This window comes from Phycicoccus sp. Soil803, assembly GCF_001429685.1.
GTDB lineage: Bacteria > Actinomycetota > Actinomycetes > Actinomycetales > Dermatophilaceae > Pedococcus.
Genome location: NZ_LMST01000001.1, coordinates 977,121 through 1,088,342, shown reverse-complemented (window position 1 = coordinate 1,088,342; position 111,222 = coordinate 977,121). Strand labels below are relative to the sequence as shown.

General features: G+C 71.4%; 114 protein-coding genes (2 of these 114 running past the window's edge). 46 read left to right on the top strand and 68 right to left on the bottom strand.

Going from position 1 to position 111,222, the window contains the following annotated elements; translation table 11 throughout:
- Positions 1-835, bottom strand: the beginning of a protein-coding gene (locus ASG95_RS05095) for a M4 family metallopeptidase (RefSeq protein WP_235543400.1). The gene continues 1,229 nt to the left of window position 1, outside the view; only the first 835 of its 2,064 coding nucleotides appear in the window; it begins with the start codon at positions 833-835; the stop codon falls past the left edge of the window.
- Between the two features lie 385 nt (positions 836-1,220).
- Between ASG95_RS05095 and ASG95_RS05090 the strand changes: the two genes are divergently transcribed.
- The 3 genes from ASG95_RS05090 to ASG95_RS05080 all read left to right on the top strand — a co-directional run bounded on the left by ASG95_RS05090 (position 1,221) and on the right by ASG95_RS05080 (position 4,471).
- Entirely contained in the window at positions 1,221-3,128 is a 1,908-nt protein-coding gene (locus ASG95_RS05090; protein ID WP_082592339.1) for a CocE/NonD family hydrolase, read from the top strand.
- 126 nt (positions 3,129-3,254) lie between these two features.
- Positions 3,255-3,872: a ClpP family protease gene (locus ASG95_RS05085; protein WP_056923002.1), complete on the top strand. Its 618-nt coding sequence runs from the start codon at positions 3,255-3,257 to the stop codon at positions 3,870-3,872.
- Positions 3,869-4,471: a ClpP family protease gene (locus ASG95_RS05080; RefSeq protein ID WP_056923003.1), complete on the top strand. Its 603-nt coding sequence runs from the start codon at positions 3,869-3,871 to the stop codon at positions 4,469-4,471. Before ASG95_RS05085 ends, ASG95_RS05080 begins: the two co-directional genes overlap by 4 nt.
- Here ASG95_RS05080 and ASG95_RS05075 read toward each other — a convergent pair.
- Positions 4,468-4,842, bottom strand: coding sequence for a helix-turn-helix transcriptional regulator (locus ASG95_RS05075; protein ID WP_157581739.1), 375 nt, complete (start codon positions 4,840-4,842; stop codon positions 4,468-4,470). The two genes, ASG95_RS05080 and ASG95_RS05075, sit on opposite strands and share 4 nt — an antisense overlap.
- Before the next feature lie 202 nt (positions 4,843-5,044).
- On the opposite strand from ASG95_RS05075, the gene ASG95_RS05070 reads away from it, so the two are divergent.
- The gene (locus tag ASG95_RS05070) at positions 5,045-5,626 is read left to right on the top strand and encodes a hypothetical protein (RefSeq protein ID WP_057376769.1); all 582 of its coding nucleotides are present in this window, start codon (positions 5,045-5,047) and stop codon (positions 5,624-5,626) included.
- A gap of 108 nt (positions 5,627-5,734) precedes the next feature.
- Here the strand turns inward: ASG95_RS05070 and ASG95_RS05065 are convergent, their stop codons facing one another.
- On the bottom strand, positions 5,735-6,145 hold the full coding sequence (locus tag ASG95_RS05065; RefSeq protein WP_056923006.1) for a cobalamin B12-binding domain-containing protein: 411 nt from the start codon (positions 6,143-6,145) through the stop codon (positions 5,735-5,737).
- A gap of 136 nt (positions 6,146-6,281) precedes the next feature.
- Between ASG95_RS05065 and ASG95_RS05060 the strand changes: the two genes are divergently transcribed.
- Together ASG95_RS05060 and ASG95_RS05055 are read left to right on the top strand one after the other, a co-directional pair.
- Positions 6,282-7,265: an alpha/beta fold hydrolase gene (locus ASG95_RS05060; protein ID WP_082592338.1), complete on the top strand. Its 984-nt coding sequence runs from the start codon at positions 6,282-6,284 to the stop codon at positions 7,263-7,265.
- 125 nt (positions 7,266-7,390) lie between these two features.
- Positions 7,391-8,170 carry a M23 family metallopeptidase gene (locus tag ASG95_RS05055; protein ID WP_157581738.1) on the top strand — a complete coding sequence of 260 codons (780 nt, stop codon included), beginning with the start codon at positions 7,391-7,393 and terminating at the stop codon, positions 8,168-8,170.
- A gap of 82 nt (positions 8,171-8,252) precedes the next feature.
- Here ASG95_RS05055 and pcrA read toward each other — a convergent pair whose 3' ends face one another.
- Positions 8,253-10,712: a DNA helicase PcrA gene (gene pcrA, locus ASG95_RS05050; RefSeq protein WP_057376767.1), complete on the bottom strand. Its 2,460-nt coding sequence runs from the start codon at positions 10,710-10,712 to the stop codon at positions 8,253-8,255.
- 81 nt (positions 10,713-10,793) lie between these two features.
- On the opposite strand from pcrA, the gene ASG95_RS05045 reads away from it, so the two are divergent.
- Genes ASG95_RS05045 through ASG95_RS05035 form a run of 3 tightly spaced genes read left to right on the top strand, consistent with a single transcriptional unit; the run spans position 10,794 to position 12,756 of the window.
- Positions 10,794-11,354 carry a GNAT family N-acetyltransferase gene (locus ASG95_RS05045; RefSeq protein ID WP_057376766.1) on the top strand — a complete coding sequence of 187 codons (561 nt, stop codon included), beginning with the start codon at positions 10,794-10,796 and terminating at the stop codon, positions 11,352-11,354.
- Positions 11,351-12,184 carry a uracil-DNA glycosylase gene (locus ASG95_RS05040; protein ID WP_057376765.1) on the top strand — a complete coding sequence of 278 codons (834 nt, stop codon included), beginning with the start codon at positions 11,351-11,353 and terminating at the stop codon, positions 12,182-12,184. Before ASG95_RS05045 ends, ASG95_RS05040 begins: the two co-directional genes overlap by 4 nt.
- A gap of 5 nt (positions 12,185-12,189) precedes the next feature.
- Positions 12,190-12,756: a GNAT family N-acetyltransferase gene (locus tag ASG95_RS05035; RefSeq protein ID WP_235543398.1), complete on the top strand. Its 567-nt coding sequence runs from the start codon at positions 12,190-12,192 to the stop codon at positions 12,754-12,756.
- Positions 12,757-12,793: 37 nt separating this feature from the next.
- Here ASG95_RS05035 and ASG95_RS05030 read toward each other — a convergent pair whose 3' ends face one another.
- Positions 12,794-14,164, bottom strand: a complete 1,371-nt coding sequence (locus ASG95_RS05030) for a HAMP domain-containing sensor histidine kinase (RefSeq protein ID WP_200961875.1) — start codon at positions 14,162-14,164, stop codon at positions 12,794-12,796.
- Complete coding sequence (locus ASG95_RS05025; RefSeq protein ID WP_056923014.1) at positions 14,161-14,868, bottom strand: response regulator transcription factor; 708 nt, start codon at positions 14,866-14,868, stop codon at positions 14,161-14,163. The genes ASG95_RS05030 and ASG95_RS05025 overlap by 4 nt, the downstream gene beginning before the upstream one ends.
- Before the next feature lie 144 nt (positions 14,869-15,012).
- Between ASG95_RS05025 and ASG95_RS05020 the strand changes: the two genes are divergently transcribed.
- The 3 genes from ASG95_RS05020 to ASG95_RS05010 all read left to right on the top strand — a co-directional run bounded on the left by ASG95_RS05020 (position 15,013) and on the right by ASG95_RS05010 (position 18,490).
- The gene (locus ASG95_RS05020) at positions 15,013-16,203 is read left to right on the top strand and encodes a hypothetical protein (RefSeq protein ID WP_157581737.1); all 1,191 of its coding nucleotides are present in this window, start codon (positions 15,013-15,015) and stop codon (positions 16,201-16,203) included.
- Between the two features lie 65 nt (positions 16,204-16,268).
- Positions 16,269-17,270 (top strand): quinone oxidoreductase, encoded by a 1,002-nt coding sequence (locus tag ASG95_RS05015; protein ID WP_057376761.1) that lies wholly within the window; start codon positions 16,269-16,271, stop codon positions 17,268-17,270.
- Between the two features lie 62 nt (positions 17,271-17,332).
- A complete protein-coding gene (locus ASG95_RS05010) occupies positions 17,333-18,490 on the top strand; it encodes a DNA polymerase IV (protein ID WP_255358312.1) in 1,158 nt (385 codons plus the stop codon).
- Positions 18,491-18,504: 14 nt separating this feature from the next.
- On the opposite strand, the gene ASG95_RS05005 is transcribed toward ASG95_RS05010, so the two are convergent.
- Together ASG95_RS05005 and ASG95_RS05000 are read right to left on the bottom strand one after the other, a co-directional pair.
- A complete protein-coding gene (locus tag ASG95_RS05005; protein WP_056923017.1) occupies positions 18,505-19,185 on the bottom strand; it encodes a response regulator transcription factor in 681 nt (226 codons plus the stop codon).
- Positions 19,172-20,581 carry an ATP-binding protein gene (locus tag ASG95_RS05000; protein ID WP_082593058.1) on the bottom strand — a complete coding sequence of 470 codons (1,410 nt, stop codon included), beginning with the start codon at positions 20,579-20,581 and terminating at the stop codon, positions 19,172-19,174. Before ASG95_RS05000 ends, ASG95_RS05005 begins: the two co-directional genes overlap by 14 nt.
- Positions 20,582-20,706: 125 nt before the next feature.
- Here ASG95_RS05000 and ASG95_RS04995 point away from each other — a divergent pair, with 125 nt between their 5' ends.
- Positions 20,707-22,176, top strand: coding sequence for a PspC domain-containing protein (locus tag ASG95_RS04995; protein WP_162259366.1), 1,470 nt, complete (start codon positions 20,707-20,709; stop codon positions 22,174-22,176).
- A 5-nt stretch (positions 22,177-22,181) separates the two neighbouring features.
- Positions 22,182-22,673, top strand: coding sequence for a hypothetical protein (locus ASG95_RS04990; protein ID WP_057376759.1), 492 nt, complete (start codon positions 22,182-22,184; stop codon positions 22,671-22,673).
- Positions 22,674-22,793: 120 nt separating this feature from the next.
- On the opposite strand, the gene ASG95_RS04985 is transcribed toward ASG95_RS04990, so the two are convergent.
- Together ASG95_RS04985 and ASG95_RS04980 are read right to left on the bottom strand one after the other, a co-directional pair.
- Positions 22,794-23,435, bottom strand: a complete 642-nt coding sequence (locus ASG95_RS04985) for an NUDIX hydrolase (RefSeq protein ID WP_057376758.1) — start codon at positions 23,433-23,435, stop codon at positions 22,794-22,796.
- An 83-nt stretch (positions 23,436-23,518) separates the two neighbouring features.
- Complete coding sequence (locus ASG95_RS04980) at positions 23,519-24,640, bottom strand: glycosyltransferase family 4 protein (protein WP_235543397.1); 1,122 nt, start codon at positions 24,638-24,640, stop codon at positions 23,519-23,521.
- 41 nt (positions 24,641-24,681) lie between these two features.
- Here ASG95_RS04980 and ASG95_RS04975 point away from each other — a divergent pair, with 41 nt between their 5' ends.
- The 4 genes from ASG95_RS04975 (at position 24,682) to ASG95_RS04960 (ending at position 28,628) form a co-directional block, all read left to right on the top strand.
- Entirely contained in the window at positions 24,682-25,503 is an 822-nt protein-coding gene (locus tag ASG95_RS04975; protein WP_057378731.1) for a PIG-L deacetylase family protein, read from the top strand.
- Positions 25,500-26,597, top strand: a complete 1,098-nt coding sequence (locus tag ASG95_RS04970; RefSeq protein WP_082592337.1) for a lysylphosphatidylglycerol synthase transmembrane domain-containing protein — start codon at positions 25,500-25,502, stop codon at positions 26,595-26,597. Before ASG95_RS04975 ends, ASG95_RS04970 begins: the two co-directional genes overlap by 4 nt.
- Positions 26,590-27,027, top strand: coding sequence for a hypothetical protein (locus ASG95_RS04965; RefSeq protein ID WP_057376756.1), 438 nt, complete (start codon positions 26,590-26,592; stop codon positions 27,025-27,027). Before ASG95_RS04970 ends, ASG95_RS04965 begins: the two co-directional genes overlap by 8 nt.
- 188 nt (positions 27,028-27,215) lie before the next feature.
- On the top strand, positions 27,216-28,628 hold the full coding sequence (locus ASG95_RS04960; RefSeq protein WP_200961874.1) for a DUF222 domain-containing protein: 1,413 nt from the start codon (positions 27,216-27,218) through the stop codon (positions 28,626-28,628).
- A 56-nt stretch (positions 28,629-28,684) separates the two neighbouring features.
- Here the strand turns inward: ASG95_RS04960 and ASG95_RS04955 are convergent, their stop codons facing one another.
- Both ASG95_RS04955 and ASG95_RS04950 read right to left on the bottom strand, forming a co-directional pair.
- Positions 28,685-29,494, bottom strand: a complete 810-nt coding sequence (locus ASG95_RS04955; RefSeq protein ID WP_057376755.1) for a type 1 glutamine amidotransferase — start codon at positions 29,492-29,494, stop codon at positions 28,685-28,687.
- Positions 29,491-30,822 (bottom strand): Mur ligase family protein, encoded by a 1,332-nt coding sequence (locus tag ASG95_RS04950; protein WP_057376754.1) that lies wholly within the window; start codon positions 30,820-30,822, stop codon positions 29,491-29,493. The genes ASG95_RS04955 and ASG95_RS04950 overlap by 4 nt, the downstream gene beginning before the upstream one ends.
- 65 nt (positions 30,823-30,887) lie before the next feature.
- Between ASG95_RS04950 and ASG95_RS04945 the strand changes: the two genes are divergently transcribed.
- On the top strand, positions 30,888-32,141 hold the full coding sequence (locus ASG95_RS04945) for an AGE family epimerase/isomerase (protein WP_057376753.1): 1,254 nt from the start codon (positions 30,888-30,890) through the stop codon (positions 32,139-32,141).
- On the opposite strand, the gene ASG95_RS04940 is transcribed toward ASG95_RS04945, so the two are convergent.
- Positions 32,116-32,448 carry a hypothetical protein gene (locus ASG95_RS04940; protein WP_056923025.1) on the bottom strand — a complete coding sequence of 111 codons (333 nt, stop codon included), beginning with the start codon at positions 32,446-32,448 and terminating at the stop codon, positions 32,116-32,118. The two genes, ASG95_RS04945 and ASG95_RS04940, sit on opposite strands and share 26 nt — an antisense overlap.
- 203 nt (positions 32,449-32,651) lie before the next feature.
- On the opposite strand from ASG95_RS04940, the gene ASG95_RS04935 reads away from it, so the two are divergent.
- Complete coding sequence (locus ASG95_RS04935) at positions 32,652-33,002, top strand: hypothetical protein (protein WP_057376752.1); 351 nt, start codon at positions 32,652-32,654, stop codon at positions 33,000-33,002.
- A gap of 104 nt (positions 33,003-33,106) precedes the next feature.
- Here the strand turns inward: ASG95_RS04935 and ASG95_RS20700 are convergent, their stop codons facing one another.
- Positions 33,107-33,478: a type VI secretion system tube protein Hcp gene (locus ASG95_RS20700; RefSeq protein ID WP_235543395.1), complete on the bottom strand. Its 372-nt coding sequence runs from the start codon at positions 33,476-33,478 to the stop codon at positions 33,107-33,109.
- Positions 33,479-33,638: 160 nt separating this feature from the next.
- On the opposite strand from ASG95_RS20700, the gene ASG95_RS04925 reads away from it, so the two are divergent.
- Together ASG95_RS04925 and ASG95_RS04920 are read left to right on the top strand one after the other, a co-directional pair.
- Entirely contained in the window at positions 33,639-34,673 is a 1,035-nt protein-coding gene (locus tag ASG95_RS04925; protein WP_056923028.1) for an alpha/beta fold hydrolase, read from the top strand.
- Between the two features lie 96 nt (positions 34,674-34,769).
- Positions 34,770-35,429, top strand: a complete 660-nt coding sequence (locus ASG95_RS04920; RefSeq protein ID WP_056923029.1) for a class I SAM-dependent methyltransferase — start codon at positions 34,770-34,772, stop codon at positions 35,427-35,429.
- Between the two features lie 50 nt (positions 35,430-35,479).
- On the opposite strand, the gene ASG95_RS04915 is transcribed toward ASG95_RS04920, so the two are convergent.
- Complete coding sequence (locus ASG95_RS04915) at positions 35,480-36,271, bottom strand: SRPBCC domain-containing protein (RefSeq protein WP_056923030.1); 792 nt, start codon at positions 36,269-36,271, stop codon at positions 35,480-35,482.
- Positions 36,271-36,846, bottom strand: a complete 576-nt coding sequence (locus ASG95_RS04910; RefSeq protein WP_056923031.1) for a helix-turn-helix domain-containing protein — start codon at positions 36,844-36,846, stop codon at positions 36,271-36,273. The genes ASG95_RS04915 and ASG95_RS04910 overlap by 1 nt, the downstream gene beginning before the upstream one ends.
- Before the next feature lie 62 nt (positions 36,847-36,908).
- Here ASG95_RS04910 and ASG95_RS04905 point away from each other — a divergent pair, with 62 nt between their 5' ends.
- On the top strand, positions 36,909-37,886 hold the full coding sequence (locus tag ASG95_RS04905) for an NAD(P)-dependent alcohol dehydrogenase (RefSeq protein ID WP_235543392.1): 978 nt from the start codon (positions 36,909-36,911) through the stop codon (positions 37,884-37,886).
- A 15-nt stretch (positions 37,887-37,901) separates the two neighbouring features.
- On the opposite strand, the gene ASG95_RS04900 is transcribed toward ASG95_RS04905, so the two are convergent.
- Both ASG95_RS04900 and ASG95_RS04895 read right to left on the bottom strand, forming a co-directional pair.
- Positions 37,902-38,189 (bottom strand): transcriptional regulator, encoded by a 288-nt coding sequence (locus tag ASG95_RS04900; RefSeq protein WP_056923032.1) that lies wholly within the window; start codon positions 38,187-38,189, stop codon positions 37,902-37,904.
- Positions 38,189-38,764 carry a hypothetical protein gene (locus tag ASG95_RS04895; protein WP_157581736.1) on the bottom strand — a complete coding sequence of 192 codons (576 nt, stop codon included), beginning with the start codon at positions 38,762-38,764 and terminating at the stop codon, positions 38,189-38,191. The genes ASG95_RS04900 and ASG95_RS04895 overlap by 1 nt, the downstream gene beginning before the upstream one ends.
- Positions 38,765-38,898: 134 nt before the next feature.
- Between ASG95_RS04895 and ASG95_RS04890 the strand changes: the two genes are divergently transcribed.
- Both ASG95_RS04890 and ASG95_RS04885 read left to right on the top strand, forming a co-directional pair.
- Positions 38,899-39,681 carry an alpha/beta fold hydrolase gene (locus ASG95_RS04890; RefSeq protein ID WP_057376751.1) on the top strand — a complete coding sequence of 261 codons (783 nt, stop codon included), beginning with the start codon at positions 38,899-38,901 and terminating at the stop codon, positions 39,679-39,681.
- 151 nt (positions 39,682-39,832) lie between these two features.
- Positions 39,833-40,351 carry a GNAT family N-acetyltransferase gene (locus tag ASG95_RS04885; protein WP_200961873.1) on the top strand — a complete coding sequence of 173 codons (519 nt, stop codon included), beginning with the start codon at positions 39,833-39,835 and terminating at the stop codon, positions 40,349-40,351.
- Between the two features lie 16 nt (positions 40,352-40,367).
- Here ASG95_RS04885 and ASG95_RS04880 read toward each other — a convergent pair whose 3' ends face one another.
- Complete coding sequence (locus ASG95_RS04880) at positions 40,368-40,685, bottom strand: DUF2892 domain-containing protein (RefSeq protein ID WP_057376749.1); 318 nt, start codon at positions 40,683-40,685, stop codon at positions 40,368-40,370.
- 46 nt (positions 40,686-40,731) lie between these two features.
- On the opposite strand from ASG95_RS04880, the gene ASG95_RS04875 reads away from it, so the two are divergent.
- A complete protein-coding gene (locus ASG95_RS04875) occupies positions 40,732-41,733 on the top strand; it encodes an AraC family transcriptional regulator (protein ID WP_057376748.1) in 1,002 nt (333 codons plus the stop codon).
- 41 nt (positions 41,734-41,774) lie between these two features.
- Here ASG95_RS04875 and ASG95_RS04870 read toward each other — a convergent pair whose 3' ends face one another.
- The 8 genes from ASG95_RS04870 to ASG95_RS04835 all read right to left on the bottom strand — a co-directional run bounded on the left by ASG95_RS04870 (position 41,775) and on the right by ASG95_RS04835 (position 49,010).
- Entirely contained in the window at positions 41,775-42,500 is a 726-nt protein-coding gene (locus tag ASG95_RS04870) for a hypothetical protein (RefSeq protein WP_057376747.1), read from the bottom strand.
- 89 nt (positions 42,501-42,589) lie between these two features.
- Entirely contained in the window at positions 42,590-43,558 is a 969-nt protein-coding gene (locus ASG95_RS04865) for a hypothetical protein (RefSeq protein ID WP_157581734.1), read from the bottom strand.
- Positions 43,548-44,042 (bottom strand): RNA polymerase sigma factor, encoded by a 495-nt coding sequence (locus ASG95_RS04860; protein WP_057376745.1) that lies wholly within the window; start codon positions 44,040-44,042, stop codon positions 43,548-43,550. Before ASG95_RS04860 ends, ASG95_RS04865 begins: the two co-directional genes overlap by 11 nt.
- 205 nt (positions 44,043-44,247) lie before the next feature.
- A complete protein-coding gene (locus ASG95_RS04855) occupies positions 44,248-44,994 on the bottom strand; it encodes a 1-acyl-sn-glycerol-3-phosphate acyltransferase (protein ID WP_235543390.1) in 747 nt (248 codons plus the stop codon).
- Positions 44,995-44,997: 3 nt separating this feature from the next.
- Positions 44,998-46,608: a glutamine-hydrolyzing GMP synthase gene (gene guaA / locus ASG95_RS04850; protein WP_304438275.1), complete on the bottom strand. Its 1,611-nt coding sequence runs from the start codon at positions 46,606-46,608 to the stop codon at positions 44,998-45,000.
- Between the two features lie 63 nt (positions 46,609-46,671).
- Positions 46,672-47,022 (bottom strand): DUF3817 domain-containing protein, encoded by a 351-nt coding sequence (locus ASG95_RS04845; protein WP_235543388.1) that lies wholly within the window; start codon positions 47,020-47,022, stop codon positions 46,672-46,674.
- Positions 47,015-47,758, bottom strand: a complete 744-nt coding sequence (locus tag ASG95_RS04840; RefSeq protein WP_056923043.1) for an SURF1 family protein — start codon at positions 47,756-47,758, stop codon at positions 47,015-47,017. Before ASG95_RS04840 ends, ASG95_RS04845 begins: the two co-directional genes overlap by 8 nt.
- A 4-nt stretch (positions 47,759-47,762) precedes the next feature.
- A complete protein-coding gene (locus ASG95_RS04835; protein WP_162257540.1) occupies positions 47,763-49,010 on the bottom strand; it encodes a YncE family protein in 1,248 nt (415 codons plus the stop codon).
- Between the two features lie 128 nt (positions 49,011-49,138).
- Here ASG95_RS04835 and ASG95_RS04830 point away from each other — a divergent pair, with 128 nt between their 5' ends.
- Positions 49,139-50,890 carry an ABC transporter ATP-binding protein gene (locus ASG95_RS04830; protein WP_056923045.1) on the top strand — a complete coding sequence of 584 codons (1,752 nt, stop codon included), beginning with the start codon at positions 49,139-49,141 and terminating at the stop codon, positions 50,888-50,890.
- A gap of 38 nt (positions 50,891-50,928) precedes the next feature.
- Complete coding sequence (locus ASG95_RS04825) at positions 50,929-52,692, top strand: ABC transporter ATP-binding protein (RefSeq protein WP_056923259.1); 1,764 nt, start codon at positions 50,929-50,931, stop codon at positions 52,690-52,692.
- Between the two features lie 134 nt (positions 52,693-52,826).
- Here ASG95_RS04825 and ASG95_RS04820 read toward each other — a convergent pair whose 3' ends face one another.
- The 4 genes from ASG95_RS04820 to guaB form a co-directional block, all read right to left on the bottom strand.
- Positions 52,827-54,545 (bottom strand): GMC oxidoreductase, encoded by a 1,719-nt coding sequence (locus ASG95_RS04820; protein WP_056923046.1) that lies wholly within the window; start codon positions 54,543-54,545, stop codon positions 52,827-52,829.
- Complete coding sequence (locus tag ASG95_RS04815; RefSeq protein ID WP_056923047.1) at positions 54,542-56,134, bottom strand: succinic semialdehyde dehydrogenase; 1,593 nt, start codon at positions 56,132-56,134, stop codon at positions 54,542-54,544. Before ASG95_RS04815 ends, ASG95_RS04820 begins: the two co-directional genes overlap by 4 nt.
- 119 nt (positions 56,135-56,253) lie before the next feature.
- On the bottom strand, positions 56,254-57,375 hold the full coding sequence (locus tag ASG95_RS04810; RefSeq protein ID WP_056923048.1) for a GuaB3 family IMP dehydrogenase-related protein: 1,122 nt from the start codon (positions 57,373-57,375) through the stop codon (positions 56,254-56,256).
- A gap of 375 nt (positions 57,376-57,750) precedes the next feature.
- Positions 57,751-59,352, bottom strand: a complete 1,602-nt coding sequence (gene guaB / locus ASG95_RS04805; protein ID WP_056923049.1) for an IMP dehydrogenase — start codon at positions 59,350-59,352, stop codon at positions 57,751-57,753.
- 236 nt (positions 59,353-59,588) lie between these two features.
- On the opposite strand from guaB, the gene ASG95_RS04800 reads away from it, so the two are divergent.
- On the top strand, positions 59,589-59,882 hold the full coding sequence (locus ASG95_RS04800) for a WhiB family transcriptional regulator (protein ID WP_056923260.1): 294 nt from the start codon (positions 59,589-59,591) through the stop codon (positions 59,880-59,882).
- Between the two features lie 36 nt (positions 59,883-59,918).
- Positions 59,919-60,143 (top strand): RNA-binding S4 domain-containing protein, encoded by a 225-nt coding sequence (locus ASG95_RS04795; RefSeq protein ID WP_056923050.1) that lies wholly within the window; start codon positions 59,919-59,921, stop codon positions 60,141-60,143.
- A gap of 33 nt (positions 60,144-60,176) precedes the next feature.
- Here the strand turns inward: ASG95_RS04795 and ASG95_RS04790 are convergent, their stop codons facing one another.
- The 3 genes from ASG95_RS04790 to groES form a co-directional block, all read right to left on the bottom strand.
- A complete protein-coding gene (locus tag ASG95_RS04790; protein WP_057376744.1) occupies positions 60,177-61,655 on the bottom strand; it encodes a hypothetical protein in 1,479 nt (492 codons plus the stop codon).
- Positions 61,656-61,801: 146 nt separating this feature from the next.
- Positions 61,802-63,421: a chaperonin GroEL gene (gene groL / locus ASG95_RS04785; RefSeq protein ID WP_056923052.1), complete on the bottom strand. Its 1,620-nt coding sequence runs from the start codon at positions 63,419-63,421 to the stop codon at positions 61,802-61,804.
- 94 nt (positions 63,422-63,515) lie between these two features.
- Positions 63,516-63,809: a co-chaperone GroES gene (groES, locus tag ASG95_RS04780; protein ID WP_056916628.1), complete on the bottom strand. Its 294-nt coding sequence runs from the start codon at positions 63,807-63,809 to the stop codon at positions 63,516-63,518.
- A gap of 259 nt (positions 63,810-64,068) precedes the next feature.
- Between groES and ASG95_RS04775 the strand changes: the two genes are divergently transcribed.
- From ASG95_RS04775 to ASG95_RS21975, 4 genes are all read left to right on the top strand, one after another.
- Positions 64,069-64,887 (top strand): GNAT family N-acetyltransferase, encoded by an 819-nt coding sequence (locus ASG95_RS04775; RefSeq protein WP_057376743.1) that lies wholly within the window; start codon positions 64,069-64,071, stop codon positions 64,885-64,887.
- A gap of 86 nt (positions 64,888-64,973) precedes the next feature.
- Positions 64,974-65,306: a DUF6299 family protein gene (locus ASG95_RS04770; protein WP_057376742.1), complete on the top strand. Its 333-nt coding sequence runs from the start codon at positions 64,974-64,976 to the stop codon at positions 65,304-65,306.
- Positions 65,307-65,386: 80 nt separating this feature from the next.
- Positions 65,387-66,619 (top strand): hypothetical protein, encoded by a 1,233-nt coding sequence (locus ASG95_RS04765; protein ID WP_057378727.1) that lies wholly within the window; start codon positions 65,387-65,389, stop codon positions 66,617-66,619.
- A gap of 126 nt (positions 66,620-66,745) precedes the next feature.
- Positions 66,746-67,453: a hypothetical protein gene (locus tag ASG95_RS21975; protein ID WP_057376741.1), complete on the top strand. Its 708-nt coding sequence runs from the start codon at positions 66,746-66,748 to the stop codon at positions 67,451-67,453.
- Positions 67,454-67,521: 68 nt separating this feature from the next.
- Here ASG95_RS21975 and ASG95_RS04755 read toward each other — a convergent pair whose 3' ends face one another.
- Both ASG95_RS04755 and ASG95_RS04750 read right to left on the bottom strand, forming a co-directional pair.
- On the bottom strand, positions 67,522-68,355 hold the full coding sequence (locus ASG95_RS04755; protein WP_057376740.1) for a PfkB family carbohydrate kinase: 834 nt from the start codon (positions 68,353-68,355) through the stop codon (positions 67,522-67,524).
- Positions 68,355-69,335, bottom strand: coding sequence for a nucleoside hydrolase (locus ASG95_RS04750; RefSeq protein WP_057376739.1), 981 nt, complete (start codon positions 69,333-69,335; stop codon positions 68,355-68,357). The genes ASG95_RS04755 and ASG95_RS04750 overlap by 1 nt, the downstream gene beginning before the upstream one ends.
- Before the next feature lie 78 nt (positions 69,336-69,413).
- Here ASG95_RS04750 and ASG95_RS04745 point away from each other — a divergent pair, with 78 nt between their 5' ends.
- Positions 69,414-70,670 (top strand): glycoside hydrolase family 3 N-terminal domain-containing protein, encoded by a 1,257-nt coding sequence (locus ASG95_RS04745; RefSeq protein WP_235543386.1) that lies wholly within the window; start codon positions 69,414-69,416, stop codon positions 70,668-70,670.
- Positions 70,671-70,710: 40 nt separating this feature from the next.
- On the opposite strand, the gene ASG95_RS04740 is transcribed toward ASG95_RS04745, so the two are convergent.
- Complete coding sequence (locus ASG95_RS04740) at positions 70,711-71,145, bottom strand: MaoC family dehydratase (protein WP_057376738.1); 435 nt, start codon at positions 71,143-71,145, stop codon at positions 70,711-70,713.
- A 200-nt stretch (positions 71,146-71,345) separates the two neighbouring features.
- Here ASG95_RS04740 and ASG95_RS20695 point away from each other — a divergent pair, with 200 nt between their 5' ends.
- A complete protein-coding gene (locus tag ASG95_RS20695) occupies positions 71,346-72,959 on the top strand; it encodes an alpha/beta hydrolase (protein WP_082592333.1) in 1,614 nt (537 codons plus the stop codon).
- 276 nt (positions 72,960-73,235) lie between these two features.
- Here ASG95_RS20695 and ASG95_RS04730 read toward each other — a convergent pair whose 3' ends face one another.
- From ASG95_RS04730 to glmS, 15 genes are all read right to left on the bottom strand, one after another.
- Positions 73,236-73,760: a hypothetical protein gene (locus ASG95_RS04730; RefSeq protein ID WP_056923059.1), complete on the bottom strand. Its 525-nt coding sequence runs from the start codon at positions 73,758-73,760 to the stop codon at positions 73,236-73,238.
- 127 nt (positions 73,761-73,887) lie between these two features.
- Entirely contained in the window at positions 73,888-74,424 is a 537-nt protein-coding gene (locus ASG95_RS04725; RefSeq protein WP_082592332.1) for a SigE family RNA polymerase sigma factor, read from the bottom strand.
- Positions 74,421-75,359, bottom strand: coding sequence for a hypothetical protein (locus ASG95_RS04720; protein ID WP_157581733.1), 939 nt, complete (start codon positions 75,357-75,359; stop codon positions 74,421-74,423). Before ASG95_RS04720 ends, ASG95_RS04725 begins: the two co-directional genes overlap by 4 nt.
- Before the next feature lie 249 nt (positions 75,360-75,608).
- Positions 75,609-75,980 (bottom strand): hypothetical protein, encoded by a 372-nt coding sequence (locus ASG95_RS04715; protein WP_056923061.1) that lies wholly within the window; start codon positions 75,978-75,980, stop codon positions 75,609-75,611.
- Between the two features lie 175 nt (positions 75,981-76,155).
- A complete protein-coding gene (locus ASG95_RS04710; protein ID WP_162259365.1) occupies positions 76,156-77,157 on the bottom strand; it encodes a hypothetical protein in 1,002 nt (333 codons plus the stop codon).
- Positions 77,158-77,365: 208 nt separating this feature from the next.
- Positions 77,366-78,205, bottom strand: coding sequence for a hypothetical protein (locus ASG95_RS04705; protein WP_157581731.1), 840 nt, complete (start codon positions 78,203-78,205; stop codon positions 77,366-77,368).
- A gap of 224 nt (positions 78,206-78,429) precedes the next feature.
- A complete protein-coding gene (gene tsaD / locus ASG95_RS04700) occupies positions 78,430-79,509 on the bottom strand; it encodes a tRNA (adenosine(37)-N6)-threonylcarbamoyltransferase complex transferase subunit TsaD (RefSeq protein ID WP_235543384.1) in 1,080 nt (359 codons plus the stop codon).
- The gene (gene rimI, locus ASG95_RS04695; RefSeq protein ID WP_056923064.1) at positions 79,506-79,973 is read right to left on the bottom strand and encodes a ribosomal protein S18-alanine N-acetyltransferase; all 468 of its coding nucleotides are present in this window, start codon (positions 79,971-79,973) and stop codon (positions 79,506-79,508) included. Before rimI ends, tsaD begins: the two co-directional genes overlap by 4 nt.
- Positions 79,970-80,644, bottom strand: coding sequence for a tRNA (adenosine(37)-N6)-threonylcarbamoyltransferase complex dimerization subunit type 1 TsaB (gene tsaB, locus ASG95_RS04690; RefSeq protein WP_057376734.1), 675 nt, complete (start codon positions 80,642-80,644; stop codon positions 79,970-79,972). The genes rimI and tsaB overlap by 4 nt, the downstream gene beginning before the upstream one ends.
- Positions 80,641-81,114, bottom strand: coding sequence for a tRNA (adenosine(37)-N6)-threonylcarbamoyltransferase complex ATPase subunit type 1 TsaE (gene tsaE / locus ASG95_RS04685; RefSeq protein WP_200961872.1), 474 nt, complete (start codon positions 81,112-81,114; stop codon positions 80,641-80,643). Before tsaE ends, tsaB begins: the two co-directional genes overlap by 4 nt.
- Positions 81,107-82,279: an alpha/beta fold hydrolase gene (locus ASG95_RS04680; protein ID WP_057376733.1), complete on the bottom strand. Its 1,173-nt coding sequence runs from the start codon at positions 82,277-82,279 to the stop codon at positions 81,107-81,109. Before ASG95_RS04680 ends, tsaE begins: the two co-directional genes overlap by 8 nt.
- Positions 82,276-83,454, bottom strand: a complete 1,179-nt coding sequence (gene alr / locus ASG95_RS04675; RefSeq protein WP_057376732.1) for an alanine racemase — start codon at positions 83,452-83,454, stop codon at positions 82,276-82,278. Before alr ends, ASG95_RS04680 begins: the two co-directional genes overlap by 4 nt.
- Before the next feature lie 29 nt (positions 83,455-83,483).
- On the bottom strand, positions 83,484-84,890 hold the full coding sequence (locus ASG95_RS04670; RefSeq protein ID WP_235543382.1) for a bifunctional ADP-dependent NAD(P)H-hydrate dehydratase/NAD(P)H-hydrate epimerase: 1,407 nt from the start codon (positions 84,888-84,890) through the stop codon (positions 83,484-83,486).
- A 54-nt stretch (positions 84,891-84,944) separates the two neighbouring features.
- Complete coding sequence (locus tag ASG95_RS04665) at positions 84,945-85,295, bottom strand: holo-ACP synthase (RefSeq protein WP_056923069.1); 351 nt, start codon at positions 85,293-85,295, stop codon at positions 84,945-84,947.
- A 68-nt stretch (positions 85,296-85,363) separates the two neighbouring features.
- Positions 85,364-87,223, bottom strand: coding sequence for a glutamine--fructose-6-phosphate transaminase (isomerizing) (gene glmS / locus ASG95_RS04660; RefSeq protein WP_056923070.1), 1,860 nt, complete (start codon positions 87,221-87,223; stop codon positions 85,364-85,366).
- Between the two features lie 66 nt (positions 87,224-87,289).
- Between glmS and coaA the strand changes: the two genes are divergently transcribed.
- Positions 87,290-88,261 carry a type I pantothenate kinase gene (gene coaA, locus ASG95_RS04655; protein WP_056923071.1) on the top strand — a complete coding sequence of 324 codons (972 nt, stop codon included), beginning with the start codon at positions 87,290-87,292 and terminating at the stop codon, positions 88,259-88,261.
- Positions 88,262-88,420: 159 nt separating this feature from the next.
- A complete protein-coding gene (locus ASG95_RS04650) occupies positions 88,421-89,845 on the top strand; it encodes an aspartate ammonia-lyase (protein WP_082592331.1) in 1,425 nt (474 codons plus the stop codon).
- A 10-nt stretch (positions 89,846-89,855) separates the two neighbouring features.
- Here ASG95_RS04650 and ASG95_RS04645 read toward each other — a convergent pair whose 3' ends face one another.
- From ASG95_RS04645 to ASG95_RS04635, 3 genes are all read right to left on the bottom strand, one after another.
- A complete protein-coding gene (locus ASG95_RS04645; RefSeq protein WP_235543379.1) occupies positions 89,856-90,605 on the bottom strand; it encodes a hypothetical protein in 750 nt (249 codons plus the stop codon).
- Between the two features lie 331 nt (positions 90,606-90,936).
- Entirely contained in the window at positions 90,937-92,265 is a 1,329-nt protein-coding gene (locus ASG95_RS04640; protein WP_057378722.1) for a PhoH family protein, read from the bottom strand.
- 354 nt (positions 92,266-92,619) lie between these two features.
- Positions 92,620-93,381 (bottom strand): isoprenyl transferase, encoded by a 762-nt coding sequence (locus ASG95_RS04635; RefSeq protein ID WP_056923268.1) that lies wholly within the window; start codon positions 93,379-93,381, stop codon positions 92,620-92,622.
- Positions 93,382-93,432: 51 nt separating this feature from the next.
- Here ASG95_RS04635 and ASG95_RS04630 point away from each other — a divergent pair, with 51 nt between their 5' ends.
- Complete coding sequence (locus ASG95_RS04630; protein ID WP_082592329.1) at positions 93,433-94,239, top strand: thioesterase family protein; 807 nt, start codon at positions 93,433-93,435, stop codon at positions 94,237-94,239.
- A gap of 142 nt (positions 94,240-94,381) precedes the next feature.
- Positions 94,382-95,080, top strand: coding sequence for a hemolysin III family protein (locus tag ASG95_RS04625; RefSeq protein WP_057376730.1), 699 nt, complete (start codon positions 94,382-94,384; stop codon positions 95,078-95,080).
- Between the two features lie 70 nt (positions 95,081-95,150).
- On the opposite strand, the gene ASG95_RS04620 is transcribed toward ASG95_RS04625, so the two are convergent.
- Both ASG95_RS04620 and mca read right to left on the bottom strand, forming a co-directional pair.
- A complete protein-coding gene (locus tag ASG95_RS04620) occupies positions 95,151-95,426 on the bottom strand; it encodes a hypothetical protein (RefSeq protein WP_157581729.1) in 276 nt (91 codons plus the stop codon).
- Positions 95,423-96,358: a mycothiol conjugate amidase Mca gene (mca, locus tag ASG95_RS04615; protein ID WP_057376728.1), complete on the bottom strand. Its 936-nt coding sequence runs from the start codon at positions 96,356-96,358 to the stop codon at positions 95,423-95,425. Before mca ends, ASG95_RS04620 begins: the two co-directional genes overlap by 4 nt.
- Before the next feature lie 96 nt (positions 96,359-96,454).
- Between mca and ASG95_RS04610 the strand changes: the two genes are divergently transcribed.
- Positions 96,455-96,823 carry a DUF4307 domain-containing protein gene (locus ASG95_RS04610; RefSeq protein ID WP_056923076.1) on the top strand — a complete coding sequence of 123 codons (369 nt, stop codon included), beginning with the start codon at positions 96,455-96,457 and terminating at the stop codon, positions 96,821-96,823.
- A 62-nt stretch (positions 96,824-96,885) separates the two neighbouring features.
- Here the strand turns inward: ASG95_RS04610 and ASG95_RS04605 are convergent, their stop codons facing one another.
- Complete coding sequence (locus ASG95_RS04605; RefSeq protein ID WP_056923077.1) at positions 96,886-97,341, bottom strand: hypothetical protein; 456 nt, start codon at positions 97,339-97,341, stop codon at positions 96,886-96,888.
- Positions 97,342-97,739: 398 nt separating this feature from the next.
- Here ASG95_RS04605 and greA point away from each other — a divergent pair, with 398 nt between their 5' ends.
- A complete protein-coding gene (gene greA / locus ASG95_RS04600) occupies positions 97,740-98,234 on the top strand; it encodes a transcription elongation factor GreA (RefSeq protein WP_056923078.1) in 495 nt (164 codons plus the stop codon).
- A gap of 64 nt (positions 98,235-98,298) precedes the next feature.
- On the opposite strand, the gene ilvA is transcribed toward greA, so the two are convergent.
- The 8 genes from ilvA to ASG95_RS04560 form a co-directional block, all read right to left on the bottom strand.
- Positions 98,299-99,525, bottom strand: a complete 1,227-nt coding sequence (ilvA, locus tag ASG95_RS04595; RefSeq protein WP_200961871.1) for a threonine ammonia-lyase — start codon at positions 99,523-99,525, stop codon at positions 98,299-98,301.
- Positions 99,526-99,607: 82 nt separating this feature from the next.
- Positions 99,608-100,465, bottom strand: a complete 858-nt coding sequence (locus ASG95_RS04590) for an ABC transporter permease (RefSeq protein ID WP_056923079.1) — start codon at positions 100,463-100,465, stop codon at positions 99,608-99,610.
- A complete protein-coding gene (locus tag ASG95_RS04585; RefSeq protein ID WP_056923080.1) occupies positions 100,462-101,433 on the bottom strand; it encodes an ATP-binding cassette domain-containing protein in 972 nt (323 codons plus the stop codon). Before ASG95_RS04585 ends, ASG95_RS04590 begins: the two co-directional genes overlap by 4 nt.
- 125 nt (positions 101,434-101,558) lie before the next feature.
- A complete protein-coding gene (locus tag ASG95_RS04580) occupies positions 101,559-101,975 on the bottom strand; it encodes a VOC family protein (protein ID WP_057376727.1) in 417 nt (138 codons plus the stop codon).
- A gap of 9 nt (positions 101,976-101,984) precedes the next feature.
- Positions 101,985-103,313 (bottom strand): glutamate mutase L, encoded by a 1,329-nt coding sequence (locus ASG95_RS04575; protein ID WP_057376726.1) that lies wholly within the window; start codon positions 103,311-103,313, stop codon positions 101,985-101,987.
- 16 nt (positions 103,314-103,329) lie between these two features.
- Positions 103,330-104,520, bottom strand: a complete 1,191-nt coding sequence (locus ASG95_RS04570; RefSeq protein ID WP_056923083.1) for a cystathionine gamma-synthase — start codon at positions 104,518-104,520, stop codon at positions 103,330-103,332.
- A 21-nt stretch (positions 104,521-104,541) separates the two neighbouring features.
- Positions 104,542-105,051: an MOSC domain-containing protein gene (locus ASG95_RS04565; RefSeq protein WP_235543377.1), complete on the bottom strand. Its 510-nt coding sequence runs from the start codon at positions 105,049-105,051 to the stop codon at positions 104,542-104,544.
- A complete protein-coding gene (locus ASG95_RS04560; protein ID WP_057376724.1) occupies positions 105,027-106,040 on the bottom strand; it encodes a GNAT family N-acetyltransferase in 1,014 nt (337 codons plus the stop codon). Before ASG95_RS04560 ends, ASG95_RS04565 begins: the two co-directional genes overlap by 25 nt.
- A gap of 122 nt (positions 106,041-106,162) precedes the next feature.
- Here ASG95_RS04560 and msrA point away from each other — a divergent pair, with 122 nt between their 5' ends.
- Positions 106,163-106,885, top strand: coding sequence for a peptide-methionine (S)-S-oxide reductase MsrA (gene msrA, locus ASG95_RS04555; protein WP_369820403.1), 723 nt, complete (start codon positions 106,163-106,165; stop codon positions 106,883-106,885).
- Between the two features lie 74 nt (positions 106,886-106,959).
- On the opposite strand, the gene ASG95_RS04550 is transcribed toward msrA, so the two are convergent.
- The gene (locus ASG95_RS04550; RefSeq protein WP_082592328.1) at positions 106,960-107,469 is read right to left on the bottom strand and encodes a DUF1992 domain-containing protein; all 510 of its coding nucleotides are present in this window, start codon (positions 107,467-107,469) and stop codon (positions 106,960-106,962) included.
- 69 nt (positions 107,470-107,538) lie between these two features.
- Between ASG95_RS04550 and ASG95_RS04545 the strand changes: the two genes are divergently transcribed.
- On the top strand, positions 107,539-108,429 hold the full coding sequence (locus ASG95_RS04545; protein ID WP_057376722.1) for a cobalamin-binding protein: 891 nt from the start codon (positions 107,539-107,541) through the stop codon (positions 108,427-108,429).
- 40 nt (positions 108,430-108,469) lie between these two features.
- Here ASG95_RS04545 and ASG95_RS04540 read toward each other — a convergent pair whose 3' ends face one another.
- Positions 108,470-109,846 carry a cystathionine beta-synthase gene (locus ASG95_RS04540; RefSeq protein ID WP_056923089.1) on the bottom strand — a complete coding sequence of 459 codons (1,377 nt, stop codon included), beginning with the start codon at positions 109,844-109,846 and terminating at the stop codon, positions 108,470-108,472.
- A gap of 188 nt (positions 109,847-110,034) precedes the next feature.
- On the opposite strand from ASG95_RS04540, the gene ASG95_RS04535 reads away from it, so the two are divergent.
- Together ASG95_RS04535 and ASG95_RS04530 are read left to right on the top strand one after the other, a co-directional pair.
- Positions 110,035-111,117, top strand: a complete 1,083-nt coding sequence (locus ASG95_RS04535) for an SGNH/GDSL hydrolase family protein (protein ID WP_057376721.1) — start codon at positions 110,035-110,037, stop codon at positions 111,115-111,117.
- A gap of 50 nt (positions 111,118-111,167) precedes the next feature.
- Positions 111,168-111,222: the 5' portion of an acetyl-CoA C-acetyltransferase gene (locus tag ASG95_RS04530; protein WP_056923091.1), read on the top strand. 1,169 nt of this gene lie beyond the right edge of the window; the window shows 55 of its 1,224 coding nt (coding positions 1-55); its start codon is at positions 111,168-111,170; its stop codon lies beyond the right edge, outside the window.

The following is a 111,222-nucleotide window of genomic DNA, read 5'->3' as shown; positions in this document are numbered from 1 at the left end:
AGTTGAACGTCGTGGTGGCGCCGTAGTGGGCGTCCACGGCGGCCGAGGCGCGGTCCGAGACTGCGCCGTTGCCCCAGACGTCGTCGGAGTCGACGAAGAGATTGCCGGCCGGGCCGACCCCGGTGTTGGGGTCGCCCTGGTTGAGGGCATCGCGGGTGTTGTTGCCGTGGGTGTCGGTGAGCTCATAGCCACCGCCGGTGTGCGCCTTGGTCTCGAGGGAGGCGTTGTAGAAGATGCCGTCGCCGGTGCCGGTCTGCACCTCGTCGTAGCTGATCAGGGCAGCACCCGACTTGGCGTCCACGAGGGTGTGCAGCCGCGAGGGCACCTGGTCGGCCCGCACGCTCTTCACCAGCACGTCGTAGGCCAGGACGGGCTTCGCGCCACCGGCCCAGACGACCAGCTCGCCGGTCGGGGACTGCGTCTGCTTGCCGGCGGACCTGCCCTCGGACAGCGCCTTGGCCTTCGTCACCGACGGAGACGTCGAGGTGACTGCGACCTTGCCACTCGCGTTGTAGAGGACTTCCTTGGTCGCTCCCGCCTTGGACTTCTCGACGATGAGGTCGCCACCCACGACGCGCAGGCCCTTGAACGTGCGGTTGTAGCGGACGTGCTGCGTGCCGTCGGCGTCGGTGATGACGTTGCGCACCACCAGCTTCTCGTCCTTGGACAGGCCGAGAGCCGCGTGGTCCCGGTCGGCATTCACCTGTGCGGAGGCGACGCTGGTGGTGGACTGGCTCGGCGCGGACTGGGGGGAGGCTGATGCAGCTGACAGTGGAGTGGCCACGGCCGCGGCGACTGCGACGCCAAGTGCGGCGCCGGTAGACAGTCGGATCACGAAAATCCTCTTCTCGGACATGCGCAGGTTTGGTTGCCTGCACGTCGGGCGGCGGGATCCCCCTCCAGGGGCGGCACAGGGTTTGCCGTGGGCTCGCGCCGTGCTGACCTAACCCGCCGCCCGAAGCGAAGGTCAATGTTTCTTGCGAAGACTTGACCAAATGCGTGGGAACCTGCGAAATGTCACGTTCCACACCGGGTTTTCTTCTGCTGTTGCCCAAGATCGCGTCATCGCCGGGCCGTCGCCGCCTCCTGTCCGTCCAGTCGCTGGACCCAAGAACTCACCATGCGGACACCTGCGCCGAACGTAACCGCAGCGTCTCCCCCGTCGTTGTCAGTCCACTGCAGCGGCGCCATCCCGGCCCGCCCGCCACCGTGGAGGCCCGATGTCGCGCCGCACCCCGTCCCAGCCCTGGCCGGTCGCCGCCCTCGCGGTCGCCGCCCTGGCCCTGCCCCTCGTCGCCACCCAGGCGTCTGCTGCGTCAGCGACCCCTGCCGCGTCGGCGACAGGCGCTCCGCTCGACAGCGTCGACACCTACTCCGGCTTGACCTTCACGGTGCCGGCCGGCAGGAACGACCTCGGCCAGCCGCAGACCTGCACCATCGACGCCGACCTCTACAAGCCCCATTCGGCGAGCCGCGCCGCGCGGGTGCCGGCCATCCTCACGACCAACGGCTTCGGCGGCAGCAAGGCCGACCAGGCCGGGCTGGGCGCAGCGTTCGCCAAGCGCGGCTATGCGGTGCTGTCCTACACCGGCCTGGGTTTTCCCAACAGCGGATGCAAGATCTCGCTCGACGACCCGGGCGTCGACGGAGTCGCCGCGAGCTCGTTGGTGAGCTTCCTCGGCGGCGCCGGCTCCGCGGCATACACCTCCTCGACCGTGGGCGGGACGACCGGCGGAGCGGGCAAGGTAGCCGTCGACTTCACCGTCCTCGACAACGCTGCGACGCACGACCCGCGTCTCGGGATGATCGGCGGGTCCTACGGCGGCCAGATCCAGTTCGCCACTGCCGCAACGGATCCCCGAGTCGACACGCTGGTCCCCCTGATCACCTGGAACGACCTGCGCTACTCACTGGCGCCCAACAACACCAGCTTCACCAGCGGCGTGACCTACGCCGGCTCCAACCCGGGCACCGAGAAGATCGGGTGGGCCGGCCTGTTCTTCGGGGTCGGCATCGTCGACGGGATCCAGGGAGCAGCCATCGACCCGGCCCGCAACGTCGGGTGCCCCAACTTCGTGCTGGAGGCCTGTCGTGCCAAGGCAACGCTCGACACCCTCGGCTACCCGACCGCGTCGACCACTGCGCTGACGGATCGCGTGTCCGTGGGCCACTACATCGACAAGGTGAAGGTGCCGACCTTCCTCATCCAGGGCGAGAACGACACGTTGTTCAACCTCCAGGAGGCCACCGCCACCTACAAATCGCTCAAGGCGCGCGGCGTCCCCGTGACCATGGCCTGGCAGTCGTGGGGTCACTCCGGCGGGACCGGCGCCAACAGCGGTGCGGCTCCCGGCGAGCTCGACCTGACCGGTGAGCACATCGAGGACACCTACCTCGGCCTGCGGATCAAGAACTGGTTCGACCACTACCTCAAGCGGTCCTCGGTCTCGACCGGTCCTGCCTTCTCGTACTTCCGGGACTGGGTCCCCTACAACGGCAGCGCTGCCCCGGCCTACGCCAGCTCGGGCAGCTACCCGGTCGGCACCCGCGCCAGCTGGTACCTGTCCGCAGCCGACCAGCTCGTCTCGTCGCGGTCCGCGATCCTGCCCGGGTCGAAGTCCTGGGCCAACCCGGGGCTCGGGGCGCCCGCCTCCTACACCGAGGTCTCCGGGCTCGAGGGTCAGGTCGACCTCCCGGACGGCCTGACCGTCCCGTTCGACACCCCGGGCACGTTCGGTGCCTGGTCGACACCCGCGCTGACCAAGCCGCTCACCGTCGTGGGGGCCCCGACCCTGGACGTGCGGTTCGAGTCCCCGACCGTCGCGCTGACCCAGGCCGCGGGTCCCAATGGTCAGCTCCAGGTCTTCGCCAAGCTGTACGACGTGGCTCCCGACGGGTCGATCACGTTGGTGCACAAGCTGATCAGCCCGGTGCGCGTCGCCGACGTCACCCAACCGGTGCACATCGAGCTCCCGGCCATCGTGCACCGGGTCGAGGCCGGGCACCGCCTGCGGCTCGTCCTCGCTAGCACCGACGCGGCCTACAAGAACGCGTATGCCGTGCAGCCGGTCACGGTGCGCGCGTCACCCACCGCGCCGGCCACACTCAGCATCCCGGTCGTGCCGTAGGCGCGCAGGAATTGTGACCGTGCCGTAGGGGGTTCTGCGCACAGCAGGCTCGCTGCTCTGAGCAGGCTCGCTGCTCTGAGCAGAAAGTGCTGGCCACCGTGGGACCGTCGGTCCCACGGTGGCCGCATGCGCGAAACCACCAGCTCACCGCTCGCCCCGTCCGACCACCTCACCACCCGGCTGCTCGAGCAACGGATCATCGTCCTCGACGGCGAGCTCGACGACCACGGCGGCACCCGCCTCTGCTCGCAGCTCTTCCTGTTGTCCGCCGAGGACCCGCGGGCCGACATCAGCCTCTGGATCAACTCCCCCGGTGGCTCGGTGCCAGCCATGCTCGCGATCCACGACGCGATCCGGCTCATCCCCAACGACGTGTCGACCCTCGCCCTCGGACTCGCCTGCAGCGCGGGCCAGTTCCTCCTCACGGCGGGGACGCACGGCAAGCGCTACGCCCTGCGGCACTCCCGGATCCTCATGCACCAGGGGTCGGCCGGCATCGGTGGGACCGCCGTCGACATCGAGCTGCAGGCCGACGACCTGCGGCACACCGTGGAGACGGTGCTCGGGCTGATCGCCGAGTACACCGGCCAGCCGATCGAGCGGATCCGCGACGACTCCGCCCGCGACCGCTGGTACTCCGCGGAGCAGGCGCTGGAGTACGGGTTCGTCGACGGCATCCTCGACTCGCTCGACAGCATCCGACCCAGACGGGTCGCCCGCACCGGGCTCGGGAGCACGCAATGAGCACCTACACGATCCCCAACGTCATCCGTAGCCATCCCCGGGGCGACCGGGTCATGGACGTGTACAGCCACCTGCTCAGCGAGCGGATCGTCTACCTCGGCACCGAGATCGACGACGGGGTGTCCAACGCGCTGATCGCCCAGATCCTGCACCTCGAGTCCGAGGCTGCCGACCAGCCGATCGACCTCTACATCAACTCCCCCGGTGGGTCACTCACGGCGACCTTCGCGGTCTACGACGCGATGGAGTTCGTGCGGGCGCCGATCGCCACGACCTGCATCGGACAGGCCTGCTCCACCGCAGCGATCCTGCTCGCGGCCGGGGCTCCGGGAAAGCGCAGCATCCTGCCGCACGCCCGCGTGTTGCTGCACCAGCCCTCGGCCCGCAGCCAGGGCGCCATACCCGACCTCATCCTGGAGGCGGACGAGGTGATCAGGTTGCGCGCAGAAGCCGAGCGGGTGCTCTCCCACCACACCGGGCAACCGCTGGAGGCGCTGCGGCGCGACACGGACCGCGACCGGATCTTCACGCCCGAGGCGGCGGTGGAGTACGGGCTGGTCGACCGGCTGGTGTCCTACCGGACGCCGTCCGAGCCCTAGGCCGACAGCCGGATCTCGCCGGGCGGGGGCGCCGCCAGCCCACTGTGCTGGCGGCGCAGGTCGAGCGTGGCGAGGTGGGTGACGTCGACGAGCTGCTCGCCGAGCGCGCCGGTGATGGCCGCGAGCACCTCGGACGACGGGTCCTTGCGACCCCGCTCGACCTCGGAGAGGTACTGCGGGGAGATCCCCGCACGCCTGGCCGCCTCGACCAAGGTGAGCCCATGACGACGCCGCAGGTGTCGCAGCCGGGCGCCGACCACCTCACGCCACAGCGGTTCGGGACCGAGGGGCTCCCGACCGAAGGACTCGGACCGGGTGTCGGGCTCGGTCTCCGCCGGCGGCACCAGGTGGAGTGACGGGGCTGCGTTCATGGAGCCACGCTAGGCGCGGGACCAGGCCGCCGGAAGGAGGGTTCGCCGAAGGCAGAACGAGCGGGACCAGCACCGGATGTGACGCGGCAGACACGGTGACGACCCTGCGACGGGACCAAGGACCCTCCTGTGCACCCCGGCTCGGCTCGAGCATGGAGGTGCAGACAACCGGGCAACTCGGCCCACCAAGGAGGAAGCAGTCATGACAACGATCCAGCGCCACCCCAAGCTCGATGTGCTCGTCGAGCACGACGTGGTGACCCACTCCACGGCCCGCAGGGCGCTTGCGGTGCTGCGGGTCGCCTTCGGCCTCACGTTCCTGTGGGCCTTCTTCGACAAGCTGTTCGCCCTCGGCTTCCACACCGGCGTCAACGCTGACGGCGTGACCGACCGCTTCGGTCCGGCCGCGTGGATCAACGGCGGCAGCCCCACCACGGGGTTCCTGAAGTTCGGGGTCCCGGAGGACAACCCCTTCCAGGGCTTCTTCAACGGCATGGCCGGACAGACCTGGGCCGACTGGCTGTTCATGGCCGGACTGCTCGGCATCGGCCTCGCGCTCACGCTCGGCATCGGTATGCGGATCGCCGCAGCCACCGGCGCCCTGCTCTACGCGCTGATGTGGGCAGCCTCGCTGCCGCTGGAGAACAACCCGGTCATCGATGACCACATGATCGGTGCCATCAGCGTGGTCGCCCTCGCGGCCCTCCTCGCAGGCGACACCTGGGGCTTCGGCCAGATGTGGGCACGCACCGGGATCGTCCGGCGCCACGGCTTCCTGCGGTAGCCCGGACAGAGCGAGGGGTCAGACGCAGGCGTCTGGCCCCTCGGTTCGTGGGTGCGTGCCGCGCTCCGTGGCCGCTACCCGCTACCCCGATCGGACGGTCGTCCCTGGTCAGGCGTCGTCGTCCTGGCGGACCGCTCCGCGGACCCACTCGACGATGTCGGTCGTGGTCGCACCCGGGGTGAACACCTTCGCGACGCCGATCTTCTCCAGCTCGGGGATGTCGGCCTCGGGGATGATGCCGCCGCCGAAGACGACGATGTCGGTGGCGTCCCGCTCCTTGAGCAGCTCCATCACCTTGGCGAAGAGGGTCATGTGCGCGCCGGACAGCACGGACAGGCCGACGAGGTCGGCGTCCTCCTGGATGGCAGCCTCGACGATCTGCTCGGGCGTCTGGTGCAGCCCGGTGTAGACGACCTCCATGCCTGCGTCACGCAGGGCCCGGGCCACCACCTTCGCGCCACGGTCATGGCCGTCGAGGCCGGGCTTGGCCACGACGACGCGCAGAGGAGAGTCAGTCATGGCCGCAGACTAGCCACTTCGGAGGCAGGTGAGGTTCCCCGGGTGGCGCACGCCACGAGGGTCGCGCAACCGGACCTGCGTGTCGCTTGGGCCACAACGCTCGAAACTGGTCGTTTCACCCACTAGGTTCAGTGGGATGTCGCAGAGCGTCCCGCGCCCTCGCCGACCTGCCGCACCGAAGCGGCGACCGTCGGGCGAGCAGGCACGCCCGGGCCCGCTCGCCCGGGCCACTCGTGGGGTGCGGACGGCGACCGGCCTGGCCGGCGACATCGTCGGTGGGGCCGCGAAGGCCCTGGCCACCCCGACCGGAGCGCTCGGGGCCGCCGTCGAGGCAGCCTGGGTGACCACGCACCTGGCGCTCTACCCGTGGGGACTGATCGGGCGGCACGGCCGCGACAGCCAGCTCGGCTTCCGGGTCGAGCACCTGCCGCCGATCCAGCGCGGGCTGGTGATCTCCGACGTCGAGGCGGCCGGCACCCCGATCCTGCTGGTGCACGGCATGGTCGACAACCGGTCGATCTTCACCCTGCTGCGCCTCGGCCTGCGCCGGCGCGGCTTCGGTCGCGTCACGAGCATGAACTACTCGCCCTTCACGGCAGACGTCCGGGTCGCCGCCGCGCAGCTCGCCGAGGAGGTCGAGGCGCTCGTCGCCGAGACCGGCTACGAGCGGATCCACGTCGTGGGCCACTCCATGGGCGGGCTCATCGCGCGCTACTACGTGACCCGGCTCGGTGGTGACGAGCGGGTCCACACCCTCGTGACGCTGGGCACACCCCACCAGGGCACCTACACGGCATACGGATGGCACAACCAGCTGACTCGACAGCTGCGGCCCGGCAGCGGACTCATGCGTGAGCTCGACCAGCCGGTGCCGGAGTGCCGCACCCGCTTCGTCGTCTACTGGTCCGACCTCGACCAGATGGTGTTCCCGCAGCGCAACGCCGCGCTCACCCACCCTGACCTGCAGGTCCGCAACATCGACCTGCACGGCGTGGGTCACATGTCACTGCCGATCATCGGCAGCGTGGTGCACGGCATCTCCAGCACCCTGGCCCACCTCGACTCCGAGGGTCACACCCTCACACCGGGAGTGACCGAGCTGCGACGACGGACCCCGTGACTCAGCCGTTCGGCCCATTGAGCGGACATTCAGGTAAAGATTCACCCAAGAGCGATTTTGGATAACGAAAAGATCACGCTAACCTCTGTGCTTCCGTGTCCCCCCGCACGCAAGGTTTCCATTCTGTGAGCAACGCTTCCTACTCGGGCCGTCACCGCGCCCCGGGCCGCCACCGTGCGCCTCGAAGAGGTGTCCGCCTCGCCAAGAGCGGCTACCTGCTTCCGAGCGCTGCCGCGGCGGCTCTGGTCGTGACCGCCACGGGGGCAACCGTCGCCGAGTCGTCACCGGCGTACTTCGACCTCACGGGGGCCACGGCCAAGGCCAGGGCGAATGACGCGGCGACCGCACGGTTCGAGCGGATCGAGGCGTCCCAGCAGCGCGAGGTGCAGGCCACGGCCGCCCAGGCGCGCGTGCTGGAGGCGGCCCGCATCGCTCGCACCGCCGAGCGCCAGGCCGTCGCGAAGAAGCGTGCGCTGGCTGCTGCCCTGAAGAAGGCCGAAGCAGAGCGCAAGGCCCGCGAGATGTGGCTGCTCCCGATCAAGGGCGCGACCTTCACCTCCGGTTTCGGCTGGCGCTGGGGCCGGATGCACGAGGGCAACGACTTCGCCACCCCGGTCGGCACCCGCATCGGGTCGATGTCGACCGGCACGGTGATCTTCGCCGGTGTCGAGGGCGGCTACGGCAACAAGGTCGAGATCGAGTACTGGGACGGCACCGTCTCGGTGTTCGGCCACATGAGCGAGATCGACGTCGTGGTCGGCCAGAGGCTGGCCCCGGGCGACCTGGTCGGCCTGTCCGGCAACACCGGTCACTCGACCGGGCCGCACCTGCACCTCGAGATCCACCCCGACGGCGGCGCGGCGATCGACCCCGCCCCGTGGCTGCACAACCACGGCCTGCAGTAGCAGTCCCGCTCCACCACCGAGCACCGCACCCAAGGCGCCCTCCGGGGGGCCTTTCGGGTATGCCGCGTGGCGAGTCCTCGGGTCAGAGCTTCTCGAGCGGGGCGTAGCGGAGCAGGAACCGCTTGACCCCGGTGTCGCCGCCGAAGTCGACGTGGGCCTGCGTCTTGTCGCCCTCGCCCTCGGTCTTGACGACGGTGCCCATGCCGTAGCTGTCGTGGGTGACCTTGTCGCCCGGGTGGAGCGAGATGAGCGGGCGGTTGCCGGGTGACCGCACCCCGGGCCGGGCGGCCAGGGTCGCGACCGCGGGCAGTCCCGGTCGGCGGGTCGTGGTCGCCGCCTCGGCGCGCTGCCACTCGACCAGCTCGGGCGGGATCTCGTCGAGGAAGCGGCTCGCCGGGTTGTACTGCGGGGCACCCCACGCCGAACGCACGGCGGCCCGCGACAGGTGGAGCCGCTCGCGAGCGCGGGTGATGCCGACGTAGGCGAGCCGGCGCTCCTCCTCGAGCTCCTTGGGGTCGCCGAGGGCGCGCAGGTGCGGGAAGGTGCCGTCCTCCAGGCCGGTGACGAAGACGACGGGGAACTCCAGGCCCTTGGCGGTGTGGAGGGTCATCAGCGTGACCACCCCGAGGTCCTCGGCCTCCTCGGAGTCGGGGATCTCGTCGGCGTCGGCCACCAGCGACACCTGCTCGAGGAAGTCCTCGAGCGAGGCCACCTCGCCGGTCGAGGCGCGGCTCTCGTCGAACTCCTGCGCCACGGCGACGAGCTCGGCGAGGTTCTCGATGCGGGTCTCGTCCTGCGGGTCGTGGCTGGCCCGCAGTTCGGCAAGGTAGCCGGACCTGTCGATGACGGCCTCGAGCAGCGCACCGACTCCCTGCTCGTCGTCGGCGTGGATCTGGCCGAGCTGCTCGAGCAGGCCGGTGAAGCCCTTGATCGCCGCGACCGACCGGGTGGCGATGCCGGGGGCGTCCTCGGGGCGACCGAGCGCCGCGATGAACGGGATCCGCTCCCGCTCGGCGAGCGCCGCCACACAGGCTTCGGCCCGGTCGCCGATGCCGCGCTTGGGGGTGTTGAGGATGCGCCGCAGGTTGACGGTGTCGGTGGGGTTGGAGATGACACGCAGGTAGGCCAGCGCGTCCTTGACCTCGCGACGCTCGTAGAACCGCGTGCCGCCGACCACCTTGTAGGGCAGGCCGACCCGCACGAAGACCTCTTCGAGCGCCCGTGACTGGGCGTTGGTGCGGTAGAAGACCGCGACGTCCTTGGGCTTGACGCCGGCGGAGTCACCGAGCTCGTCGATGGTCTTGGCCACGAAGGCCGCCTCGTCGTGCTCGTTGTCGCCGACGTAGCCGATGATCGCCGCGCCGTTGCCGCTGTCGGTCCAGAGGTTCTTCTTGCGGCGCTCGGGGTTCTTGGCGATGACCGCGTTCGCGGCCTGCAGGATGGTCTGGGTGGAGCGGTAGTTCTGCTCGAGCAGGATGGTCCGCGCCGTCGGGTAGTCCTCCTCGAACTCCACGATGTTGCGGATCGTCGCGCCACGGAACGCGTAGATCGACTGGTCGGCGTCGCCGACCACCACGAGCTCGGCCGGCTCGACCGCGGGTCCGTCGCCGACCGGCATACCGGGGCTGCCGGCTGCACCACCCACGAGCTCGCGGACGAGCTGGTACTGGGCGTGGTTGGTGTCCTGGTACTCGTCGACGAGCACGTGGCGGAACCGGCGCCGGTAGTGCTCGGCGACGTCGGGGAAGGCCTGGAGGATGTTGACCGTGGTCATGATGAGGTCGTCGAAGTCGAGGGCGTTGGCCTGCCGCAGGCGGCGCTGGTAGCCGGTGTAGGCCTCGGCCAGCATCCGCTCCTGGTGGGTGCCCTCCCCCACGCGCGAGGCGAAGGTCTCCTCGTCGACCAGCTCGTTCTTGAGGTTGGAGACCTGGTGGCTGAACGACCGGGGCGGGTAGCGCTTGGGGTCGAGGTCGAGGTCGCGCATGACCATCGCCATGAGCCGTTGGCTGTCGGCGGCGTCATAGATCGAGAAGGTCGACTTGAGCCCGACCTTCGCGGCCTCGCGGCGCAGGATGCGCACGCACGCCGAGTGGAACGTCATGACCCACATGGCCTTGGCCCGCGGCCCGACCAGGGCGGCGACCCGCTCACGCATCTCGGCGGCGGCCTTGTTGGTGAAGGTGATGGCCAGCACCTGGCCGGGCTGCACCCCGCGCGCGGCCAGCAGGTAGGCGATCCGGTTGGTGAGGACCCGGGTCTTGCCCGACCCTGCGCCGGCGACGATGAGGAGGGGTCCGCCCTCGTGCAGGACCGCCTCGCGCTGCTGGGGGTTGAGCCCCTCGAGCAGGGTCTCGGGGTCGGCGCGGTGGGAGTCGCCGTCATCCGGACCGCGCCCCTCGGCGGCCGCCTGGGCCCAGGTGGGGACGCCCCGGTCGTCGACCGCGGTCGCGCGAGCCGCCGCAGCGCTCGGCCGTGTGCCGGAACTCGGGTCAGAAGGACGGTGCTTGTCGAAAGGCGCAAGGTCGTCGAAGAGCGTGCTCATGTTGGTCCCAGCCTACGTGCCGCGGGCGACAGGACGGTTATCCCGTGGCCGGCCGTGGACAGCCCCGGCTAGCGTCGGGGCATGACCCGGCTCGTCGACCCGCACGTCCGCTACCAGGCGGGCTACCTGGCCGCGTCGGACGAGTTCGCGCGGTCCGGGGAGCAACGGGACGGCGACGGCGACCTCGCCCAACCGGCCGAGCCGGGCTATGCCGGCTACCACTTCACCCGGGAGGGCCTGGCCGACCCCGAGGAGTTCGCCCGGTTCGTGGCCCAGCGGGTCGCGGCCCGGGACGAGGACGCACCCCGCAGGTCGGGGTGGACGGCCTGCCACTTCTTCTGGGTCGTCGACGACGAGGACGACTACGTCGGCTCCCTGGCCCTGCGCCACGAGCTCACCCCGTTCCTGCTGCGCGAGGGCGGGCACATCGGCTACAGCATCCGGCCCTCGGCCCGGCGCCGCGGGCACGCCCGTGAGGCACTGCGCCTCACCCTCCCGATCGCACGCGTGGAGCTGGGTCTCGACCGCGTCCTGGTGACCTGCCTCGAGTCCAACGAGGGCTCCCGTCGGGCCATCGAGGCCAACGGCGGCGCCTACGAGGACTCCCGCAACGGCACCCGGCGATACTGGGTCCCGACATGAGCCTCGACCCCCACCCGGTCACGGGCCTGCTCTTCGAGTCGCCGGTGCCGCCCGGCACCGGCTGGCCCGGCGATCCTGCGACGGCCGCGACGCCGGTCGCCCGCACGTCCGCACAGGTCGACGCCCTGGCCTGCACGTCGCGCGACGTCGCCGAGCTCGACGCGCGGATCACCGTCTGCCGCGCCTGTCCACGGCTCGTCGAGTGGCGCGAAACCGTGGCGACCCAGGGCCGTCGGGCGTCGTTCGCCGACCAGCCCTACTGGGGCCGGCCGGGGCCGGGCTTCGGCGACCCCGAGGCGGAGGTGCTCGTCGTCGGGCTCGCTCCGGCGGCCAACGGCACCAACCGCACCGGCCGCATGTTCACCGGCGACCGCTCGGGCGACTGGTTGTATGCCGCGTTGCACCGCGCCGGGTACGCCAGCCAGCCGCAGTCCGTCGCCAGCGGCGACGGGCTGACGCTCCGAGGGTTGCGGATCATCGCGGCGGTCCGCTGCGCTCCCCCGGCCAACAAGCCCACGACCGTCGAGAAGGCCGCTTGCTCGCACTGGCTGGACCGCGACCTCGAGCTCGCCGCACCACGGCTGCGGTCGATGCTGGCGCTGGGGTCGATCGCCTGGGACGCGGCGCTCGGCAGCGCGCGGCGGCTCGGGTGGGACGTCCCGCGACCCAAGCCCCGGTTCGGGCACGCAGCGGAGGCCGTGCTCACCACCCCTGAGGGACGCGTGGTCAGGCTGGTCGGCAGCTACCACGTCAGCCAGCAGAACACCTTCACCGGCAAGCTCACCGAGGCGATGCTCGACACCGCGATCGCACGGCTGGGTCGGGACTGACCGTGGTGCTGCTGTCCACCCCCCACGTCAGGTTCCACCGGTCCTTCCTCGCCGCTGCGGACGAGTTCCGGGCAGCCGGCCAGGAGGTCCACGACGGCATCGTCACCTGGCCGGCAGAAGGCGACTTCCCGGGAGTGGTCTTCACCCGCGAAGGGCTGGACGAGCCCGCCGAGTTCGCCCGGCTGGTGGCCAACCGGGTCGGCGACGCCGAGGACGGCGGGGTCCGCCCGCCGGGCTGGACCTCGGCCAGCCACTGGTGGATGGCTGACCCGGACCAGCCGGACGAGTTCGTGGGCTCGATCTCGTTGCGTCACAGCATCGTCCACCCGATGCTCGCCAGCGTGGGAGGGCACGTCGGCTACGGCGTGCGGCCGAGCGCCCGGCGCCGGGGTTTCGCCAGCGACGCGCTGCGGCAGGTCGTCCCGCTGGCCGCCGCACGCGGCATACCGAGGCTGCTCGTGACCTGCGACCTCGACAACGTGGCGTCGGCACGGACCATCGAGGCGAACGGTGGGGAGCTCGAGGGCGAGCTGCGCGGCAAGCGGCGCTACTGGATCACCACCGGGGCCTGAGTCGGTCGGGACGACCAGGTCGTTCGTCGACCCGGACTCAACCGAGCGGCAGCTCCACCCGGAAGCAGGTGCCGCCCTCCGCGGGCGCCTGGTGCGCGGCGACCGTGCCGCCCAGCCCGTCGACGAGGGCCTTGACGAGGGCGAGCCCGAGGCCGGTGCCGACCCGGCGCACCCCGCGGTAGCGCTGGTAGAGCTCGGACCGCTCGAAAGCCACAGCCATGTCGTCGGCCGTCAGCCCCGGGCCGCCGTCGCGCACCTCGAGCACGGCACGGTCGCCCTCGATCCGCAGGGCCAGCACCAGCGGTGCCCCGACCTCGGTGACCCGGAGGGCGTTCTCGGCCAACCCGTCGATGACCTGGCGCACCCGCACCGGGTCGGTGCGGACGAGCACCGCAGCATCGGGGCGCTCGACGGCGAACCGGACGCCGTCCCGGCGACAGCGCTCGTCCCACACCTCGGCGGCCTGGTCGACGACGTCGCGCAGGTCGAGCGGCACCGCGTCGAACCTGAAGTCGTCGGCCCCCAGCCGGGCGAGGTCGAGCAGGTCGGCCACGAGGCGCTCGAGCCGGGCCGACTCGGCCACGATCGTGCGACCTGCGGCGGGCACGGCGGCACCGGTGATGACGCCGTCCTGCAGGCCCTCAGCGAACCCCCGGACCGCCCCGAGCGGCGTGCGCAGCTTGTGCGAGACCGACATCAGGAACTCACGCTGTCGTCGTTCGCTGTGCTCGAGGGCCTCCGCGAGCGCGTTGAGCGACTCCCCCGTCTCAGCGACCTCGGTCGGGCCCGCGGGCACCACGCGCACCGATCGCTCACCGGATGCCATCCGGTGAGCCGCGGCGGCCGTGCTGCGCAGCGGTGCGGCCAGACGTCGGGCGAAGAGGACGGACGCGAGGACCGCGAGGACCAGCCCGATGACCAACGCCAGCAGCACGCGGTTGAGCATCCGCAGGCTCTGGCCCGTGGCGAGGCTGGTTCGTTCGGCGAACACCACCGTCGCGCCGGTGGAGAGCGGCCGCACCTCCACGAGCACCTGCCTGCCGTCGATGCGCAGCGTGTGCGAGCCGCTGACCGTCCGCTCTGCCTGCGGCAGCTGGGTGTATGCCGTGCGAGCCAGCGCGTCTCCGGCGAGTCGCCCGCCCGGGCCCTCCCACGCGACCGGGGTGTCCTGCTGGCGCACCACCCTCAAGGCTGGTGCGATGTCGACGGGGCGGCTTGCCTCCAGCACCGCACTCACGAGATCTGCCTTGCTGCGCAACGCTTTTCGCGCCTCGTCCTGCGCTGCGCCACGAACCAGGCCGACCGACACCAAGCCGGCGACGACGACCGCGATGGTGACGACCACCGCCATCAGGGCAGCAGTACGCCGCTCCAGCGAGCCCCGGCCGACCGGGCCTGCGACACTCACGGTCGCTCGACGCTGTAGCCGACGCCGCGCACGGTGCGGATCGGGCTGTCGTCACCGAGCTTGGCGCGCAGCTGGGCGATGTGGACGTCGACCGTGCGGGTCGGGTCGTCAGCCGGGTAGTCCCACACGGCCATCAACAGCTCACCCCGCGTGTAGACCCGGCCGGGCCTGGCCATGAGATGGGCGAGCAGGTCGAACTCCGTCGTCGTCAAAGGCACTGGGCGGTCGTGGAGCCGGCCACGTCGGGTGTCCGTGTCCAGGACCAGCGCTCCGACCGCCAGCGTTCGCGGCCGCTCCGCCGCCGACTGGATGGCGCGCTGCTGTCGGCGCAGCAGGGCGCGCACGCGGGAGGCGAGCTCTCGCGGCGAGTAGGGCTTGGTGACGTAGTCGTCCGCGCCGAGCTCGAGGCCGATGATCCGGTCGACCTCGTCGTCGCGGGCGGTCACGAAGATGACCGGGGTCCAGTCGTCACCGGCGCGCATGCGGCGGCACACCTCGATCCCGTCGACGCTGCCGGGCAGACCGATGTCGAGCAGCACCAGGTCGTGGGTGCGGCGGTCGAGTGCGGCCAGCGCCGCGTCGGAGTCGCCCACGACGTCCACGTGGTGGCCGTCGCGCTCGAGGTAGAGGCGGGCCAGCTCGGCCAGCGCGGGCTCGTCCTCCACGAGCAGCACGCGCGAGGTCGCGCCCGGCGGTGTGGTCATGGCGCAACCGTCGCGGACCTGGGGGTGCGACGGCAAGCGGCCCCGCGGCATACCGGGCAATCGGTGCTCGGTCGTGGCCGAACCCGAACATTCCCCGAACACTGTCGTCACGCCGCTCGCACATCGGCGGGCCATGGTCGGCGCATGGACACACGAACTCTCCTCATCCGCTGCGCGGCAGTGCTCACCGTGGGCGCCGCGCTCATCCACGTCGGGGTCAGCGCCGACCACTTCCGGGAGTGGTGGGCCGCGGGCCTGTTCTTCCTCGTCTCAGCGGCTGCCCAGCTCGGGTGGGCGCTGTGGTGCTGGTCGCGACCGTCGTCGCGGCGCGTCCTCCTGGCGGGGGCCGGGGGTTCGGTGGCGCTGGCGCTGGTCTGGACGGTGTCGCGCACCAGCGGCCTGCCGTTCGGTCCGGGCGCCGGCGTCGCCGAGCCGGTGGGTGTCGCCGACACCGTCTGCGTCACGCTGGAGGTGCTCAGCGCAGGACTGGCCGTCGTCGCTGCCACCGCCTGGGCACCGATCCGGCTCAAGGGTCCGTCGACCCCGCGCAGGGCCGCCGCGCTCACCGGCGCCGTCGCCGCCCTCACCCTGGTCGCGAGCGGTGCCGCGATCGCCGCTCCGGGCCACGACCACGGCGCTGCGGAGGTCGCCGGCGCGTCGGCAGGGCACAGCCACGCCGACGGCACGGACGGCGAGGGCGACGACACCGACGGCGACGACACGGGGGCCACCGCGCACGACCACTCCGACGTGCCGAACCTGCCAGACGCCGCGTCGGCCACGCCGGCCCAGACCGCGGCGGCCAAGGACCTGCTGGCGAAGACCATCGCGGCGACCACTGCCTACCGAGACCCTGCCGCCGCGACGAAGGCGGGGTTCGACGTGCAGGCCGCGTGGGACCGCAAGCAGAAGAAGCTCGCCGCCCTCGGCACGGAGGCGAGGCGCAAGTCACCACGGACTGGCGCCGTCCACGTGCCCAACGAGGCCAACCGGACCGACGGCAAGGTCCTCGACCCGAGCGCCCCGGAGACCCTCGTCTACCGCCGCAACACCGACGGGAAGTTCACCCTCATCGGCATCATGTTCACGGCGGAGAAGAAGGCCCCGCCGACGAGCTACCAGCCCTACGTCCGCTGGCACACCCACGAGGCCTGTGTCGGCGGGGGGCTGAAGAAGCTCAAGCCGGTCAACGGGGTGTGCGCCGATGGCACCACGCTGCGGACCTCCGGAGCGATGACCCACCTGTGGTTCGTGGACTCCGGGCAGCTGGCCCAGGCCTACGCGGTCAAGCCGCCGGTCAAGGCCATGGTCGCCTACCAGAAGTCACTCCCCTAGGCGCTGCCCGTGGTCCTCGTCCTGCCTCTCGGCCTCGGCCGGGAGGCAGGACGTAGGGTCGGAGCATGGCTTCCGACACCACTGCCGACGCTTCCGCCCGCGCCCTCGTCGTCCCCCGCACCGGCGACTCCTCGGTCCTCGAGGTCCGCGACGTCGAGGTCGCACCCCCCGGGTCGGGTGAGGTCCAGGTCGAGGTCGCTGCCGTCGGCGTCAACTTCATCGACGTCTACCAGCGCCAGGGTGTCTACCCCCTCTCGACGCCGTTCGTGTCCTGCTCCGAGGGGGCCGGCACGGTGACGGCCGTCGGGTCCCGGGTCAGCGACCTGGCCGTCGGCGACCGGGTCGCGTGGGGCTCCGGCCTCGGCGCGGGCGCCTCCGTGGTGAACCGGGCTGCCGACAGCCTCGTCCCCGTGCCCGAGGGCGTCGCGCTCGACGTCGCCGCCGCAGCGATGCTCCAGGGCATGACGGCGCACTACCTCGTCAACTCCACGTATGCCGTGGGGCCCGGCACCACGGCGCTCGTCCACGCCGCGGCGGGCGGCGTCGGCCAGCTGCTCGTCCAGATGGTCAAGGCCAAGGGAGGCCGGGTCATCGCCACCGCGGGTTCGGCCGACAAGCTGGAGATCGCCCGCGGACTCGGCGCCGACGCGGTGATCAACTACCGCGAGGCCGACGACCTCGCCGGCCAGGTGCGGTCGGCCAATGGTGGCAACGGAGTTGACGTCGCCTACGACGGCGTCGGCAAGGCGACCTTCGACGCCTCGCTGGCTTCGCTGCGGCCGCGCGGGATGCTGGTGCTGTTCGGCGGGGCCAGCGGACAGGTACCGCCCTTCGACATCCAGCGGCTCAACGCCGCCGGGTCGCTCTTCCTCACCCGCCCCACCCTCGGCAGCTACACCGCCACCCGCGAGGAGCTGCTCGAGCGCGGCACCTCGGTGCTCGCCGACATCGCGGCCGGACGGCTCGTCGTCGAGGTGGGCGGCCGCTACCCGCTCACTGACGCGGCCGCGGCATACGACGACCTCGAAGCCCGCCGCACCACCGGCAAGCTGCTGCTCATCCCCTGAGCCTGCCCTCGCCGAGGCACTGATCCGCGCCCACTGACACCGGCACGCGGCAGGATGGGCCCGTGACGTCGGAGCCGACCGGGGACCAGGCGCCTGTGGCCAGGCCGTGGGTGCTGCACGTCGACATGGACCAGTTCATCGCTGCTGTCGAGATCCTGCGCCACCCGGAGCTGGCCGGGGTGCCCCTGGTCGTCGGGGGCCGCGGCGACCCGACCGAGCGCGCCGTGGTGTCGACCGCGTCCTACGAGGCACGCGAGTTCGGGGTGCGGTCGGGTATGCCGCTCAAGGTGGCCGTGCGGCGGTGTCCGGAGGCGGTCTTCCTGCCGGTCGACGGGCCTGCCTACGAGGAGGCGTCCGCCCGGGTCATGGAGACCCTGCGCAGCATGCCCGGCGCGGTCGTCGAGGTGCTCGGCTGGGACGAGGCGTTCGTCGGCGTGACCACGGACGACCCGGTCGGCTACGCCCAGGCGATCCGGGCGGCAGTGCTGGAGGCGACCGACCTGCACTGCTCCGTCGGCGTCGGTGACACCAAGGTGCGTGCCAAGATCGCGACCGACTTCGGCAAGCCCCGCGGGGTCTACGTCCTCACCCGCGACAACTGGTTCGAGGTGATAGGCGACCGGCCGACGATCGCGCTCTGGGGCGTCGGGTCGAAGATCTCGCAGCGGCTGGCCTCCCACGGCTACCAGACGGTGCGCGACCTTGCCTCGGCTGACGAGGCGACCCTTGTGGCGGAGTTCGGACCGTCGATGGGCCCGCACTACGGCCGGCTCGGCCGCGGCGTGAGCTCCGCGACCGTCGACGACACCCCGTGGGTCGCGCGGGCGCATGGGCGCGAGACCACCTACCAGACCAACCTCGTCGCCCCTGCCGAGATCGCTGAGGCGATCCGGCTGCTCGCGACCCAGGTGGTCGAGGACATCCGGCGGGAGGAGCGACCGTGCCAGCGGGTCTTCCTCAAGGTGCGGTTCGCGCCGTTCTTCACCACGAACCGGGTCCGCAAGCTGGGTGCGCCGACGTTCGACGCCGAGGTCATCGCGCAGACCGCCCTCAACCTGCTGGCCGCTCTCGAGGACGACCGGCCGATCCGCCTCCTGGGGGTGCGGGCCGAGATGGTGCCACCCGAGGGTGGCTACGTCGACCCCCGCACGACCGGTCGCGGCGGTCCGAGCGCCCGGGCCGCCGGCACCGGTGGCGGCACCGAAGACATCGCCCCCTAGCCGACCAAGGACGGTCAGAGAAGGCGGCGGCCCATCGCCCAGGCGGTCAGCTCGTGGCGCGACGACAGCTGGAGCTTGCGCAGCACCGACGACACGTGGGTCTCGACGGTCTTGACCGAGATGAACAGCTCCTTGGCGACTTCCTTGTACTGGTAGCCGCGCGCGATCAGCCGCATCACCTCGCGTTCCCGGGCCGACAGCCGGTCGAGCTCCTCGTCGACCTGGGCGACCTCGCCGGCAGCGGCGCCGAACGCGTCGAGGACGAAGCCGGCCAGCCGGGGGGAGAACACCGCGTCGCCGTCGGCCACCCGCTGGATGGCGCGGGTCAGGTCGGTGGCACTGATGGTCTTGGTGACGTAGCCGCGGGCCCCGGCCCGGATGACGGCGATGACGTCCTCCGCCGCGTCCGAGACCGAGAGCGCCAGGAACCGCACCGGTTGGCCGTCGACGGTCTCCAGGCCCTTGCAGCCGTGGATGACATCGATCCCACCGTTCCCGTTGCCGCCGGGCAGGTGGACGTCGAGCAGCACGACCGGCGGCTTGGCCTGCCGGATCACCGCGATGGCCGCGTCGACGTCGGGCGCCTCGCCGACGATCGACACCGCCTGCCCGAGCTCGGCCCTGACCCCCGACCGGAACATGCGGTGGTCGTCGACGAGGACGACCTCGACGGGCTTCTTCTCAGGCGTGTTCACGGGTTTCCTCCGCTGCGGGTTGGACGTTCGTGGGCGGTGTGGTGGGCGGCTGGGCGTTCGTGGTGTGGTCGTTCTCGGGCACGGGCTGGGGCGGACGCAGGTCGGGCGGCAGGCTGAGGCTGACCTCGGTGCCGTGCTCGAGCCGGCGGACCTTGGCGGCGCCACCGTGGCGCTGCATCCGGCCCAGGATCGACTGACGCACACCGAGCCGGTCCTCCGGGATCTCGCCGACCTCGAACCCCGGGCCGTGGTCCCGCACGAAGGCCTCGACCCCGGACGGGCCGACCTCGAGGTAGAGCGACACCGGCGGTGCACCGTGGCGGACCGCGTTGAGCAGCGACTCCCGCACGGCCCGGACGAGCGCCTGGCCACCGTCGTCGAGCGGCCGGTCGCCGGTCGAGACGACTTCGATGGGCGTGCCGTGCAGGTCCTCCACCTCGTGCGCAGCCTCGACCACAGCGGTGGCGAGCGTCGCATCGGAGTCGGAGGGACCGGCATACAACCACGAGCGCAGCTCGCGCTCCTGGGCGCGGGCGAGCTGGGTCACGGCGCCCGGGTCACCGGCCTTGCGCTGGATGAGGGCCAGCGTCTGGAGCACCGAGTCGTGCAGGTGCGCGGCGATGTCGGCGCGCTCGGTCGCCCGGGCGAGCTCGGCCTGCTCGTGGCGCAGGTCGGACCAGAACCGCAGCGCCCAGGGAGCGGCGATCAGCGCGACGCCCGCGAGGACGGCGAGGACGGCGGCGCCGATGTCCCAGATCGCGGCGAGCGACCGGCCTCGAGTCGCCATGATGACGAGGCCGGTGAGCGCCAGCACGCCACCGAACGCGAGACGCGCAACACTGAATCGCCTTGTGCCTGTTTCGGATCCGAGCCAGCGACCGCGTTGGGAGTCGTCGAGCTGGGACCACGCGAGGACCGCTCCGGCGGCCACGACGAGGAGGGGCACGAGGATGCCGAGGCGCGCGTTCAGGCCGGCGTTCTGGGCCACCACGACGAGTCCGATGCCGAGCATCAGCCCACCGACCAGCAGCACCCTCGTGGCATCACGCTCGCCCGCACCGGTGACCGGCTCAGGGACACCCCCGGCCTTGGCGAGGGCGTCGGCGTCGGCCGGGTCGACCGCACGACGACCACGACCGACCACCCCGCCGCGCGACTGCGGCGTGAGCGCCCAGAGAAAGACGTAGGCGACCAGACCAGCACCCGTGGGGATCGAGATCAGCACGAACGCCAACCGGATCCAGCGCACCGGCCAGCCCAGGTGGTGGGCCAGCCCGATCGCGACCCCCGCGATCACCTTGCCCTCAGCGGGGCGGGTGAGCTGCGGACGCGCGGCGCGGCGTTCTGCGGCCCTCGCCTCCGCTGGGGGGACGGGCCGCTCGTAGGGAGTCGGCATGACCTCATCCTGACGCACGAACGCGTGGATACCGAACCTATTCAGGGTGGTCTCGGCACCCTTCAGGGTCGGTTCAGGGTCGACCCTCATGGCAGCGACCTCCCGGCACGGACACCATGGATGACATGACGCAGAACCCTGGGCCGACCGCAGGCCCGACCAACCAGACCAGCTCCGACGGCCACGTCACCGGGCTCGACCGCTTCTTCGGCTGGATCCGCTCCGTGGACCTGCGCCGCGACGGCGACGACAAGTGGCTCGCCGGTGTGTGCTCCGGCATCGCCACCCGCCTGGGCGTCGACCCGATCGTGATCCGCGCGGTCCTGGTCCTCCTGGTCGTGCTCGGCGGCGTCGGCATCACCGTCTACCTCATCGCGTGGGCGTTCCTGCCCAACAACCGCGAGGAGATCATCGCCGAGAAGGCGCTGCGCGACGGTGACGTGCTCGGCATCATCCTGCTGGTCGTGATCGGGCTGTCGCTCATCGGCGCCAACGGCCTGACCGGCGACTCGTCCGGGCTCGGCTGGATCTGGTGGGTGGTCGTCCCGATCGGGCTCGTCGTGTGGCTGGTCACCCGGAACCGCGACGGCCGCAAGGCCCGCGCCGGCCAGCCCGCCTACGGTCCCCCGCCCGCCTCGTACTCAGCCCCGTATGCCGCACCGGCCCCCTACGCCGCCGCACCTGCTGCGTATGCCGCCCCCGGCGCCACTCCACCCGGCGTCACCTCGCCCGCTGACCAGACGCAGACGAGTCCCGTGCCCGAGTCCACCGCTTCCCCGACGCAGGAGTATGCCGCCGTGTCCACCACCACGTACGCCCCCGCCCCCGGAGCCACGGCTCCCGTGGCCACGCCCCCCGGCGGGGTCTACGGACCGCCGCCCACCCCGGTCGCACCGCGGCCCAGGCCGCCCAAGGTCCCCCGGCGTCGCAGCGGAGGCTTCGTCGCCACCCTGCTCGTCGGCGGCCTGGCCCTGGCGGCCTACGGCGCGACGCTCTCGATCCACGACGCGGCCAACTGGCCGGGCAGTGACGAGACGGTGGCCCTCGCAGCAGCCCTCGGCGTGCTCGGCCTCGGCACCCTCGTCCTCGGCCTGCTCGGTCGGCGCGCCGGGTTCACCGGCTTCCTGGCGATCGTGCTGGCCCTGGTCACCTGGACCGCGTCCGTGGTCCCCGACGTGACCTTCGGCGGGGGGATCGGCGAGCGCACCTGGCGTCCGTCGGCCACCGACACGTCCGAGCGCTACCGGCTGAGCATCGGGTCGGCAGAGCTCGACCTCGCAAACGCCCCGGACAACCCCGGCACCGCCCGCGAGATCGAGGCCCGGGTCGGCATCGGTGAGCTCCGGATCTACATCCCGGAGAACCTCACGGTCGAGGTGCGCAGCTCCGTCGGTGCCGGCGACATCTCGCGGATCGACACGGCCGACCTCGGCCCCATCGCCCCGCGCGGGACCAACGGGGACGGCGACCCGATCCAGCTCGACGGGCGCGACGGGCGCAACATCAGCACCGTCGAGACCTTCGGCACCGGCACGCCCGACGTCGTCGTCGACGCCCACGTGGGTCTCGGCCAGATCCTGATCGGCAAGGAGTGAGTCCCATGACCAAGTCCGACGCGACCCAGCCCGGCGACCCGCAGGACGAGACGACGTTCGCCACCACGGCAGACGACACCACGGCAGACGACACCACCGCAGACGACACCACCGACGAGACGACCGCCGACGACACCACGCAGTTGGAGCAGACCGTGCACAGCGACACCACGGAGCAGTTCGACCGGACCGAGCAGCTCGACACCACCGAGGGCAACCAGGTCCAGCGAGCCGACACCCCGGCCACGGCTGCCCGTGCGGACGAGCACGGCATCGCTCCCCTGCCGGAGCGGCCGAGTGGACCGCACGCCCCGGCCATCGTGCTGGGACTGGTCTGCCTCGCCGTCGCGGGGATCATCCTCGCCCAGGAGCTCGGCGACCTCACCGTCGACTGGGGCGACGTCGGCCCGGTCGGCATCGTGCTCACCGGAGCGGTGCTGGTGCTCTTCGGCCTGGTCGGCCTGGTCACCTCACGCCGCAACAGCAAGACCAGCTGACCCCGCGGCATACCCCACCTTTATCGGGTCCAGCAGGAACGTTGACCCTCACACCGGAAGCGAAGTCGTGTGAGGGTCAATGTTGTCCCTTGACCCGATAAAGCTGTGAAGGGGCGGTCGTCAGGAAGCGAGCCAGCGTCGCATGTGGGGCGCGAACGACCGGCTCAGGTGGTAGCGCTCCAGCTCGTCGCGAGGCACCCAGCGCACGTCGGCGGTGGAGCCGCCCACGTCGTGCACGACCGGGTCGGACGGCTGCGGGCACCACGCGGCATACACGATGCGGACGGCGTGGAAGTCCTCGAGCCGACCGCTGGGGGCCCGGCCGATCCAGTGCGAGGTGTGCGCCTCGAGCAGGCGCACGGACTCGACCGACTGACCGCTCTCCTCCCAGACCTCGCGGTGCAGCCCAGCCACCGGTTGCTCGCCGGGGTCCAGGCCACCACCCGGAAGCGTCCACCGACCGGGGGCGGAGGTGAGCTCGGAGAGCTCGGTGAGCAGGACGCCGCGGGCGCTGGTGACGACGCCGTATGCCGCGGTGCGCTGGTAGGGGCTCGCCTCCTCCCCGGGTGCGAGCACCAGACCGGGGTCGGTGGGCACGGGTGCTTGCGTCGGCGCGACGGCCGAGGCAGGCGTCACCGTGAAGTGCAGGACGAGTGAGCCGTCGTCGTCACGGCGTGCGTCGTCGAGGTGGGGACGCGACCAGCCGAGGCGCGCGAGCTCGCGCACGGGGTCGGCGCCGTGGGCGAGGACGAACTCGGCCACCCGCCGCCCGGGGGCTGCGTTCGCACGAACGACGATCGGATCGCTCTGGGGGCCAAGGGAACTCGGTGGGCCAAGGGATTCGGTCACGACGCGCCCGCCCGGCGGTACTCGTCCTCTGCCAAGGCCGCCACCGAGGGCCAGTCCTGGTCGGGCCCGACCTCCCGGTTGTGCGTGGCGATCCGCAGGCGCAGCGCGGGATCGGTGACCAGCCGGGCCAACCCCTCCGCGAGCGCCACGTCGTCCGCGCCGAGGAGGCCGTTCACGCCGTCGACGACGAAGTCCCCCACGCCGGTGTCGAGTCGGGCGACGACCGGCAGTCCAGCCGTCCGAGCCTCCAGGGCTGCGATCCCGAAGGCCTCGAGCCGGGCGGGGGTGAGGTAGATGTCGCTGTGCCAGTAGCGCTCTCGCAGCGCGGCACGGCCGACCCGACCGGGCATCGACACCCAGTCCGTCATGTCGTGCCGCTCGGCGAACCGCTCGAGCCGGCTCCGCTCCGGCCCCTCCCCGAACAACGTCAGCCGCATCGGCCGGTCACCCCCCGCGACGTCGCGCGCGCGGGCAGCCACCTCCAGCACGGCCAAGGGGCGCTTGCGGGCGGCGAAGCGCATGGCCGCGACCACCTCGACCGGTGCATCGTGCGACCGCCCGCTCCGGGCTGGTGGTCGCCACAGCGCGGTGTCGATGCCGTTGGGGAAGACCCGGACCTCGGTGCCGCGCCCCACGACCGACTGCACCGACGTCGCCGCCACCCCGGACACGGCCGACAGGGCAGCACCGCGCGCACCCCACCGCCGGGCGTGGCCGAGCGCCCGGAAGACGGGCTGCGAGCGCTCCATGAGGCAGTGCCACGTGATCGCGGTGGGCATCCCCAACCCGAGGGCGACCCGAGCCAGGTCGGTGGCGAAGGGGCTCACCACCCCCATGTGCACGTGCGCCACGTCGAACCCTCCCGCGGTGAGCCGCCGCCGCACCTCGGGTGGTGCGAAGGGGTTCACGGGCAGCTGCCACGGGAGCTGGATCGCCATTCGGTGGACCGGCACGCCGTCGACCTCCTCGACGAAACCGTGCCGCTCCCCGTGCTCACCCAGCGTGGCGGTGAACACCTCGACCTCGTGACCGCGCGCCTGCAGCTGGGCTGCGAGGTCATGCGTCTGGACCTCGATCCCGCCCAGCCTGGGCAGGTAACAGTCCGTCAGCAGGGCCACCTTCACAGGCAAGAGCCTGCCATGCGACAGGATGGCCGGTGATGACCCACACGCTCGTGGCCTTCCACGCCCACCCCGACGACGAGGCCCTGTTGACCTCGGGCACGTTGGCGCGCGCGGCAGCAGAGGGCCATCGCGTGGTCGTGGTCGTGGCCACCGACGGCGACCTCGGGCTCGCCGCCGATGCCTACGCGGCCGACGGCGGGCTCGGTGCGCGCCGGCTCGAGGAGCTGCGTCGGTCGGCCTCGGCCCTGGGCGTCGCCCGCGTCGTCTACCTCGGCTACGCCGACAGCGGGCTGGGCCCCGAGCTCCTCCCCGACCCCCCGGACCGCGTCCGCTTCGTGCGCGCTCCCGTCGACGAGGCGGCCGGCCGGCTGGCCGAGGTCCTGCGCGAAGAGGGTGCCGACGTCCTGCTCAGCTATGACCGCAACGGTGGTTACGGACACCGCGACCACGTCCGCGTGCACGAGGTCGGTGAGCGGGCGGCATACCTCGCGGGGACGCCACGCGTGCTCGAGGCCACGGTGCCTCGCGACACCATCGCGCGTGCCGTCGGCCTGGCCGCGAAGGTCTACCGCTTCCCACCCGAGTTCGACCGCGAGGCGTTCGGCCGCGCGTTCAGCGCCCGCTCCGAGATCACCCACCGCATCGACGTGCGTCGGTATGCCGCTGCGAAGCGGGCTTCCATGCGCGCCCACGCCTCCCAGGCGAGTGCGGAGGACGGCGCCGACCGGACACTCGCGGCGTTCCTGCGGATCCCGAGGCCGCTCTACGACCTGGTGTTCGGGCGCGAGTGGTTCGTCGACCGCGCGCGTCCCGTGGGTCTGCCGGTGTCGCACGACGTCTTCGAAGGGTTGTCGTGACCGTCGAGGCCGCCGACGGCCGCGCGGACGGTCCGGGCACCCGCCCGCCCCGCTCTCGGCTCCGGACTGTCGTGCAGGGCGCATTCGGACTGGGGCTGGCGGCCTTCCTGCTGGCCTGGGGTGTGCCGCACTTCGCCAAGACCTCGTGGTCGAAGATCTGGGACGTCCTGACCCAGGTCCCCACCGGCACCGCACTGGTGCTGCTCAGCGGGGTCGTCGTGGGACTCTACTGCTACACGTTCACCCTCACCGGGTCGATGCGAGGCCTGCGGCACTGGCAGGCCCTGATCGTCAACGTCGCCGGGTCGTCGGTGGGCAACCTCCTGCCCGGTGGTGGCGCGGCCGGGCTGGCTGCCACCTACACGATCTGCCGCTCGTGGGGCTTCTCGCGCCGCGACATCTCCACGTCGGCGATCGTCACGGGCGTCTGGAACGTCCTGGCCCGGATCGCCCTGCCGGTCCTGGCCATCCTCGGGCTGCTGGCCGGCAACGACCAGGACGTCCCGAACAAGCTGGAGGACCTCGCCGTCGCAGGGGCGCTCACCGGGTCGGTCATCCTCCTCGTCTTCGTCTCCATCCTCGCCTCGGAACGCGCAGCCATCGCCATCGGTCAGGGCCTCGACAAGGTGATCGGGCGCCTGTGGAAGCGACGCAGCATGGGCGTGCGCACGCTGGTCGTCGACCTGCGCGCCCGCATCAACGACGTGGTCCGCACCGGCTGGCTCAGCATGACCTTGGGGTTGTCCGGCTTCTTCGGGGTCTACTACCTGCTCTTCCTGCTGTGTGCGCACACCACCGGGGTCGACCTGCCCTACGGCCAGCTGTTCGCGGCCTACGCGATCGGCCGGCTGCTCACGGCGGTCGGCGTGACCCCCGGCGGACTGGGCGTCACCGAGGCCGCGACGACCGTGGCGCTGGTCGGGTGGGGTGCCGGGAGTGCCGAGGCCGGCGCTACCGTCGTGCTGTTCTCCCTCTTCACGCACTTCATGGAGATCCCCCTCGGCGCACTCGGCTGGCTGGCGTGGTCGATGAGCCCCAAGAAGGCGCCGGTCGAGGAGACCGCGGCGCCCGCAGAGGAGTCCCTCGATGGCTGACCCGGAGGACGTCGAACGCGAGAAGGCCGAACGTGCCGAGCGCGCGGCCTACCACGTCGACGCGGACCGCAAGCGGCGCGAACGCGAGTCGGCGAAGGCCCAGGTCCTGGTCGACGCGTTCGTGGCGAGCGCCCGCGAGGCGGGGTTCCCCACCGAGGAGCTGACCGCGAAGCCGTGGTCCGGAAGTGGCCGCTACCGCACCGGTGTGCAGGGCTGGTACCTGCGGCGCGACCTCTCGATCGGTGTCGGGACCGACGGCGGCTACTACGTGCTCGTGACCGCTCCGCAGCGGTTCGGGCGGTGGCGCTCTGTGGCGCTCGAGCCGAGCCCGCCCCCGCTACAGGTCGGTGCCGGCGCCCGGGACGGTGAGTCGATCGCCCTCGACGCCCTGTTGAAGCTCCGGCTCGACGCCGGCCCCACCTTCACCTGAGCGGTGTGGCTGGCAGGCCTCCGGGGCGTCGACGGTGAGCACCGCCGCGTCCTCGCGTGCCACCTCGTGGCGGCTCTCGGCTGTCAGACCCTCCTGCCATGATTGGTACACCAGTTCGAAGCGGCTTTCCCCGGGTTCATCGCAGGGGGGACCGACGGGGCGTTGGGGGGCGTGCGATGACAGTGTCAGTGGCTGACCGACGAGCCGTGCCGTCCGCCTTGACCACTGACGACCTGCGCGAGGTCCTGGGGCGCCTCCCCTTCCTCGACACCGAGGTGGACGACTCCGAGCGGATCGACCAGATCGGTCTGCTGGAGTCGATCAAGGCCGCCGCTGCGGGCGCCCAGGCGCGAGCGACAGCGGCCTTCGCCGGGTCCCAGCGCGAGTCGCAGGCAGCCGCGGGCGTGCCGGCTCGCGGGCGAGGCAGGGGTGTCGCGGCGCAGATTGCCTTGGCGCGCAAGGACTCTCCCGCTCGTGGCTCCAGGCACCTCGGCCTGGCCGAAGCCTTGGTCCGCGAGCTTCCGCACACGATGGAGCACCTCGAGACGGGATCGGTCAGCGAGTGGCGGGCCACCATCGTCTGCCGTGAGACCGCCTGCCTCAGTCCGGAAGACCGCGCCACGGTCGACGCGGCACTTGCCGCCGACCTCCCGCAGCTCGGCGACCGTCAGGTCGAGGCCAGAGCCAAGGCGCTCGCCTGTCGGCTCGATGCGGCCGCGATGGCCAAGCGCGCGGCGAGGGCTCACAGCGAGCGCCGCGTGACCCTGCGCCCGGCTCCCGACACGATGACCCACCTGACGGCACTGCTGCCGGTCGCCCAAGGCGTAGCGGTGCTCGCCGCGTTGGAGCGGGCCGCCGGATCGGCGCGGGCCGAGGGTGACGAGCGCGGGCGCGGCCAGGTGATGGCCGACACCCTCGTCGAGCGGGTGACCGGTCAGACAACCGCAGCCGCGGTCCCGGTCGAGGTCCAGCTGGTCATGCCTGCAGCGCTCGGCGATGAGCCGTCCCGGCTGGGCGGGCACGTGCTGCCGGCGCAGACCGCACGCGACATCGTGTCCAGCGCAAGGCAGGCAGGCGCCCGCCTGACGATGCGCCGGGTCTTCACCAGCCCCGAGGGAGTCGACCTGGATCGCATCTCGTCACGCCGGGGGCCACTCCCGGATCACGTCGCCGAGCCCCCGCCCGACCAGCCAGACCGGCCCGGTGCGCCCGAGCCACCGGGCACCGACGTCAGCGCGTCAGGTCGACGGTTCACCGGCACGGTGCGGCGCTTCATCCTGCTGCGCGACCAGAGCTGCCGCACGCCGTGGTGCGACGCGCCCATCAGGCACGTCGACCACGCCATCGCCACCCGTGCCGACGGCGCCACGACCACGACGAACGGGCAGGGGCTCTGCGAGGCGTGCAACTACGCCAAGGAGGCTCCCGGCTGGCGGGCGAGGACGGTGCGGGCCGGACCCGGCCACACGGTGCGCATGACGACACCCACCGGTCACAGCTACGACTCGACTGCTCCGCCCCTGTTGCCTGCGCGGGTCCGCGCAGGGCCCACAGTCAGCGCACTGGAGAGTCATTACGCGGCGCTGCTGCTCACCGCCTGAGGCGGCTCAGGACGCAGTCTGCTCAGCGCCTGAGTCCACTCGGCGCCTGAGCCTGCTCAGCGCTTGACGAGGCGGCGGACCTGGCGCGAGCGCGCCTCGTCAGCGATGGCGTCGTCCTGCGGCGCGGGCTCGAACGGCTTGCCGGTGGCCTGCTCTGCCGCCAGCCCGATCAGCGCGTCGGCGAGCCGAGGGTTGGCCGGCAGGATCGGGCCGTGCAGGTAGGACCCGAAGACGTTGCCGGTGCGTGCGCCCTCCGTGCCGTCGGTGCCGTTGTTGCCGAACCCGGACCGCACCCGCCCGAATGGCGCCTGCCCGTCACCGAGGGTGGTCGAGCCGGAGTGGTTCTCGTAGCCCACGACGTCGCCGAAGTCGGTCGAGAGCACCACCGGCCCGATCATCCGCTTGGCGTTGCCCTGGGTGGTGACGTCGAGGATGCCGAGACCGGGCAGGCGCTTGCCGTCGACGGTGATGAATGCGTTGCCGAGCAGCTGGTACATCCCGCAGATCATCAGCATCGGCGTGCCGCCCTCGGCGAGGGAGCGCAGCCGGTCAGCGATCTGCTCGAGGTCGGCCTCGACGCGCACCTGACCCGAGTCCTGGCCGCCGCCACCGACGACGAGGTGGGCCTGCTCCGGGAACTCGCCACCGGGGTGGTGCTGGTGGACGACCGGGCTGTAGCCGTGGCGCCGGATCCGGGCCGCAAGCGTGCGGGTGTTGCCGAGGTCGCCGTAGATGCTCATCTCGCGCGGGTAGAGGTGCACCACGTGGATGACGCCCTTGCCGGCGCGGTCGGCGTCAGGCACGAGCGCCGACTCCGCGGGCTCGCCGGGGATCGCGACGTCGGGTATGCCGCCGGGCCGGCTCATGACGCCTCCTCACCGATGTCGGGCAGGTCGTAGCGGGCGGCCAGCGTGCGACGCAATGCCATCATCGCGGTGTAGGTGCAGAAGATCCGCTTGGGCTCGTCGGGGTGCTCGGCGAGGAAGGCGTCGAGGGCCTGGTCGAGGTCGGGCTGCACGCCGGCCACCGGCACGTCGTCGTACTGCAGCCGCAACGCCATGTCGTAGCCGCGGACGCCGCTCGTCGTCGTGACGCCGCGCTCGCGGAGGGAGTCGAAGCTGACGTCGTAGAGCCACGAGACGTCGCGCCCGTCGGCGTAGTTGTCGTTGATGGCGATCATCGTCGCGACAGGGGTCGAGCCGTAGGTGCCGAGGGCCACGGTGAACCCGGCGGGGTTTTTCACGAGCACCAGCTCGAGGGGCTGGCCGTCGACCATGACCACCTCGCCGCGACCGAACGGTGGCGTCACCGCCCGCAGGGCGGTCGCCGCCGCGGCCGGGTCGAACGCGTCACCGAGGAGCAGCCGGGCAGTGGCGGTTGCCGCCGTGGCGTTGATCATCGCGGCGAGCCCACGCTGCTGGAGCTCCAGCGGGCCGACGGTGCCGGAGCCCGTGCCACCGTCGCCGCCACCACGATCACCGAAGAGCACCTCGAAGGTGCGCTCGTCGCTCGGCTTGAGCAGGCCGTCCTCAGGTCCCGCGACCGGCGGGACGAAGTCGTCCTCGAACCGCACGTCCTGCTCCTGGAGCTCGGGCAGCCGATCGGCGATCGACGCGTCGACACCGAAGTAGCGCACCACGACCCCCTCGCCGACCTTGTCGCGGATCCGTGCGACGAAGGAGTCGTCGAGGTTGAGCACGACGCCGGTCGTCGCCTGCTCGGCCAGCGAGGCGAGCAGCTTGGCGGTGTGGTCGATCTCGGCGAACCGGTCGAGCTGGTCGCGAGCGACGTTGAGCAGCAGGGCATGCGTGGGCCGCACCGCCGCGGCGAACTTCAGGGCGTGTGCCTCGTCGAGCTCGAGCACCGCCAGGTCGGCCGTGAGACGCCCGCGCAGGGGCAGCTCGCCGAGCATCGACGAGATGACCCCGCGGGTGAAGTTGGATCCGGTGGGGTTGGTGAAGACCGTGCGACCATGCGCCCGCAGCACGGCGACCAGCATCTTCGTGGTCGTGGTCTTGCCGTTCGTGCCGGTGACGACCACGATCCCGCCCGGCACGTCGGCCAGGGCGTGCGCGAGGAACCCGGGGTCGACCCGCTCGGCGACCAGGCCGGGGAGGGCGGAGCCGCCTCCACGCAGCCGCGAGGCAGCCCTCGCCGCCTTGCCCGCGACCACCGCCGCCGTCGTCCTCAGCACGCCCCAAACCCTAGTGCGTGGTGAGACGCGCGCCTTCACCCGACCACGCGGCATACCATCCACGCATGTCGTCAGCGCCCTCGCCGCCATCGCCCCCAAATACCGCGCCCGACGAGACCTGGCTGGCGGGCGAGCGCCAGCGGCTGTGGAGCTTCGCGCGCGGCGCGGTGCACCCGTCCGGCGGCTTCGCGTGGCTCGACGACAGTGGGGTGCCGGAGCTCGAGCGACCGGTGCACGCCTGGCTGACCTGCCGGATGACGCATGTCGCTGCGCTCGAGGTGCTCCAGGGCAACACCGAGGCCCAGGCCGCGCTCGACCACGGCGTACGCGCCCTGCGGGAAGTGCTGCGCGACGCTGGGCACGGCGGCTGGTTCAGCGCCGTCGACCCGTCCACCCACGAGCCGGTGTCCTCGGTCAAGGGCTGCTACGACCACGCCTTCGTGCTGCTGGCCGCGTCCAGCGCCACCGCCGCCGGCCACCCCGACGGCCAGGCCGTGCTCGACGACGCCCGCGAGGTCTTCGCGACGCACTTCTGGGACGAGACCGACGGGTTGGCCGTCGAGAGCTGGGACCGTGGTTGGCGCACCCCGGAGGACTACCGTGGCGCCAACGCCAACATGCACACCGTCGAGGCCCTGCTGGCCGTCCACGAGGTGACCGGTGATCCGGTGCCACGGGCGCAGGCCGCCCGGATCGTCGAGCACGTGGTGCACGGGTTCGCGCGCGGCAACGACTGGCGGCTCCCTGAGCACTTCACCGCCGACTGGCTGCCGCTGCTCGACTACAACCGGGACCACCCGGCCGACCAGTTCCGGCCCTACGGGGTCACCATCGGCCACCTCCTCGAGTGGTCGCGCCTGACGCTGCACCTGCGCACCGCCCTCGGCGCCGCGGCGCCGTCGTGGCTGCTCGACGACGCAGTGGCGCTGTTCGACACCGCTGTCGGGATCGGGTGGCACGCCGACGGCCAGGACGGGTTCGTCTACACGACCGACTTCGATGCCACGCCGGTCGTGCGCAACCGGCTCCACTGGGTGCTCGCCGAGGGGATCGGCGCGGCCTGGGCCCTCGGGCGAGCAGTGGACGACCCGTCCTACGGCGACTGGTATGCCGCGTGGTGGGCTCAGGCGGAGCGGTACTTCATCGACCGCGAGAACGGATCGTGGCGGCACGAGCTCGACCAGTCGAACCGGCCGGCAGCAACCGTGTGGGCCGGCAAGCCCGACGTCTACCACGCCTACCAGGCCGCACTGCTGCCCTCGCTGGAGCCCGCTGCGTCCTTCGCCGGCGCCCTCAGAGCTGCAGGATCCGCGCGCTGATCTCGTAGGCCGCCGCGACGCCCCTCGGGTCGTGCAGCCCACCGGGGTCGTCGAGGACGGCCTGGGGGCGACGGCGAACGGCTGCGCTCGGGTCGCCGGACACGAGGTCGTCGCACAGGCCTGCGACGACCAGGTGGGCGTCGTGGTCGTCCAGCCCTTCGAGGGCGAGGCCGTTGTACAGCAAGGTCGCCGCCTCCTCGAACACCTCCCGCGCGAGGTCGAGGTCGACCTCCGGCCGTTCGGCTGCGACCCGCTCGGCGGTGGCGAGCAGCTGGTCGTAGGGCGGGTCGAAAGCGGGCGTGGTCATGCGCTGAGGGTCCAACGCCAAACGTTGACAGGCAAGCGAATATGCCCGGGCCGGGTCTGATTGCCCCGATTTGGAAGGCCTGTCACCGCAGATGTTCTAGGAAGAGTCACCGTGCCGGTGGAGGCGCGTGGCGGTCGGCCGGTCCTAGCGTCAAGTGACGCCCTGCGCTGGGCAGGGCGGTCATCCGCTATCGAAGGAGCACCATGCGCCTCACTCGTCTGCTCATCGTCCCGGCGGCAGCCGGAGCGCTCGTTCTCGTCGGCATGTCAGCGGCAAGCGCCGGTGAGATCAACGGCAACGGCCAGCCACCCGGCGGCCAGGGTCTCGGGTCGGCTCACGCCAACTCCATCTGTGCCTTCTCCGGGCTGGAGGACGGCGACGGCGCCGGCTTCCCCGGGCCCGGTGGAGCCCCGCCCCAGAACTGGGGACACGTCCAGCAGGCCGAGCGCGCCAACGGCGCCACCGTCCAGGACCTGAAGGCGTCCGGCTTCCAGCCCGGCGACTCCTGCAACGGTCACCGCGGCTTCCTGGCCGGCGGCGGCGAAGAGCCGTAAGCCCTTCAGGGACAACGAACCTCGCAGGACAACGGACTCGCGTCCGCTCACCTCCGCCTCGCTCGTCAGAAGCGAGGCGGAGGCCTATCCCTCCTTGTTCGCCTTCAGGTCGTACGTGAAGTGCACGCCGACATCGAGTGAGCCATCCGGCTTCTGCGGCTTGTACTCGAGGTCGACCTTCGCGAACGCGAGGCCGACACTCTCGACCGTGGTGTCCCCCTCGTCGGAGACGCTTCCTTGAGGTGCGTGCCCGTGGCGCAGGCCTTCATCAGGCTCGGCGAGGACTTGTCGAGGTGGTGGGTGAAGGTCAGGTCCTGGAAGCTGACCTTGCCGGATCCGCCTCCACCCCCGTGGCCGAGGTTGCCCGCCTGGGACAGGCCCCACGCCCAGGACAGCACGTCGATCTCGTCCTTGTGCCTGGCATCCCGCGACTCGCCCTTGATCGTGCCGATCCGGGCGAAGATCGAGCTGGCCATGATGCGTCCTCCCCTGGGCTGACTCGTGGACTCCCCCAAGGTCGACCCGGCGCCAGCCGGTGTCAATCCCCCTGTCGCAGCGGCTCGGCTCGGGACATGCCGATGCCGGCCTTCATGACGAGGACGTGTTCTCCCCGAGGCTGTCCGCGCGCGCGGCACAATGTCGCTCGTGGAGCAGCAGCTCGGCGTGACCACGCTGTCGGACGGCACCGGCATCCGCTTCGCGGTCTCCGGCCGGGGCCCGGTGGCGATCTACGTGCCGGGCTGGGTGTCGCACCTCGAGCTCGGGTGGGCGGTCCCGGCCGAGCGCCAGTTCTACGAGGAGCTGGGCGACGGCCGCACCCTGGTGCGCTACGACCGGCCGGGGTGCGGGTTGTCGGAGCCCACCACCCGCACCGATGTCGTGGAGCTGGAGCTCGAGGTCCTGGCGGCGGTCGCTGCCGCAGTGGGGGCCGAGCGCTTCGACCTCGTCGGCGCCTCCTTCGGCGCACCCCTCGCCGTGCGGTGGGCCGCCCGTCATCCCGAGTCGGTGACGCGTCTGGTCCTGTATGGCGGGTGGGTCGACGGTGACGGTGTGGCCGCACCCGACGTGCGGGAGCACGTGCTGGGCCTCGTCGCGCAGCACTGGGGCTTCGCGTCGGACGTGCTGACGGAGATCTTCGCCCCGGACGCGGACGCCGGGTTCCGCGCTATGTTCTCGCGGTACCAACGGGACTCGGCTCCCTCGGCCTGGGCGCACCACCTGTTGGCGGCGTGCTATGCCATCGACGTCGCCGACGACCTCGGTCGGATCACGGCGCCCACGTCGGTCATCCACCGCCGCGAGGACCGGGCCGTGCCGCTGGCCGAGGGTGAGCGGTTGGCCGCAGGCATCGAGGGCGCGACGCTGACCGTGCTGCCGGGTCGCACCCACATCCCCTTCGCCGGAGATGCGCACACCCTGGTGAGCGCCATCCGCGGAGGGCTCGGGTTGCCGTCGCTGGACCGCGAGTCTCCACGGCCGTTGCTGACGCCACGCCAGCTGGAGGTGGCGGGGCTGGTGGCGCAGGGCTGGTCGAACCGACAGATCGCCGAGGGGCTGGTGATCACCGAGCGCTCGGCCGAGTCGCACGTCGAACGGATCCGCGCGCGGCTGGGGTTCCGGTCCCGGGCCCAGATCGCCGCCTGGTACGTCGCGTCCAACCTCGCGGGCTGACCTCGCCGGCTCAACGCGCGGACCGCGCGGGCTGACCTCGCAAGTGCGGTATTTCCACTGCTGACGGGGCCCGTCCGCCCCCGGCAGGCTCGACCCATGACCACTCAGACCGCGCCCGATCACCTGACGTTCCAACCACATCCGTTCCTCGGCCGCTTCAACTCCGCCTTCTTCTCGGCGATGGGCGGCTACATCAACTGGCACCTGCGACAGCACAAGGCCGCGGCCTTCGCCGACCTGCCGTCGACCGTGGTCGAGCTGGGATCGGGAGTCGGAGCGAACCTGCGCTACCTGCCGGCCGGTGCTCGCCTGATCGCGATCGAGCCCAACCCCTACATGCACCACCGGTTGCGGCGTGCGGCCCGCTCCCGTGGGGTCGACCTCGAGCTCCGCAGCGTCGTCGCCGAACGCATCGACCTGCCTGACGCCAGCACCGATGCAGTCATCTCGAGCCTGGTGCTGTGCAGCGTCCGCGATCCGGAGGCCGTCCTCGCCGAGATCCGTCGGATCCTGCGGCCGGGGGGACGCTTCAGCTTTGCCGAGCACGTTGCGGCGAAGCCCGGGACGGTGACGCGCTGGTCGCAGCGCGTCCTGCGCCGGCCGTGGGCCTGGACCTTCGAAGGCTGCTCGTGCGAGCGCGACCTGGCGGGGTCGATCCGGTCAGCCGGGTTCACGAAGGTGGAGCTGACTCGCTACCGGATCCACTCGCCGTTCCTGCCGTTCAACACCCACATCGCCGGCACGGCCACCACCTAGCCACCCGAGCAAACTCACGGGGCGCGAGGAGCCAGCCACGCGGCATACCGTCAGGCGGGGACGGACAGCCCTTGCAGGAAGGCCTGCCACCCGGGCTGCTCCCGCTGCACGTAAGCAGCAGCGTCTGCGGAGAACAGGTAGGCGCGCACCCCCGCGGTCGAGGTCCCTTCGCCTGCGCCGTGCGCGAAGGCGGTGAACATCCCGGGCACGGGTCCGGTGAGCCGGACCAGCGCCTGCCGCTCGCCGACCCGCTCGACGGTGCCGGTGGCGCCGCGGACCTCGACGGCCGACCCCTCGGCGCCCAGCCCGAGCGCGTCGCGGAGCGCCGACCAGACCGAACCCGCCTCACCGGGGTGGACCGCGCTGACCTCAAGCTGGGTGGCTTCCTGCCCGGGGAAGTGCGACAGGTAGAGGCGCAGGTTGTCGAAGAACGGCATCCAGCTGGCGCCCATGTCGTCCCAGAACTCCGACTCCCAGTCGGCGCCGGTCCCGAAGCCGCTGCTGGTGACGCGCACGACGCAGGTGCCACCGGACTGCGCCTCGACGAGGAACTCCGACGTGAGCGGGCTCAGGGCATCCGGGTCCTGCCCCATGAGGGCGGCCCAGTCCTCTTCGTACACGATGCGGCGGGGCGGGTCCCACTCGGTGACGTGGCCTTCGGAGCCCATCTCGGGACCCATCTCGAAGTGCAGGGCACCGCCCTGGCGCTCCTCCAGCTCGGTCGGCAGGAACCAGGCGCTCATGCCTTTCGCCGTGGCGATGGCCTGCCAGACCTGTTCCGGGGTGCCGGGCACCTCGACGCTGAACTCCAGGCGGTACGGGACGTTCGGGATGGTGCTCATCAGCTCTCCTCGGGAAGTGGGTGGGCGGCGACGACGAGCCGGTGCGGACGCCCGTCGTCATGGTGGTAGCGAGCGGCCAGGTCGAGCACCGCGGCGGTCAGGTCGTCGGCGAAGGCGGCGCGATCAGCGGCCGACCGGAAGCCGATCTGGGTGTCGATGGTCAGGGTGGGGAGGCGCTTGCCGGTGGCGCCCGCGCGGCGGGACAGCGCGCCGACCTCCCGCACCAGCCGACCGGCCAAGGCGACGAGGTATGCCGCCGAGAGGTGGTCGTCGTTGGCGTCCGGGTCGGCCGCTGACGCGGACACGGCGGCCGGCGACACGACGTACGAGGCCGCGGAAGCCTGCAACACACGCTCGGTGATGCCCCCGTGGCGGCGCTCCTCGGACAGGGTCACCAGGCCGTGCCCCTCGAGCGCCTTGAGGTGGTAGTTGACCTTCTGGCGGGCGATGCCGACCTTGGCCGCGAGGCCGGCCGCAGAGGCTGGGACGGCCAGCTCGCCGAGCAGCCGGGCCCGGACCGGGTCCAGCGCGGCGGCGGCTGCGTCCGCGCTCTCGATGACTTCGACGTCGTGCATGGTGTCGATGGTGCCCCTTGACAATTATTCTTGTCAAGGGATCCGTCTGACAGGATCTGGGCATGCGCGGCGCCGGAGGACAGATGAGAGCCGTCGTCCACGACCGGTACGGGGGCCCGGACGTGTTGCGGGTCGAGGACGTCCCCACCCCGTCCCCTGCGGGTGGGCAGGTCTTGCTGAAGGTCGCAGCGACATCGATCAACCTCAGCGACTGGGAGGGCCTGCGCGGGTCACCGTTCTATGCGCGCCTGGGCGGGCTCCGCTCGCCCCGACGCCCCACCCTCGGCTCGGACATCGCCGGACTCGTCGAGGCCGTCGGCACCGGCGTGACGCGGTTCCGGCCGGGCGACGAGGTCTACGGAGACAACCTGCAGCTCATGGGCGGGTTCGCCGAGTATGCGGTCGCACCCGAGTCGGCCCTGGCCCGCAAGCCGACGGAGCTGACCTTCGTCGAGGCGTCGACGATCCCGCAGGCCGGCGCGATCGCCCTCCAGGGCACGGCCCGTGCCTCGGCGGGATGCCGAGTCCTCATCAACGGCGCGGGTGGCGGATCCGGATCGTTCGCCATCCAGCTGGCCAAGCGCCGGGGCGCGCACGTCACCGCCGTCGACAACGCAGCCAAGCTGGACTACCTGCGAAGCCTCGGGGCCGATGAGGTCATCGACTACCGCCGTGACGACTTCACCCGGGGCCCCGACCGGTACGACCTCATCCTGGACCTGGTCGCCCACCGGTCGGTGTTCGCCTACCGTCGCGCGCTCGCTCCCGGTGGCCGGTACCAGTGCGTCGGAGGGTCGGTCCGAGCGCTGTTGCGGGTGCTCACGATCGGAGCGACCGCGGGCCTGCTCACCGGTCGCCGCCTGGGGGTGTTGGCCGTGAAGCCGGGCCCGGCCCACTTCCAGCCCCTGACTGAGCTGTGCGTCGCTGGTGAGGTGGGGATCCACGTCGATCGCACCTGCACGCTCGACGAGGTGCCGGAGGCGCTGGCCCACGTCGGCGAGGGCCGCGCCCTCGGCAAGGTCGTCATCGTCCCGACGTGAACCGGTGCCAGAAGGTCAGTCGACCAGGTCGATCAACCGGCGCAGCGCCGCGACGTGGTCGCGCAACGCCTTCCGGCCAGTGGAGGTCAGTGTGATCCACGTCGTGCGGCGTCCCGCCAGGACACCCTTGCGCACACGCACGTAGCCGGCGTCTGCCAGCGCCGAGATGTGCTTGGAGAGCACCGAGTCGCTGACCTCGAGGGCCGTGCGCAGCGTGGCGAACTCGGCCTCGGAGACCGCAGAGAGGATCGTCATCGCCTGAAGCCGCGCTGGCGCGTGGATCAGCTGGTCGAGCTCGGGCATCAGCTGCCGACCACCAGCACGGCGAAACCCACGAGCGCAGCCACGGCGAGAAGGGCAAGGACCCGAGGAGAGGCGCCGCCCGCGCGCTCGACAGGGTCGCGCCGGTAGGCCCGCCACCAACGCCAGGCACCCAGCGAGTAGCCGGCCCCACCCACGGCTGCCGCGGTCACGACGAGCCACCAGCGCGACTCGAAGGCGGCCCAGGTCGCGGCCACGAAGGCGCCCAGGTAGACCAGCGTAGACAGCGTCCCCGTGCCGAGGATGATCGTGCTGGCCAGGCCGTCGACCCTGACGCCGTTGATCCGCCGGAACCGGACGACGACGAGCGCAGCAACGCCCAGGAAGGCCGCCGCCCCGGCCAGGGCGACCGCCAGCCCGGTGGTCGTCTGGGCGGCAACCCCGTAGGCAGCCGCGCCCATCTGGCTCGCGATCGCGACGGCCAACACGGGGAACAGCCCGCTGGGCAAGCGGAGGCTGGTGGCCAGCCGGTCACGGGCGCGGTCTGCCGCCGCGAGGGCGGACAGCGGGTCGTCCGGGCGCTGGGGCAGCGGCATACTTTCCATGTTGGAAGGCATGCCCGCTACTTTCCAATTTGGCAAGTAGCCGGTGGAGCCACTCTGCGTGTGCCTGCCATCGCGCACACCCCTTCCGCACCCAGCCTCCGCGGCCTACCGTCAGGGATGAGGGATCCGTCGTTGCGGAGAGTGCCATGAGGAAAGCCTGGGAGCTCCTGACCTCGGGACCGGAGGATGCGGACCGGTCCGTCCTGCTCCTCCCGGGCGGAGCCAACGCAGCCCGCTCGTTCGACCTCGTGATGGCCGAGCCGGTCCTGTCCGGGGTGCGCCTGATCGCCACGACCCTGCCTGGCATGGCCGGTGCGCCGCTGGGCGAGGACGGGTCCGTCCCCGCCATGGCCCGTCGGGTCGGCGAGCTGGCTACGGTGCACCGCTGCGACGTGCTCGTGGGGTTCTCCCACGGCGCCACCGTGGCGCTGGAGGCGCTTCTGTCCGGTCACTTCCGCGGGCCGGTGGTGCTGCTCGGGATCAGCCTGACCCCCGAGGACGAAGCGTGGTTCTTCCGCGCCGTCGTGCGGGCCTCGCAGAAGGTGGGCCCGTGGCCGATGGCCACATTGCTGCGCCTCCTGCCCCTGATGGTCCGGTCCGCCAAGCTGCCCGAACCGCACAAGCGCGAGCTGGTCGCGGACCTCAGACAGAACAAGGCACGGGACTCGGTCCGCGTCAGCGGCGACTACCTCGACTACATCGCCGCGGACGCCGACTACGCCACCCGGCTGGCTGCGTCCGGCACACCGGTCTGGGTGGTCCACGCCGAGAAGGGGGATGGCGGCCTCACCGAGGCCGAGCGTGCCACTCTCCAGACGGCTGCCCAGGTGACGCTCGTGACGATCCCGGGTGCGGTGTTCCTCCTCCCTGACGAGGCGCCGCAACAGACGGCGGCGGTGATCGCCAGCGCCCTTTCACAGGCGGTCTGATCGGCTTTCGCAGCACTTCCGCAGCACCCACCCGAGGTCGAGCTGGTGGGTGCTGCCTTCGAGAGGGCTAGCGTGCTGCCGAGAGGATCAGTGCCACGACCACGTCCGCTTGATGGTCCGGCAGGAAGGGGCGACGTTGAGGCTCGAGCGCTTGAACCGGGTCAGGCTCGTCCCGGCCACCGTGCCGTTGCTGGACGCGCTCAACGCGCGAAACGACGACCCGACGCGGTTCGAGGAGCTGATCGGCTCGCCGGCACCAGAGGGGTGGCCCGAGTTCCCCGAGTCCATCGACTTCACGTTGACGCATCTGCAGAACGCGTCGGAGGCGGAGCGCCCGTGGTCGATGCAGTTCTTCGTCGACCAGGCGACCGGGCAGCTCGTCGGCTCAGGTGGGTTCGCCGCCCCACCCGTCGAGCGCACCGTCGAGATCGGCTACGAGGTGGCCCCCGAGTTCCGGGGCCAGGGGTTCGGCGTGGCCGCCGCGCGGGCACTGGTCGAGTCGGCCGTGTCCACCGGTGAGGTCGATCACGTCACAGCACACACCCTGCCAGGACCAAACCCGTCAACCGGCGTCCTCGCGTCGCGCGGCTTCCAGCACATCGCCGACCAAGAGGATCCTGAGGTCGGCGCGGTGTGGGAGTGGCGGTGGAGCCGGCCGTCGGACACCTGAAGGAGCCCCACAGCGGTCACGAGGCCCGTGCTGCTGGCCTTGATCGCATCGCCGCTTGCCCTGCGCGGATGGTGCTTCCCTGCAGCGGGCCGCCGAGGGACGCACTGATCCAGCAGATGTCGAAGAGGCCTGCCGTGAGGGGGAAGAGGCCCCAGGCCCCTGCCGCAATCCCCCACCAGTGGTCGCGGGCGACCCAGGCGAAGCAGAGCCAGGCCACGCCGGCGGCGAGCCGGAACGCCCGGCCACTCGGCCCGTTGACCCACTGCGAGAACCCGGTCGCGTTGAACCGATCGGCCCGGGACCTCAGCGCCCCCACATCCGGGTTGTTCGTCATCGCTGTCTCCTGACTCCATGTGCTTCCTGCTGACAGACTCAGTCTCATGACGAGCGGTGGGCCCCACCATGACCGGGAAGCCGCAGGAGCTGATCGATCCACCGCCCTCTCGGATGCCCTGGCACGGATCAAGCTGTCGGGTGCGATCTTCCTACACAGCGAGTACACCGAGGCGTGGGCCTACGAGTCGTTGGCGTCACAGGACCTGGCCGCTGTGTTGGCCCCCGACGCGGCGCAGATCGTGATCTTCCACGTCGTGGTCTCCGGCAGCTGCTGGATCGAGGCCGGGTCCCACATGGTCTGGGCGCACGAGGGCGACGTGATCGTGCTGCCCTACAACGACCAGCACCGGATGGGCGGACACGAGACGGCTGAGATCGTCCCCGTGATGCAGCTCATTGACCCGCCGCCGTGGAATGCCTTGCCGCACATCGTCCATGGCCTCGGAGGTGCGCGCAGCGAGCTCGTGTGTGGCTTCCTGGCGTGCGACGACCGGTTGTTCGACCGTGGCCTCGGCGTCTTCCCGCCGGTGTTCGTCGTCACGCCGCCGGAGGGACCGGTCCGTTCGTGGGTCAAGGCCAGCAGCGACTTGGTCCTCCAGCAGACGAGCCAGGTCGCCGCAGACCGCATCGCGGCGCCGACCGACATCCCGCAGCTCCTGCTTCGCGAGGTGCTCAAGCTGCACCTGGCCAATGCGCCGGCGACGGACACCGGCTGGGTGGCCGCCCTGCGCGACCCCGTGGTCGCACCGGCCCTCGCCGCCATGCACCGCGACCCCGGTCGCAAGTGGACCCTGGCCGACCTCGCCCGCGCGGCGACCACGTCGTCGAGCGTCCTCGACGAACGATTCCGTGCGGCGCTCGGACTGGCGCCGATCCGCTACCTCACCGGCTGGCGGATGCACGTGGCTGAGGACCTCCTCCGCACGACGACGTTGCCAGTCGCCGCGATCGCCCCGCGGGTCGGGTACGAGTCCGAAGAGGCCTTCAGCCGCGCCTTCAAGCGTGACCACGGGACAGCGCCCAGCATCTGGCGAGCCGTGCCCTGACCGCACCACGGCGTCCGCAGGTTGGCCTCACCGAGCTGCCGTCACCCCGTCCGAGGCTGCCAGCGCTCTGGTGGACATTGTGGGTACCGCTGCATGCCCTCGCGCAGCCTTGCCGCGAAGGCATCAAAAGCGTGGCGCGGCCAGCCCTCCGGCGGCGACGACGACGCGAAGCTGGCCACCCGCAGATCACGCACCGGTTCCGGGACCTGCAGAGCCGGACCACCGAACTGTGCGGCGATCTCGGTCAGACGCTCCTCCGCGGCCACGACCTCGCCCTGCAGCCACAACGCCGCCGTGAGGTAGGGCGTGAGTCTCACCGGGCCGTTCCCTGCCCGCAGCTCGCGGACGACCGCGTCGAGACTGGTGCGCTCCTCCATCCAACTAAGTCCGTTGTCACGCACGGCCGCTGCGACGTCGCGGAACACCCGTTCGTTGCCGTCGGGGGCTTCCGTGGCGACCACCCAGCGCTCCCGGTCCTGTGCGTCCATCCCGTCGAGCAGGCCGACCAGGCTTTGACGAATGGTCGCCTGTGGGTACGGGCTCTTGGCCGTCGCGTCGGTCAGCGCCCCCGCCACCTGGTTGACCCGCTCATGGATGACGCCTACGAAAGGCTGGAGCCGCCACTGGTACGGCAGACCACGGTTGGGTGCCAACCCCAGGAGCCCGGCAACGCCCGGAGCGAGCGGGCGGGTGTAGAAGGCACCGGCACGTTTGCGCCAACCGTCGGAGACGAGCTCAGGCCTCGCCTTCAGAGTGGGGTTCGCCACCCCGGCAGCATACGAAGGACGGCCTGTCGCGTCCCGCGATCACGGTATCCGGTGGTCAGTTCCTGCGACGGATGCGCGCGTGGTGCGAGTCAGCGGACCCGTCTCCAGCTCCCCTCGAGCACCCCTCGATCGGCATCGCGGGCCGGCAGGGGGTGGAGTCCTTCCACCGGGACGGCGTTGCGCGTTGTGAGGGTTTCACCCCGGATCGACCATTCGACCGCCGTGCTGCCGTTCTGCACCCACCGTCCGAGGGCGTCGTACCTCACCGTTCCTTGGTCGCGGATCTCGAGCCCGCCCTGGTCGTTCTCGAAGAGGATGAACCACCGGCTCCCGGCGAACTCGATGACGATGCGCCCGGTGCCGTCGGAGAAGCCGTTGGATGTCTTCCATGCTGCGTCGGGCCAGAAGCGCACGTCGTTCAACTGCCCCACGGTGACGTCCCGAGCCCATCGCCCATCCGGGATGCGCGGACCGGTGTAGGCGGTGACACTCGTGGATATCCACGTCGTCTTGGTGAAGAACTGGACTCGTGACACACAGAAGTCGTCGACCGACTCGAAGACGAGCTGGTCACCACGATCGGCGATCCGGTACTTACCACCGGGCGAGTCGCAGATGAGGTTGTCCTGGTGGAACATGTCCGTTCCGAACACCCCTCCACGGCCGATCCGCCCGGCCACCACAGGGTCCCCCGTGCCGTACCTGTTGGGAGGATTGGCGACGAGCTTGCCGTCGGCGCCGCGAACGAGCACCCATCGACCGGATACGTGCGGCGCCTCGGCGAAGGGCGCGACCAGGCCGGCATACCGGTCGTGAAGGGTTGCCGGTGTCGGGCCGACTGGCGGGGCGGGCACCGGCTTCGGCGCCGTCTGCCCCATCAGGGTGACCACCAGCGCGGCGCACGCGGCTGCTGCCACTCCGGCGACGCCGGCCCAGCGGCGCGCCTGTCGGCGGCGGTGCGCGGCGAAAGCTTGGCCGAGCAGGAGCTCCACATCTGGTTCGCGAAGGGCTGCGGCATTGGCGGTCAGGCCCACTCGAAGGCGGTCGTCAACGGGCATCGGACCCGACCTCCTCTCCGAGGGTTTGGGCTAGCCGCGCGCGGGCGCGGAACAGGTGCTGCTTGACGGTCGACTCCGACACCTGCAGGGTCCGGGCGATCTCCAGGACCGGCCGGTCCTCGAAGTAGTGCAGCACCACCACGGCGCGCTGCATGGGCGCAAGCTGCTGGACCGCCAGAGCGACATCGTGGTCGGGGAACGCGGCTGTCCGCGGAAACGACTGGGCAGTGGCCTCCTTGACCGGTCGGCGCGCCTCGCGACCGACGTGGCGAACCGCCATCCGGATGGCCACCTTGCGCACCCATGCCTCGGGACGGTCGTATGCCGCGATGGACCCCCACTTCGCGAGGAGCTTGACGAAGGCGTCCTGGGTGAGCTCTTCCGCCGCACCCCGGTCGTGGACGATCAGGTAGACGGTGCGCGTGATCGAGGCGAAGCTGCCCCGGAACACCAGCTCGTAGTCCCGTCGGTCATCAGTCTGCATCGCATCCCCCGAGCGTGACTGGGACACCTCGACTCAGGTTGCAGGAAGCCGTGCCGGCGCACCACCTGCAGATGGACGAGCGGGTCATGGCTTCCTCCAGGTGCCGTGCGCGGCGGTGGCACGGTCTATCCATTAACAGACCCAACGAGCCGTGGAGGTTGACGCTGCGAACCAAGGTCAGACCGAGCCGGCCGCCACCGGGACGTCAGGCGGTGGGTTTGCCTGCCTGCATGGCGGCTTTCACGTCCGATGCATAGAGACCTGACCGCTCCTGCCCCGACAGCTCACCGATCGCGTCCATCGTCGCGTCCGTGATCGCCCGCAACAGAGCAGCCTTCTGGAAGCGAGCCGAGAGACCGGCGACGTCGACCGGCACACCGAACTTGACGGTGACCTTCGCGGGGCGGAAACCGTTGGAACCAGAGGGCTGCACGTGGTCGGTGCCGATCACGGCACACGGCAACAAGGTGGCTCCGGTGGAGAGCGCCATGCGGGCCACGCCCGTGCGGCCGCGGTGCAGCCGCCCGTCGGGTGACCTGGTGCCCTCGGGGTAGACGCCGAACGCCTCCCCCTGGCGCAGCACGTCCTCCGACAGCTCCAGCGACGCAGCCGCAGCCCGCGGGTCGGAACGGTCCACCGGGATGGTGCCGGCCGTCGAGTGGAACCAGCGCACGGCAGCCCCACGAAGGCCCGAGCCCTGGAAGTACTCGGCCTTGCCGAGGAAGTGCACCTGCCGCCCGCAGGCCAGGGGAATGACGATCGAGTCGATGAACGAGAGGTGGTTCGACGCCACGATGAGCGAGCCCTCGCGCGGCACGTTCTCACGGCCCTCGACATGCAGCCCGGTGAGCAGCTTCAAGGGCGGCCCGATGAGGACGTAGCGCATCACCGCCCGGCTCACGGCGTCGTTGACGCTGGCCGTGCTGAGGCCGCGCGCCCTACCTGGCCGCACGCACTACTCCCACTCGATGGTGCCTGGCGGCTTGCTGGTCACGTCGAGCACGACCCGGTTGACCTCACGCACCTCGTTGGTGATGCGCGTCGAGATCTTGGCGAGCACGTCGTAGGGCACGCGGGTCCAGTCGGCCGTCATCGCGTCCTCGGACGACACCGGGCGCAGCACGACAGGGTGACCGTAGGTGCGCCCGTCACCCTGGACGCCCACCGAACGCACGTCGGCGAGCAGCACGACCGGGCACTGCCAGATGGCGCGGTCGAGGCCAGCAGCCGAGAGCTCGTGCCGCGCGATGGCGTCAGCGGCCCGGAGGATCTCCAGCCGTTCGGCCGTCACCGAGCCGACGATGCGGATGCCGAGCCCGGGGCCCGGGAACGGCTGGCGCCACACGATCGCCTCGGGCACACCCAGCTCGAGCCCGACCTGACGCACCTCGTCCTTGAAGAGCGAGCGCAGCGGCTCGACCAGCTTGAACTGGAGGTCCTCGGGGAGCCCGCCCACGTTGTGGTGCGACTTGATGTTGGCCGCCCCGGTGCCACCACCCGACTCGACGACGTCGGGGTAGAGCGTGCCCTGTACGAGGAACTCGACGGGGTGGTCGGAGTCGCCGCGGGACCCGACGACGTCGCGGGCGGCCTGCTCGAAGACGCGGATGAACTCGCGCCCGATGATCTTGCGCTTCTCCTCGGGGTCCGAGACGCCTTCCAGCGCGGACAGGAACCGCTCGCGCGCGTCGACCACCACCAGGTCCACCCCGGTCGCCGCCACGAACTCCTTCTCGACCTGCTCTGCCTCCCCCGCGCGCAGCAGGCCGTGGTCGACGAAGACACAGGTCAGCTGGTCGCCGACGGCCTTCTGCACGAGCGCCGCCGCGACGGACGAGTCGACGCCACCGGACAGGGCGCACAGCACCCGCGAGTCGCCGACCTTCTCGCGGATCGCGTCGACCAGCTCGTCGACCACGTTGGCGGCCGTCCAGTCGGGCTCCAGCCTCGCCCCGCGGTAGAGGAAGTTCTCCAGCACCCGCTGCCCGAAGGTCGAGTGCATCACCTCCGGATGCCACTGCACGCCGTAGAGACGGCGCTCGTCGTCCTCGATCGCTGCGACGGGCGCACCGGCCGTGGCCGCCGTGACCGTCATGCCCGCGGGTGCCTCGGTGACCGAGTCGCCGTGGCTCATCCAGACCGACTGGTCGGTGGGCTGTCCGTTGAAGAGCGTCGACTCGGTGTCGGAGACGGTGGCCGGCGTCGCGCCGTACTCACCGAGCCCGGTGTGGGCGACGGTGCCACCGAGCGCCTGCGACATCGCCTGGAAGCCGTAACACATCCCGAACACGGGCACGCCCGCCTCCAGGACGGCGGGGTCCAACGAGGGCGCCCCCTCCTCGTAGACCGACGACGGGCCACCGGAGAGCACGATCGCGGCCGGGTCCTTCTCGAGCATCTCGGCCACCGACATCGTGTGCGGCACGACCTCGCTGTAGATCTTCGCCTCACGCACGCGTCGCGCGATGAGCTGCGCGTACTGCGCCCCGAAGTCGACGACCAGCACCGGCCGAGCCTGGAGAGGGGTGGCCGGCTCGTCCGAACGCTCGGCGTCGGGGGCCTCCACCCGATCGTCGTCCTGGGCCTGGGTCACCACGTCGGCGGCTGCGGGGTCGCTCACGCGCACAGGCTACCGGCGCGGCCCAGCCAGCCGCGCCTCGGTCTCACTCGCGACCCTGCGCTCGGCCCAGAAGGACAGGAACGGCACGACCCCCGCCAGCATGACCAGCACCATCTTCCCGAGCGGCCAGCCCACCTTGAACCCGAGGTTGGCGGTGGCCACCAGGTAGACGATGTAGATGAACCCGTGCGGCTGCGGCCACCAGTCCAGCACGTGGTTGTCGAACCCGTAGCGCAGCACCATCTCCGCCACGAGGATCAACAGCCCCACGCCGACGACGAACGCCATCACCTTGAAGAAGCCGAGCGCCTTGCGGGCCGCGTCGACGTCCTTGATCTCACTCACACCGGTCTCAGTCACGCTGGGCATCCTCTCGCACCATCCTGAACCACATGAACGCGGCAAAGCCGCCGAAGATCCACCACTGCAGTGCGTATGCCGCGTTGCGCCACTTCAGCCCGCCCGTCACCTCGGGCGGCGGCACCCTCGTCACCCCGTCCGGTGCGGGGATCCCGACCCCCGCACCGGTCTTCTCCCCCTGCGCGAAGACGAACGCGTTGTACAGCTCTCCCGGCCACTCGTTGACCAGCAGCGAGAAGTCGATCGAGCCACGAGCCTGCTGCGGCCAGGCGGGCAGACCGGCCGGCGGGTCGGCCGGCGCCTCTCCCGGCGCGAGCGTGCCGTCCACCGACACCACCCCGGGGGGCGGGTCGATGGGAGTCGTGGTGTCGGTGACGAAGCCGCGGACGACGGCGAGCCGCGCGCCCGTCTCCGTCACGTCCAGCGGCGTGACGACCCAGTAGCCGGTGGCCCCGCCGAGGCGGCGCGGCCCGACGAGGAACTGGTCCGACGCGGCATACGTGCCGATGGCGGTGACGGCCCGGTTGGACTGCGGGTTCGGGAACGCCTGGTGCGGTCGGATGACCGTGTCGAGCAGCGCGGGACGCGCCTCGTGCGCCTGGCGCAGCGCATCGGCGAGGCCCTTGTCCTGCGCGACGTGCAGCTGCCACAGCCCGAGCTGCGCGCAGGCCGCCATGATCGCGAGCAGCAGGGCGAACAGGCCCAGCCAGCGAGGCTTCAGGGCGGTTCGCAGCACCGGGTCAGGCTACGGGAAGCCTCGAGTCGTCGAAGACGAGGATGCTGCCGCCGTAACAGGCGACCCACACCATCTTCCTGGTCGGCTCGTAGGTGATGCCGATCGGGTGGTAGTCGGTCTTGACCTCGTCGACGACCGCGAGGTCCGAGGTGCGCAGCTTGGTGACCGTCGAGGACTCGTAGTTCACCGAGTAGATCGCGGCGCCGTCAGGCGAGATCGCCATCGAGCGCGGCTCCTTGCCGGTGTGCACCCACTTGATGACCTTGCCGCTGCGGCGGTCGAGCTTGCTGACGGTGCCGTCGCCGTTGTTGGTGACGTAGAGGTACTTGCCGTCCGGGCTCTCGACGATGTGCCGCGGGCCGTCGCCGGTCTGCGCGTAGGGGTGCACCGTCCGGGCGGCCAGGTCGACCCGGACCACCCGGTCCGAACCCATCAGCGCGATGTAGGCGGTGCGGCTGTCGGGAGAGACCGCGATGCCGCGAGGGTACTTGCCCCCCAAGGGGATCCGGGCCGCCTCCTTGCCGGTTGAGGCGCTGATCAGGGACAGGTCCCACGAGCACCAGTTGGTGACGAGCACCGTCTTCCCGTCGGGCGTCAGCGCGACGTACTTGGGCACCGACCCGACCGCCACCACCTTGTCGATGGCGAAGGTGCGCGTGTCGACCCGGTAGACCGTGCTGGGCGACGTGCCGTCGCCCTTGGTGCACGTGTCGAGCCCCTCGGAGCCGTAGCCCTTGCCGGACATCGAGTAGTTGGACACCCACGCGTAGCGCCCACCCGGGGTGAAGGCGGCCTCGACGGGCGACCCCTTCGCCGGGCCCTCGTGGCCCTTGACGCGGAACTTCGCGAGGTCGACGGAGTCGTCGATGGTCCTGAGCCGCGCGCCGTCGGCCCGGAAGGCCGTGATGGTGTGCCGGTACATCATGTTCTGGGCGAAGACGAGGCCTTGCTTCGACGCCACCACCGACTTCGGCGTCAGGTCGCCACTCAGGCGCAGCACCCGCACCATGGCCGTCTTGGCCGACGGTCCGGCGGCGCCCTGGGGCTCGACCGGGTGGGGCGTGGGCACGGGGATGGTGGGCTCGGGAGCCACCGGCTTGGTGGCAACGGGCTGGGGAGCGGCGGCCTCCGCGGTGCCGCCGGAGAGGAAGCCGACCAGCCGGCTGACCCCGAGGACGCTGAGCGCGACGAAGGCCACGACGACGAGGAGCGCAACGCGCCTGCGGCGCACGTAGACGGCTTCCTTGCGCACCACCATCCCCACTCACCCCTTCCGCTCGTCACGGTATGCCGCGTGCTCGCGGCCACTCGGAAGGCTCACCGGGCGGGCGGAAAATCGGTGTCGGGGTGTCGTCGCCGCGGCATACGGTGGGGATCCTGATGCAGACGATCCCGTTCCCCGACCCCGGCCGACCCGACACCCGTAGCACCACCCGGTTCATGCTCTGGGTCGGTCGGCAGCAGTGGCGCACCCAGGTGCTCGGGATGCTCGCGGGGATGGCATGGATGCTGGCGATCGCGCTCGTGCCGGCCGCCGTGGGCAAGGGCGTCGACGACGGCATCGTCCCCGGCGACCTGGGTGGCCTGGTCCGCTGGGCCCTGGTGCTGATCGGGCTGGGTGCGATCTGCGCGGTCACGGCTGCCATCCGGCACTACTTCGCCGTCTACAACTGGCTGTTCGCCTCCTACCGCGGCGCACAGCTCACCGCCCAGGGAGCCGAGCGCGCCGGGCCGGCACTGACGCGCACCATGCCGTCGGGCGAGGTCGTCGCCGTCTTCGCCAACGACGTGATGCGGCTCGGCGGCCTGTACGACGTGATGGGCCGGTTCTCCGGCGCCGTCGTGAGCTACGCGGTCGTCGGCGCCATCCTGCTCGCCGCGTCGCCGGCCCTCGGGTGGCTCGTGCTGCTCGGTGGCCCGGTCATGCTGGCCAGCCTGAGCCTCATCGTGCGGCCGCTCCAGCGCCGCCAGGCGAGGCAGCGCGAGGAGGCCGGGCGCCTGACCACGCTCGGGGCCGACACGGTCGCGGGGCTGCGCGTGCTGCGCGGCATCGGCGGGGAGCAGACCTTCCTGCGCCGCTACGAGCAGCAGTCGGCCAGGGTCCGCGAACGCGGGTTTCAGGTGGCCGGCATCCAGGCGGCGCTGGACTCCGCCGAGGTGCTCATCCCCGGCATCTTCGTGGTCCTGGTGACCTGGCTCGGCGCGCGCGAGGCGGTGACCGGTGACATCACCGCCGGTCAGCTGGTGGCCTTCTACGGCTACACGGCGTTCCTCACCATGCCGCTGCAGACCGCGATCGAGGTCGTCGACCGGGGCATCCGGGCGCAGATCGCGGCGGGCAAGATGCTCCGCGTCATGGCAGTCCAGCCCGACCACGACGCCGCCAGGCCGAGCACCGTCCCCGTGCCGCCCGCCGACGCCGACCTGGTCGACCCGTTGTCCGGCACGGTGATCCGCGGCGGCCTCCTGACGGCCATCGTGTCGGCGCGGCCCGAGGAGTCGTCCGCCGTGGCCGACCGACTGGGTCGACACGGACCCGGCCCGCACCAGACCACCTGGGGTGGAGTGCGACTCGACGACCTGTCGATCGCCGACGTCCGCCGGCACGTCGTGGTCAGCGAGCCCGACCCGCGACTGTTCACCGGGGTGCTGCGCGAGCAGCTCAGCGGCCACGCCAACGGGCGCCCATCGGCCGACGGCACCGGAGGTGGCCACGCCGACCGCGAGGTGCTGGCCGCGCTGACCACCGCGAGCGCCCTCGACGTCCTCGACGCCGTCGCCGACGGCCTCGACGGCACGGTCGAGGAGCGCGGACGGTCCTACTCGGGCGGTCAGCGCCAGCGCCTCGCCCTGTCGCGGGCGCTGCTCACCGAAGCCCCCGTGCTCGTCCTGGTCGAGCCGACCAGCGCGGTGGACGCCCACACCGAGGCCCGCATCGCCGGCCGGCTCGCCGAGCACCGCCGCGGCCGCACGACCGTGGTCACGACAGTCAGCCCGCTGCTGCTCGGCCAGGCCGACGAGGTCGTGGTGCTCGAGGACGGGCTGGTCACGCTCACGGGCACGCACCGCGAGCTGCTGGACCACCCGGCATACCGACACATCGTGATCCGCGGAGAGGAGGACGACCAGTGATCACCGACCACGCCCGTCGCACCCTGCCGATCGCCGACATGGCTGGGGTCTGGCAGCACACCCGCGGGCTCGTGCGCGAGCACCGCGGCCTCGTGGCGCGGGTGCTGGGGCTGCACGCGCTGGCGGCGCTCGCGGCGCTGGCCGCCCCGTGGCTGGTCGGCCGGCTCGTCGACGTCGTCAGCGGCCACCGCGGAGACACCGGCACCGTCGACAAGATCGCGATCGGCCTGGCCGTGGCCGTCGTCGCGCAGACGGCGCTGACCTGGGCTGCGCGACGGTGGTCGTTCATCCTCGGGGAGACCGTGTTCGCCGAGCTGCGGGAGCAGTTCGTCGGCCGCGCGGTCAACCTGCCGCTGTCGACGGTCGAGCGAGCCGGCACGGGTGACCTCGTGGCCCGCACCACCAACGACGTCGAGGCCCTGTCGCACGTGGTGCGGTTCGGCATCCCGTCGCTGTTCGTCGCGTCGATGACGGTGCTGATGACGACCGTGGCGGCGCTGTTCACCTCGCCGCTGGCCACCCTGCCGATCCTGCTCGGAGTGCCGTTCTACTGGTTCTCGACGAGGCGCTACCTGCGGCACGCGTCCGACGGCTACCTCTGGGAACGCGCGACCTACGCCCAGCTCAACGGCGTCGTCGCCGAGACCGTCGACGGGGCGCGCACGATCGACGCCCTCTCGCTCGGCGACGCGCGGCGGACCCGGTTCCACGACGCCCTGCGCGAGTGCTTCCAAGCCGAGCGCTACACCCTCAACCTGCGGCTGCACTGGTTCCCGGCGGTGGTCTTCGGCTACTACGTGCCGACGGCCGGCGCGGTGCTCTGGGGCGGCTGGCTGGCGATCAACGGCCACATCAGCGCCGGGGCGGCCACCGCCGTCACCCTCTACATCCACCAGATGACCAACCCGCTCGACGAGGTGCTCGGCTGGCTCGACGAGATCCAGGTCGGCGCGACCTCCCTGGCGCGCGTCATCGGGGTGGGCGACGTGCCGCCCGACCGTGTCGCGACCGGGGAGGAGCCGGACGGTTCCGACCTGGCGGTCGACGACGTGCGCTACGCCTACCGCCCCGGGCACGACGTCCTGCGCGGCGTCTCGCTCGACCTGCGACCCGGCGAACGGCTCGCCATCGTCGGCCCGTCCGGCGCGGGCAAGTCCACGCTCGGCCGCCTGATGGCCGGCATCGACGGCCCTCGCGAGGGCAGCGTCGAGGTCGGAGGCGTGCCGCTGGTCGACCTCACCCTCAGCCGGCTGCGCGGAGAGGTGGCCCTGGTGACCCAGGAGCACCACGTCTTCGTCGGCACGCTGGCCGACAACCTGCTGCTCGCCCGACCGGGTGCGTCGCGCGACGAGCTCGACGACGCCCTGCGGGCGGTCGACGCCCACGAGTGGGTCGCCGGGCTGCCCGACGGCCTCGACACCCAGGTGGGCAGTGGTGGCCACACCCTCAGCGAGGCGCAGTCGCAGCAGGTCGCGCTCGCCCGGTTGGTGCTCGCCGACCCACACACGCTCGTCCTCGACGAGGCCACCTCGCTGCTCGACCCCCGCGCCGCGCGGCACCTCGAGCGCTCGCTCGCCGCCGTGGTCGAGGGGCGCACCGTGGTCGCGATCGCCCACCGGCTGCACACCGCGCACGACGCCGACCGGGTGGCAGTGGTCGAGGACGGCGTGGTGACCGAGATCGGCACGCACGACGAGCTGGTCGCCGCCGACGGCCCGTATGCCGCGTTGTGGGCCTCCTGGCGCGACCAGCCCGGTGCGGCGTCGGGGGCCACCGGGAGAAATGTTTCAGGGGCGCCGTAACCCCCGCTCACCAGCGTCGTTGTCTGGGTGGTGTGGCTGGAGACCCACCCCCCGGCTCGTCTCCAGCCACACCGCTGAGGCGGTGGTCGACGCAACGCAGGGGCGTGCGTCGCCCACCGCCTTTCGCGGTGGGGTCAGACCCTGGCGCTCTCGTGGGTGTACCGCGTGACGGCCGGGTGGCCGGCCTTGACCGCCTCGAGCCGGCGGTAGGCCGCACCCTGAGCCGGACGAGGGTCGGCCTCCCCCTTGTTCGGCCACAGCGACATGGCTCGCTCGGCCTGGGCCGTGATGGTCAGCGAGGGGTTGACGCCGAGGTTCGCCGAGACGGCCGAACCGTCGACGACGTGCAGGTCGGGGTAGCCCCAGACCCGTTGGTAGGGGTCGAGCACCCCGCGCTCGGGACTCGAGCCGATCGTCACGCCACCGAGGAAGTGGGCGGTCAAGGGGATGTTGGCGATCTCGCTGACGCTGCTGCCCGCGAACGCCCTCAGCCCGGTCGCCGCGCTGAGCCGCACCGCCAGTGCCTTCATCGCCTCCTGGCCGGCCGGGATGTAGGTCGGGTTGGGCTCACCGTGGCCCTGCCGCGAGGTCAGGCCTCGCCCGCCGAAGAGCCCGCTCGTGCCGTTCACGTGCAGGGAGTTGTCGCGCGACTGCATGATCAGGCCGATGACGGTCCGCTCGCTCCAGCGGTACTGCGAGAGCGACCGGAGGAAGACCACGGGGTGCCGCACCACCTCGACGACGAACTGGGCCGGCCGCGGCAGCTCGCCACCCGGCACCAGGATCGTCGCGAGCAGGCCCATCGCGTTGGAGCCCCTGCCGTACCGCACGTTCTCGACGTGGGTGTCGGCGTCGGGGTGGAACGACGACGTGATGGCGACCCCGTGAGAGAGGTCCAGACCCGGCTTGACCTTCTCCAGCATCACGCCGTTGACGGCTTCGGAGTTGGTCCGGGTGAGGTGGCCGAGCCGGGCCGACAGCCCTGGCAGCACGCCCGTCTGCCGCATCGAGTGCAGCAGCTTCTGGGTGCCCCACGTCCCCGCCGCGAACACCACCTGGTCCGCGGTGACGGTATGCCGCGCCCGCCGGAACCACGCGCCGCTCGCCTCGTGCGTCACGGCATACCCACCACTGCGCCGGGGGGCCACGCGGACGACGGTGCGCATCGGCTCGATGGTGACCCCGAGCTTCTCCGCGAGGGCCAGGTAGTTCTTGACCAGGGTGTTCTTCGCGCCGACCCGGCAGCCCACCATGCAGTTGCCGCACTCGGTGCAGCCGGTGCGGTCCGGGCCGGCGCCACCGAAGTAGGGGTCGGGGACGCGCTTGCCGGGCATGCCGTAGAAGACACCGGTCGGGGCCTTCCGGAACGTGTCGCCGACCCCGAGGTCCTCGGCGGTCTGGCGCATGACGTCCTCGACGACGCCCTCGCAGGGGTTGGTGACGACGCCGAGCATGGTCGAGGCGGTGTCGTAGTGGGGCGCCAGCTCCGCCTGCCAGTCGGTGATGTCACCCCACTGGCGGTCGGCGAAGAACGCCGCGGGCGGGACGTAGAGGGTGTTGGCGTAGTTGAGCGAGCCGCCACCGACGCCCGCCCCGGCCAGGATCATCACGTCGGGCAGGCGGTGCACCCGTTGCACGCCAAAGCATTTCAGCTTGGGCGCCCACAGGTAGCTGCGCAGGTCCCACGAGGTCTTCGCGAAGTCCTCGTCGCGGAACCGGCGGCCGGACTCGACGACGTGCACGCGGTAGCCCTTCTCGGCCAACCGCAGCGCCGTGACCGAGCCGCCGAACCCCGACCCGACGACCAGGACGTCGTAGTCGCTGCCCGAGCCGCCCGGAGGCGCACCCGTCACGCGCGCCCCACGGACTTGAGCACCCGCAGTGCGGCGGTCATCAGGCGCGCATAGGTCTCCTCGCTCATCCCGGCGACCGGAGCGATGGGCAGGAGGTACTGCGCGGTGACGTTCTGCGACTCGGTGTACTTGAGGATGCCCTCGCTGCCGTGCCGCCGCCCCACGCCGGACTGCTTCATGCCACCCATCGGGGCCGCGACGCTCCCCCACGCCGCGGCATACCCCTCGTTGACGTTGACGGTGCCGGCCTTGATGGCGTTCGCGATCCGGCGGCCACGGGCCACGTCGCGGGTGTAGACCGCGGCGTTGAGGCCGTAGTCGGTGTCGTTGGCGAAGCGGATCGCCTCCTCGTCGCTGTGCACGCGGTAGATCGCGACGACCGGGCCGAAGGTCTCGTCGTCACGCAGTGCCATCGCGGCGGTCACGCCCTCGAGGACGGTGGGCTCGTAGAAGTACGGGCCGACGTCGGGGCGGGCGCGCCCACCGGTGAGCACCCGCGCGCCCTTGGAGCGGGCGTCGTCGACGTGGGCTGCGACGCGCTCCAGCTGGTGGGCGGAGACCAGCGAACCCATGTCGGTGCCGTAGGCCAGCTCCGCGCCGAGGCTCAGCTGATCGACGGCGGCCACGAACCGCCGGGTGAACTCGTCGGCCACGGCTCCGTGCACGAGCAGCCGCTCGATCGAGATGCACAGCTGGCCGGCCGACGAGAAGCAGGCCCGCACCGCACCCTCGACCGCCTTGTCGAGGTCCGCGTCGTCGGCGACGTACATCGAGTTCTTGCCGCCGAGCTCGAGTGAGTAGCCGACCAGGCGTCCGGCGACCGAGGTGGCGACGCGTCGCCCGGTGTCGGTCGAGCCGGTGTAACAGACGTAGTCGGTCAGGTCGACGACCGCCTGCCCCACCGACGGCCCGTCACCCAGGACGACCTGCAGCACCGACTCGGGGAGCCCGGCCTCGGTGAGCAGCTGCACGGCCTGCAGGGCGGTCAGCGACGCTTGCAGGTCCGGGCGCAGCACGACGGCGTTGCCGGCCATCAGGGCCGGGATCGCGTCGGTGATCGCGAGCGAGAGGGGGTAGTTCCAGGGGCTGACGATGCCGACGACCCCTCGGGCGTGGTGGTGCACCGTGCTCTGCGTCAGCACCGGGAACAGCCCCGCGCGACGGCGCGGACGCAGGTATGCCGCGGCGGAGCGGGCGTAGTGCCGCGCCACGATCGCGACGTCGGCGACCTCCTCGAACGCCTGGCGGCGGGTCTTGCCCGACTCCAGCTGCACGATGTCGAGCAGCTCGACCTGCCGCTCGAGCACGAGGTCGTGGTAGCGCAGGAAGATCCGCTCACGCAGCTCCATCGGCGTGCGCGCCCACTCGCGCTGGGCCGCGCGGGCGGCGTCGACCGCGACGGCGACGTCCTCACGGGTCGACAGCGGCAGCGACCCGAGCGGTGCTCCGGTGAGCGGGGTGTGGCTGACGTGGTGCCCGGCCCGGGGCGCCGCCACCACCCGTCGGGCCAGCCGTCGGACCAGGGCCGGGTCCACGGCATACGTGGCGGTGGGGTCGGTCTCGGGGTCGGCGACGACATCGTGGGCCATGCCTCGCAGCCTAGGTCCGGCGACCGCTTCTTACCAGTAGTAAGTTAGCGACCTTGCCCACACCGCCCGTCCTGCGACCTGGGCGCCCCCCCGGGTGCTCAGGCTGCGGAGACGGGTCCTCAGCTGCGCTGGTAGGGAGCGACGACGACCTCGACCCGCTGGAACTCCTTGAGGTCGGAGTAGCCGGTCGTGGCCATCGCCCGGCGCAGCGCACCGATGAGGTTGCTCTTGCCGTCGGCCGTGCGACCGGGGCCGAAGAGGATCTGCTCGAGCGGCGCGAGCGCCCCGACCTCGACCCGCTCGCCGCGCGGCAGCTCGGGGTGGTGTGCCTCGGAGCCCCAGTGCAGCCCGCGACCGGGCGCGTCGGTGGCCCGGGCGAGCGCCGCACCCAGCATGACGGCGTCGGCCCCACAGGCCACGGCCTTGACGATGTCGCCGCTGTCCCCCATGCCGCCGTCGGCGATGACGTGGACGTAGCGGCCGCCGGACTCGTCGAGGTAGTCGCGGCGGGCAGCGGCGACGTCGGCGATGGCGCTGGCCATCGGGGCGTGGATGCCCAGGGTGCGACGGGTCGTGTGGGCCGCTCCCCCGCCGAACCCGACCAGCACGCCGGCCGCACCGGTGCGCATGAGGTGCAGGGCAGCCGTGTAGGACGCGGCGCCACCGACGATGACCGGCACGTCGAGCTCGTAGATGAACCGCTTGAGGTTGAGCGGCTCGGCGCGCCCGGACACGTGCTCGGCGCTGACGGTCGTGCCACGGATGACGAACAGGTCGACCCCCGCGTCGACGACGGTCTTCCAGAACTGCTGCGTGCGCTGCGGGCTGAGCGCCCCCGCCGCCGTCACACCGGCCTCGCGCACCTGGCGCAGCCGCTCGGTGATGAGCTCGGGCTGGATCTCGGCGGCGTAGATCTCCTGCATCCGCGCAGTCGCCAGCGCCGGGTCGAGCGTGGCGATCTCGGCGAGCAGTGGCGTCGGGTCCTCGTAGCGGGTCCAGAGCCCTTCGAGGTCGAGCACGGGCAACCCACCCAGCCGGCCGAGGGCGATCGCGGACTCGGGCGACATCACCGAGTCCATCGGTGCCGCGATCACGGGGATGTCGAAGTGGTAGGCATCGATCTGCCAGCCCACCGACACGTCCTCGGGGTCGCGGGTGCGGCGCGACGGCACCACGGCGATGTCGTCGAAGGAGTACGCGCGGCGACCGCGCTTGCCTCGGCCGATTTCGATCTCAGTCACCGCGCAAGGCTATCGGCAGCCGACCGGTGCGACGCGCCACCGCCCACCCCGCGGCCCACGCCACCGCCCACCGCGGGGTCCGCCGCGCAGGGCCCGGGCACGGGACGACGCCCCGTCGCCGGGTGAGGGGGGCGACCGGCGACGGGACGTCTTTGGATCGTCGCGACCGACCGCAGCCCGTCAGCGACGACGTTCAGTGGGACCCCTGCTCGGACTCGTGAACGTCCGTGTCGCAACCCTAGGTTGCGCACCCGCGGGGCGACTCACCCAGATTGCGTATGCCGTTCTGGACGCCGGGCAGACGCCCGTCACCACGGCGCGCGGCGGGCCGGCCACGCGGCATACCGGTGGTCCTGCAGGGACGCGACGGGGCGGTCAGCGACCGCTGTAGTTGGGCGCCTCGACGGTCATCTGGATGTCGTGCGGGTGGCTCTCCTTGAGCCCCGCGGAGGTGATCCGCACGAACCTCCCGCGGGCCTTGAGCTCGGGGAGGGTCGGTGCGCCGACGTAGAACATCGACTGCGCCAGGCCACCGACGAGCTGGTGCACGACGTTGCCGAGCGGGCCGCGGTAGGCGACCTGGCCCTCGATGCCCTCGGGCACGATCTTGTCGTCGCTGGCGACGTCGGCCTGGAAGTAGCGGTCCTTCGAGAACGACTTCTTGCCGCGCGAGGCCATCGCCCCCAGCGACCCCATGCCGCGGTAGGACTTGAACTGCTTGCCGTTGACGAAGATGAGCTCGCCCGGCGACTCCTCGCAGCCGGCGAGCAGGGAGCCGAGCATGACGGTGTCGGCGCCCGCGACGATCGCCTTGGCGATGTCGCCGGAGTACTGGAGGCCGCCGTCCCCGATGACGGGGACGCCGGCCTTGCGGCAGGCGAGCGAGGCGTCGTAGATGGCGGTCACCTGTGGCACACCGACCCCGGCGACGACGCGGGTGGTGCAGATCGAGCCCGGGCCGACCCCGACCTTGACGGCGTCGACGCCCGCGTCGACGAGCGCCTGGGCACCGGCACGGGTGGCGACGTTGCCGCCGATCACCTGGACGTGGCGGGTGGCCGGGTCGGACTTGAGGCGGCGGACCATGTCGAGCATCAGCCGGGCGTGGCCGTTGGCGGTGTCGGCGACGAGGACGTCGACCCCGGCCTCGACCAGGGTGGTGGCCCGCTCCCACGCGTCGCCGAAGAAGCCGATGGCCGCACCGACGAGCAGCCGGCCGTGGTCGTCCTTGCTGGCGTGGGGGAACTGCTCCGACTTCACGAAGTCCTTGACCGTGATCAGCCCGGCCAGGCGCCCCTCGCCGTCGACCAGCGGCAGGCGCTCGCGCTTGTGCTGGCGCAGCAGGGCGGTGGCGTCCTCGCGCGAGATGCCGACCCGACCCGTGACCAGCGGCATCGGGGTCATCACGTCGCGCACCAGGGTGGTGGCCCACTCGGCGACCGGGGTGAAGCGCAGGTCGCGGTTGGTGATCATGCCGAGCAGGTGGTCGCCCTCGTCGACGACGGGCAGGCCGGACACGCGGTACTCGCCGCACCGGCGGTCGAGGTCCTCGAGCGTGGCGTCGGGGCCGATCGTCACCGGGTTGCTGATCATGCCGGTCTGGGTCCGCTTCACCAGGTCGACCTGGTAGGCCTGGTCCTCGATCGACAGGTTGCGGTGGAGGATGCCGATGCCACCCTGGCGGGCCATGGCGATCGCCATCCGCGACTCGGTGACGGTGTCCATCGCCGCCGAGACCAGCGGGATGCGCAGCGACAGCTCTCGCGTCAGCCGGGCGGTGGTGTCGACGTCGGAGGGGATCACGTCGGTCTCGCCGGGGAGCAGCAGGACGTCGTCGTAGGTGAGCCCGAGCTTGCCGAACGGGTCGTGCTCCTCGGGCTCGGGAGCGGCGGCCGCGGCAGGGGCGGGACCCGGTGCAGCGGAAGGAGCGGACTCCTCCAGGCGGTGACGGTCGTCGAGGTCCACACCAAGGCTCATTGCCCAATCGTAACCGGCCCCACCGACCGCCCACGACGACCCTCCGGACGACCCCACCGAGCCGGGTCACGACCAGTCACGCGACCGGGGCCGACTGGCCCGTCCACCATCTGGGACGGCCCGCTCCGGTGTGAACGGCCTTGAACAAACCCTTACGTTACGGCCCTGTTTCCGCAGGTCACGCGACGGTAGCGTCCGAGAGGTGCGGCATCGTGCCGCGGGAGATGAGGACGACAATGGCTGAGTTGTCACGGCTTCCAGGACCCGTAGCCGACCTGTGGGAATGGCAGCTCGACGGGTCCTGTCGGCAGATCAACCCAGAGGTCTTCTTCCACCCCGAGGGTGAGCGTGGCCCGGCCCGCCGCTCCCGCGACTCGCAGGCCAAGGAAGTCTGTCTGGCCTGCCCGGTCCTCAAGCAGTGTCGCGAGCACGCCCTCCGCGTCCGCGAGCCCTACGGCGTGTGGGGTGCGATGACCGAGGACGAGCGTGAGGCGTACTACGCCGGCCACGCCGTCCCCGCCGCCAGCTGACCGACGCCGCCAGCTGACCGACCTAGACTCGACTGCGTGAGCAGCCCTGTCGACGTCCCCATCCGCGACGAGTCCATCCGGCTCGGCCAGCTCCTCAAGCTGGCCGGCGTGGTCGACGACGGCGCGATGGCGCGCTCGGTCATCGAGCTCGGCGAGGTGGCCGTCGACGGCGCCGTCGAGGTGCGCCGAGGCGCGCAGGTGCGCCCCGGCCAGGTCGTGACGTATGCCGGGGAGTCACTGCACGTCGTCGCCGGCGGCTGAGCGCCGCCTCACCGGGCGACGGGCCCGTCGGCATCACTGGGCGACGAGCAGCGCGCGGAGCATGTCGCGGGTCTGGGTGCTGACCGCCCAGTTGTCGCGCGACTGCCAGTCCACCGAGAAGACGTCAGCGCAGTTGCTGCTCAGCTCGAGCATCCGTCCGTTCTGCAGCCGCGCCTCGACGACGAACAGCGACGTCCCGGCCGTGCAGGTGCTTCCCGCCTGCGTCCTCGACCCGCGCCGGGCGAGGTCGGCATTGAGCTGTGCCAGCTGGGGTGCGCCCATGACGTTGGTGCGGATCGGCCGGAAGCGCGGCACGGCGGTGGCCACGGCCCGGGGGTGCAGGCAGGCGGTCGCGGCCTCGAGCACCGTCCCACGGGGCAGGCTCGGCGGCGCCAACCCTGGAGGGGCGAGCGACTTGCCCAACACCGTCGGGCAGCCGAGGAACTGGCTGCCGGGCGCGCCCAGGATGTCGCTTCCCGCGCCCTGCTCCGCCAGCGCCGTGTAGTAGCTGGCCAGCGCCGGCCAGCCGTTGCACGCCAGACCCTCGTTGGCGTAGGTCCGCACGGCGCCGTCGGTGCCCAGGAGCACCAGCCGGAAGGCTGGTCCCGTGGGCAGGTCCGGGCACTCGGTGCCGGAGGTGCGAGGAGCCAACACCAGGGCGTCCACGGCGAGGGGCTCGCTGACCGGCGCATCAGGCGGCAGCGACCCGGACCAGACCGAGCCCTCGTCGGTCTGCGCGCACACCAGCACGGCCGACACGGTGCGACTCAGCGGCTCGGTGGTGGCCTGCGGCGGGGTCGGCGGCGCGAGGGAGTCGCGGCAGGTCACCGCGGACGGCTGCGGAGTGGGGAGCGGGGCCACCCGGTCGGGGTCTCCGCCCGCGAGGATGCCTCCGATGGCCACGGCCGCCACGAGGGCCACTCCCCCCAGGGCCCACCCGCGCACGCCACGCCAGCGGGCGGCATACGGTCGCGTCTGCTCGAGGAGCCCGGCCACGGACGGGTCCTGCGGTGGCAGCGCGTCGAGCACCACCCGGAGGCGGTCTTCGTCGAGGCTGAGTCGGCCGCCGACCGTGTCGAGGGCATGCAGCCGGTGTCGCCGTGCCGCGGCGACGTCGTCGTCGAGCGCCGCGGCGACCTGTCCGTCGGAGAGGCCGTCGAAGGTCCACAGCACCAGCGCCACCCGCTCGCGCGGACCCAGCTCGGCCAGTGCACCCAGCACGTCAGCGCGGGACGGCGGGTCGGCCACGCGCTCGGCCGACCGGCGGACCCGGGCATGGCGCCGGCGCAGGTAGGTCTCCACGAGCGCCCGCCGCAGCTCGGCGTCGTACGAGCCCGCACCGACGTGCGACAGGTGGCGCCACTGCGGCCAGCTGCGCGCGAGCGTCGTGCGCACGAGGTCCTCGGCACCCCGGTCGTCCCCCACCAGCAGCCAGGCGGTCCGCAGCAGGTCGGCCCCCCGGGCGACGACGTACTCGTCGAAGCTGGGAGGTTCGGCGAACCGGTCCGCCATGGCCACCTTCGTTCTGCGCCACCCTGCGCTTCGCTGCGCTGATCAAATCGTAGGCCGCCGGTTCGCGGGCGGGCACGGCGAAGGCCCGCCCCCCGTGTCTTTGGACGACAACGGGGACGGGCCTTCGACGAGAGTGTGCCTCCGGGTCAGTGACCGTGGCCGTGGCCGTGACCGCCACCGGCGGACTCGGTCTCGTCTTCCTTCTTCTCCACGACGAGCGTGTCGGTGGTGAGCACCATCGACGCGATCGAGGCGGCGTTGACGAGCGCGGAGCGGGTGACCTTGACCGGGTCGATGACGCCGGCCTTGATCAGGTCGCCGTACTCGCCGGTCGCGGCGTTGAGGCCGTTGCCCGGGGTGAGCTCGCGCACCTTGGAGACGGCGACGTAGCCCTCCATGCCGGCGTTCTCGGCGATCCAGCGCAGCGGCTCGGCCGACGCCTTCTTGACGATCAGCGCACCGGTCGCCTCGTCGCCCTCGAGGTCGAGGTCGTCGATGACGGTGGCAGCGTGGACGAGGGCGGAGCCGCCACCGGCGACGATGCCCTCCTCGATGGCCGCGCGGGTCGCCGAGATGGCGTCCTCGATGCGGTGCTTCTTCTCCTTGAGCTCCACCTCGGTGTGGGCACCGACCTTGATGACGCAGACGCCACCGGCGAGCTTGGCGAGGCGCTCCTGGAGCTTCTCGCGGTCCCAGTCGGAGTCGGTGCGCTCGATCTCGGCCTTGATCTGGTTGACCCGGCCGGTGACGTCGTCGGAGTTGCCGCCGCCGTCGATGATCGTGGTGGTGTCCTTGGTGACGACGACGCGGCGGGCCTGGCCCAGCACCTCGAGGTCAGCCTGGTCGAGCTTGAGGCCGACCTCCTCGGAGATGACCTGGCCACCGGTGAGGGTCGCCATGTCCTGGAGCATCGCCTTGCGACGGTCGCCGAAGCCGGGAGCCTTGACCGCGACCACGTTGAACGTGCCGCGGATCTTGTTGACCACCAGGGTCGACAGCGCCTCGCCGTCGATGTCCTCGGCGATGATCAGCAGGGGCTTGCCGGTCTTGACGACCTTCTCCAGCACCGGCAGGACGTCGGCGATGGCCGAGATCTTGCCCTGGTTGATGAGGATGTAGGCGTCCTCGACCACGGCCTCCATGCGCTCTGCGTCGGAGACGAAGTAGGGCGAGATGTAGCCCTTGTCGAACTGCATGCCCTCGGTGAACTCGAGCTCGGTGGTCGCCGTCGACGACTCCTCGACGGTGATGACGCCGTCCTTGCCGACCTTGTCGAATGCCTCGGCGATGGTCGACCCGATCGTCTCGTCCTGGGCGGACAGTGCGGCGACCTGGGCGATCTCTTCCTTGCCCTCGATCTCGCGGGCGGTCTCGAGCAGCCGGGCGTTGACGGCCTGGACTGCTGCGTCGATGCCGCGCTTCAGGCTGGCCGGGGCGGCACCCGCGGCAACGTTGCGCAGGCCCTCCTTGACCATGGCCTGGGCGAGCACGGTCGCGGTGGTCGTGCCGTCACCCGCGACGTCGTTCGTCTTGGTGGCGACCTCCTTCGCGAGCTGGGCGCCGAGGTTCTCGTAGGGGTCCTCGAGCTCGATCTCCCGGGCGATGGTCACGCCGTCGTTGGTGATCGTGGGGGCGCCCCACTTCTTGTCGATGACGACGTTGCGGCCCTTCGGGCCGAGCGTCACCTTGACCGCGTTCGCGAGCGCGTCAACGCCGCGCTCCAGCGACTTGCGGGCGGAGTCGTTGAACTCCAGCGTCTTAGCCATGAAAGTCCTTCTCTAGTCTGTCGGGTTGAACGCGACGTGCCCTGTATGCCGCGTAGCCGGCATACAGGGCACGTCACTCACGAGGTGCGGATGCTCAGCCGACGATGGCGAGGATGTCGCGAGCGGAGAGGATGAGGTACTCCTCGCCGCCGTGCTTGATCTCGGTGCCGCCGTACTTGCTGTAGATCACGCGGTCGCCGACGGTGACGTCGAGCGGGACGCGGTTGCCGTTGTCGTCGATGCGGCCCGGGCCGATCGCGAGGACCTCGCCCTCCTGGGGCTTCTCCTTCGCGGTGTCCGGGATGACGAGGCCAGACGCGGTGGTCTGCTCGGCCTCGACGGACTTGACGACGATGCGGTCTTCGAGCGGCTTGATGGAAACCGACACGGTGAGGACCTCCCCTTCGGGAATGTCGAAGTTGGACAGTGGTGGTGGTGCAGGGTGCTGCCGATCCGGTCGCCGTCGCGGGGGTCGACCGGCTGGCTGCGTTAGCACTCGGCGAACCGGAGTGCCAATGCAAATCTAGGCTCGTGGTTAGCACTCGGTCAACTCGAGTGCCAGATCTGGTCAGGGAGTTCGCCGTGGGCGGACGGCGGAGGCCATATCCGGTGGCGCCGAGCACCCCCGAGCGGGCAGTGTCTGGCGCATGACCACCCCCACGAGCGACCCCGCGGTCCTGCTCCGCGCCTACGACGAGCAGCTGCGCGAGGAGCTCTCCTCCGCCCTCACCACACCCAGGCTCGGGCCGCTGGTGCTCGCCACCTACCTGGGGGGCCGGGGTTTCATCACCTACCAGAACCTGGACGTCGACGGTCGACCCGCTGACGAGGACTCGGTCCGGCAGCTCGTGGAGCAGGCGCTCGCCCACTACGAGGCGATGCCCGAGATCCAGCGGGTCGAGTGGAAGACCCGCGGCCACGACCACGCCCCCGGCCTGCACGAGGCGCTGGTCGCCCACGGCTTCGTCCCCGACGAGCCCGAGTCGGTGATGATCGGCGAGGCCCGCCTCCTGGCCGTCGACATCGACCTGCCCGACGGGATCGTGGTGCGCCGGGTCACCGACGAGGACGAGGTCCGCGCGATGCTCGCGATGCAGTCCGAGGTGTTCGGGGACGACCCCGAGGAGGCCGAGGAGCACGTCATCCAGCTCCTGCACCGGCTGCGCACCCGCGACGACATGGAGATGTGGGTGGCCGAGCACGACGGCGTCGTGGTCAGCGCCGGCCGGCTCGAACCGGTCGAGGACACCGACTTCGCCGGGATCTGGGGTGGTGCGACGCGACCGGAGTACCGCGGGAAGGGCATCTACCGCGCCCTCACGGCGGCACGGGCGCGGTCGGCCATCGGCTACGGCAAGCGCTACATCAACAGCGACTCGACCGAGTTCTCCCGACCGATCCTGGAGCGGTCCGGCTTCGTCAAGGTCTCGACGACCACCCCGTACGAGTGGCGACGCACCCGCTGAGAACTCGCCACAACCAAGAGGCCCTGTCGTGCGTCTGAGTGGATGAGGGTTCCATCGGAGTCCCAGACACGGCCGGGGGGTCACCAGTGAAGTTGACGCACGCAGTCACGCTCGATGCCGTCGGCACGCTGGAGGCCGGCGCCGCGCGACTCACCGGCACCTACTCGTGCTCCGGCAGCGGTGCGGTGACCGTGTCGATCTCCGGATCACTGACCCAGGGGTCCGACGTCGAGGGCATCTCCTCTCCGGTCGACGGCGTGTGCGACGGAGCCGCCCACCCGTGGAGCCTCGTCATGAGCGGGCCGAGCGCTTTCCAACCCGGTCCGGCCCAGGGCGAGGTGACGGTCAGCGCCTGCGCGGGTGCCCCCTGCACCCACGACACGGCGCGCGGCCAGGTCACCCTCTCCCCGGGGGCCTGACCGCGGTCGCGGGTCCCAGCCCCCGGTCGGGGTGCCGGGACCCGCGACCTCAGCGCGCGGCATACGCAACAATGCGCGACATGGACCTGGCCCTGCTGCGACGGCTGACCACCGGCGAAGGCTGGGGTCTGCTGCAGTCGCTGCCCCCGTACGAGGAGTCGGGCGCGCTGGCCCTGCAGCAACGGCTTCGCGGCGCCGGCTTCGACCCGGACCTCGTGGCGGCTGCGCTCAACCAGGCCAGGCTGCGCGCGCGGGCCGTCGAGAAGTTCGGCGAGTTCGCCCGCGGCATGGTGCTGACGTCCGACGGGCTGGAGCAGGCGACTCGCCTCGGCGTCGCCGCGCAGCACGCCCAGCGCTACCGGGCTGCCGGCATCCACACCGTTCACGACCTCGGCTGCGGCATCGGCGCCGACGCGATGGCGATGGCCGGGCTCGACCTGCGGGTCCGCGCGATCGACGCCGACGAGCTCACGGCCGGCATCGCGGCGGTCAACCTGCGGCACTGGCCCGACTCGACCGCGCAGCAGGGCGTCGTCGAGGAGTTCACCGCCCCGGCCGGCGAGGGTGGTCGCGGGGTCGGTGCCTGGCTCGACCCGGCGCGCCGCACCCCGGGCGTCGCCGACGTCACGGGTCGGACCCGGCGGATCTTCAACCTGGCCGAGATCTCCCCGAGCTGGACCACCGTGCAGGAGGTCGCCCGGGCCCTCCCCGCGACGGGGGCCAAGCTCAGCCCCGCCTTCCCGCACGCCGCCCTGCCCGCTGGGTCCGAGGCGCAGTGGACCTCGTGGGAGGGCGACGTCGTCGAGTGCGCCGTCTGGTGGGGCCCCCTGGTCCGGACCGCGGGCCGCAGCGCGGCGCTGCTGCGCGCCACCGGTCCCGCGGTGGTGGTCACCGAGGCCGACATGGACGGCGATGCCCCACCGCTGGTGAACCTCGCCGACCTCGGCGGCTGGCTCTACGAACCCGACAAAGCAGTGCTCCGGGCCGGCCTCGTCGGCGCCCTGACCGCCGCGACCGACGGGGCCGAGCTCGATGCCGGGGTCGGTTACGTCGGGTCGAGCCGGTCCGTCGACGTCCCCTTCGCCAGGCGGTATGCCGTGGTCGAGGCGATGCCCTTCAACGTCAAGGCACTGCGTGGCTGGCTGCGCGACCACGGGATCGACCGGCTGACCATCAAGAAGCGCGGGGTCAGCGTCGACGCCGACCTGCTCCGGCGCCAGCTCCGGCTGCCGGCAAAGGGGCATCAGGAGGCGACCGTCGTCCTCACCCGGGTCCGCAGCAACCAGGTCGCGCTGATCGTCAACCCGGCCTGACCCGACCTGACCCGGTCTGACCCCACCGGGGCAACCGGAGGCAAAAGCAGGCAATCCGGGGCAAGCGGTGCCCGGAATCGCCGGGAGTTGGCCCTGCGCCGTTACCATCTCGTATCCTCGGCGGCGATGTCCTCCCCTCACTCCACCGGTTCCGGCCGCCACCGTGGCACCAGCCCCCGACCCACGACCCTGCTGTCCCGGGCGTGGCGACGTCCGAGCCACCGCTCGGCCGTCAAGGGCCTGGGCCTGGCTGCGTCGGCCCTCGGGGTGGCCACCGCGTTCGCCGCCCCTGCGCCGGGTGCCTCCTTCGAGCTGACCGCTGCCCAGGTGCAGCAGCAGCCCGTGGTCGCCCGCGCCGAGGCCCTGTCGGCCCCCGCCCGGGTCGCGGACTACGGCGTCATCGGGTTCACCGCGAAGGCCGCCGCCAAGCCGAAGGCCACGGCCACCGCGGCCGCCAAGAGCGCCCGGACGGACACCGGGATCTCCCGCAACACTTCTCGGGTCGGGCTGGGCAACGTCGGCGGGATGACCCCGAACGCGATCGCCGTGATCAACGCCGTGAAGGCGGAGTTCCCCGGCTCCGGACCGTTCGGTGGCTACCGCCCCGGCGACCCGCTCGACCACGGCACCGGCCACGCGGTCGACATCATGTGCAGCACGGCCGAGGGCAACGAGATCGCCAGCTTCCTGCAGGCGCACGCCGGCGAGCTCAACATCAAGTACCTGATCTGGCGCCAGCGCATCTGGTACCCCGGCGGCAGCTGGCAGGGCATGGAGGACCGCGGCAGCGCCACGGCCAACCACTACGACCACGTGCACGTCTCGGTCTTCTAACCCGGTTCGATGTAAACGCGCCGGTGATCACCGGCGGGTTTACCTCGAACCGGTGGGGCGCGAGGTCGCTAGAGCTCGGGGTCGAGCTGCGCGCCTCTGTGCCGGACCGCATCGGCCCCGGCCTGGCTCGCTGCCCTGATCGCCGCGTGCCGGTCCGCTCCGCGTGCCAGCGCCGCAGCAAGGGCACCGCAGAACGCGTCGCCGGCCCCGGTGGTGTCGACCACGTCAGCCGCGTCGACCGGTATGCCGTCGTGCCGCTCGCCGTCCCAGCTGCAGCCCGCGGCGCCGAAGGTCACCAGCAACGAAGTGGACTGGGCGTCGCTGTCCGCGAGCTGGAGTGCCTCGTGCTCGTTGACCACCAGCGGGTCGGCGAGGGCCGCGACATCGTGCGGGAGGGCGGCATACGGGGCGGCGTTGAGGACCACCCGCGCTCCGGCGCCGTGGGCGAGCCGGGCTGCGGCCGCGACGGTGCGCACCGGCACCTCGAGCTGGAGGAGGAGCACGTCACCGGCGCCCAGACCCGCCAGCGCGTCGGTCAGACCCTCGGGAGCGACCTGGCCGTTGGCCCCGGGGATGACGACGATGGCGTTCTCCCCCTCGTCGTCCACCGTGATCCAGGCCTGCCCGGTCGGCGCGCTGGTGGTGCGCACGGCAGTGACGTCGACCCCTCGGGACCGGAGCCGCTCGACGTAGGCTCGCCCACCCTCGTCGTCGCCGACCGCGGCCACCATGGCGACGTCCGCGCCCGCTGCGGCCGCAGCAACGGCCTGGTTGCCACCCTTGCCGCCGGCGAACCGCTCGAGCGCTCCGTCGGCCAGGATCGTCTCCCCCGGACCGGGGTGGCGCTCGACGGCGGCCACGAGGTCGACGTTGAGCGAGCCCAGCACCACGACCCGGCCCATCAGCGCATCCCCCCGCCGACCGTGTCGAGCCAGAGGGTCGCGTAGCGCTGGGCGTCGACCTCGAGGCAGACGTCGATGGTCGACCGGGCCTGCCCGTGCGGGTCGTGGTGGAGTCCGGCCGACCAGTCGCGGCGGTCGACGATCGTGCGACCTCGCGACCAGGTGCCGGCCAGCTCGACCCGCACCGGCAGGCGTTCGCGGCGGACCCCGGCCGGCTCGAGCACTGCACAGACGGCGCCGGCGTCCCCGATCGTGGCGTCGACCGTCCCGAACCGCTCGCACTGGAACGCGATCAGCCGCCCGGCGAGGTCTGCGGCGTCGCGGCCCCCGGGGGCGGACAACATTCGTGCGGTCTCCTGACCAACCCGCGGGGCGTAGAAGACGTCCAAGCCATACATCGTCACCTGGATGTCGAGCTCGGCACTGGCGTCGAGCACCACGGCAGCCGCCTCGGGGTCGTGGAACACGTTGAACTCCGCGGACGCCGTCGCGTTGCCGACCTCGGCCCCGCCGCCCATGAAGACGATCTCGCGAATTCCCTTGGCAGCACTGGGATACGTGCGCAGGAGTAGGGAGATGTTGGTGAGCGGTGCGAGTGGGATGAGGGTGATCCGGCGGTCGACGTCACCCTCGGCGGCCTCCAGGAGCAGGTCGCGCAGGAGCTCCACGGCGTGCCGCGGGTCGGGCTGCCGCTCCGACTTGGGCCAGTCGAGGTCGCCCATGCCGTCCTGCCCGTGGACGTGCCGGGCGTCGACGGGCTCCTCCAGCAGCGGGCGGTCGGCACCCCTCGCGACGGGCACGTCGCGCCGGTCGGCGGCGTCCAGGACGGTGAGGGTGTTGGCGACCACCGCGTCCACTGCGGCGTTGCCGCCCACACAGGTCACGGCGCGCAGGTCGAGGGCTGGGTGCAGCGCCGCGAGGAGCAGCGCACACGCGTCGTCGACGCCGGTGTCGACGTCGAGCACGACGGGAATGGCCATGCCGCGATCCTGCCAGAGGGAGCCGCGCGCGCCCGGCGCGGTTTCGTCGCAGCTGGGCCAGCGGGATAGGTTCGGGCGGTGACTGAGCACCCGGCCCGCCACGCCCGCGTCCTCCTGACCGGACTGGCAGTGCTGGCCCTGACCACGACGGCCGCCTGCGACTCGGGCACCCCGGGGGCTGCCTCGACGGCCACGGACACGAGCACCTCGTCCGGCAGCTCGTCCTCGTCCTCCTCCTCCTCCTCCTCGAGCCCGAGCTCGTCGACCTCCGGCTCGACGACGACCACCGCTGCGCCCACGTGCGGCGAGCAGCTGGCCAGTGCGATGACCCCGGCCCAGCGCGCCGGACAGCTCCTGATGGTCGGGCTCCAGCCCACCGGCAGCTCGCGCACCCTGGCCGCCCAGGTGAAGAAGCAGGATCTCGGTGGCGTCATCTACCTCGGCGGGTGGTCCAACGGCGCGACCTCCATGGCGACCATCTCGGCCCGCCTCCAGGGCGCCGCCCCCGACGGACTGCTCATCGCTGCCGACCAGGAGGGTGGCCAGGTGCAGCAGCTGCGAGGCGCGGGGTTCACCCGGATGCCCTCCGCGCGCACCCAGGCCGAGTCCGGCGTCGCCACCGAGGAGAAGAACGTCGAGACGTGGTCGCGCGAGCTGAAGAAGGCCGGCGTCAACATCAACCTCGCCCCGGTCAGCGACACCGTGCCCACCTCGCTCGGGGCGGCGAACCAGCCCATCGGCCGCTACCGCCGCGACTTCGCCCCCGGCTCGCCCAAGACCAATGCTGCGTATGCCGCGGCGTTCGTCCGCGGGACCCTGGCCGCCGGCATCGCCCCGACCGTGAAGCACTTCCCCGGCCTGGGCCGGATCACCGGCAACACTGACGTCAGCAGCACTGGGATCACCGACCGGACGGCTGACGCCGACGACCCCTACCTCGCGCCGTTCGCCGCCGGGATCGCGGCGGGCGCACCTCTCGTGATGGTCTCCTCGGCCTACTACCCGAAGCTCGACGCGGACCACCAGGCGATGTTCTCCAAGGCCATCGTCACCGGGCTGCTGCGCGACACCATGGGATTCAAGGGCGTGGTCATCACCGACGACGTGGGCGCGGCCAGGGCGGTCTCGGCGGTCCCGGTCGGTCAGCGGGCGACCCGGTTCATCGCGGCCGGCGGCGACATCGTGCTGACTGCTCGGTCGTCGCAGGCGTCGGTCATGCTCAAGGCGATCGCGGCGAAGCGGGCTGCCAGCCCGGCGTTCGCCGACCAGGTGGACGCGGCAGCCGCACGGGTGCTCGACCTCAAGGCCGACCTCGGCCTCGTGAAGTGCAGCTGACCCGGACCAGCCGTACCAGCTGAGAGCGGAAGGCTCGACGTCATCCCTGCGCGGCAGACAGGTCCATGGTCCAGCACACGGCGTCGCCCTCGACGGCCACCACTGCGTCGTCGCGGATCACGCGGACGTCCAGCCTGGTGATCGGCTTGTCGTGCCGCACAGCCGTGACGGTGACCTCGCCGGTGATGGTGTCTCCGGGGCGGACCGGCGCGAGGAACCGAAGGTTCGTCTGCATGAAGACCGTGCCAGGCCCCGGCAGTCGTTCGGCGACGACGGCGTTGAGGATCGCGCTCGTCACGCCCCCTTGGACGACGATGCCGCCGAAGGGAGTGCGCCGCGCGGCTTCCTCGTCGTAGTGGAGTGGGTTGCGATCGCCACTCAGGCTGGTGAACAGCGCGATGTCTTCCTTGGTGATGGTCCGGGACAGCGAAGCCTGTTCGCCCACCAGGGGCGCCCGGTTCGACCACGTGCTCATGACTACCTCGTACTCCGTCGGCGGAACTGGTGTGCTCCAGTCGTTCTCGATGAGATGCACGGTAGGGAGCCGACCTTTCGCAACCCTTCCGCGCAGGCCGCCCGCGTTCGCGGAAGGTCTGTGGAAGGGACGTCGATACCTTGGTGAGGACCACCCGCACCACTCGACGGGTCCGAGCACCAGGCAGGAAGATCGAACGCATGGCCAGCACCGAACACCGGGTCGTGGTCCACGTCCAGCTCCTGGGTGACGTCGTGGTCCGCGTCGGGGAGCGAGCGGTCATCGCTGGCGCGCGGGGTCGTCGAGACCCGATCCGCCTCGCCGAGTACCTCGCGCTGGCGCCCGGGCGACGCGCCCACCGCGAGGTGGTGGTGGAGGCCCTGTGGCCGGACGCCTCGCTCGACTCGGTCGGCAACCGGCTGCACACGGCGGCTCACTACCTCAGGCGCGCGATCGGCATACCGGAGAGCGTCACGTTCACCGCCGGCACCGTGGCGCTGTTCCCCGGGGACCTGGTGGACGTCGAGGTCGACGCAGTCGTCTTCGAGCGGCTGGCCCGGACCGCTCTGGACCCGCAGTCCTCGCCCGAGGAGCGGGCGTCCTGCGCGGAGCGCGCCCTCGACCTGTATCAAGGCGACCTCCTGCCGCACGAGCTCTACGAGGACTGGGCCTTCCACCACCGGCAGCGCCTTCAGCTGCGGCATCACGAGCTGCTCCGGAGCAGCGGCCGGTTCGCAGAGCTCGTGGCCCTCGACCCGGTCGACGAGGAGGCGCGAGTGGCGCTGATGCGCGAGCTGCTGGACGCCGGAGACCGTGCCGGGGTGCTGCGCCACTTCACCGCGCTGACCGACGCGCTGGAGCGTGAGCTGGGGATCGGACCCAGCGCCGAAGCCAGCGCCGTGCGGGACCTTGCCCTGACGCCGATCGTGCGGCCGGCGGCGCCGGTCGCGTCTCCGCGGGCTGCGACTCTCGCCGACCAACGGGTCAGCTTCTGTCATACGCCAGACGACGTGCGGCTCGCCTACGCGGTCAGTGGATCTGGCCCGCCCTTGGTGAAGGCGTCGAACTGGCTGACCCACCTCGACCACGACTGGGAGAGCCCCATCTGGCAACCGTGGTGGAGCGCGCTCTCGCAGCGACACACCCTCGTGCGTTACGACGAGCGCGGTTGTGGTCTCTCGGACTGGGAGGTGGCCGACGACTCCTTCACGCTGGAGGCGTGGGTGCGTGATCTCGAGACCGTCGTCGACGCGATGGCACTGGAGCGCTTCCCGCTCCTCGGCATCTCCCAGGGCGGACCGATAGCCATCACGTATGCCGCGCGCCACCCCGAGCGCGTATCTCACGTCATCGTCTACGGCACCTGTGCCCGGGCCACCTGGGCTCGCGCGGACGACAGCCTGCGACGCGAGCTGGTGGCGTTGGGGGAGCTGATCAAGACGTCCTGGGGCGGCGACCAACCGGGCTTCCGACAGGTCTACGACGCGCGGTTCCTGCCCGACGGTCCGCTGGAGAGCTGGCGTGCCTTCGACGAGCTGCAGCGACGCTCAGCCTCAGCTCGCAACGCCTATCGCTTGTGGCGCGCGTTCGGAGACCTCGACTGCACCGAGGCCGCCCGCACCCTCGACGTGCCGACCCTGATCATGCACTCGTCGGACGACCTGGTCTGGTCCTTCGCCGAGGCAGAGGAGCTGCATTCCATGGTCCGCGGGAGCCGGCTGGTCAGGCTGGACAGCAAGAACCACATCCTGCAGGGCGCAGAGCCCGCGTTCGGGGTGTTCGTCGACGAGGTCCACTCCTTCCTGGCCAGCTGACCGGACCGCACCGAGTCGATGGAGGAGACCGTGTCGATGGAGGAGTATGGGGTAGACACGCCGCATGCGTATTGGAAGCGTGGACGTCCGGCCCCTCGGGGGCACAGCAGGCTGCCTCACGATGATCCTCGTGTCAGTGCTTCTCTCGGTCGTGCTGACAGTCGGGCTCAACCTGCTCTTGCGCTGAGCTACGCGCGTGAGGACCTGCCCAACCGTGGCCCAAGGTCGACGGGGTCGAGACGATTCCCGTTCCCCGTCCGGTGGGACGCGCGTGCCTCAGGACGGCAGCCACTGCTGAGCGCGGGCCACGCGAAGCTGGTCTCGTCCGTTGCCGAGGGCGCCCTTCTCCTTGCGGAAGCCGCCGCCGGCCCAGGCGGAGTCGTCCACTGGTGGCGGTTCGGCACCGTCCCAGGCCGCGTACCCGCCCAACAACCCGAAGGAGGCCTCCGCCAGCAGCACGTGGTCAGCCAAGGCGCGCAACGCCTCGGGCGGACATGCGGCCAGGAACTGCCCGGGGTACTTCTTCTCGGCGAAGACGACGAGGTGCGCCAGGCGGAAGGTGTCGTCGACAGTCAGGTGTGCGCCCGACGCCATGCCGGTCCGGACTGCGTCGAGCACGGCCGAGCGGTGTGGCGCCGTGAGCTCCAGCATCGCCTCTCGGTGCGCGTTCTCGAGGGCGTCGGCGGGGGCGGAGCGCAACAGGTAGCGGTACTGGCGCACGAACGGGTCCGAGTCGTCCGGAGCCGTCGCGACGGCCGGACTCTCTGGGACCCCGTGACCCCGGCCGAGTGCTCGGCGCATGGTGCAAGGCTAGGCTCGCGGCCCGGCGACACGCCAGAGTCGACGAAGCTGCGGCTTCGAGGCTCTGAACCCTGGGGCTCCGTGCCCCGCCGGTCACGCGTTGCCATCGGTGGGGTGCAGCAACAAGTTACGGAGTAGCCGAGGCCGGCGGACGACTGGCCGTGGACGTTGACGGTGTCACCGCAGCCTCCTGCTGGCCCGATGGCTGGTTGCGCAGGCGCGCGAGCGCCTCGCGGGTGTGTGACTTGACGGTTCCGACGGAGATGTCGAGAGCCACCGCCGTCTGGGCCTCGGTCAGGTCGTCGAAGTAGCGCAGCACCAGCACCGCTCGTTGGCGCGGCGACAGCCTTCGGAGGTCCTCGAGGAGTGCGATGCGGTCTAGGTTCTCGGCACTGGCGTGGGACGACGCTTCGGGCATCACCTCGGTGGGGACCTCGCGCCAGCGACGACCGCGCCAGCGGTTCACGGACTCGCGCGCGAGCACCTGCCGGACGTAACCCTCCGGCCGGTCCTCGATCCGTTGCCACTTCGGCACCACCTTGATCAGGGCTGACTGCACGAGGTCCTCCGCATCGTGATGGTTCCCCGTCAGCAGGTACGCGGTCCGCAGCAGCGCTCCTCGGCGAGCGACCACGAACTCCTCGAAGCTGGCGTAGCCGGTCATGACCGGCCGCCCGTGCGGAGCGCCTGGCCGATCAGGGCGCTGGCGAAGGTGACCCGCTCGGGCGCCCCCGACGCGACCACCAGGCGACGGTGCGCATCATCGACCGGCAGCTCGCAGCGCATCATCGGCCGGCAGAACGGAGTGGCGGCGTGGAACTCCTCGGCCACCACTGTCACCTCGCCATTCGTCGGGTCCTTCCGGTGCCCGAGTAGCGTGTCGGAACCGATGACTCCGAGGAGGTTGCAGAGACCTGGCACGTCAGCTGGCGGACTGTCCAGGGTCGTCGCGTCGTAGACGTTGAGCGTGGAACATGCCTTCGGATCGTCGCTGTAGTTCGTCGGCGGGCCCAGCGCGGGCCAGCTGGCGACCGCAACGTCGGAACCGGTGTAGGGCACCCGATAGGGGTTGACTCGGGTGGGCGCTTTACCCGGCTCCCAAAGCCATCCGTCGCCGTCACTGCCTCCCGCGACCAGGCCGAACAGGTGCGTGTTGTCGACCCAGAGGGCCCCCACGCGCGTACCGAACCCGAACGCGGACGTGTAGGTCTGGCCGCTGACCAGGTCGCGGACGACCGGCTGCAGCACCACATCCTGTGCACCAGGTTGGAACGTGTAGGCGATCCTGCGGCCGTCGGGCGACAACGCGACCCTCACGTTCTGAGGTGCCTCGGGATCGTCATGGGACAGCGGGATCGGGAGCTTGCCGAACTTCCCCGTCCGAGCGACCAGGCCGACCGCCTCGGGCGAGCCGCCACCCTCGCGCGGGACCAGCCAGACTGCCGCCAGCGGTCCTGGAGAGTCCCCGAGCTCCGGCAGTGCCGCCCCCGCCGGGTACTGGATCGGAAGCGTGAAGGCCACGGTCGTCGCCGGCGCGGGGTCGGGCCGATCGCGATCGCCGAGTCGTAGACCGACCCCCGTGCCGACGGTGCCCACCACCAGGGCAGCGGCCGTGAGGGCGACCAGCTGCTTCCGCCGGGCCTGCTTTCCGCGTGCCCAGAGCTCGGCCGGTGGCGCACCTCCCGTCGGTGCGTCGTCTGCCAGGTCCACCAAGAGGTCGCGCAACGTGTCCATGGGCTTCTCCGATCCAGAGTCTCACCCAGGAACACGCCGCGGGAGACTCATTCGGAGGGGGCCGCGACCCGCCCATGCGTCAGACCGCAGGATGGTCGGCCTTCGCGACGACCGTCACCCAATCTTGTGGATCTGATAACCCACTGCGGCCATTGACTTCCCGGCGGGAACGAGGACGACGACAGACTTCGGCGCCGCCCGATCGAGTACGAGCTCCAGAGCATCGGTGCTCGTCGTCCCTGCACAGTCGTGCAGCTGGCGGATCACCGATCGGTCCCCGAGTGAGAAGTGCGCTACGAGCACGCCCTCTCCAGCGCACCTGACGACGAGGCGGTAGGTCCCCGCCGGCCAAGTCCCAGCATCCTCGTCGCGGATGATCATCGTTTGGACGCCGGTCGTGCGTTGGACAACGGTGGGCCTCGCTGGGACGGTCACCACAGCGTTCGAGTCCTGCGCCCTGTTGACGGACGCCATGAGGGTGTCCATGCGCGCAACGAAGTCGGCCGAGCTGCTTGTCGTCGTCGGTGGCGAGCTGGGGGCACCAGCGTCGGCGCCGGTGCAGGCTGACGCGACAAGAGTCATGACGAGGCCAACCGCGAGCGGTCTGGCCCAGTTGGATGTCACCCGGGCAAGCCGCGTTGACCACCAACGGCGCATGCGGTCAACCACCGTTCCAGCGTGCGAGGCGCACGTTCGCCGAAGCTTGCGGAGAGGTCGGCGGCAGGGTCCACGCCACATAGTGGCCCGCCGCCTTCACCCGACTGACGCCGAACGCCTCGCCCAGCTTCACCGGTGACCCGGTCTTGAGCGACCACAAGTACTGACCTGCGTCACCATCGCCGCTTCCGTTTCCCCACGCTATGAAGTCGTCGCCGCAGACCAGTTCCGTTCCGCGAGCGCTGTCCCTCAGGCGGATCGTCTGGACGTCCCGAGTACTACGGTTCAGCATCTTGATCGTTCCGCCGTCATCCGGCCCGACGGGGATGGCCCAGGCCACCACGTCCGGGCCCACACACAGCTCCGAGATGAAGCCGACGTCTCCCACCGTCCCGTGGTAGATGATCTCGTCCCGGGCACCCCGGCGCAGGCGGATGTCGTACCCGACGCTGTCCGGTGCCGTGTTTGGATCACGCACGTAGACCAGGCCTCCGCGCGGGTCGACGGTGGGCAGGTCGGCACCTTCCAGGAAGACGCGAGGATGCGGAGCCCCATCGAGCTCCACGGTGGCGATGTTCGTGGCGATGGGCAGGTCCGTCCCGGCCTTGCGGAAGGACCACCAGACGCTTTTGCCGTCGCTGGCTATGAGGTGGTCGCCGCCAGCCGCCGGCGGAAGCGGATGACCTTTGGCGAAGGTGTCGGAGTCGGCGAGCAGCCGAACCTGGCCGTGCGACCACCCGAACACCTTCCAGTCGACGTCGAACAAGTCGGTGGACCGGGTCTCCAGCCATGCCGCCGTGGCGTCGTTCGGCATCGTGCCGTCAAAGGCCTGCCGCGGCAGAGCCTCCTTCGGCGTTGCAGGCAACCACGAGCGCTTGGCTCCACTCATCACCTGCATCCGAGTTTGCGCGATGAGGCTGCCCTGGGCGGGCGGGGGATTCACGCCGACTAAGGCGTGACCGTCGGGTGACAGTGCGAGGACTCCATTGCGAGTGGTTCCCGACATGCCCCGCAGGGTCGTCAGCACGGTGAGCTCGCCAGCCCGTGGCTTGCGGGCCGCGTCGGTGCTCAGCTCCCGAGCACGGGCTGGCGGACTCACTGTCGTGGAGAGTGGCTGAGATGCGCTCACATGGGCTGGAGATGCGGGCTCGGCCTGGCACCCGGCGAGAGCCAGGGTTGCCAAGGCAAGCGCCGTCGCCCGGGTTCGCCGCATCTCAGTACGCGATCCCGTTGCTCTGGAGGAAGGTCGCGAATGACGACGAACTGTAGGAGAAATACCGGGCGGCCGTTGTGAAGATGGTCGTCGAGGAGTCGGCCCAGCCGATGGTGCCTCCACTGTTGCTGTAGGCGTACGCGGCGATCCAATGTCCGATCAGCCGGTTGGGATGCTTGTTGTAGTGCGGCCCGTCGACGAACTCAACGGTGTTACCGCTGAACGGCATGCCATTGCCGCCGATGCTCTGCGCGGCCACGGACTTCAGCAAGGAACCGCTTGGCGCGTGCACCTGGACGTACCAGTTGACCCCTCGCCAGCGGTTGACGCCGCGGGTCCAGTCAGCTCGAGCCCAGTCGGTCTTGCCGTACTTGTCCGTCTCCATGTGGTTCGCGTTGGCGAGGCCGGCCTGCCCGGGAGACGTGCCATCGAAGCGGCTGGTGAAGCCGGCCCCGTGCAGGTACCGGATGATCTCGTAGCCGCTCGCGGGGCCGCAATAGTAGTCCTTGTTCTGCCCCACCTGGACGACCCCCAAGGACCGCGAGGTCGGGAAGGCCGCCGCCAGGTCCGTCGACGTCGCCACTCCGGACGCCATGTTCGACGACAACTTCGACGACCCTGCACCGGGTCCGCCGTACTTTGCCTCGTAGGCTGCTTCCGCGAGCTGCGCGCCGGCAACGTCTCCGGCAGCGGCGGCTTTCGCCCAGCTCTGCGTCGCGGCAACCTTGTCGATCGCTTGCGGGGTGTCCGGTGGGGCCGCTCCCGCGGGGGTGATGCCTCCTCCATCGACAACGATGGGATCGGGCGCCCCTGCAAAGCCAGGCTGAGCCGTCGTTGCCACACACACTGCTGCAAGTCCGAGAACCGTTAGAAGCCTTCTCATGTTGCTCCCCTCCTGCTCCGTGGCCGCCTGCGTGTCGATACGCAGTCCCGTCGGCCAAGTGCGTAGCAGGCAGACTGCCGAGCGGCGCACTGCCTGTCAATGACTGGCTTTCTAGTCACTCGCAGTCATCGCGAGTCGCCCTCAGTCACTCAGGAACGAGGTCGCGGGAGGGTCGGTCCGGGCTAGGCCTGGACGAGGGTGACCGGCATCGACGAGTCCGCGGGGAGCGCGAGGTCGGACGGCGCGCGTCCCTTGATGACCATCTGCGCCCCCAGGGACGCGACCATCGCGCCGTTGTCGGTGCACAGCCCCGGCCGCGGCACCCGCAGGGTGATGCCAGCGGCGTCGCAGCGCTCCTGGGCCATCGCCCGTAGCCGGCTGTTGGCGGCGACGCCACCACCGATCTGGAGGTTCATCACGCCGTGCTCCTTGCAGGCCAGGACGGCCTTGCGGGTGAGCACGTCGGTGACCGCCTCCTGGAACGACGCGGCGACGTCGGCGACCGGCACCGGCTCCCCTGCCGCCTCGCGCGCCTGCACCCACCGAGCCACCGAGGTCTTGAGCCCGGAGAACGAGAAGTCGAACCGGTAGCGCTCCATGTCGCGCCCGGTCGTCAGCCCCCGCGGGAAGTCGATGGCGACACGGTCGCCCTCCCGGGCCATCCGGTCGATGTGTGGCCCGCCGGGGAAGGGCAGCCCCAGCACGCGGGCCACCTTGTCGAAGGCCTCCCCCGCCGCGTCGTCGATCGTCGAGCCCAGCGACTGGATGTCGTCGGTGACGTCGGGCACGAGCAGGAGCGACGAGTGTCCGCCCGACACGAGCATCGCCAGCGTCGGCTCGGGCAGCGGCCCGTGCTCCACGATGTCGACGGCGACGTGCGAGGCGAGGTGGTTCACCCCGTACAGGGGCACGCCGAGGGCGACCGCGAGAGACTTGGCCGCTGCCACGCCCACCATCAGCGCACCGGCCAGCCCGGGGCCCGAGGTCACCGCGATCGCGTCGAGGTCGGACAGCCTGACGCCTGCCTCCCGCGTCGCCCGCTCGATCGTCGGGACCATCGCCTCGAGGTGCGCGCGGCTGGCCACCTCGGGGACGACGCCACCGAAGCGCGCGTGCTCGTCGACGCTGCTCGCGATGGCGTCGACCAGCAGGGTCTCGCCCCGGACGATGCCGACCCCGGTCTCGTCACAGGATGTCTCGAGGCCGAGCACGAGCGGCTGGTCTGTGCTTCTAGAAGCGGCGATCCTCGTGGCCGTACTCACGGCGCCACCTCCCCCAGCTTGAGCCGCATCACGTGGGCATCCACGTCACCCGGCTGGTAGTAGCGTCGACGGACGGTCAAGGTCTCGAAACCCCTTGACTCATAAAGGCTTCGGGCCGCGCCGTTGTCAGCGCGCACCTCGAGCATGAGGTATGCCGCGTGGTCGGCGACCGCGCGCGACACGAGCTCCTCGAGGAGCCGGCGGCCGAGGCCCTGCCCCTGCTGGCTGGGCGCCACCGCCATCGTCATGACGTCGGCGACCTCGCCGCCGAGGTCGACCCCGCCGTAGCCGGCCACCGCGCCGTCACCCTCCTGCACGACCACGTAGGAGCGACGCGGGCGGGCAGCCAGCTCGGCCCACAGCGAGGCAGGCGTCCAGGCGTCGTCGGGGAACAGCTCGGTCTCGAGCGCGACGACGTCGTCGATGTCGGTCCAGTGCAGGTCGCGCAGGGTCGCCGTCGTCATGGCTTGGCCCGTTCTGCGGTGGTCAGCGCATCAGGCCGACGCAGGTAGAGCGGCTCGACCGGCAGGTCCACACCGGCGTCGAGGCGTTGCAGCGCAAGGCCGGTCAGCACCCCGGCCGAGACGTCGAGGACAGCAAGGGGTTCGGGGAAGAGCTCGGGATACAACACCGGGCCACGACCAGCGGTCGGGAGCGACCGGACCTCCTCCGGCAGGTCCGCAGGACGCACGACCGCCGGGTCGGTCAGGCGCACGGCCCGGTCCTGCTCGGGGCGGTCGGGGTCGACCCGGTACCGCGCCCAGTAGACCTCCTTGCGCCGCGCATCCGTGGCCACGAGGAACTCGCCCTCCCGGACGTGCTCGAGTGCCTGCTGCGCCAGGACGTCGAGGCTGCACATCCCGTGCACCGGAATCCCCCGGGCATGGGCGAAGACCAGACCGCTGACGATGCCGACCCGCAAGCCCGTGAAGGGCCCCGGGCCGTTGCCCACCACCACGTCCGTCACGTCCGCCGCGGAGACCCCGGCGCTGGCCAGCTGGTCGCGCATCAGCGGTGCGACGCTCTCGGTGTGGCCACGCGGGTCGTCGGACCAACCCATCGCCCAGTCGGCACCAGCGGAGACGGCGACGCTCACCGACGTCGAGGTGTCGATGGCCAGGACGACGCGGCTCATCCGTTGGCCCCGAGCTCGGACAGGTCGGCGTCGGCCCAGCGCGGGCCGTGGCTCTGCACGCGGGCCCGACGGGTGTCCTCGCCGCTGAGGGTGACCTCGAGCCGGTCGTCGGCGAGGTCCTCGGCAAGCCCGTGCCCCCACTCGACCACGGTCACGGACTCCTCCAGCGAGGTGTCGAGGTCGAGGTCGTCGAGCTCGGCGAAGCCCCCGAGCCGGTAGGCGTCGACGTGCACGAGAGCGGGCCCGCCGACCAGCGACGGGTGGACGCGCGCGATCACGAAGGTGGGCGATGTGATCGGGCCGCGCACCCCGACCCCCTCGGCCAGACCCTGGGTCAACGTCGTCTTGCCGGCACCCAGCCCTCCGGCCAGCACCACGAGGTCACCGGCCGACAGCAGGCGACCCAGCCGGGCGCCCCAGGCCCGGGTGTCCTCAGCAGTGGCCAGGTCCGGGCTGGTCAGCTCAGGCACGGCCTTCTCCGCGGCGTGCCCTGGCGACCTTCCGGCGCTTGGCCAGGTCGGTGACCGTGCGGCGGACCCGCGGCTTCCGCGCGACCTTCACGCCTTCGGCAGCGGCCCGCATGCCGCGGTCGATGAGGGCCTCGAACTGCTCGTTCAGCACCTCCGGGTGCTCGAGCATGATGATGTGGCCGGCCTCCTCGATCACCACGTGCTCGGCGCCGGGGACGAGGCGGACGATCTCCTCGCTGTGGTCGGGAGGGGTGAGCACGTCGTGGACTCCGTTGAGCACCAACACCTCCACGCCGTGGAAGTGCACCAGCGCGTCGCGCTTGTCGTGCTGGTCGAAGGTCGGCAGGAAGTCGGACATCACGTCGAGCGGGGTGCCGAAGATCATGTCGGCAGTGAGCCGCACCGCTGCCGGCGGCACGGGCGAGGCGAAGCTCCAGCGCTCGACGAGGAACTCCTCGATGTCGCGACCGGCTCGCAGGGCGGTGCGCACCAGCCCCGGACGCGCCGACAGCCGGTCGAGCACCGACGGCCCGAACCGGCCGACGAGCTTGCCGAAGTACTGCCCGAAGCCGAGCGACACCAGCTGGGCGCCACCCGCACTGGTCGCCACGAAGGCGGTGGCGACCACGCGATCACGCACCAGGTCGGGGTGCTGGTCGGCGAGCGCCATCGTCGTCATGCCGCCCATCGAGTGGCCGATGAGCACGAGCTGCCCCTCGGGTGCCGCCTCCTCGATCACCCGGTGCAGATCCCTGCCGAGCTGGTCGATGTCGCAGGACTCCTCGCTGCCGCGTCCCGAGCGCCCGTGGCCCCGCTGGTCCCAGGTCACCACGCGGAACCCATCCCGCACCAGCGCCTTGCGCTGGAGGACCCAGCTCTGGAGGCTCAGGCAGAACCCGTGGGAGAAGACCACGGTGGGCTTGTCACTCGAGGACGCGTCGGCGTCGGGCTCGTCGATCTCGACGTGCAGGGGCACGCCGTCGTCCGCGACGACGACGAACTCCTTGTCAGGGGTGTGGGCAAAGGCCCCGGCCGGCGCCAGGACCGCGAGCCGCGCGTGCCGCTCCTTGCTGACCCGCCCGGCCGCGATGCCGGCAGCCGTGGCCACACCAGCGGCGGCGAGCCCGATGCCGAGGCCGGCCAGGCTGCGGTTCGTCGGGCTCACTGGTCGCCTCCGACGTGGATCCGCGGCACCCGGGCGCCGACCCGCGTCACGATCTCGTAGTTGATGGTGTCGATCGCCGCCGCCCAGTCCTGCGCGGTCGGCTCACCGGCTGCGCCGACGCCGAACAACACGACCTCGTCGCCCGCCCTGGCCGTCGAGTCGGCACCGAGGTCGAGCACGAACTGGTCCATGCAGACCCGGCCCGCCACGGCATACCGACGGCCGCCCACCTGCACCGGCCCGACGCTGGTGGCGTGCCGCGGCACCCCGTCGCTGTAACCCATCGGCACGAGGCCGAGCTTGGTCGGCTCGGTGGTGGTGTAGACGTGGCCGTAGGAAACGCCTTGTCCCGCAGGCGAGTCCTTGACGCTGGACAGTCGCGAGACCAGCCGCATCGCCTCGCGCAGCCCGAAGTCCCCGGGGGCCCCGAGGTCGGGGACGGGCGAGAGCCCGTAGACCGAGACGCCGGGTCGCACGAGGTCGTAGTGCGCCGAGGGGTTGGTGAGCGTGGCGGCGGAGTTGGCGAGGTGGCGCACCTGCGGCTCGACGCCCACCCGGGCGGCCTGCTCGAGGATGCCCTCGAAGCGCTCCTGCTGCGCGCGCACCGTGGGGTGCTGCGGCGCGTCGGCGTAGGCGAAGTGGCTGAACAGCCCGACGACGTCGACCGCTCCGTCGGCCTGCGAGGACGCCAGGGTCGTGAGCAGGTCGGCGAGGTCGGCGTCCCACGCGCCGTTGCGACCCAGTCCGGTGTCGACCTTGAGGTGGACCCGGGCCGTGCGACCCGTCGTGGCCGCAGCCGCGAGCACCTGGTCGAGCGACCACGTCGTGGAGACGCCGAGGTCGATGCCGAGCTCGAGTGCCTCGGTGAAGTCCTGGCCGGGCACGTGCAGCCACGACAGGAGCGGGGCCTCCACAGCGGCTCGGCGCAGCTCGACGGCCTCGGGCAGCTGGGCGACGCCCAGCCAGGTGGCGCCACCGCGCAGGGCGGCGCGCGCACTCGGCACCAAGCCGTGGCCGTAGGCATCCGCTTTGACGACGGCCATCACCTCGGCGCTGCCGGCCCGCGCCTTGAGCGCGGCGACGTTGCTGCTGATGGCCGACAGGTCCACCTGGGCACACGCGGGCAGCCCCGGCGGCGCCGGGGCTGGGGTGGTGCTGGTCGTGGCGGTACTCATCGTCGTCCAGTCTTTCACGAGCGCTCAGGTCAGCGAGTGAGCAGGTGGGCCACCGCAGTCGGTATGCCGTGTGCCACGGCCAGGGCGCGCACCGGACCGCCCGGGTTGGCCAGGTCCGCGGCGACGCCGTGCACGAGGGCGCCGAGGCTGCCGGCGTCGAGCGGGCTCAGTCCGGAGGCGAGCAGCGCCCCGCACACCCCGGCCAGCACGTCCCCCGCTCCTGCCGTCGCGAGCCAGGGCGGGGCGTCGTTCTGCGAGCGCACCAAACCGCCGTCCTCGGTCGGGAGGACGACGAGGGTGGTCGCACCCTTGAGCAGGACGGTGGCTCCGGTGCGGTCGGCGGCTCGCCTCGCGTGCCCGACCGGGTCGCCCTGGACGGACTGGCGAGTGGTCTCGTCGCCGGTCAGCCTGGTCAGGAGGCGGGCCAGCTCACCGGCGTGGGGGGTCAGCAGGGTGGGGCCGCTGCGCGGTCCGTCGACGAGGTCCAGGCCCCCCGCGTCGACCAGGACCGGCAGGTCGGAGGCGAGCGCGGCGCGGGCGACGTCGAGCTGGGCCTTGGCGCCCTTGGCTCGTGAGTGGATGTCGAGACCCGGTCCGACGACCCACGCCTGCACCCTCCCCTCTCCGTGGACCGCTTCGGGGACGGCGGCACGCAGCAAGGCGGTCGGCGTCGGAGTGCCGACGTAGCGGAGCATGCCGACCCCTGCCCCGACCGCGGCGGTGCAGCACAGGAGGGCGGCGCCGGTGTAGTCCTCTCCCCCGGCCACCACTCCCAGCACCCCGCGCGAGTACTTGTCGTCACCGGCTCCCGGGACGGGCCACAGGGCGGGCACGTCGGCGAAGTCGAGCCGCTCCACATCGGGGAGCCCGTCCAGCTCGATCCCGATGTCGATGACCGTCAGTCGGCCGACCGCCGCCTCGCTCGCCGGCAGCAGGTGCACCGGCTTGGCCACCCCGAAGGTCACCGTCTCGTCGGCGAACACCCCGTCGTCGGTGGCAGCACGACCGGCCGGGTCCTGGCCCGAGGGCAGGTCCACCGCCACGACGTACGCCGTCTCGGGGATCGCGTCGACCCAGGCCCTGGCCGGGTCGGGCAGGCCCGGCCGACCACCGATCCCGAGGACGCCGTCGACCACCAGGTCGGCTGCGGCGAGCACACTCGCCCAGTCGCCGTCGGGCCCCACCACCGTGACGCCATCGGCTCCCCACGAGGATGCGTCGCCGATCGCCAAGGGCCAGTCCCCTTGCAGCGCAACGCAGTCGAAGCCATCGGCAGAGAGCTGCACCGCGGCATACAGGGCATCGGCGCCGTTGTTGCCCGCCCCGGCGAGGACGACCACGCGACTGCCGCCGGACTCCCGGAGGCGCGCGCGGCAGACGGCGGCGAGTCCCTCGGCAGCCCGGGCCATCAGCTCGCCCTCGTCGAGGCCAGCCATGGCCGCCTCCTCGGCGGCGCGCACCCGCTGTGCGGACCAGGCGCGGAGCACCGGTCAGCCCTCGGCGATGACGACGGCCGAGGCGATCCCTGCATCGTGCGACAGGGAGATGTGCATCGCGTGCACGCCGAGCGCCTCGGCCCTCGCCTCGACCGTGCCGGTGATCTGGAGGTGCGGGCGGCCGTCCTCGCCACGGCGCACCGTGGCGTCCTGCCAGTGCAGCCCGACCGGCGCGCCGAGCGCCTTGGCCAGGGCTTCCTTGGCCGCGAAGCGGGCGGCGAGGGAGTTGAGCGGCAGCGACCGCTCCTCGTCGGTGAACAAGCGCTCGAGGAGGCCGGGAGTGCGCTCCAGGGACTCCCCGAAGCGCTCCACGTCGACCACGTCGATCCCGACCCCGACGATCACCGGATGTCCGCGTTCACTCGACGGTGACGCTCTTGGCAGAGGGCTGAGCGCGGCCATCCGCGCCGTTGTCACTCAACGGTGACGCTCTTCGCCAGGTTGCGCGGCTGGTCGACGTCCAGGCCCTTGGCGGTGGACAGGTGCAGTGCGAAGACCTGCAGCGGCACCACGGTGAGCAGCGGCGCGAGCAGGGGCGACGTCGCCGGCACGCGGATCACCTCGTCGGCGAACGGCAGGACGTCCTCGTCGCCGTCCTCGGCCACCACGATCGTGCGGGCGCCACGGGCCCGGATCTCCTGGATGTTGGAGACGACCTTCTTGTGCAGCTCGTGCGGGGTGCCCGGTCCGGGCACCACGATGAAGACCGGCTGACCGGCGTCGATGAGCGCGATCGGCCCGTGCTTGAGCTCACCCGCCGCGAAACCTTCGGCGTGGATGTAGGCCAGCTCCTTGAGCTTGAGCGCACCCTCCATCGCGACGGGGTAGCCGACGTTGCGGCCGAGGAAGAGCACCGACCGGGTGTCGGCCATGAACCGGGCGATCTCCTTGACGCGGTCCATCCGGCCGAGCAGCTCCTCGAGCTTCGCGGGGATCTCGTGGAGCTCCTTCATCACCGACTGGGCGTCGTCGGCGAAGGTCCCACCGCGCAGCTGGGCGAGGTAGAGGCCGAGGATGTAGCAGGCGGTGATCTGGGCCAGGAACGCCTTGGTCGACGCGACCGCGATCTCGGGCCCGGCGTGCGTGTAGAGCACGGCGTCGGACTCGCGCGGGATGGTCGAGCCGTGGGTGTTGCAGATGCTCAGCGTGAGGGCGCCCAGCTCATGGGCGTGCTTCACGGCCATCAGGGTGTCCATCGTCTCGCCGGACTGGCTGATCGACACGACCAGCGTGCGCTCGGTGGCGATCGGGTCGCTGTAGCGGAACTCGTGGGCCAGGGCGACCTCGACCGGGATGCGGGTCCAGTGCTCGATCGCGTACTTCGCGACCATGCCCGCGTAGGCCGCGGTGCCGCAGGCCACGATGATGATCCGGTCGACGTTGCGCAGCTGGTCCTCGGTGATCGACATGTCGTCGAGCACCAGCCGTCCGTCGACGTCGGTGCGCCCGAGGAGGGTGTCGCCGACCGCGTGGGGCTGGTCGTAGATCTCCTTCTCCATGAAGGTCGGGTAGCCGCCCTTCTCCGCGGCGGCAGCGTCCCAGGTCACCTCGTAGTGCTTGCCCTCGGCAGGGCTGCCGTCGAAGTTGATGACCTCGTAGGAGTCCGGGGTGATCGTGACGATCTGGTCCTGCCCGAGCTCGAGCGCGCTGCGGGTGTGGCCGATGAAGGCCGCGACGTCGGAGCCGAGGAAGTTCTCACCCTCGCCCAGACCGACGACGAGCGGGCTGTTGCGGCGGGCCCCGACGACGACGCCGGGGCTGTCGGCGTGCACGGCGAGCAGGGTGAATGCGCCCTCGAGCCGGTTGACGACGTTCTGCATGGCCTTCGTGAGGTCGCCGGTCTCGGCGTACTCGCGGGCCACGAGGTGGGCCGCGACCTCGGTGTCGGTCTCGCTCGTGAAGGAGGCGCCGTCCGCGATGAGGGCGTTCTTCAGCTGGTGGAAGTTCTCGATGATGCCGTTGTGGATGAGGGCGAGCTTGCCGTCCTCGCCGGCGCGGTGCGGGTGGGCGTTCTGGTCGGTGGGGCCGCCGTGGGTGGCCCACCGGGTGTGGCCGATCCCGGTCGTCGCGCCCGGGAGGTGGTGGGCGTCGAGCGCGTCCTGCAGGTTGACCAGCTTGCCGGCGCGCTTCTCGCTCGCCACCCCGTCCCTGGTCACCAGCGCGACCCCCGCGGAGTCGTACCCGCGGTACTCGAGGCGGGCCAGGCCTTCCATGACGACGTCCAGGGCTTTGCCGTCGGCGTTCGGGCCGACGTATCCGACGATTCCGCACATGGGAGGCAGCCTAACCGTCGACCGCTCCGAGGACGGCATCAGAGGGCGGGGGGCGGGTGAGCAAGAATGGCGCCCGTGAGCCACCCCGCGAACGGCAACGGCGCCCTCCCCTCGCCCTACGTCGAGCTGGACCGTGCCGCGTGGGCCCGGCTGCGGGAGAACCAGCCGCTCAGCCTCGATGCCGCCGACCTCACCCGGCTCCAGGGCCTCGGCGAGCGGATCGACCTGACCGAGGTCGAGGAGGTCTACCTGCCGCTGTCCCGCCTCCTCAACTTCTACGTCGGCGCGACGGCCGGGCTGCACCGCATCACCGGGGACTTCCTCGGCGAGAGCCCGGCCAAGACGCCGTTCGTCATCGGTGTCGCCGGGTCGGTGGCCGTCGGCAAGTCCACCACCGCGCGCCTGTTGAAGGAGCTGCTGTCCCGCTGGCCCGGGACGCCCGAGGTCGAGCTCGTGACGACCGACGGGTTCCTCTACCCCAACGCCGAGCTCGAGCGCCGCAACCTGTTGCAGCGCAAGGGTTTTCCGGAGTCCTACAACCGACGAGCGCTGCTGCGGTTCGTGGCCGAGGTGAAGTCCGGCAAGGCCGAGGTGAGCGCCCCGGTCTACTCACACCTCACCTACGACATCGTCCCCGACGAGCGGATCGTGGTGCGCCAACCCGACGTGCTCATCGTCGAGGGCCTCAACGTGCTCCAGGCGCCGCGACTGCAGGAGGACGGCCGCAGCGGCCTGGCGGTCAGCGACTTCTTCGACTTCTCGGTCTACGTCGACGCCCACCTCGACGACATCCGCCAGTGGTACGTCGAGCGCTTCCTGCGCCTGCGCGAGACCGCCTTCGCCGACCCCCACTCCTACTTCCACCGCTATGCCGCACTGTCGGACGAGCAGGCCCGCGAGACCGCTGCCCGGATCTGGCGCGAGATCAACGAGGTCAACCTGCGCGAGAACGTCCTGCCCACCCGCAGCCGGGCCACCCTGGTGCTGGCCAAGGGCAAGGACCACAGCGTCCGCCGGATCCGGCTCCGCAAGCTCTGAGGTGCGGTATGCCGCGTGGCTCGCCCCGCGGCATACCCCACCTGTCACAGCTTTATCGGGTCTGGCAGGAACATTGACCTTCGCACGACTTCGAAACCCGTGCGAAGGTCAACCTTCCCCCTAGACCCGATAAAGCTGAGGTCGGCGCATGATGGGGGTATGCCGCCTGCTTCCGATGCCGAGCACGTCACCGCCGCTGCGACCAGGACCGAGCACGACTCGATGGGCGACGTGGAGGTTCCGGTCGACGCGCTCTGGGGCGCCCAGACCGCCCGTGCCGTCGAGAACTTCCCGATCTCCGGCCAGCCCGTGCCGGCCGGGGTGGTGCACGCCCTCGCCCTGCTCAAGGCGGCCGCCGCCGAGGTGAACGCCGAGCTGGGGGTGCTGCCGGAGCCGATGGCCGCGGCCGTGGCGGCCGCCGCCACCGAGGTGGCCGAGGGTCGCCACGACGACCAGTTCCCGATCGACGTCTTCCAGACCGGCTCGGGCACCTCGACCAACATGAACGTCAACGAGGTGGTCGCCCGGATCGCGCACCTCGCGACCGACCAGGCGGTGCACCCCAACGACCACGTCAACGCCGGCCAGTCCAGCAACGACACCTTCCCCAGCGCCCTGCGCATCGCCGCCACCCTGGCCGTGCACCGCGACCTCGCGCCGAGCCTGCTGCACCTGGCCAAGGCGTTGCGCGCCAAGGAGTCCGAGTTCGCCGACGTGGTCAAGGCGGGACGCACCCACCTGATGGACGCCGTGCCGGTCACGCTCGGCCAGGAGTTCGGCGGCTACGCCAGGCAGGTGGAGCTCGGAGCCGAGCGGGTGCTGGTGGCCGCCCAGGCCACGGCGGAGCTGCCCCTGGGTGGGACGGCGGCCGGCACCGGCCTCAACGCCGCTCCCGGCTTCGCGGCGGCCGTCATCGACCGCGTCAGCGAGCGCACCGGGGTGGCCTTCCGCGAGGCGGCCGACCACTTCGAGGCGCAGTCCGCCCAGGACGCCGTCGTCGAGCTGAGCGGGGCGCTCAAGGTGGTCGCGGTCAGCCTCACCAAGATCTGCAACGACCTGCGCTGGATGTCGTCCGGTCCGCGCTCCGGGCTGGGCGAGATCCACCTGCCCGACCTCCAGCCGGGGTCGAGCATCATGCCCGGCAAGGTGAACCCAGTCCTGCCCGAGGCCACCCTCATGGTGTGCGCTCAGGTGGTCGGCAACGACACGGCCATCACGGTGGCAGGTGCATCGGGCGCGTTCGAGCTCAACGTGATGCTGCCGGTGATGGCCCGCAACATCCTCGAGTCGGCGACGCTGCTGGCGGCCGCCACGCGACTGCTGGCCGACCGGTGCGTGGCTGGGATCGAGGCCGACGCCGAGCGGTCCCGCGAGCTGGCGGAGGGGTCGCCGTCGATCGTCACCCCGCTCAACCGGTACATCGGCTATGAGGCCGCAGCCGCCGTGGCGAAGCAGTCGATCAAGGAGCGTCGCCCGATCCGCGACGTCGTCATCGAACGCGGGCACGTCGCCAGCGGTGAGCTGACCGAGCAGCAGCTGGACGAGGCCCTCGACGTGCTGGCGATGACCCGCCCGCCCCGCTAGGAGTGGTGGCTCAGTACCAGTGCGGGGAGCGGCTCTGCCAGGCGCTCCAGGCGCCACACGGGGTGCCGTAGGAGCTCTTGATGTACTGCAGGCCCCAGCGGATCTGGGTCACCGGGTTGGTGCGCCAGTCGGAGGCGACGGTGGCCATCTTCGAGCCGGGCAGCGACTGCGGGATGCCGTAGGCACCGGACGAGGAGTTCTCGGCGGTGTAGCGCCAGCCGCTCTCGCCCATCCAGAGCTGGTCGAGGCAGCTCCACTGGCCGTCGCCGAAGCCGAACTCGGGCAGCAGCGCCTGGGCGGCGGCCCGCGGGTCGGCCTGCGCGTTGGCGAGGATGGCCTGCTTCTTCGCGGCGAGGGCCTTGCGGGCCTTCTCGCGGGCGACCTTCTGGGCGGCCTCGCGACGCGCCTTGGCAGCGGCCTCGGCCGCGGCGACCGCAGCGACGCGGTCCTTCTCCTGCGCGGCGGCGATGCTGGCGTTGGTGTTGTTGCGGTCGGCGGCCAGGCGAGCGGTGTCCTCGATCTGGGCGTCCGCGAGCTCGTTGGCCTGGGCGATCGCCTCGGTGCTCACCGTGAAGGCGGCGGCACCGGTCTGGCGCTGGTCGGCGGCCTGGTAGCCGGCGGCGGTGGTCGCGACGACCGCGAGAAGCATGCTGGAGGTGACCGCGGGGCGACGGATCGCCTTGGTCAGACCGGAGGACCGAGAGGCTTTCCTGCCGTGGGACGACGCATGGCGGTGTCGACCCTGGTAGGGCTGACTCATACGGGTTCCTCCAAAGGAAAGGCCACCGGGGGGAGGTGGCCTCAATAGGTGCCGGGGGGACGTATTCGCCGAAGTCGCCCAACAGGCTTGAACAGCCCAACAGAACAGCGTCCCGGCACGTTATGAAACCGAGACCTTACCCGACCGGCCACCACGAAATGAAATCGTCAACCACTTTCTGTGACCCTTGTGACAGATGTGACGACAGAGTCATCCTTTCGGTGGAGGCGCCGCCGTGATTCCGGGAGGAATCTCGCGATTCCCCCGTACGGGACCACGGCGGCGCGTCACCGGGACGAGCGCCCGCACGTTCGGGGGCCGGCCCCGGAGGTCAGACCTCGAGCCCCTCAAGCAGGTCGGTCACCAGGGCTGCGATCGGGCTGCGCTCGCTGCGGGTGAGCGTGACGTGGGCAAACAGTGGGTGGCCCTTGAGCGCCTCGATCACGGCTGCCACGCCGTCGTGCCGCCCGACGCGCAGGTTGTCCCGCTGCGCCACGTCGTGGGTGAGCACCACCCGCGAGTTCTGGCCGATGCGGGACAGCACGGTGAGCAACACGTTGCGCTCCAGGCTCTGCGCCTCGTCGACGATGACGAACGCGTCGTGGAGGGAGCGGCCGCGGATGTGGGTCAACGGCAGCACCTCGAGCATCCCGCGGTCCATGATCTCCTCGACCACCTCGTGGGAGACCAACGCACCGAGGGTGTCGAAGACCGCCTGGGCCCAAGGACCCATCTTCTCCGACTCGCTGCCAGGGAGGTAGCCCAGCTCCTGGCCGCCCACGGCATACAAGGGACGGAAGACCACGACCTTGCGGTGCTGCCGGCGCTCCATCACCGCCTCGATGCCGGCGCAGAGCGCGAGCGCGGACTTGCCGGTGCCGGCCCGCCCGCCGAGCGACACGATGCCCACGTCGGGGTCGAGCAGGATGTCGAGCGCGATCCGCTGCTCGGCGCTGCGGCCGTGCAGGCCGAACGCGTCCCGGTCGCCCCGGACCAACCGCACCTGCTTGTCGGCGCCGACCCGCCCCAGACCGCTTCCCCGCGGCGAGAGCAGGACCACACCCGTGTGGCACGGCATCTCGGCTGCGCTGGCGTTCTCGATCCGCCCGTGCTCGTAGAGGGCATCCATCTCATCGACGGTGACGTCGAGCTCGGCCATGCCGGTCCACCCGCTGTCGATCGCGAGCTCGGCGCGGTACTCCTCGGCCTCGAGGCCGACCGCCGACGCCTTGACCCGCATCGGGAGGTCCTTGCTGACGACCGTGACGGCGAAGCCCTCGTCGGACAGGTTCTTCGCGACCGAGAGGATGCGGGTGTCGTTGTCGCCCAGCCGGAACCCGGCCGGCAGCGAGCTCGGGTCCGTGTGGTTGAGCTCCACCCGGAGGGTGCCGCCGTCGTCGCCGACCGACACCGGCGCGTCGAGCCGTCCCTCGCTGATCCGCAGGTCGTCGAGCAGCCGCAGTGCCTGTCGGGCGAAGTAGCCCAGCTCGGGGTGGTGTCGCTTGGCCTCGAGCTCGGTCACGACGACCACCGGCAACACGACCTCGTGCTCCTTGAACCGCAGCATGGCTCGCGGGTCGGACAGGAGCACCGACGTGTCGAGGACGAACGTCCGGAAGGCGGGGGCCTTGCTCTTGCCCTTGGCCTTGGGAACCGGCATGGCGCGGGGCGCGGCCGCAGTGCTGGAGGAGGTACGACGGGTGGTGTCGTGGTTCGAGGCCAATGTCTCTCCTTGGCACAACGCGCGCTTCGGCGCGGTGCGCCTACTCGCGAACGAGGTGCCGGGACCAGGCCTTCCCACCGCGGGGGAGCCGGTTCCGGCCCTCCGCTCGGAGCTGGATCTGCTCCATAGGTTGGCCTCCCCGAACGCGGGACGGGTGCCCCGCGTCACTACGGACGGTACGACCGCATCACGCCCGCGCCGTGCAACCACGCCGCATGTCGGCCCATGTCATCCAGAGTTAACCCGTTGGCCCGAGGCGCGCCTCAGACGTTGGTATGCCGCCGAGCCGGTTTAGTTACCGAACCTGCGGTTCCGCTCGGCATAGGCGCGCAGCGCGCGGAGGAAGTCGACGTGCCGGAAGTCGGGCCAGTAGGCCTCGCAGAAGTAGAACTCGCTGTGCGCGCTCTGCCAGAGCAGGAAGCCGGAGAGGCGCTGCTCCCCCGACGTGCGGATGACGAGGTCGGGGTCGGGCTGTCCCTTGGTGTAGAGGTGCTCGGCGATGTGCTCGACCTGGAGCGTCTCGGCCAGCTCCTCGATGGTGGTGCCGTTGGCGGCGTGCGAGACGAGCATCGACCGGACGGCGTCGGTGATCTCCTGGCGCCCGCCGTAGCCGACCGCGACGTTGACGGTCATGCCCTGCACGCCCTCGGTCAGGTCGGCGGCCTCCTTGAGCCGTCGAGCGGTCTCCGCAGGCAGCAGGTCGAGCGAGCCCACCGGGTTGATCACCCAGCGCTTGGTCTGGGCCAGGTCACTGACCGTGGTCTCGATGATCGACAGGAGGGGGACGACCTCGGCGGCCGGGCGGTTGAGGTTGTCGGTGGAGAGCAGCCACAGCGTGACGACCTCGACGCGGGCCTCCTCGCACCAGTCCAGGAACCCCGCGATGTTGTCGGCGCCGGCCTGGTGGCCTTCCTTGGTGCCGTGACCGCGGGCCTTGGCCCAGCGCCGGTTGCCGTCCAGCATGACGCCGACGTGGCGGGGAAGCGTCTCCCGGGAGAGGCGACGGCTGAGTCGCCGCTCGTACGCGGCATACAGGAGGTCCGACAGCGCCACGGCCACCACGCTACCCCCGTCGGGCGGTCGCGGTCCGGCAGGATGGCCACCATGTCGCCCGCCCCCGAGGCCTTCTACGTGCTCGACGACACCGAGGCGGGGGCCAGCACGGTCACCTCCACCAGCCACACGGCCGGGCCCTGGTCTCCGCAGGCGCAGCACGGCGGCCCGCCGATGGCGCTGATGGCGAGGGAGGCCCAGCGGCTGGGCGACGGCAGCCGCGTCGTCGCACGGCTGACCTGCGACCTGCTCGGACCGGTGCCGGTCGGCCGGCTGCGCGTCGAGGCGGTGGTCGCGAGGCCGGGGCGCAGCGTCGAGCTGGTCGAGTGCGAGCTGGCCGACGCCGACTCGGGACGTGTCGCTGCACGGGCCGCCGCCTGGCTGGTGCCGCGGGTCGACTCGGGCCCGGTGGCCGGCCTGCCGACCCCGCCGAGCGGCCCCGCGACGGGTGGCGAAGGAGCCGTCCCCCCGGGCTGGCACCCCGGCTACCTCGACGCGATCGAGTGGTCCTGGGTGGAGGGCTCGCTCGAGCAGGTCGGGCCGGCGACGGTCTGGATGCGTCCGCGGGTGCCTCTCGTGACGGGTGAGCCGATGGCACCGCTGGAGCGGCTGATGGTCTGCGTCGACTCCGCGTCCGGGGCGAGCGCGGCCCTGGAGATCACCCAGTGGCAGTTCATGAACACCGAGCTGACGGCGCACCTCGTGCGTGAACCGGCCGGCGAGTGGATCGGGCTGCGCGCCCGCACGACCCTCGGGGGCGGAGCGGCCGGCCTGGCGCAGGCCGAGGTGTTCGACGAGGAGGGCTTCGTGGGCCGGACCGCCCAGGCCCTGCTGGTCCGCCCGACGCCCGGCGCGTGAGGGCGGGCTGCCCCGGGCGACAGGAGACGCCAGCGTGACGGCCGGTGACCGTGGTGCAGATGTCCGAGTTCGCGACCGTCCTGAGTCGAGGCTCACAACCTACGCGCTAGTAACCTACGCAACCGTAGGTTACAGTGGTGCCATGACCTCAGCACCCGACCCCCGTTCCACCCAGGGACCCCTCGAGTCTGTCGTCGCCGCAGTGAAGCCCCACCTGCGCGGCTGGCTGCACGCGGGCATGGTCCCCCTGGCCGTCGCGGCGGGCATCGTCCTGATCGCGCTGGCCCCCACCACTCCGGCGCGGATCGCCGCGACCGTCTTCAGCGTCACCGCCTGGCTGCTCTTCGGCACCTCGGCGGTCTACCACCGCGGCAACTGGTCACCCAAGGTGGCCGGGGTGCTCAAGCGGATGGACCACTCCAACATCTTCCTCATCATCGCGGGCACCTACACGCCGTTCGCGTTGCTGCTGCCGCGCGACGACGCGCGCACGATGCTGCTCATCGTCTGGATCGGCGCCGTTGCCGGCGTCGTGTTCCGGGTCTTCTGGGTCGGCGCCCCGCGCTGGCTCTACACGCCGGTCTACGTCGCCCTCGGCTGGGTCGCCGTCTTCTACCTGGGCCCGTTGCTCAAGTTCGGCGGCCCGGCGATCGTGACCCTGATCGCCGTCGGTGGCCTGCTCTACACGGTGGGCGCGCTCGTCTACGGCATCAAGCGGCCGAACCCCTCCCCGCGCTGGTTCGGCTTCCACGAGATCTTCCACACCCTGACCGTCGCCGCGTTCACGGTGCACTACATCGCGGCGTCGATGTCGGTCTACGGAGCAGGGTCGGCGTCCTGAGGCCTCGCCTCAGCGTGACTGACGCCCAGCCCCGGCCGACCCTCGGGCGGCGTCCCGCCGGGGCGGAGCGCTAGGTCCTGGGCTCCCCAGTCTGCTCTCCGTCGCCCTCAGCGTCACCAGTGTCGACGTCCCGTCCCGGCTCCTGAGCGCCGGGCTCGCCCCGGCCCGGGTCCTTCCCGGAGAGCTCCGCCTCGGCCTCCCGCTCGCGCTCCTGCGCGGCGTAGGACATCCGTCGCATCCGCGCGTTCATGTTGCGCATCAACAGGTAGAGCGCGAGAGCCAGCACGAAGAACGCCACGAAGCCCCACAGGCCCGGCGAGACCATCGCCGACGGTGCGCCGTTCACGTCGTCTTCTCCTTGCGGCCGTCGTACGCGATCTCGAGGTCACCGCGGGTGGCGAGCTCGTCACCCGTCGCCGCGTCGGAGATGCCCGCGAACAGGTCGTCCTCCACGGGCTGGACGGGCACGTAGGACAGCGCCGCCTCGAAGTCCTCGGTCGGCCAGACACTGACCTGCATCTCGCGGGGCACCCGGAACCACGCGCCGTCGGGGTCGATCTGGGTGGCGTGCGCGAGCAGCGCTTGGTCGCGCTGGTCGAAGAAGTCGGAGCACTCCACGCGGGTGGTGATGGTGCGCGCGGTGGCCGGGTCCCAGTCCTTGAGCCAGTCGGCATACGGGCTCTCGACGCCCTGCGCGAGCAGCGCGTCGTGGAACGCCGCGTACTTCGCCCGGTTGTGCGAGTTGTAGTAGATCTTCAGCGGCTGCCACGGCTCACCCGCATGGGGGTATGCCGCGGCGTCACCGGCCGCCGCGAAGGCGGCCATCGAGACCGTGTGGGTCATGATGTGGTCGGGGTGGGGGTAGCCGCCGTTCTCGTCGTACGTCGTCATGACGTGCGGACGGAACCGCCGGATCTCGCGGACCAGTGCCTCGGCGGTGACCTCGATCGGCTCGAGCGCGAAGCACCCGTCCGGCAGCGGGGGGAGCGGGTCACCCTCGGGCAGACCCGAGTCGACGAACCCGAGCCAGGTGTGGTCGACGCCGAGGATCTCCTGGGCCCGCTTCATCTCCTCGCGCCGGACCTGGGCCAGGTCGCGCTCGATGTGGGGGTCGCCCTTGAGCCGGGGGTTGAGCACGTCGCCGCGCTCCCCACCCGTGCACGAGACGACGAGCACGTCATATCCCGTGCCGGCGTACTTCGCCATCGTCGCCGCGCCCTTGCTCGACTCGTCGTCGGGGTGCGCGTGCACCGCCATGAGCCGCAACCGGTCAGCCACCTGCAGAACCTCGCTCGTCCATCGTCGACAATCATTGTCCAGAGTCGTCAGACACTCGGAACCGCCAGCCATCCTCTCACCCGCAGAAGGTCACCCATGCCGCTCCCCCGTCCCGCCCCAGGCACCGGCCGCTGGTGGGTCATCGGCACGATCGGCTGCACGATCGGGATCGCCCTCGCCGTCTGGCTCGGACTGGCCAACAGCCTGGGCGCGATCACCTGGACCGACACCGACTACAAGGTCATCGACGACACCAGCGTGCAGGTCGGGTTCGACGTCCACCGCTCCCCGGGCCAGGAGGTCGTCTGCACGGTGCAGGCGCAGGACACCGCGCACGGCGTCGTCGGGGTGCTCGAGGTGCCGGTTCCTGCGTCCACCCAGCGGTCCAGCCACCTGCAGGTGCTGGTCCGCACCGCGTCCCGGGCCGTGGGCGGCAGCGTGCGGGACTGCGTGCCCGACTCCTGACCGACCCTCCATCCGCGGGTCGATGTAAACGCGCCGGGGATCTCCGGCGCGTTTACATCGAATCAGCGGGCGAGGGCGGCGACGGTGCGCCGGATGGCGAGCGCGCCCACCGCTGTCGTCACGGCCAGCAGGACGTACTGGTAGGCAGCCAGCCCGGCGGTCAGCTCGGCGTTGCCGAGGCCACCGTCGAAGAACCCGGAGACGACGCTCACCAGGCACGCGGTGGCGAGCAGCCCTGCGGCCACGGCGGCACCCCGGCCGAGGCGTCGGGTCGCCAGCCAGACCAGCAGCAGCTGCGCCACGATCATCGGCACCGGTGCAGCGAGCAGGGCCTCCGGGCCCCACGCCTCGCCCCAGGTGTTCACCCCGGCGCGAACCGCGACGAGCCCGCCGACGAGGTCGGTCGCGAGCAGCACGGCCATCGCCAGCCGGAGGGCTCCACCGCTGCTGCGCGGGAGCGCCCGGAGAGCGGCGCGCGTCGAGGCGTCGGCCGGGCGGTCGGGGGTGGTGACGGACATGCTGGTTCGCTCCTCTGGTCGGGACGTCCTCGGTGGTCGTCTGGGACGAGGATGCCGCCCACCACTTGGGACTGACTTGGGGCGCGACCCGACCGGGCGGATCGTGCCGCTCGGACTGCCGCCGAACAGCCGTTGACCTGCGGTTTTGCGAGAGGCGATGGGCCTGCAGAGCCGGCCAGGCGGCATACCTGACGGGTTGTCCAGATGTTCAGCGCAGCGCTGTTGAAAGGCTCAGCGACGTGTTCGTGCGGCGCGAGGTAGTCTTGTCCTTTCACCGAGCGGTCTGGACCGGCCACTGCGACGTCAACAGCGACGTGGTCGGGGTCCGGGCCGCTGCGCGTACCACCCTCTCCGAGACGCAACCGCGTCCGACGGGGACCCGATCAAGGAGTATCACCGTGAGCGAGACCGCGACCCCCACCGCGAGCTACCTGACCCAGGAGGCCTTCGACCGTCTGAAGGCCGAGCTGGACCAGATGTCCGGAGAAGGCCGTACGGAGATCGCCAAGAAGATCGAGGCGGCCCGCGACGAGGGCGACCTCAAGGAGAACGGCGGCTACCACGCGGCCAAGGAGGAGCAGGGCAAGATGGAGGCCCGCATCCGCCAGCTGACCCAGCTGCTCGAGAACGCCGTCGTGGGAGCCAAGCCGGCTGATGACGGCATCGTCGAGCCGGGCATGGTCGTCACCGTCGAGATGTTCGGCGACGACGTGACCTTCCTCCTCGGGTCGCGCGAGATCGCCGGTGACAGCGACCTCGAGGTCTACAGCGAGAAGTCCCCGCTGGGCGCCGCGATCAACGGCAAGAAGGTCGGCGACAAGGCCTCCTACAAGGCCCCGAACGGCAAGGTCATCCAGGTGTCCGTGAAGGGCGCCAAGCCGCACGGCGGCTGAGCACTCTCCACCACGCAGAAGGCCGCCCCTCGGGGCGGCCTTCTGCGGTGTCGGGGTGTGCCGGTCAGCCGAACTTGAGCTGGTAGCCCTTGCTGCGCAAGGTCCGCAGGACCTCTTCGCAGTGCTGCTTGCCCCGGGTCTCGAGCTGCAGCCCGATCTCCACCTCGTCGACCGTGATGGTCGTGCCGGTGCGGATGTGCTCGACCTCCAGCACGTTGGCGTCGACGGCCGCGCAGTCGGCGAGCAGCCGGGCCAGGTGGCCGGGCCGGTCCGAGATCCGCACCCGGAACTGCAGGTAGCGACCGGCGGCGGCCATGCCGTGCCGGATGATCCGCAGGAGCAGGAGCGGGTCGATGTTGCCGCCGGAGAGGACCGCCACGACCGGTCCGTCGAGGTGCTGGTGGCCGGCCCGGTCGAGCAGGTGGGCCACCGCCGCGGCGCCGGCCGGCTCGACGACGAGCTTGGCTCGCTCGAGGACGAACAGCAGGGCTCGGGACAGCTCCTCCTCGCTGACCGTCTCGATCGCGTCGACGAGGTCGCGCACCAGCGCGTAGGGCACGTCGCCGGGCATCCCGACGGCGATGCCGTCGGCCATGGTCTGCATGTTCTCGAGGGCGACCGGCTTGCCCGCCGCCAGGGACAAGGGGTAGGCCGCCGCCTGTTCGGCCTGCACGCCGATGATCCGCACCTCGGGCCGCGCGGCCCGGACCGCCACGGAGATGCCGGCGAGGAGCCCACCGCCGCCGGTGCTGACCACGATGGTCCGGACGTCGGGGCACTGGTCGAGGATCTCAAGCCCCGCGGTGCCCTGGCCCGCGACGATGTCGTGGTGGTCGAAGGGGTGGATCAGGACGGCGCCGTTGGTCGACTCCCACTCGCGGGCCTTGACCAGGCACTCGTCGATGGTCGTGCCGACCTGTTCGATGGTCGCGCCGTAGGCCTGCGTCGCCAGCAGCTTGGGCATCGGGGCGCCGTACGGCATGTAGACCTTGACGTCGATGCCCAGCAGCTGGCCGGCCAGCGCGACACCCTGCGCGTGGTTGCCGGCGCTCGCCGCCACGACCCCCCGGGCCTTCTCCGCGTCGGAGAGCCGAGCCATCCGCGTGTAGGCGCCCCGGATCTTGAACGAACCCGCTCGCTGGAGGTTCTCGCACTTGAGGAACACCTCGGCGCCGACCCGGTCGGACAGGGCCCGGCTGTACTCGAGCGGGGTGGGCCGGACGACGCCGCTGAGCAGGTCTTGCGCAGCGCGCACGTCGTCCAGGGTGACTGACAGCGTCGGTGATGCCATGGCCGGAAGGCTAGTCCCTCCGGACCGGCCCCGGAGACGCCCCTGACCCCCTGCCCGGGCCTGAGCCCGGGCAGGGGGCTGGCTAGCCCTCGGTGCGCTTGGCGAACGCGCGGATCGCGAGTGGGGCCATCACCAGGGTGAGCCCGACGGTCCAGATCAGCGTGGTGATGATCGGGTGGTGCAGCGGGAGTGCAGCGTCGGCCGGCACCGGGAGGTCGTTGCCCCACAGCTGCCGGACCGCCTGGACCAACGACGAGATGGGGTTCCACTCGGCGATGACCCTCAGGAAGTGGGGCATGTTGTCGGTCGGCGCGAAGGTGTTGGCCAGGAACGTGATCGGGAACATCGTCGTGAACATCAGCCCGTTCACGGCCTCGACCGACCGCATCGCCGAGCCGACGAGGATGCCGATCCAGATCATCGCGAAGCCCCAGAGCAGCAGCAGCGCGTAGGCCAGCACGGCCTCGGCGAAGCTGCCGCGGATCCGCCAGCCGACGAACAACCCGGTCACCGACATCACGAGGATGCCGATGCTGGAGTGCAGCAGGCTGGAGATGCTCCGGCCCACCAGCACAGCCGAGGGGTTGATCGGCAGCGACCGCATGCGGTCGACGATGCCCTTGTCGATGTCTGCGGTGAGGCCGACGGCGACGATGAAGGACGCGAAGGCGATGGTCTGCCCCATGATCCCGCCCATCAGCCACTCCCGGTATCCGGCGGGTGAGCCCTTGACCGCGATCGAACCGCCGAAGACGTAGGCGAAGAGCAGGACGAACATCACCGGCTGGATGGTGACGTCCATCAGCATCTCGGGCATCCGCTTGATGTGGATGAGGTTGCGACGGGTGATCGCCAGCGACTGGCGCAGCAGCCCCGTCGGCTTGATCTCGGGTCGGGCGATCCCGCTGGCCGACTGCCGGGTCGTGGTGTCGGTGGTCATGACGCCTGCTCCTGCTCGGTCTCGGTGGGCTCTTCGGCGCGGTGGCCGGTGAGGTGGAGGAACACGTCGTCGAGGCTCGGTCGCTTGAGACCGAGGTCGTCGAGCTCGATCGAGCTGTCCTCGAAGACCGCGGCGATCCTCGTCATGTCGCGCAGCCCCTCGGCCGGCGCGGTCAGCTGGCGGGCGGCCTCGTCGACGTGCACCTCGGAGACCCGCTGGCGCAGCATGTCGGCGGCGGTCTGCAGGTCCTCGGCCCGCGACACGGTCAGCACCAGGCTGGCCTTGCCACTGCGGTCCTTGAGCTCGAGCGGCGTGCCCTCGGCGATGATCTGGCCACGGTCGATCACGACGATGCGGTCGGCGAGCTGGTCGGCCTCCTCGAGGTACTGGGTCGTCAGGAGCAGCGTGGTGCCGTCCTTGACCAGGCCGCGCAGGACCTCCCACAGCTCGACCCGGCTGCGGGGGTCGAGACCCGTCGTGGGCTCGTCGAGGAACAGCACCGGCGGGGTGGCGATGAGGCTCACCGCGAGGTCGAGCCGACGACGCATGCCGCCGGAGTAGGTCTTCACGGTGCGGTCGGCTGCCTCGGTGAGGGAGAACCGCTCCAGCAGGTCGGCACCGGCCGACTTCACGTAGCTGCCCGACAGGCCGTACAGCGACCCGATGAGCCGCAGGTTCTCGCGTCCGGTGAGCAGCTCGTCCACGGTCGCGGCCTGGCCGGTCAGACCCATCGAGCGACGCACCGCGTCGGGCTCGCGCAGCACGTCGTGGCCGGCCACCCGCGCCGTGCCGCTCGTCGGCTTGGCCAGGGTCGTCATCATCCGCACGGTGGTCGTCTTGCCGGCACCGTTGGGGCCCAGGAGACCCAGCACGGACCCCTCCGGCACGGAGAAGCTGACGTCGTCGACGGCGGTCGTGTCTCCGAACTTCTTGACGAGGTGCTCGGCCTCGATCGCGGGGGAGGTCATCGCTCGACCCTAGGCTGCGGCGCGGGTGGTCGACCATTCATTTTCGGCGCTCCATTCACGTTATATCGCGTCTGTCACAACACGTTGTATCGCGTTTCGCCCGGGCAGCACAAGCCCGCGCGGCGTCAGGGTCGGCCGACCAGGCAGAACGGGTGGCCGGCCGGGTCGAGGTAGACCTTGAACCCGCCGTCCTCGGACGGCTGGTGCTCGTGGACGGTCGCCCCGGCAGCGAGCACCGCCGGCTCAGCCGCCGCGATCCCCTCCACCCAGAGGTCCAGGTGGAACTGCTGTGGGTGGGCCCCACCGGGCCAGGTGGGGCGGACGAAGTCGTGGATCTGCTGGAACGCCAGGGTCGCCCGGCCATCGGGGTGGTCGGGGGTGAGACCCCCGCCCGGCGGCACGAGGGTCGCCCAGCCCTGGTCGGAGTCGGGCTCGGTCTCCCAGCCGAGCACCTCGGCGTAGAACCGGGCGAGCGCCAGGGCGTCGGGGCAGTCGAGCACCACGAGGTCGAGCTTGGGCTTCGGGAGGGTGTCGTCGCTCATGCCCCGACGTTAGGAGAGACCACCGACACCGGGGCCCACGACCGTCCGGGCCAGCGCCCGGGCCACCTCGGGGTGCGCCTCGCGCAGCAGCCCCACCGCAAAGAGCAGGTATGCCGTGTCCGTCACCAGCGCGGCGTCCCGCGGGACCTTCCACCCGCCCGCGTGGTCACCGGCGACGGCCCGCAGCACCTGCTCCCGACCGGGGGCGTCCGCGTGGCGCAGGACCCCACCCGAACCCACCACGACCTGCACATCGGCCAGGGGCCGGGCCCCAGCGCCCGGTGCGGGCGGACGCGCGTGGCGGCGCACGGCGACCACCGCCGCGGCCCGGGCGAGCGCGAGGTCGAGCGCCCACTCCCCTTCATCCTCGGGGAGGTGACCGGTGTCGCGGACGACGCTCGCGGCATACCCGTCGATGCCGTCGGGGACGGGGACGTGCTCGCGCCGCGCGGCCTCGACGATGCCCTCGGCGTTCCACCGCATCCCGAGGTCGGCCTCCACGGTCCGCGCGTGCCACAGGGGGGCCACCACGTCCTTGGCGAGGCCGGAGTCCTCGCCCTGGGGGCGCAGCGCCGAGTAGACGTCGGTCGTCGCCCCGCCGATGTCGACGACCATGACGTCGCCGTCGAGGTGCTCGGCCAGCACGGCGACCCCGTCGAGGACCGCGTCAGGAGTGGGCGCCTGCACCATCGCTCCGAACTCCGGCCCTCGCGAGAGGCCCTTGCCCCCGATCACGTGCTCGAGGAAGACCCGGCGGATGGCGGCCCTGGCCGACTCTGGCGCGATCACACCGATCGACGGCAGCACGTTGTCCGCCACGGTGAACGAGCGACCGGTGGCCGACAGGGCCGCCGCGACCTCCGCCTGCGCGTCGGCGTTCCCGGCGACCACGAGTGGTGCGGAGATCCGCGCCTTGGCGAGCCGAGAGGCGTTGTGCAGCAACACTTCTGCGTTGCCGCCATCGGTGCCGCCCACCAGCAGCACGAGGTCGGGACGGCTGTCCCGCAGGGCCTTCACGTCAGTCCCCGACAGCGGCCCGGACGTCACGTGGGCGACGCGCGCACCGGCGCTGAGCCCCACGCGGAAACCCGCTTGAGCCGTGACCTCGCGCTCGTAGCCGACCACCGCGAGACGCAGCCCCCCTCCGGCGCTGGAGCAGGCCAGCACGTCGTCGATGGCGCCGTGCGGGCGCAGCTCGTCGCAGAGGGTGCGGTAGCCGTCGAGGACGTCCGTGCCGACCGTGGTCGGGGTCGAGGCGGTCGCCACCACGGCACCCTCGCCGTCGACGAGCACCGCCTTGGTGAAGGTCGACCCGAAGTCGACGCAGAGCAGCTGCACGAGCGCGCCGCTCGCCTCAGCCGAGCCGGTCGAGGGCCTGCCCGAGGTCGGCGATGAGGTCCTCGACGTCCTCGATGCCGACCGACAGGCGGATCAGGTCGGCGGGCACCTCGAGCTCGGTGCCGGCGACCGACGCGTGGGTCATCCGCGCGGGGTGCTCGATGAGCGACTCCACCCCGCCGAGGGACTCGCCCAGGGTCCACAGCTGGGTCTCGCCGCAGACCTTGACGGCGACGTCCTCCCCCGCCCTGACCTGGAACGAGATCATGCCTCCGAACCGCTTCATCTGGCGCTTCGCGACCTCGTGGCCGGGGTGGCTCTCCAGGCCGGGGTAGTGGACGGCGCTGACGGCTGGGTGGGCGGTGAGGAACTCCACGACGCGCTCGGCGTTGTCGCTGTGCTTCTCCATCCGAAGCGCCAGCGTCTTCAGCCCGCGCAGGACGAGCCAGGCGTCCATCGGTCCGGCGACCGCGCCCATCGAGTTCTGGTGGAACGCAACGCGATCCACCGCGTCCTCGAAGCCCGGCACGGTGATGTCGTGGCCCACCACGACGGCGCCACCGACGACGTCGGAGTGGCCGCCGCAGTACTTGGTCGTCGAGTGCGTGACGATGTCGGCGCCGAGCGCGAGCGGCTGCTGCAGGTAGGGCGAGGCGAAGGTGTTGTCGACCACCAGCAACGCGCCTGCGCCGTGCGCGAGCTCGGCCAGGGCGGAGATGTCGGCGATGCCGAGCAACGGGTTGGTCGGCGTCTCGACCCAGAGGATCTTGGTGCTGCCGGGGCGGATCGCGGCGCGCACCGCGTCGAGGTCGCCCATCGGCGCGATGGTGTGGTCCACGCCCCACGTGGTCAGGACCTTGTTGAAGAGCCGGTAGGTGCCGCCATAGGCATCGCTCGGGACGACCACGTGGTCACCGGGCGTGAGGAGGGCCCGCAGGACGGTGTCCTGACCGGCCAGACCCGACGAGAAGGCGAAGCCGCGGGCGCCACCCTCGAGCGCTGCGAAGCACTCCTCCAGGGCGGTGCGGGTCGGGTTGGCCGAGCGGCTGTACTCGTAGCCGCCGCGGAAGCCACCGATCCCGTCCTGCTTGTAGGTGGACACCTGGAAGATGGGGGTGATCACCGCTCCGGTGCCTGCGTCCGGCTCCTGCCCCGCGTGGATCGCACGCGTCGAGAAGCCGTGGTCAGTGCTGTGCTGCTCCGTCATGGCGGCAAGGCTAGCCCCCGCTCAGGAGCCCTCTGGCGACCCCTCCTGCGCGTCCTCCCGCACCACCGGGTCGCCCAGCCGGATGACCCCTCCCTCGAGGATCCGGAACACCGTGCCGCCGCGCGCGTGGAGGGCCTTCGTCGCCCCGGGGCCGATGAGGTCGTCCATCAGGCGACAGGGTGCGGCGGGGCGCACCACCTCGAGCAGGGCCTCCCCCATCCGGATCCGGGTGCCCGGGCGGCCCGGCACCGGCCCGCCGGACAGGGTGATGTTGCGACGGGTGGCGCCTGCGTCGACCGGGGCGCCGAGGGCCCGGCTCGCATCGGCGAGGGAGGGTGCCGACTGCACGGTGACGTGGCGGTGCTTGGAGCCGTGGTAGCGGTCGCCGACCAGCCCTGCGCCCGCCTCGGCGACGACCGACTCGACCGGCCGCATGGGCAGCTTGGTGGCCTTGGCGACGTGGATCGAGGCCACCGTGCCGAGGTCGACGTCGACCAGGTCGTCCATCACGGCGCCACCACCTTCTGCCACTCGCACATCATGCCGTCGTGGACGAAGCCGAGGTCGCGGTTGACCGCCAGCATCGCCGCGTTGTCGTCGGCGTTCCAGGTGCGGATGCTCGTCGTGTCCGGCGAGCCCTCCATCAGCGCCAGCGTCCCGGCCGCCTTCATCCGCAGCCCGAGCCGGTGACCTCGGTGCTCGCGCATCACGAGGGTGTCCTGCTGGAACGCCACCTGGGGGTCGGCCTGCGGCACCTGCACCTGGGTGTAGCCGACCAGCTGACCCGTGGCCTCGTGCTGGGCGTATGCGTCGACGACCCGGCGACCGATCGCGGCGATCCGCTGGTAGTCGGTGCGCACCCGCTCCTCGTCCCACCGCTCCTCCTCGAGGACGAGGTCGCCCATCGGGATGTCAGTGCTCATCCGACGGCTCAGCTCCGCGCGTCCGGCCAACCACGACTCCGGTATGCCGTCCCAGCAGGTCCGCACGACGTACCCGTCCGCGTCGTGCCCCTCCACCGCGGCGTCCAGCCGCGCCCGGTCAGCGGGCAGGGACAGCGAGCTGCGCAGCACGGTCTGCGCCGCGGCATACCCATGTCGTGCGGCGAAGTCCTCGCCGCTCTCGTCGCGGGCACCCACCCGCCACTGCGTCTCGGTGAGGAGGACCGTGCGACGGTGCTCGAGGGCTGAAGCCTCGGCCTGCTCCAGGAGAGCGGTGCCGATGCCGCGCCGACGGTGGTCGGGGTGCACCACGACCGTGACCACGGCCTGCGCCAGGTTGTCGTGCCTGGGCATCACCAGCCCCGCCGCGCCGACCACGGTGCCCGACTGGTCGACCCCGGCCCACGCGATCCGGTGCTGCGAGGTGCTGCGCGTCATCTCCCGCAGCTCGTCGGCCGAGTGGGCGGAGTGGTCCGGGCCGAAGGTGTGCCGCCCGTCAGCGGCGAAGACCCCCGCCCAGTCGTCGAAGAGCTGACGCTGGGCGTCGTGCGGGTCCTCGACCAGGACGATGGTGACCATGGCACCACCTTCCCCGAGGTGACGTGGCGGGGCCACCGAGTTTGCCGGGGCCGCGCGGACGTCACCCCGCCGTAAGGTCCAGCCGGAACAGTCGTGGGGCAGGCCGCGTTGGACCGGTCGTGATATTCGGATCGCGCGCCAAGACCACCCTGCCCACCGCCGAGAACGCCCTGCGCGGACGCGAGACACGTCCGTTCCACATCGCCGACGAGCACGTCGTCCTGCACACGCCGCTCGAGGGCCCCTGGCCCGAGGGCACCGAGGTGCTCTACATCGCGATGGGGTGCTTCTGGGGCGCCGAGCGCATCTTCTGGCGGCTCCCGGGGGTCGTCACCACCGCCGCCGGCTACATGGGCGGCCTCACCCCGAACCCCACCTACGAGGAGACCTGCACCGGCTTGACCGGTCACGCCGAAGCGGTGCTGGTCGCCTACGACCCGGAGCAGACCACCCCCGAGCTGCTGCTGAAGGAGTTCTGGGAGAACCACGACCCGACCCAGGGCAACCGCCAGGGCAACGACATCGGCACGGCCTACCGGTCGGCGATCTACTGGACCACCCCCGACCAGCAGCGCGCCGCCGAGGCGACCCGCGAGGCGTTCCAGAAGGTGTTGACCGACAACGCGTTCGGCACCATCACGACGGAGCTGCGCTCAGCCGAGGACGCCGGACCGTTCTACTACGCCGAGGACTACCACCAGCAGTACCTCTACAAGAACCCCGGCGGCTACTGCAACCACGGGCCCAACGGCATGACCTGCCCGGTCGGCCTCGTGAAGCAGGACCAGCTGCCGTCCCAGGAGAGCGTGCTGCGCGTCAACGACTCGAGCGACCTCGGCGGCTGAGGCCCGCCGCGCTGACCGCGCGCGAGGTCCATCCGTGGCGTTGACGGCACGGATGGACGTCGGATCCCTGGTGGTCAGGCTCCCGACAGGCGCCGAACCAGCCGGGTGAGCCACGAGGGGCCCTGACGGTCGCGAGCCGCCGAGGTGGTCGCGTTGCCGGCGGCCGCTGCTCGCTGGGCAGCCTGTTCCTCGCGCAGGGTGCGCCACTGCTCGACCAGGTCGTCGACGTCGACGAGCGGCGCCCAGATCGGGAAGGTCGACCCGACCCCCGGCCGCAGCCGGTCGGTCTTCACGCGGTGGTTGTAGTCCTCCAGCACGGCGCGGACGCTCGCCTCGGTGCGCAGGTCGAGCAGTGACCCCGGGAACGTGGCGGCCTCCTTGCGCAGCGCCAACGGCGGCGACAGCGCACCCGACAGGTCGAGGTGCTCCCGCTCAGCCAGCTGCCTGACCCACCAGTCCGGGTCGTCCCGCTCGGGGTCACCGAGGCTGCGCAGCGGCTTCCCCGTCCCGGGCAGGTTGTCGAACTCCCCGCGCTCCTGCGCCTCACGGATGGCGCGTTCCACCGGAGATTCCCAGTTCTCCATGGTGCCAACCTAACCCGGGCACCGGAGGCCACGGTATGCCCCGGCGCCGGGCCCGCGTAGGGTCGCGGCATGCGGATCGTGTCCCTGTTGCCCTCGACGACGGAGATCCTGTTCGCGCTCGGCGCCGGTGACCAGGTCGTCGGCGTCACGTTCGAGTGCGACACCCCGGCCGAGGCTCGTGAGCGCACGATCGTCTCCACGACAGCCATCCCCGAGGGCCTCTCGGCGAGCGACATCGACGCCTTCGTCAGCAAGGCCATGGCGGCCGGCGAAGACCTCTACCACCTCGACGCCGGAGCCCTCGGCGCCCTCGACGCCGACCTCGTGGTCACCCAGGACCTGTGCGCCGTCTGCGCCGTGGACGTCTCCGTCGTCGACGACGCGCTGGCCTACCTCGGCTGCCGCGCCGAGGTCCTCACCATCGACCCCCACACCCTCGACGAGGTGCTCACCTCAGTGACCACGCTCGGTGCCGCCACGGGCACGTCCGCGCGCGCATCGGAGCTCGTGGCCGGCCTCCGCGACCGCCTGTATGCCGTGGAGTCGGCCGTGCACGCCGCGCACCGACCACGTGCGCTGGTGCTCGAGTGGACCGACCCGGCCTTCGCGCCCGGCCACTGGGTGCCCGAGATGGTCACCCGAGCCGGGGGCATCAACGCGCTGGGCACCGCGGGCGAGAAGTCGGTGCGCGTCACGTGGGACGCGGTGCGCGGCAGCGCCCCCGAGGTCATCGTCTGTGCACCCTGCGGTTACGACCTCGAGGGATCGACGGCGTTGGGCCGCAAGGCGATCGACGACGGGGAGCTGCCCGACGGCATACCCGTGTGGGCGGTCGACGCGAACGCCAGCTTCGCCCGCCCAGGACCTCGCCTCGTCGACGGGGTGGAGGCGCTGGCCGGCATCCTGCACCCGGACGCGGCGCAGCCGCCGCGCCCGGACATGGCGCGACGGCTGCGATGACCAGCGCACTGCGCCCATCGGCGACTGGTCGACGAATCCCTTAGTCCACCAAGGCGATCAGCAGGTCAGCACGGGTCAGCACGCCGACCGGCTTGCCGTCCTCGACGACCATGATCGCGTCGTGCTTCTCGAGCTCGTGGCGAGCCGCCGTGACGGCCTCACCGGCGCCGACGAGCGGCAGGGCCGGCTCCATGTGCTTGCCGACCGAGTCGGTGAGGTGCGCGCTGCCGTTGAACAGCGCCTCGAGCAGCGCCCGCTCGCTCACCGAACCCGCGACCTCGCCGGCCATCACCGGCGGTTCGGCCTTGACGACCGGCATCTGTGACACGGAGTACTCGTGGAGGATCTCGATGGCGTCGCGGACCGTCTCGGTCGGGTGCGTGTGGACGAGGGCGGGGATGTCGCCGGCCTTGCGGTGCAGCACCTCGCCGACCGTGGTCTCGGTGTGGGTGTGCATGAAGCCGTAGGAGTTCATCCAGTCGTCGTTGAAGATCTTCGACATGTAGCCGCGACCGCTGTCGGGCAGGAGCACGACGACGACGGCATCGGCAGGCAGGTCCTTGGCGGCCCGCAGCGCCGCGACGACCGCCATGCCGCAGGAGCCGCCGACGAGCAGGCCCTCCTCCTTGGCGAGGCGGCGGGTCATCTCGAAGGAGTCGGCGTCGCTGACCGCGATGACCTCGTCGACGACGGCGGGGTCGTAGGCGGTGGGCCAGAAGTCCTCGCCGACACCCTCGACGAGGTAGGGGCGCCCGGTGCCACCGGAGTAGACCGAGCCCTCCGGGTCGGCGCCGATGATCTGCACGCGCCCGCCCTCGCGGGTCTCGGAGACCTCACGCAGGTAGCGACCGGTGCCGGTGATGGTGCCGCCGGTGCCGACGCCCGCGACGAAGTGCGTGACCTTGCCGTCGGTGTCGTCCCAGACCTCCGGGCCGGTCGACTCGTAGTGCGAGGCCGGGCCCATCGGGTTGGCGTACTGGTTGGGCTTCCACGCACCGTCGATCTCACGGACCAAGCGGTCGGACGTCTCGTAGTAGGAGTCCGGGTGGTCGGGAGCGACCGCGGTCGGGCAGACGACGACCTCCGCGCCGTAGGCCTTGAGGACGTCGCGCTTGTCCTGGCTCACCTTGTCGGGGCAGACGAAGACGCACTTGTAGCCCTTGCGCTGGGCCACCAGGGCCAGCCCGACGCCGGTGTTGCCGGAGGTCGGCTCGACGATGGTGCCGCCCGGCTTGAGCTCGCCGGAGGCCTCGGCCGCCTCGATCATCTTGAGCGCGATGCGGTCCTTCACCGACCCGCCCGGGTTCAGGTACTCCACCTTGGCGAGGATCGTGGCCGCGATCCCCTCGGTGACCGAGTTCAGCTTGACGAGGGGCGTGTTCCCGACCAGGTCGGCGATGTGCTCTGCGTACTTCACCCGGCCATCCTCTCAGATGCTGGACAGGCCTCCGGACCGGGCGGGTGGTCTCAAAGCCGACTTCCGCCTCTCCTTCAAGTGGGGGATGCGACGCGACGGGGGCGGTCGCACCATCGAGGGGGTAGGGGGACACCATGTCAGCGTCGAGCGTTACCGTCAGAGGAGCCACGGACGAGAGGGGATGGCCCATGAGCCGGGCACGACGCGCTCGCAAGATCGCCGCCACCGCCGCCTACGGTGGCGGTGGGCTCGCTGCGGGCATCGGCGCACTCGGCGCGATCGGCTACGGCGTGCTCAAGGTCGAGGCCAAGGTGGCCCGCCGCATCGTCGGCCAGCCGTTCGACGGCTCCCCCGACGACAACGGGCTCTACGGCGCCGGCGTGGGTGAGCCAGTCGAGCTCGTCGTCCTCGGCGACTCGTCCGCCGCGGGGATGGGAGCCGACCACCGCTACCAGACGGTGGGCGCGATCATCGCCAACGGCGTCTCGGCCCTGACCGGCCGCCCGGTCCGCCTCACCAACACCGCCGTGGTGGGGGCGGAGTCCTCCGGGCTCGAGCTCCAGCTCGCCAACGCCCTCGACCAGGTGCCACGACCCCACGTCGCGATCATCATGATCGGCGCCAACGACGTCACCCACCGCATCAACAAGGCCGTCGCCGTCCGCCACCTCGAGACCACGGTCCGGGCGCTGCGGGCCCTCGACACCGAGGTCGTCGTCGGCACCTGCCCGGACCTCGGCACCATCCAGCCGATCCCCCAGCCGTTGCGGCTGATCGGGCGCCGGTGGTCCCGTGACATGGCCGCGGCGCAGACCGTCGCCGTGGTCGAGGCCGGTGGCCGCACGGTGTCGCTCGGCGACCTGCTGGGCCCGGAGTTCGCCGAGCGGCCGCACGAGATGTTCAGCGCCGACCGGTTCCACCCCTCCCCCGCCGGCTACGCCCGAGCGGCCGCCGCCCTCCTGCCGAGCGTCTACGACGCCCTCGGGGTCCGGATCGGCGAGCCGAGCGAGGAGCGGCACCCCGACGCGCGCCGCGGTGAGGGTGTCGGCCCGGTCGCCGTCGCGGCCCAGTACGCCGTCCGTGACCCCGGCACCGAGGTCTCCGCGACCAAGATCGCCGGTCAGGCCCGCGGCCCCCGCGGTCGCTGGGCGATGCTGCTGCGCCGCCCGCACGACCCCGTGCCCGACCGCCAAGCCGAGTCGCCCGCCCCCGACGAGAGCAACGCCACAGTCGCGGACCAAGCCGCACGGCATACCATCGAGGCTGACTAAGCGGCCGCTTATCTCGCGGCCCCTCGAAGCTGTTGCATGAGGAGGACCCCGTGACCGAAGCAGTCATCGTCTCGACCGCTCGCACGCCCATCGGGCGCGCGTTCA

Bases quoted from the DNA above. Each gene is read 5' to 3' on its own strand.
- ASG95_RS05090 (WP_082592339.1), top strand. From the start codon at position 1,221: ATGTCGCGCCGCACCCCGTCCCAGCCCTGGCCGGTCGCCGCCCTCGCG.
- ASG95_RS05085 (WP_056923002.1), top strand. From the start codon at position 3,255: ATGCGCGAAACCACCAGCTCACCGCTCGCCCCGTCCGACCACCTCACC.
- ASG95_RS05080 (WP_056923003.1), top strand. From the start codon at position 3,869: ATGAGCACCTACACGATCCCCAACGTCATCCGTAGCCATCCCCGGGGC.
- ASG95_RS05075 (WP_157581739.1), bottom strand. From the start codon at position 4,842: ATGAACGCAGCCCCGTCACTCCACCTGGTGCCGCCGGCGGAGACCGAG.
- ASG95_RS05070 (WP_057376769.1), top strand. From the start codon at position 5,045: ATGACAACGATCCAGCGCCACCCCAAGCTCGATGTGCTCGTCGAGCAC.
- ASG95_RS05065 (WP_056923006.1), bottom strand. From the start codon at position 6,145: ATGACTGACTCTCCTCTGCGCGTCGTCGTGGCCAAGCCCGGCCTCGAC.
- ASG95_RS05060 (WP_082592338.1), top strand. From the start codon at position 6,282: ATGTCGCAGAGCGTCCCGCGCCCTCGCCGACCTGCCGCACCGAAGCGG.
- pcrA (WP_057376767.1), bottom strand. From the start codon at position 10,712: ATGAGCACGCTCTTCGACGACCTTGCGCCTTTCGACAAGCACCGTCCT.
- ASG95_RS05045 (WP_057376766.1), top strand. From the start codon at position 10,794: ATGACCCGGCTCGTCGACCCGCACGTCCGCTACCAGGCGGGCTACCTG.
- ASG95_RS05040 (WP_057376765.1), top strand. From the start codon at position 11,351: ATGAGCCTCGACCCCCACCCGGTCACGGGCCTGCTCTTCGAGTCGCCG.
- ASG95_RS05025 (WP_056923014.1), bottom strand. From the start codon at position 14,868: ATGACCACACCGCCGGGCGCGACCTCGCGCGTGCTGCTCGTGGAGGAC.
- ASG95_RS05020 (WP_157581737.1), top strand. From the start codon at position 15,013: ATGGACACACGAACTCTCCTCATCCGCTGCGCGGCAGTGCTCACCGTG.
- ASG95_RS05015 (WP_057376761.1), top strand. From the start codon at position 16,269: ATGGCTTCCGACACCACTGCCGACGCTTCCGCCCGCGCCCTCGTCGTC.
- ASG95_RS05000 (WP_082593058.1), bottom strand. From the start codon at position 20,581: ATGCCGACTCCCTACGAGCGGCCCGTCCCCCCAGCGGAGGCGAGGGCC.
- ASG95_RS04995 (WP_162259366.1), top strand. From the start codon at position 20,707: ATGACGCAGAACCCTGGGCCGACCGCAGGCCCGACCAACCAGACCAGC.
- ASG95_RS04990 (WP_057376759.1), top strand. From the start codon at position 22,182: ATGACCAAGTCCGACGCGACCCAGCCCGGCGACCCGCAGGACGAGACG.
- ASG95_RS04975 (WP_057378731.1), top strand. From the start codon at position 24,682: ATGACCCACACGCTCGTGGCCTTCCACGCCCACCCCGACGACGAGGCC.
- ASG95_RS04965 (WP_057376756.1), top strand. From the start codon at position 26,590: ATGGCTGACCCGGAGGACGTCGAACGCGAGAAGGCCGAACGTGCCGAG.
- ASG95_RS04955 (WP_057376755.1), bottom strand. From the start codon at position 29,494: ATGAGCCGGCCCGGCGGCATACCCGACGTCGCGATCCCCGGCGAGCCC.
- ASG95_RS04945 (WP_057376753.1), top strand. From the start codon at position 30,888: ATGTCGTCAGCGCCCTCGCCGCCATCGCCCCCAAATACCGCGCCCGAC.
- ASG95_RS04940 (WP_056923025.1), bottom strand. From the start codon at position 32,448: ATGACCACGCCCGCTTTCGACCCGCCCTACGACCAGCTGCTCGCCACC.
- ASG95_RS04935 (WP_057376752.1), top strand. From the start codon at position 32,652: ATGCGCCTCACTCGTCTGCTCATCGTCCCGGCGGCAGCCGGAGCGCTC.
- ASG95_RS20700 (WP_235543395.1), bottom strand. From the start codon at position 33,478: ATGGCCAGCTCGATCTTCGCCCGGATCGGCACGATCAAGGGCGAGTCG.
- ASG95_RS04925 (WP_056923028.1), top strand. From the start codon at position 33,639: ATGTCGCTCGTGGAGCAGCAGCTCGGCGTGACCACGCTGTCGGACGGC.
- ASG95_RS04920 (WP_056923029.1), top strand. From the start codon at position 34,770: ATGACCACTCAGACCGCGCCCGATCACCTGACGTTCCAACCACATCCG.
- ASG95_RS04915 (WP_056923030.1), bottom strand. From the start codon at position 36,271: ATGAGCACCATCCCGAACGTCCCGTACCGCCTGGAGTTCAGCGTCGAG.
- ASG95_RS04910 (WP_056923031.1), bottom strand. From the start codon at position 36,846: ATGCACGACGTCGAAGTCATCGAGAGCGCGGACGCAGCCGCCGCCGCG.
- ASG95_RS04905 (WP_235543392.1), top strand. From the start codon at position 36,909: ATGCGCGGCGCCGGAGGACAGATGAGAGCCGTCGTCCACGACCGGTAC.
- ASG95_RS04900 (WP_056923032.1), bottom strand. From the start codon at position 38,189: ATGCCCGAGCTCGACCAGCTGATCCACGCGCCAGCGCGGCTTCAGGCG.
- ASG95_RS04895 (WP_157581736.1), bottom strand. From the start codon at position 38,764: ATGCCTTCCAACATGGAAAGTATGCCGCTGCCCCAGCGCCCGGACGAC.
- ASG95_RS04890 (WP_057376751.1), top strand. From the start codon at position 38,899: ATGAGGAAAGCCTGGGAGCTCCTGACCTCGGGACCGGAGGATGCGGAC.
- ASG95_RS04880 (WP_057376749.1), bottom strand. From the start codon at position 40,685: ATGACGAACAACCCGGATGTGGGGGCGCTGAGGTCCCGGGCCGATCGG.
- ASG95_RS04875 (WP_057376748.1), top strand. From the start codon at position 40,732: ATGACGAGCGGTGGGCCCCACCATGACCGGGAAGCCGCAGGAGCTGAT.
- ASG95_RS04865 (WP_157581734.1), bottom strand. From the start codon at position 43,558: ATGCCCGTTGACGACCGCCTTCGAGTGGGCCTGACCGCCAATGCCGCA.
- ASG95_RS04860 (WP_057376745.1), bottom strand. From the start codon at position 44,042: ATGCAGACTGATGACCGACGGGACTACGAGCTGGTGTTCCGGGGCAGC.
- ASG95_RS04830 (WP_056923045.1), top strand. From the start codon at position 49,139: ATGCAGACGATCCCGTTCCCCGACCCCGGCCGACCCGACACCCGTAGC.
- ASG95_RS04825 (WP_056923259.1), top strand. From the start codon at position 50,929: ATGGCTGGGGTCTGGCAGCACACCCGCGGGCTCGTGCGCGAGCACCGC.
- ASG95_RS04815 (WP_056923047.1), bottom strand. From the start codon at position 56,134: ATGGCCCACGATGTCGTCGCCGACCCCGAGACCGACCCCACCGCCACG.
- guaB (WP_056923049.1), bottom strand. From the start codon at position 59,352: ATGAGCCTTGGTGTGGACCTCGACGACCGTCACCGCCTGGAGGAGTCC.
- ASG95_RS04800 (WP_056923260.1), top strand. From the start codon at position 59,589: ATGGCTGAGTTGTCACGGCTTCCAGGACCCGTAGCCGACCTGTGGGAA.
- ASG95_RS04790 (WP_057376744.1), bottom strand. From the start codon at position 61,655: ATGGCGGACCGGTTCGCCGAACCTCCCAGCTTCGACGAGTACGTCGTC.
- groL (WP_056923052.1), bottom strand. From the start codon at position 63,421: ATGGCTAAGACGCTGGAGTTCAACGACTCCGCCCGCAAGTCGCTGGAG.
- ASG95_RS04775 (WP_057376743.1), top strand. From the start codon at position 64,069: ATGACCACCCCCACGAGCGACCCCGCGGTCCTGCTCCGCGCCTACGAC.
- ASG95_RS04765 (WP_057378727.1), top strand. From the start codon at position 65,387: ATGGACCTGGCCCTGCTGCGACGGCTGACCACCGGCGAAGGCTGGGGT.
- ASG95_RS21975 (WP_057376741.1), top strand. From the start codon at position 66,746: ATGTCCTCCCCTCACTCCACCGGTTCCGGCCGCCACCGTGGCACCAGC.
- ASG95_RS04755 (WP_057376740.1), bottom strand. From the start codon at position 68,355: ATGGGCCGGGTCGTGGTGCTGGGCTCGCTCAACGTCGACCTCGTGGCC.
- ASG95_RS04750 (WP_057376739.1), bottom strand. From the start codon at position 69,335: ATGGCCATTCCCGTCGTGCTCGACGTCGACACCGGCGTCGACGACGCG.
- ASG95_RS04740 (WP_057376738.1), bottom strand. From the start codon at position 71,145: ATGAGCACGTGGTCGAACCGGGCGCCCCTGGTGGGCGAACAGGCTTCG.
- ASG95_RS20695 (WP_082592333.1), top strand. From the start codon at position 71,346: ATGGCCAGCACCGAACACCGGGTCGTGGTCCACGTCCAGCTCCTGGGT.
- ASG95_RS04730 (WP_056923059.1), bottom strand. From the start codon at position 73,760: ATGCGCCGAGCACTCGGCCGGGGTCACGGGGTCCCAGAGAGTCCGGCC.
- ASG95_RS04725 (WP_082592332.1), bottom strand. From the start codon at position 74,424: ATGACCGGCTACGCCAGCTTCGAGGAGTTCGTGGTCGCTCGCCGAGGA.
- ASG95_RS04715 (WP_056923061.1), bottom strand. From the start codon at position 75,980: ATGGACACCCTCATGGCGTCCGTCAACAGGGCGCAGGACTCGAACGCT.
- ASG95_RS04710 (WP_162259365.1), bottom strand. From the start codon at position 77,157: ATGTCGGGAACCACTCGCAATGGAGTCCTCGCACTGTCACCCGACGGT.
- rimI (WP_056923064.1), bottom strand. From the start codon at position 79,973: ATGACGACGGCGACCCTGCGCGACCTGCACTGGACCGACATCGACGAC.
- tsaB (WP_057376734.1), bottom strand. From the start codon at position 80,644: ATGAGCCGCGTCGTCCTGGCCATCGACACCTCGACGTCGGTGAGCGTC.
- alr (WP_057376732.1), bottom strand. From the start codon at position 83,454: ATGAGTACCGCCACGACCAGCACCACCCCAGCCCCGGCGCCGCCGGGG.
- ASG95_RS04670 (WP_235543382.1), bottom strand. From the start codon at position 84,890: ATGGCTGGCCTCGACGAGGGCGAGCTGATGGCCCGGGCTGCCGAGGGA.
- glmS (WP_056923070.1), bottom strand. From the start codon at position 87,223: ATGTGCGGAATCGTCGGATACGTCGGCCCGAACGCCGACGGCAAAGCC.
- coaA (WP_056923071.1), top strand. From the start codon at position 87,290: ATGGCGCCCGTGAGCCACCCCGCGAACGGCAACGGCGCCCTCCCCTCG.
- ASG95_RS04650 (WP_082592331.1), top strand. From the start codon at position 88,421: ATGCCGCCTGCTTCCGATGCCGAGCACGTCACCGCCGCTGCGACCAGG.
- ASG95_RS04645 (WP_235543379.1), bottom strand. From the start codon at position 90,605: ATGAGTCAGCCCTACCAGGGTCGACACCGCCATGCGTCGTCCCACGGC.
- ASG95_RS04640 (WP_057378722.1), bottom strand. From the start codon at position 92,265: ATGCCGGTTCCCAAGGCCAAGGGCAAGAGCAAGGCCCCCGCCTTCCGG.
- ASG95_RS04630 (WP_082592329.1), top strand. From the start codon at position 93,433: ATGTCGCCCGCCCCCGAGGCCTTCTACGTGCTCGACGACACCGAGGCG.
- ASG95_RS04625 (WP_057376730.1), top strand. From the start codon at position 94,382: ATGACCTCAGCACCCGACCCCCGTTCCACCCAGGGACCCCTCGAGTCT.
- ASG95_RS04610 (WP_056923076.1), top strand. From the start codon at position 96,455: ATGCCGCTCCCCCGTCCCGCCCCAGGCACCGGCCGCTGGTGGGTCATC.
- ASG95_RS04605 (WP_056923077.1), bottom strand. From the start codon at position 97,341: ATGTCCGTCACCACCCCCGACCGCCCGGCCGACGCCTCGACGCGCGCC.
- ilvA (WP_200961871.1), bottom strand. From the start codon at position 99,525: ATGGCATCACCGACGCTGTCAGTCACCCTGGACGACGTGCGCGCTGCG.
- ASG95_RS04590 (WP_056923079.1), bottom strand. From the start codon at position 100,465: ATGACCACCGACACCACGACCCGGCAGTCGGCCAGCGGGATCGCCCGA.
- ASG95_RS04585 (WP_056923080.1), bottom strand. From the start codon at position 101,433: ATGACCTCCCCCGCGATCGAGGCCGAGCACCTCGTCAAGAAGTTCGGA.
- ASG95_RS04580 (WP_057376727.1), bottom strand. From the start codon at position 101,975: ATGAGCGACGACACCCTCCCGAAGCCCAAGCTCGACCTCGTGGTGCTC.
- ASG95_RS04570 (WP_056923083.1), bottom strand. From the start codon at position 104,520: ATGACGGAGCAGCACAGCACTGACCACGGCTTCTCGACGCGTGCGATC.
- ASG95_RS04560 (WP_057376724.1), bottom strand. From the start codon at position 106,040: ATGGTCACCATCGTCCTGGTCGAGGACCCGCACGACGCCCAGCGTCAG.
- ASG95_RS04550 (WP_082592328.1), bottom strand. From the start codon at position 107,469: ATGGAGAACTGGGAATCTCCGGTGGAACGCGCCATCCGTGAGGCGCAG.
- ASG95_RS04545 (WP_057376722.1), top strand. From the start codon at position 107,539: ATGCGGATCGTGTCCCTGTTGCCCTCGACGACGGAGATCCTGTTCGCG.
- ASG95_RS04535 (WP_057376721.1), top strand. From the start codon at position 110,035: ATGAGCCGGGCACGACGCGCTCGCAAGATCGCCGCCACCGCCGCCTAC.